Consider the following 113708-nt stretch of genomic DNA (forward strand, 5'->3'; position numbering starts at 1 on the left):
TAGAAGAGGTTTTTCATACTACCAAATCAACGGTAGTGTCAACGTCTGCAGCTACCACTGAAAATGGATACAAAAATCCCGTTATGGTTGAGGCTGGTAAAAAAGCAGCATTAACTCGCGCCACGGCGACCTATACGTTTGATGAAAGGCTTGAAGGAAAAAGCGACGGTATCCAAGAGTTAACAGCAATCATACGAGAGTTCATCATTGGCTTAGATGAATCCATCGAAGAAGTTCCAAAAAAATTCTACGTTGCTTATAAAATCTCGCAGAACATCGCTTGTATGGAAGTCAAGGGTAAGAACGTCAAGCTGTTCTTAAAGCTCAAGTCGTCGGATATTCCAGAGGGCACTAAAAACTATCGAGATGTAACATCAATAGGTCATTATGGTACTGGTGATGTTGAGTTTACCGTATCTTCGGAAGCGGAGTTTGAGCCAGTTAAAGAATTTATAGCAATGGCGTATAACAAGGTCGGTGGCTAATGGCTTCTAACAATCGCAGCTACAGCGCAGCTTTTCCGTTGCGGCTTGGCCTTACTACAAAGCCGTGCGTGTTGCGGGCGCTATGCCTATTTGGAGTCAGTGTAAAAATTCCAAATCGTAGATTGCTCAATCCTTTAACGTAATAAATTAATATTCTTTTGTTCCAATGGACGTTTTTTACACTGGCCCTAAATATCTAATAAATACAATGGAGAACAAGTATGGCCAATGGTAGTTGCCTGTGTGGCAGTATTCGTTACGAAGTAGAAATACTTCCAGAGAAAATTTTTAACTGCCATTGTAAGTTTTGCAGAAAGGCGCATGGTGCGGACTACGCGACGGTGGCTGTCGTAAAGTATTCTACGTTCAAATTATGTGATGAGAAGGGTGTTCTAAAGGAGCATAAAAATGGTGCGGGTGGCTTCCGAGCATTCTGTTCTGAGTGTGGTACGAGGCTTATAAACTACGCACCTGATAAGAATTTATTTTTCTGCATCGCGCTCTCGACGATAGATAGTCCAATCAGCTTTAAGCCAGTAGCCCATGCAAACACAGAGTCAAAAGCAAGTTGGTGCGAGCCGTATGCGGGAATCCCGCAATTTAGTGGTTTTCCTGATAGCTTGTGAACTGACGCGGTATTATTTTTGAAAACTTTGTTATAAAAAACGTAACGATAAAAGACGTCATGTAAATTCATTTGTAGAAAGGAGTCAGCTATGAAGGGTAAATGCTTGTGTGGAAAAATTGAAGTAGAAACAGCCGATACTATTGATCTTGGCATTTGTCATTGTTCGATGTGTCGTCGTTGGTCAGGCGGGCCAATGTTCGCAGTGCATTGCGGTTCGGATGTTAGTTTTGTAGGCGATGCTCCGTCTAAGTATCAGTCGTCTGACTGGGCAGAGCGCGGATTTTGTTCAAGCTGTGGCACACATCTTTTTTATCATTTGCTCCCTAATAATGAATATATTCTTCCGGCGGGCTTGTTCCAAGATCAAGATTTCCAGCTATCTAATGAAATATTCATTGATGAAAAGCCGGAATTCTATGAGTTTAGTAATCAAACCACCAAGCTAACTGGGCAGCAGGTATTTGAGCAGTTTTCGCCTGATAGCTAGGTAGGTGATTGGCCGCTGCTATATAAAGCAGCGATGCGAGGCTAAACATTACACTGGTAGCTGGGTGGTCTAGGCTCGCGCATTTCGTGTATTAGTATTTGCACTAGCCCATGCCGCCTTTTAAGCGGCTATGCTATAAGTTTGTTTCAGGCTGTTTAATGGCAATCACCGAGAAGTTTATGAGCTCAGTTTTGCGTATATTGGTTTTGGCTGTGCTATCTGCTGGTGTATATGCCAGTGACGAGCAGCGCTTGCCAAAATGGGAGCTCGGTGTAGGTTTGTCAGCCTTTAGCCTGCCGGACTACCCCAGTGCAGACCAAGATCAAGCTTATGTGTTGCCGTTCCCCTATATTATTTATCGCGGTGAGCGTGTAAAGGCGGGCCGCGATGGTCTGCGTGGATTGTTATTTGAGCGAGGCCGCTGGGATCTGGATATTTCTGCAGGTGGTAGCTTGCCGGTGAATAGTGAAGACAACCGCGCACGGGAAGGTATGGATGATCTCAATGTGAGTCTTGAGCTAGGGCCGTCCCTGCGCTTTAAGTTTATTGACACGCCTGAGCAAAAAATTCAGCTGCGATTAAATTTGCGGGCCTTATTGTCCGCAGATGACTTTCCATCCTTGGACTACGAGGGCTGGTTATTCAACCCAGAATTACGCTGGCGTCAGCATTACGGTGAGCGCTATGTGCTGGGTGGCTCCTTGCAATTGCGCTACGGAAGCCGTGATTACCACAATTATTTTTATGGTGTGGCGCCACGGTTTGCTACTGCGTCGCGGCCGAGCTACCAAGCCGAGCGCGGATACAATAGCGCCGGAGTGAGCGCTTACGCGGCGGCGAAGCTAGATCGTAATTGGCGGATTACCGCGTCGGTCTCGTATTACGATTTACACGATGCTGCGTTCAACGACAGCCCGCTGTTTCGCAAGAATAGCGGTGCCTACATTGGGTTTTCTATATCGCGTATTTTGTGGCGTTCGGAAACCACTGTTAGCCCAGCCCGCATAGATGACATAGCATTGTAGCTCGAGCGTTGCGCAGTAAGTCTCAAAAGCGAGGCGAATCCGGTACAATCTCTGCACTGTCATTTACCGAGTTGTCCCCATGTCTGATTCAGTTACTCACCTAGCCGCCGTGGTCATTGGTGGCGGCCCTGCGGGCCTGATGGTGGCTGAGCAGTTGAGCAAGGCGGGGATAATAGTAGATGTATATGACGCGATGCCCACCGTCGGACGTAAATTTCTGAGGGCTGGCATCGGCGGTTTAAACCTTACCCACAATGAAAACTGGCAAAGCTTTGTTGGCCGCTACGGCGATAAGGCAGACATACTTCGACCAGCATTAGACGCATTCACCGCAAACAACCTGCAAGCGTGGGTCGCCGGCTTAGGGGTAGAGACCTTTGTAGGTAGCTCAGGACGGGTTTTTCCGGTAGAAAAAAAGGCCGCACCACTGCTGCGGCGCTGGTTGAGCCGGCTTAGAGAAAACGGTGTGCGAATTCACAGCCGTCACCGCTGGCTGGGCTGGAATGATCGGGACGAATTACTCATCCAAGGCCCTGAGTCACTGTTGACTATAAAGGCGGAGCATTGCTTTTTTGCGATGGGTGGCGGTAGTTGGTCGGCGCTGGGTTCAGACGGCCATTGGCTGGCGCGGTTTAAAGATCACGGCGTGCCCTGCCAAGCTTTTCGGCCTAGTAATTGTGGTTTTGAATATAGCTGGCCTGCGGACATTAAAAGTAATTTCAGCGGCGAGCCGCTTAAGTCTATTGCCGTGTCGATACGCGACGCTAAAGGAATCGAGTGGCGCCAGCGCGGCGATGCCGTTATCGCAAGCTACGGCATTGAAGGTGGGCCGGTATATGGAATCTCTGCACCGATGCGCGATGCGATCGAACAAGACGGCCGTTGCACAATATATTGGGATCTCGACCCAGATAGGTCAGTCGAAAAATTACAGCAGGCTATTGCTAAGCGCCGCCCCAAAGATTCCCTCGCCAATGTGCTGCGCAAGCAGTGTGGTCTTAACGGCAGCAAATTGGCGTTGTTTAAAGCCTTAACCAGTAAAGAGCAAATGGCTGATATTGACGCCCTGCCCGCCCTTATCAAACACCTGCCGCAAACTTTTAATGCCACCCGTGAAATAGACGAAGCAATTAGCACCGATGGCGGAATTTGTTTTACCGCCTTAGATGATAAGCTGATGCTCAAAACTTTACCCAATAGTTATTGTGTAGGTGAAATGTTGGATTGGGAGGCGCCAACTGGCGGCTATTTGCTAACAGCTTGTTTCGCAACGGCAGTGTGGGCAGCAAAGGCCGCCTTGGCAGGCAAAATAAATTAAAATATGACGGAGATGAGATGGCTATTATTGAATTTTCTAAAGAAGAAAAAGACATTATTATCGCCAAGGTTCAGCGCTATTTTGAGGATGAGCTGCATCAGGAGCTCGGTAAGTTTGATGCTGAATTTCTAACAGATTTTTTCTCAGAAGAAATTGGCGCGTATTTCTACAATCGCGGTTTAAACGATGCAAAGATGGTGCTAGAAGACAAGCTGGTTGATATTGGTGATGCGCTTTATGAAATTGAGAAGCCCACTCAATTTGTAAAATAAATTATATTTTGAAAAACAAAAAGGGATGACTGCGTGGCCGTAATGGAATTGAAAGAACTACTGAGCTTTACTGGTCACAGTATTGTTCTTATGCCCAGTGATGCGAGTGCGCGCCAATGTCGAGATCGCATCGCGCGCCTGCGCGGCAGTCACGATCAGGCGTTTATCGAAACCGTTACGGTAATGCCCGTTGATCAATGGCTGGCGGAATTATGGGATGCCACCTTCCCCGCGAAGCAAGTGCTGCGCCCTATCCAGTTACTTGCCTTGGGCCGCGAGATTATTGAAAGCAGCGAGTTTTTCCCCGACAACTGTTTGAATAGCATGGCGATTACCCGCCAGTTTGTAGATGCCTTTCAGTTGCATGCCCAGTATCAACTCAGCAGTGACGAAGACTTTTATAGGTTCTCTACAGAGTACCAAGCCTTTTATCAGTGGCGCCAAACCTTGCAGGAAAAGCTGGACGCACAGTCGGCCTTGAGTGGGCAGCAATTACCCGCACAGTTATGTGACTTGCTAGAACAGTCAGGATTGGATTTGCCAGATCAGTTACTGTTGTGTGAAGGCTTAGACCTTAGTCCTGCCGCGCAAACATTTATTGAACGCTGCGCAGATAAAATAGCTATTTCAACATTGGCCGAAGATCGGCCGAGTAAATCGGTGCCGATATTATGTTCCGCGCCACAAATTTTGCAGGAATGCGAGGCTGTCGCTGCGTGGTTAAGCGAAAAATTTAGCGCAGAAGCTAAGGCAGAAAAACCATTAGAGCATTCCATTTTCGCGATTTTAGTGCCGGATATGAATCGCTATCGGGGAATACTACATAATGTATTGCAGCGGCAGTTTTATCCTAATGGTTTGTTTCCCACGCAGGATCAAGAAGTGCGTGAACCGTGGCTATTTGACGCTAGCGAAACGCTTATGTCCTACCCGCTAATTAAGTCGGCCTGGGATATCATTTCTTTGAATTCTAGGGCGCTACCTCTAGAGCAGCTCAGCCGCATATTGCGTTCGCGCTTTGTGCGCGGCTGGCCAGAAGCTCGGAGTGTTCGCGCAAATTTAGACCTTCGTTGGCGGGATCGTCTTGGCCCAGAAACCAGTTTGAAAAATGCATTATCCTTGGCAAAAAAAGTAGAGTTAGAAGACCCCAGCGTTTGCGATTTTCTACATGAACTAGAGGCGATGTTAAAGGCCGCTCCAGCCAAGCAGCTACCGTCATCGTGGGTGCGATTTTTTGATCAACTATTACTGACTTCTGCGTGGCCAAATGCTAGCGATGACGACGAGATTGTACTGCAATGTCGCCGTGGTTTTAGTCAGGCGATGGATGTATTTCGCGCCTTAGATAGACAGCTTGGCGACATTAGTCACGACACGGCGCTGTCTTGGCTGCAACACATACTGAGTACCAAGCGTTTTTCGGTTAGCCGCAATTGGGCTTGTCCGATTCATATTATGGAGTACGATGGCGCCCTAGGCCTGCAGTTCGATGCAACGTGGATTATGGGCTTAGACGACAATGCCCTGCCCCGCCGGGTTGAGCCTTCCGCTTTTCTACCACTGGAATTACAGCAAAAAGCAAAGTATCCAGAGAGTGATCCGGGGCTGTGTTTACAGCGCGATCAAAAACTCCTCTCGGGATTGCTGCAGTCAGCGCCGCAGTTGCGCTTGAGTTATTGCCGCGAGAATGAAGCAGGTAGCCCGTTGGGTTTATGCACATTACTGACAGAGTATCTTGAAGAAAGTGTGCCAACAGTAACAGAGCGATTTACAGCGTGTGGTGTTGTTACCATGCCAAGCGCTGATGAGGTGCGGCCGGTGAATCCTGCGCAGCGCAATGGAGTTCGCGGCGGCACAGGATTGTTTAAAGAGTATGCTAGCAGTCCCTTTTTTGCATTTTTAAAATATCGACTAAATTTGCGCGAATTTCCCGTGGCCGCCGAAGGTTTGGATCATCGTATACAGGGAATATTGATTCACGACACCATGCAGTATGTGTGGGAAACACTGCAAAACAAGGCTGCGCTCGATGCCTGTAGTGCTTTGCAGCTAGAGGCTGTGGTGCGTAAAAGTTGTGAGCGCGCCTTAGAAAATCCAGAGCTTAGTGTGGCGCGCTTTGGTGAATCCTTGCTGAATATCGAGAAAGAGCGTGTGATTAGTTTGGTCTGTGCATGGATGGAAAAAAATGAACGCAGGCGCTTACAAGACTTTGAGGTGGTGGCGACTGAGCAGCTAGTTGAAAGCGAATTGATGGGTATACCACTGAAAATTCGCATGGACCGCATTGATAAAATTGGCGAAAAACGTCTTGTAATAGATTATAAAACGGGGACGATTGATGGTCGTTCCCTTAGCGTTGAAAACCTAACAGAGCCGCAGCTTCCCATCTATGTGTTGGCGCAAAAAAATGAAGCGCAGCAGCTTGACGGTGTGATGCTGGCACAGCTTAAAAGTCCCGACGATTTAAAAATTCATATGCGCAGCAATTGGGCAAATAGTGTGCTCGCAAAAAAGCCCCACGGTAATGACGTCGATAATCCCGAAAAATGGCAGGCAGAATTAGAGGCGTGGTCAAATACCTTGCAAGACATGGCGGCGGGAATATTAGCGGGTAATATTGAGCACGATTTCAGTCAGAATCACAGCCGAGGTTTTAGTGCGTTTTTCTTGCCGCTGCTGCGTGATTTAAGTGTCGAGGAGGATGCGCAATGAGTCAGTATCCTCGCCCACCAGATCAAGATCAGCGCGAACAGGCGGTAGACCCGCGTCATTCGGTATTAGTGAGGGCGCCCGCCGGCTCGGGTAAAACCGGTGTGCTGCTACTGCGCTATTTACACTGCTTACTCGTGGTTGATCAGCCCGAAACCGTGGTGGCAATTACCTTTACTAATAAAGCTGCTGGCGAAATTAAAGAGCGGGTGGTATCAGCGCTGCAAGATGGCGCTAAGGCCTTGGCGTGTTTGTCAAATGGCGAACAGCTAGCGAGTGTCGAGAGTGGCTTTGAGCATGATATTCGCGAAGCAGTTTTTAAAGTATTAGAAAAAGATGCCGCCAATCATTGGCATTTATTAAAGAACAGTGCGCGTTTGCGCATTACGACCTTTGATAGTTTTTGTGGGAGTTTGGTGCGCCGCTTGCCACTGCTGTCAGGGCTTGGCGCTGCGGTTCCGCTTACCGATGCCGAAGCTCTTTATCGCGAGGCAATTCTCAGCTTATTTAGGCAGTTAGATGATAAAAATTGTCCCCCCGCCCTCGCCGTTGCCTTACAAAATTTATTGGCTTACGGCAGCAATCGGATTGAAACTTTGTTGCCGTTGTTATCGGCCTTATTATCTAAGCGAGACCAATGGTTGCGTGATGTAATCAGTGGCGATTTAGATGTCATGGAAGCCGCGCTGGCAGAGGAGGTCGCCGCGCAGTTTGAGCCCGCGTGGGCGGCCTTGCAGGATTTAAATATTGATCAGCTGATTGGCGCTTTTGTTGCTTCGTCAGGATCGAATGAAGATCACGCTTGGGCGGCGGATTTACGACCAAGCGAGCAACTGGGTATAGCTGATTTTGAATTAATTCAAACATTGGCCAGCACGATTTTGAGCGGTAAAGGAGAATTATATAAACCCCGTTCTTTAAATTATGCAGGATTAAAAGCGGGTCAGGCGGGCACAGCCGAAGCTAAGGCTTGGCTCAAAGGTTTGGAAGACGACGGCCTGTATGAAGAGGCATCGCAGAGCTTAGCGTGTATTGCCAGTTTGCCGCCGCCGTATTTTCCCGAGAGCAGCCGTGAATTGGTTGGGCATTTCCGTATCGCCCTAGCCTATTTGCTAGCGCATTTGCGCCTGAGCTTTGAGCACAAAGGTGGGGTGGATTTTGGCGAGATTGCGCAGCGCGCCATTACAGCCTTAAGCGCCGAGCATGGTGAAGAAGTTGGCGATGCTTTATTACTTGAGGATCGCGTTCGCCATATTTTGGTCGACGAAATGCAAGACACCTCGGTGAGCCAAATAGATTTGCTAGAGGCCTTGTGCCAAGGCTGGGAAGAAGATGACGGTCGCAGTGTGTTTTTCTGCGGTGACTTACAGCAATCTATTTATGCATTTCGCGGTAGTTTGGTTAGCTTATTTGACGAGCTGCAGCAGCGCGGTAGCTTTGCGGGCAAAACATTAAAACCGCTACAGTTAAAGGCGAACTTCCGGTCCTCGCCAGATTTAGTGAATTGGGTAAATGACTGTTTCAAGATCTTATTTACGGATCGCGGCCGCTACTACGAAGCGGCTCTACCCCAGCGTAATAACGCCGGTGAAGTGTGTATTCATCCCCAGGTTTTGGGTCAGCAGGTAGATGCCAAGCTCGGCGCCGGTCAAGCGGAAGCTCAGCAGATCGTTGAGTTGATTCAACAAGTACAAGCCCAGGATGCGGAGACGGGTAAAACGTCGTCGATGGCGATATTGGTTCGCAATCGTGGCCATCTAAAACATATTGTGCCAGCGCTGAAGGCGGCGAAACTGACATTTTCTGGCCAAGATATTGATAGTTTAACCACCACGCCAGCGGTGATGGATTTTATGGGTTTGCTCAGGGCGCTGTGGCATGAGGCCGATAATGTGGCGTGGGCGCGGCTCGTGCGTGCGCCCTTTGTTGGCTTGAGCTGGGATGATTTGCTATTGCTGCGCGAAGCTGGTGGCCTGCTTCGTGATGCGATTATGGATGTCGATATATGTGCAGGGCTTAGTCAAGACGGTCAGCAAGCGCTAACTCACCTTCGAGATACCGTGATGTGGTTAGAGAACTGCCCGCAAAGTCGCGATCTGCGCTGGGCCTTGCGGAGCGCTTGGCATTTACTCGGCGGGCCGGCCTGCATTGAACTCCATCAACAAGGGGATATTGATCGGGTTTTAGGTTTGCTAGACCAGTATGCGCCAGCAGGGTTGCTGGAAGATATTGGGGTGTTAGAGCGAGCTTTAGAGCGCCTTTATGCCACGCCACCCAGCAGTAATATCGAGTTAATGACCATTCATAAGTCCAAGGGATTGGAGTTTGATGTGGTTATTTTGCCAAGCACGGGGGGCGCTGGTCGCAATGCCGACCGCGACTTATTGGCGTGGCAACGCCTGCGCGGTCATATGATTTTTGCTCCTAAACCTCAGAGTTCTACGGGTGATCCAGCAGCCGACAAACTGTATCGCTATATGAGTGATACTCAGGCGCGCGCGCTGGATGAAGAAATAGATCGCTTAATATATGTTGCCCTCACCCGCGCTAAGCGCGCTTTGCATGTGTTTGGCGTGGCGCAGATGAATAGCAAAGGTGATGTTGCAGCGACTTCAGGCAGTATTTTGCATCGCCTGTGGGCCAGTGTTGGCGATGCGTTTGAGCGATGCGAGATTATTGAAACCGACGACGCCGTTCTGCCGTTACGGGTGCCGATGGCGCCTAGGCTACGGGAGTTGAAAATTGTCAGCGAGCCGGTCTGGCAGCCTCCGCAGCCGCCAGAATCACCTTTGCAGCGGGCCCAGCGCCAAACCGAAAATGCGGTGCTGGAAGACAATATTGAAGATCGCGCGGTGGGTATTGTATTCCACGAGCTGATGGAGCGTTTGGGCCGTCGCAATGATCGTGAGCAGTGGATATTAGATACCGATAGGCTCCGGCGTGGTGTTACTCAGCGTTTGCGCCATCACTGTCACCCCGAACCAGATTTAGATAGCAGCGTGGCCCGAGTGATGGACTTGGTTACCAATACCCTGTCCTGTGACAAGGGCCAGTGGATCTTGGCCAGCTATCAATGGCAGGCCAGTGAGCAAACAATCCGTCGAATGATTGGCGGGCAATGGCAAACACTTATTCTAGATCGGGTGTTTATCGACGAAGATCGCTGCTGGATCGTGGATTATAAGACCGCAAAAGCCAAGGGGAATGTGCAGCGCTTTTATGAGGAGCAGGCCGAAAGATATCGCGCAAAAATGCGAATTTATCAGCAAGCTTTGCACGCAACTGGGGTAGAATGCGCGATCACAACGGCATTGTATTTTCCGGCTCACCAGCACCTGTTGGTATTGGACGAAACCTAAAGCCGTGACACCGAATACAAAGTAGATGGCCCGGCGGGCTAATTTAGGAACGATTTTTTGCATGAAAAAGCAGCTTGGTTTTTTATTGTTATCAACCTTACTAGCGGCGTGCTCGCAGCTAAAAACGAGCAAGCCAATTGCGCCGACAAACCTGCTAGATACGGCGCAGGTAGAGGAAAACCTACAGATTGATGAGCCCGATGAGGTTCAAAAATTGGCCAGCAGCGCGTCTCGAGAAATGCTATTGGGTAAGTGGTACGGCATTCGTAAGTTAAAAGATGGGGGCCAGAAAGAATGGCTTACTGAGCGCTCGGCTGATGGAACTTATCGTGTCGATTTTCGCTTCGTTTCCGCCGACGGCAGCGCTCGCTCGCAGTCGGAGGTTGGTTTTTGGGGCGTGTCTGGCGATATTTATTTCCGCATATTTCGCGGCTGGGTAACGGTTGAAGGTATGAAGCCCGCTGACCCAACGGTGGCGGAGCACTACGACGCCTACAAAATTGACGGCTTAGATGGCGAGTATTTTAGCTATGTACACAAGGTTAGAGGCCAGCAATACACCGTTAAAAAAATGCCGAATGACTTCCGTTTACCAGTCACGGTAAATAGTCAGGAAGTAGAACCCCTCACCTTTAGTTACTAATCAGTTTTCGGCGCCTGCCACGACGTGGCGGCGCTGATTTTCTCGTCATCGAACACACCGAGTCGGCGCGCCCTCTTAGCCCATAGTTCGCGGGCCAGTGCCTGCATATCTACGGCGGTATCGGTTTCATCGACAATTTCCATGCCCAGCATGGTTTCCACCAAATCTTCCATTGTCACCAAGCCCATCACACTGCCGTATTCGTTAACAACTAGGGCAATTTGCAGGCGCATTTCGGTTAGTTTCTTGAGCAGTTCGGGTGTCGGTAGTGATTCGGGAACGACGAATAGTTCGCGACGCAAACTGCTTAGCGGTGAGTCTGGGCTGCGAGCCATGGCGAGCATTAGCTCGTCTTTGCGGATAAAGCCGGTGATATTGTCGGGATCATCGGTGTAAACTGGGATTCTCGAGAATAAAATGGCTTCGTTGCCCTCCACTACCTCTTTAACACTGGCAGTTTCTGACACGCTAAAAATTACCAGTCGTGGGGTCATGACATCGCGGGCCTGCAACGATCGAAATCGAATTAAGCTAGCGACTGCGCTGGATTCCTCTTGATCTAAAATGCCCTCACTGACCGCGACTTCAGCTAAGGCGACAAACTCTTCTCGGCTAATCGAGTGCGAGCCTGCGCCACGGGATAGTATGCGTGTTACAACCTGTGCCATTGCGACCAAGGGAGTCATCGACCACATGATGAAGCGCAAAATTATGGCGCACGGTGGCGATAGTTGACGCCAAAATAAGGCGCCAAGGGTTTTCGGAATGATCTCGGATATAAATAAAATTAATAGGGTGAGTACAGCTGAAATAAGCCCGAAATAGGCTTCGCCAAACAGCGCCGTTGCCTGCGCCCCTGCTCCAGCCGCTCCCACGGTGTGGGCGATGGTATTAAGGCTCAGAATCGCCGCTAGTGGTCTGTCGATATCTGTTTTATACCTGCGCCACAAGCGGCCATTGCGATGCCCGCGTTCTTCCTCCGCGGCAATATAAGATGGTGTAACACTAAGTAGTACCGCCTCTAAGACAGAACATAAAAAAGACACGCCTAGGGCGATGGCAACATAAATTAGCAATAAGATCATGGCAGATCCGGCATTAAAGTGTATGGCAGATTGCCGCATTGCCAGCGTATAAAGTCAAGCAAAGTTGCGGGGAGGCGTCGCCTAGGGATGGCCGTATTCAACGAAAGAGTTATTATATATTCCAATTCGTTGTGTCGCCCTCCTCCGGTTTTGTATTTAAGGCCAGAATTTTTTGAACGCCAAGGTGGTGGCTTAGAAATATTTCGCCATTTAGATTTTTAATAAAATTTGTTTTTAAAAGTACATCTGTTACCGGTCCTTTCACTTCTGACAAGTGCAGTTTAACGCCGCTGTCATTTAATCGATGATTAATAGATTCCAGTGTTTCTAAAGCACTAAGATCAATTTCATTCACCGCTGTGCACATTAAAATAACATGACGTATTGCAGGACTTTTTTCTAATAGCTCATAAATTCTATCTTCAATAAATCCGGCATTTGCAAAATATAAACTCTCATCTACACGCAGCGATAATATTTCGCTATGCGTAATCACCTTGTGACGATTCACATTGCGATAGTGCTCGGTGCCGGGCACTTCGCCGACCACGGCCATGTGTGGCGTGGATGTCTTATATAGATGCAAAGCAAGCGAGGCGAATACGCCGCAGGCTACGCCGCTTTCCACGCCGGCTAGCAGTGTTACTAATAAGGTCGTACTCACCGCAATAAAGTCACTGCGGGCATAGCCCCAGCTGCGTTTTAATATCGAGAAATCAACTAGCGATAGCACGGCCACAATTATCGTCGCAGCTAATGTCGCCTGAGGTAAATAAGCGAGATAGGGTGTGAAAAATAGCGCAGCAAGGCCAATGCCTATTGCGGTAAAAATACCTGCGGCGGGGGTCACGGCGCCCGCATCGAAATTAACAACTGAGCGGGCGAAGCCGCCTGTGACCGGATAGCCGCCAGAAAATGCGGCGGCAACATTGGCGGCTCCAAGCCCAATAAGCTCTTGATTTGGTATAATTTTCTGGCGTCGTTTAGCGGCGAGGGTGTGGCCCACAGAGACTGATTCGACAAAGCCGATAACAGAAATAAATATGGCGGATACCAATAATTCTCGCCATGCACTGTGGCTAAGGTTGGGTATGCTTAAGCTGGGTAAACCACTCGGTACATTGCCAACTAGCTTTACGCCATGGCTGCCAAGATCAAATGCATAGGCGGCAGCACTGGTTGCAACAATGCCTATCACTGGGCCAGTTTTTGACAGCATGGCTGCTGATTTATCACTTAATCCGGCACGTACTAACAGTGGTTTTAAGCCGCTTCGAACCCAAAATAAAAACGCGAGTACCGGCAGGCCAACGGCCAGTGTGTAGACGTTGGTGTTAGTTATTTCATTCGCTAAGGCATGTAATAAATGGAATACATTTTCGCCAGACGCGGTAACGCCAAGTATGTGCTTTAGCTGGCTGACGGCAATGATAATTCCCGATGCGGTGATAAATCCCGCGATAACGGGATGGGATAAAAAGTTGGCTAAAAACCCCATCCGTAAAATTCCCATGCCCAATAAGAAAACACCAGAAAGTAGGGCGAGGAGTAAAGCCGCTTCAATATAGCTAACACTGCCCGGTGCAGCGATATGGCCAATGGCTGAGGCCGTCATTAGCGAGACTACCGCGACCGGGCCTACAGACAAAGTGCGGCTGGTGCCGAAAATGGCGTAGGCGATCAGCGGTAACATGCTGGCGTACAAGCCCATTTCTGGCGGAAGGCCAGCTAATAAAGCATAAGCGAGTGATTGCGGAATCAGCATAATGGTGACGATGACCGCTGCTAAAAGATCACTAATTAATGTGTCGCGTTGATAGTCAGCGGTCCACGTTAATATGGGGAAATATTGCTTAATTGCTGTTATTTTCAAAGTCTTATTTCCTAGGCTTCATCGCTCATCACGGGATTTACTAACCACTCTTTGCCCTTGAGCATACCCTGCCAGTAGATCGGCGGTAGCAATTTTTCTTTTAAAAGCCACGCGGCGCGTGTTGGTTTGGTGCCATCTAATATCCATTTGGGCATGCTCGGTAAAAGCTTTCCGCCGTAACCGAATTCGGCGAGGACGATTTTGCCACGCTCTACCGTTAGTGGGCAGGAGCCATAGCCATTGTAGTGAGCAACTTGGTGAGTGCCCTTGATGTCGGCAATGATATTGGCAGCTACAATGGGTGCTTGCACTCGCGCAGCGGCGGCGGTTTTGGCATTGGGCGCATTACATACATCGCCTAGCGCCCAGATATTGTTGTAGCGCTTATGGCGGAGCGTGCATTGATCTACATCTACCCAGCCGGCGGCGTCTACCAGCGGGCTACTGCGAATAAAGTCAGGCGCGGTTTGCGGTGGGCAAACGTGAATCATATCGAATTCACGGCTCACAATTTCGGTGCTGCCGTCGGCGGCGGTGGTTTCAAAGTAGGCGGTTTTGTTGTCGCCATCGATGCGTACCAGTTTGTGGTTAAACTTTAAGTCCGCTTGGTATTTTTCGACGTATTCCATTAACGCAGGCACGTAGTCGGCCACGCCAAACAACACCGCACCGGCATTGTAAAATTCGATATTAATATTGTTTATATCTTGGTTTTTGTACCAGTGGTCGCCCGACAGATACATGGCCTTTTGCGGCGCGCCCGCGCATTTAATGGGCATTGGCGGCTGGGTAAACAGCGCGCGGCCACCTTTTAAATTGCGAACTAATTCCCAGGTGTAGGGCGCCAGATCATAGCGGTAATTTGAGGTTACGCCGTTGCGACCTATGGTTTCGCTAAGACCTTCGATACCGTCCCAGTTGAGCTTTATACCGGCGGCAACTATCAGGCGAGTGTATTTAATAAGCCGACAGCCTTCGAGGGTAACGATGTTGCTGTCGGGGTCGAAGGCGGCAACCGCAGCCTTGATCCAGTCGGCGCCTTTGGGAATGAGTGAGGCCATTTCGCGCATGGTTTGCTCTGGCGTAAAAATGCCCGCGCCAACCAAGGTCCAGCCGGGCTGGTAATAGTGTTTTTCGGCTGGGTCAATAATGGCAATAGACAGCGCGTTGTTTCTGGCCAGCAGGCTGGCTGCGGTCGAGATGCCAGCGGCGCCACCACCAACAATAACCACATCGTAACTTCGCAGCGTGTCTATTTCGCCACTCTTGCCGGCAATACGGGCGGCCACGCCGCTCATGTCGTAGCCCGCGGCTTTGGCGGCGGCAACAATCTCTGTGAGCGGAAGTTGCTTGGCCTGGCTCAGTGCCCACAGGGTGGTAGAGCGCATGCCGCTGCGGCAGTAGGCGTGAAAGGGGCCGTTCTGTTTGAGTAGTAACTCGCCAAAGGCGGCGGCTTCTGCATCGCCAACTTTGCCGGTGATAACCGGCAGATAATGGCATTGTATGCCGTGCTCAGTGGCAGCCTTTTCTATTTCAGTAAATAGCGGTTGGTCTGCGCCTTCGCCGTCGGGTCTATTGCAAATTAGGGTGCGCACGCCGCGTTTTGCTAGCTCGCTAATATCGCTGGGCAGTATTTGTTCAGAGACACTTAAGTTGGCATTCAATTCTTTAATGTTCATCGTAACTCCCTAATTTGGCCGGTTGTACTGGTGGTTTAAAGTAGGTTCAGCGGCAATTTCAGGTAGACCACATCATTGGTGTCAGCCTTGGGCAAATGACCGGCGCGCATATTCACCTGCAGCGATGGCAGGATCAGCTTGGGCATGCCTAGGGTCGCGTCACGCTTTTCGCGCATGGCAACAAAATCACTTTCGCTCACACCTTGGTGAACGTGAATATTGTTGTCGCGCTCTTGTTTTACGGTGGTTTGGTATTCAACGTCGCGGCCATTGGGCATGTAGTCGTGGCACATGAATAGGCGCAGCTCGTCGGGCAAGCTCAGAATACGTTGAATGGAGCGATATAAAATTTTGGCGTCGCCACCGGGAAAGTCGGCTCGGGCGCTGCCGCCGTCGGGCATAAACAAGGTGTCGCCGACAAAGGCCGCGTCGCCCATGATGTGGGTCATGCAGGCCGGGGTATGGCCGGGGGTGTGCAGGGCGTGGCAGCGCATTTCTCCCACCAGATATTCATCACCGTCTTTAAATAGTTGATCAAACTGGGTGCCGTCGCGGCAGAAGTCGCTGCCTTCGTTGAAAATTTTGCCAAAGGTGTTTTGTACTGTGGTGATCTCGGCGCCAATGCCAATTTTGCCACCCAGTTTTTCTTGAATATAGGGTGCGGCAGAGAGGTGGTCGGCGTGTACATGGGTTTCGATAATCCATTGCAGTTCTAGGTTTTGACTGCGGATATAGTCAATCACTTTATCTGCGCCATTCAGGCTGAGTCGGCCTGCGGCGTAGTCGATCTCCATTACTGAGTCCACTACCGCGCAGGCATTGGAGGCGGGATCCTTTACCACATAAGTAAATGTGTTAGTTGGTTCGTCAAAAAACGCGATCACTTCAGGGTTAGTGTTCATATCGGTTTTAAAGGGCAATGTCGTCATTTTTAAAACTCCTTCTTAAACTTATTCATAAGACAGTGCGGTGGCTTTGCCATGAAATATTCGGTAGACAAAATAGGTGTAAAACAAAATCACGGGCAGGGTGATCACCACGCCCACTAAGGTAAATTGCAGAGACTTCACCGACGCGGCAGATTCCCAAATAGTTAGGCCGCCAATAATAATGTCGGGGAATAAGCTGTAGGCCAGTCCTAGGCTTGCCATCAGACAGATCGCGACGGTGCAGGCATAAATCAAGTAGCTACGATTTTTATCGAGCATGGTGGGTTTGTTTAGCGCCGCCACAATGAGGCCGTAGCAAAATAGGCAAATCATCGGAATGGGCATTAAGTACAGCGCATTGGGTAGGGTGAACCATTTCTCGGCAATCGTGCTGCTTACCAGCGGGGTGGCAATAGACACCATAAACAGCCCTAGCCCCATCGGCCAAATTGCCATGCGCGCCCAGCCGATGGCTTTGTTGCGCAGTTCGCCGTCGGTTTTCATTAACAGCCAGCCGCAGCCTAATATAAGGTAGAGGGCAGGTAGGGTCATCGCGATAAGAGCGGAAAATAGTAGGCTGGTGGCGCTGGAATGCAGGCCGGTGATATAGGCTCCAAGCATCCAACCCTGCGCTAATGAGGCGATTAAGGAGCCGGCAAAAAAGGCTTTATTCCACAGGCCGCGGCGGTGATCGCCGGCTTTTACCCGTAAATCAAAGGCCACGCCGCGCAGAATTAAACCCATCAGCATGATAGTGACCGGCAAATATAGGCTGGTGAGAATAATACCGTGGGCGACGGGAAAGGCGATCAGTAGTACGCCAATACCGAGGACAATCCAAGTTTCGTTGGCGTCCCAGAAGGGGCCAATAGAGGCGATCATCATGTCTTTTTCGGCCTCGTTTGCCAGTGGTACTAACATGCCAACACCGAGGTCGTAGCCGTCGAGAATCACATAGATCAATAAGGCCAGACCCATAATGCCCATATAAATAATTGGTAGCCAATATTCCATTGCTTAGACCTCTTTGTTAACGGTTTGGGGTGCACTGACGGCCGTTAGCTTAAGTGATGCAGCGGGTTTGCGTGACAGGTTAAGTAGGGCGCCGATATAGGAGGCCAGCAGAAATCCATAGAGCAATATATAGCCAATTAAGGTTCCGCCCACGGTGGCGCTGCTGTGGTCGGCGACTACGTCTTGCACTTTAAGTACGCCGGTGACAATCCAAGGCTGACGGCCAATCTCGGTGACATACCAGCCTGCTAAAACCGCGATCCAGCCTGAGAAGGTCATGGCTGAGAGGGCGTATAGCAGCGGTTTTGTAGGGGTGTTTTTGCCTCGTAACTGCCAGGCCGCCCACCACGACACTAGTAGCATAAGGCCACCCACCGCTAGCATTACGCGGAAAGACCAAAACACCATGGCAACCGGTGGGTGTTCGCCCTCAAATTCATTGAGACCTTTTACTTCACCCATTGGGTCGTGGGTGAGAATAAAGCTCGCCGCGTAGGGCACTTCAATGGCGTAGCGGTTGGTTTTGCTTTCTTCGTCGGGCAGCGCAAATAGCGTAAAGGCCGCGCCTTTCTCGGTTTCCCATACCGCTTCCATCGCTGCAATTTTGGCGGGCTGATGTTCTAAGGTGTTCAAACCGTGAAAGTCGCCAACCAGTATTTGAATAGGGGCCAGCACGGCGGCCATCATCACACCGGTTTTCATTACCTTCCACGTAGCGGGGCCGTCGACATTGCGCAGCGCCCGCCAGGCGCTAACACCGGCAATCACAAAGGCAGAGGTCAATAGGCAAGCTATGAGCATATGGAAAAAGCGGTAGGGGAAGGAGGGGTTGAAGATCACTTCCATCCAGCTGTCGACCATGACCACGCCGTTTTCCAGATAGTAGCCGGTGGGGGTTTGCATCCATGAGTTAAGGCTGAGAATCCAGAACGCCGACAAAGTGGTGCCAAAGGCTACCAAGAAGGAGCTGATTAAATGCATACGGTTAGAGACGCGGTCTTTACCGAATAACATAATGCCGAGAAAAGAGGCTTCGAGGAAAAACGCGCTTAGGACTTCGTAACCCAGTAGCGGTCCCGCCACATTGCCAGCTTTTTCCATAAAGCCCGGCCAGTTGGTGCCGAATTGAAAGCTCATGGTAATGCCCGATACCACCCCCATGGCAAAGGTGAGGGCAAAGATTTTTACCCAAAATTGGTAGGCGTATTCCCACGCTTGATCGCCGGTTTGGGTGAAGCGCAGCCGAAAGAACAGCAGAATCCAGCCGAGGCCTATAGATATGGCCGGAAACAGGATGTGGAAGCTTATATTGGTCGCAAATTGGATGCGGGCCAAAATGAAGGGGTCGAAATCCATATTGATCATCCTAGTGAGAGCTGCGCTACTGTTTTTGAATCTTCATCCGGTGGCTGTCGCAAGTTTCGCCAATGGCACTTACTACCATAGAGCAATGCACATGCCATGCATGTAATACTTGTGGCTATACACATTAAGTCATTGGTTTATATATAGTATTTTATAAACACAATGCGCTTCGCTTGCGTTGTGCTGGTAAAGTTGCTGCCGAATTGTCATTATTGGCAAAAATAAATGACAGAAATGACAATACCATGCAGCTTATCGCCAAAGATTCAGACAAAGACGTTGCCTATATGCTCGATGGCTTCGATTACCCTGCCATATTGGTGTCGGCTGACTACCGAATATTGGCAACGAATGAGCTATACCGTTCAACCTTTGGCGAAATTGATGTCGATAAGGGCGCGCGTTGCTATCAAGTCTCCCACGGCTACCAAGTGCCTTGTGACCAAGCCGGTGAAAGCTGCCCGCTGGCGGCCTGTAAAAGCTCCGGCAATAAAGAGCGCGTGCTGCACATTCATAGCACGCCACGGGGCAAGGAGTATGTCGACGTTGAAATGCTGCCCATCCGTGGCGACGACGGTGAGCTAAAGTACTTTGTAGAAATTCTTAAGCCCGTTCATATTGCCAGCGCTGAATTGAGCACACAGACGATGGTTGGCCGCAGTCCCGCATTTAATACCCTAGTTGAAATGATTAATTTGGTGGCGAAAAGAGATACCTCGGTATTGCTGATGGGGGAATCTGGCACTGGTAAAGAGTTGGCCGCAAAAGCGATTCATGATGCGAGCAGTCGCAGCAGTCGACCTTTGGTGACGGTTGAGTGCGCGGGCCTCACCGAAACCCTGTTTGAAAGTGAGCTATTCGGCCACGTTAAGGGAGCGTTTACCGGCGCGACATCAAATAAACGCGGCTTGTTGGAAACAGCGGAAGGCGGCACGCTATTTCTAGATGAAATTGGCGACGTATCAATGGGTATGCAGGTTAAATTATTGCGCTTGATTGAAACCGGCACGTATCGAACCGTGGGCAGTACTGAACTTAAGCGGGCGCAATTTAGATTAATTTGCGCCACCCATAAAAATTTATCTGCCTGTGTTGCCAGTGGCGAATTCCGTGAAGACCTTTATTATCGAATAAATGCCTTTCCGATAGTGCTTCCACCTTTGCGAGAGCGCGGTGAAGATATTTCTCTTATCGCTAAATCTATATTGGAAAAATTCAGTAAAAAAGATATGTATCACCTTACTGAGTCGGCGATTAAAGTGCTAGAAAAAAGCTATTTTGAGGGCAATGTTAGGGAGCTTCGCAATGTTTTAGAGCGCGCAATAATTTTTGCACATTCAAATATTATTGATGTAAAAATATTAGAGCGTTGTATGTTAGATGTTAGTCCGCGAAATGATGAAAAAAAAGAACGTTGGGAAAATTTAAAAACAAAAGAGCTACACTATTTGAATGAGCTATTAATTTATTGCGATGGCGATAAAGCTAAAGCGGCAGATATTGCAGGTATTAGTTTGCGGTCACTCTATAGAAAACTCGGCACCTAGTTATGAATACGATGCTAAATGACACATGGTACTGCTGCAATCTTGGCGATGCGATGTTAGCTGCTCCCGCCTTGGATGGTATCGAGGCGCAGGTCTTAACGGCCTTGGCTAATGATGTAAATGCTGATGGGTGCGCGGTGTATTATCGCCATGAGTCCGAAGGACGTTTGCACTGCGATCTAGTGGTGTATTTTTCTCCGCAAGCAGGGCGTATGCCAATAGAGGTGAAGCTGCGAGCTTGTGCTAAACCCGACAAACAGGGTTTAAGTTTACTTGTTGGTGAAGCTTCTTCTTGGGCGATTTTCTTTCCTGAGGCTTAGCTAGCGGCGGGCTTATATTCCGCTCGACATTGACCATATTAAAAGCCGCTGTCTATACTCAGGTTTCAATTCCCATTAAGCGTAAAATCATGGAAGAGAAAACACTAATACGTGCCTTTGGCGTGACCGATATTGGTCGAGTGCGTGATCACAATGAAGACGCAATTCACCTAGCCCTCGATGAGGCTTATGTTTTGGTGGCTGACGGTATGGGCGGCCACAACGCTGGTGAAGTGGCGAGCGCCTTGGCCATAGAGGGTTTTACGCAATATTTAGCGATGGATCCAAGTAGTGACGACACTGTTGCTGAAATGTCAGAGTTCTCATTGCAGACCTTAGCGCTGCGCGACGCTATTTATGCGGCTAATATGGTGATCTATGAGAATTCACTTAGCAATACCGACCGTCAGGGAATGGGCACCACTTTGGTGGCGGCGAGTTTTGATGGGGCTAGGCTTGCGGTTGCCCACGTTGGTGACTCTAGACTGTACCGATTCCGTGAAGGTTTTTTAGATCAACTCACCACTGACCACACCTTGGTTCAAGAGATGCTAGATCGCAAGGTGTATACGGAAGACGAAGCACGTCGTTCCCGCAATAAAAATGTGATTACCCGCGCCTTGGGCCTTGCTGATATTGTTGAAGTGGACCTCTTGGAAGAGCTGTTGCGGGAAGGGGATGTGTATTTACTATGCTCCGACGGCTTGACCGGTATGGTGACAGACCCTGAAATTGGCGAGGTTTTAGCCACCTGTGGCGCAGAGCCAGAGCTAGCTGCTACACAATTGTTGAAAATGGCGAATAATTCCGGCGGCAATGATAATATTTCGATTATTGTCGTGCACGTAGACAAAGTTGTAGCTGGGCAGGAAAGCTCATCAGAAGAAGAGCTGGACTGGTTTGATTAGGGTGACTGACACGCTGCTATGTCGCTGCGCCTCACCTAGGGAATACAGGTCAATTACGGATAAGGATTATGGCTAAGCTGGTTCTCAGTTTTCAGGGTAGAGTGCTTGAAGATTTTCCGCTGAATAAGGAGCGGATATCCGTTGGCCGTGCGCCTGACAATGATATTTGTATTGAAAATTTGGCGGTAAGCGGACGCCATGCCGCCATTGAAACGGTGCTGAAAGACAGCTTTCTAATTGATCTTGGTAGTACCAATGGCACATTTGTTAATGGTGCGGCGATTACCCGACATCCCCTCAAGAATGGCGACTACATTACGATTGGTAAGCACTCACTGACCTATCATAGTGAAGCTTATTCCAGTGGCGATGCCGAAGTTGAAAAGACCATCGCGATGCGGCCAAGCGCCAAGCCAGCGGCAGCAGCGCCAATACCGATGATTGGTAAATTGCAGGTTCAAAATGGTGGTTCAGCTGGACGCGAAATGACCTTGAACAAGCCGCTAAGCAAATTGGGTAAGGCGGGCCTCCAAGTGGCGGCAATTAGTCGTCGCCAGCAGGACTATTACCTCGAACATATTGAAGGTAAAGATGGCCGCACACCTAAGCTCAATGGGGTTGAGATTGGCTTACAGCCACGCCAACTAAGTAGCGGCGATGTGGTGGAAATTGCGGGCACTCAGTTAAAGTTTGTTATGGTCGCTGCGCCGCAAGTGATGTAATCAGTCTCTCTGTTTCTTTTAAGGCACGACCTCAGCGTCGTGCCTTTTTTATTTACGGCCTCGTGAACTTGATAGCGCTTAGCGATTTACAGTGAGGCTTTGCTTTAGTAGGGAAGGAGATATGTAATGAACGCCGCTGTTGTCCATGCCTATGACGCCCCGCCTCGAGATACCGAGTTTGATGAACCAAAACCTGCCGGCGGCAGCTTTACGTAGCAGTGGGCTAGAGCCTAATGGGCAGCGGCTTGGGGAGCGTGTCTAATGCCGCGTTGGTAGGGGGGGTAGGAGACATGATGAAGGTTGTTTTTCGCGTGGGTTTGCAAATCGAGACCTGTAGTCGCCCTTGGCTGAGGTAGAAACCACGTGGCAGAGGCCGGGCTCGGCACGCTTGGTGTTTACCCTTTAAATACTGGGAATTAAGGTGTGCAGGCACCAAGGGCAGGGTGGCAGATATGTATCTGGATTTCCTTTTGGCGTTCTTTATACAAGTCAGCCATGCACAAATGGTATTGCATAGTGGCCATACTTCCGCCCCAGCTTAACAGCAGGTGGCAGTGCTGCTCTGCGTACGTTAACCAAGCATCTTGGGAGCGTTGAATATCGTCGGGCTGTGGGCCAAAGCCCTGATTCTTAGATTTAGCAATCGCGAGTATTTCTGCAAGTGCGTCGTCAAACGCCGCTTTTTGTTCGTGGTGCTGTTGGGCGGCGCAGCTATTCATTTCTAGCTGGGTGCCGTCCAGCGTACAACTGGCAGTGCCTGATTCTGAGGACTGCGCCAGTGCAGTGAAAAATATAATGCCAATGTAAAAGCATAGCTTAAGCATAAAAGCCTCCATCTGCTGCGGGGCGAAAACGTCGCTCTGATGCTTCGACCAGCAATTAGATGCAGTGTTATAAGCTCAGGGCTTTAATTAGCGTCAATATTCCCGATTTAGACTTCAATTGGCAAGGGCGAGGCTTGGTGTCGCCGTTTTGATGTTGCGCAATTCCTGTTATAAATCGAGATTACGAGTTAAGACTTCCGCAGACTTAATAATACGCTTTGTGCGATAAAGATCTGGGTGCTTGTCGTCGGCGCTGTAGCCTGCGGGTTCGCCGGTACCATAATTAACTAGCCATGAGGTTTCGGGTCGGCGCTCTCCCAACAGCTTTTTCAGCTCTGGTGCGGTTATGCCCAATGCCTCTGCCGCTGCATTATTGCTACAACGGGTTTTGTTTTCATTTAGGTAATTCAATATAGCGGTAATTTTATCCTGCATGTTCAAACTGTTTCCTTGCAAATTAGTGCTGCCATAGCTTGCCAATAAGAGCGCAGCAGAAGGCTTTGAATTGATGGCGTAGGTGATCGCTTTTGGTGAAATTGTTGACGAAAGCGCGTAATCACTACATCTGTATTTAAAAGGTCGATCTGGCGATGCTGGCCCAGCGAGCATAAAAACCCGCTAAATTACCAACCGATTTTAGGAAGGCGAGGGAATACTGAAAGGCATTGCGGCGAATATTATGACGCAATGCAAGCAATTTGTCTGTAATAGCAATTTTTATGATGCTGATAAGGGGCAATTTAGTGCGAAAACGGTGAGTGAAAGCCTTATTAATTACGTAGAACGTAACTAAGACATTGAAATGGGCGTAAAACAAAGGACGGCGATATTTTATCTCCGCCCTTCAATTTTTTGATTTATCTCGTACTACTGAATTAATGAGAACAGCAAGACTAGTTGTGAATAAAGTTGCGACTAAATTACAGCGTTATTTTTAAGTGATTCTAATTTATCTGCGGACATATTTAGTAATTCTCGCAATACTTGCTCGGTGTGTTGACCAAGGCGTGGCCCTGCCCATTGAGTGCCACCGGGTGTGCCATCTAGTTTAGGGCACATGCCCGGAATGGTGACGCTATTGCTTGCGTCGATGGCTACTTTTTCGAATAGGCCACGAGCTTGAAAATGTGGATCATTCGCCATGTCTTCGGCATTGTAAATTGGGCCGGCCGGTACTCTCACTGCCTCAAGTTTTTCAATCACGCTGCGTATAGTGTGCTGACTGCACCAGAGACTGATCGCATCATCAATCTTTTGTTGATGGATAACGCGACCGGCGTTGTCGGCCATCGCCGTATCTGCAGCAAAATCGCTACGCCCAATCTCGGTCATCAAGCGTTTAAAAATCGAATCGCCATTGCCACCGATAATGACAAATTTACCGTCTTGGCAGCGATAGGTATTGGTTGGAACAATACCGGTTAAGGTGGTGCCAGACGCTTCGCGGATAATGCCTTCCTCGGCGTATTCCGGCACCACGGATTCGAGCATATTAAACATGGTTTCATACAGCGCGACATCAACCACTTGGCCTTTATGTACGCCGCGATCTCTAGCGTTAAGGGCCATTAAAATGCCGATAATCGCGTGCAGTGACGCAATGCTGTCGCCAAGACTTAAATTCGGTCTTACCGGTGCTTCGCCGGGAAATCCATTGAGGTGGCGGAAGCCGCTGATTCCTTCGCATACAGAGGCAAAGCCGGGCTTTTCTGCATAAGGGCCGGTTTGGCCGTAGCCAGAGATACGGGTGTAAACCAGGTCGGGGTTAGCGGCTTTTAAGTCCTCTGGTCCCAGCTGCCATTCTTCCATTACGCCGGGCCGGAAATTTTCGACCAAGACATCGCATTGTGCGGCAAGATCGCGCACCAAGGCCTGACCGTCGGGGTGACGAAGATCTACCGTCACCGATTTTTTATTACGAGCAATGCTATACCACCACAGGGAGGTGTCGCCCTTCATGCTGCGCCAGCGACGGATAGGATCGCCAATACCTGGCGGTTCGATTTTAATCACTTCGGCACCAAAATATCCAAGCATTGTAGTGGCAAAAGGGCCGGCGATAAGTTGGCCAAGCTCTAAAATACGGATGCCCTTCAGTGGGCCAGTATTTGAGGGTGCAGATTCGTTAAGCATATTTTGTTGTCGGCTCAAGATTGGGTTAGTAAGTATTTTAGAGCGCTAATACACGCCGCAGAAATTGGTAGTTAGATTCGAAAAGTTCGATGCTTACCGGCGCAGCGGGCACTATGGCTTCAAAGGCATGTGGGCCACCGGAAATAATTTTAAACTCACAGTTCACGTCGGTGTCTGTAAGGCGCTCGGCATAGCGTTGATCTTCTTCGTAAAACAGGTCTATATCACCAACGCCAATCCAGCTTGCCGGTAAGCCACTTAAGTTGTCTCGGCGTGCAGGTACGGAATAAAGCGGTACCTGCGCCAAGCCAGGTGCTTGGCCAAGATAATGTGCCCATGCACCACGGTTGTTTTTATTGCTCCATAGGCGATGTTTTAAGGCGTCTAGTTCGGTGCGTGTTGCGGTGCGATCATCCAGCATGGGGCAGAATAATGCTTGGCCCGCCGGTTGAATTCCACCGCTGTCGTGAATGCGTTGGACGAGTCCTGCTGCCAGTCCACCACCGGCACTTTGCCCAGAAATCACAATACGGTCTGGCGATACGCCTAAGTTTTTTGCCTTGTCTATAAACCATTGCCAGGCCATAAAGCAATCATCGCAGGCGGCTGGAAATGGGTGCTGTGGCGCAAGGCGATAATCAACAGAGACCACAGTTATGTTCAAGTTTTTAGCGTAAAGCGCGCATTCGCGATCATTCATGGCGGCGCTACCAATAATATATCCACCGCCGTGTATCCACAGTAAGCCCGCGCCTGATGTTGTTCCACTAGGCCGGTAAACCCGTACGGCACTCTTGCCAACGCTGTGATTTTCTATGGAAACGCCAAGCATTGATTTTGGCGTGGCTTGAAATTTTGAAATAAATTGAATAATTCGAAGTAAAATTGCATTGTGAAGCGGAATCGCCGGTATTCGACGATAGGCTTTTTGTAACTGCGGATTAAGGTTCTCTATTTTCATATTTTAATTTATTTTTTATGTTGTTTAGGCTGCTAAGACACAGTTTTTAATTCAATGGGAGTGCAACACTAAGGTCTATTGCGACCAAGTTGATCGTGGCTAGATACCCATTCATCGGCAACGATGGCGGCGGCTAAAGAGAGATCGCCGGCAAGTACCGTTGCCGCAACAATCTCCGCTAATTTACGTGCCTTACCCTGCCCGTAGCAGTCCATCATTTCGAGGCATTCACGTTGGGTCGCTAAGCCAGTGCCGCCGCCGTAGCTAGCGCAAATTATTGAGGGCAGGGTGACGGAATAATACAAATCCCCCGCTGGCGTTAAGTCCATAAACGCGATGCCGGTATGTGATTCCACCACATTAGCCTCGTCTTGGCCGGTGGCAATAAACATTGAGGCGATGCCATTAGCGGAGTGCGGGCCGTTGTAGGCAGAACCTGCCAATAAGCTGCCAAGCATGGTGCGCTGCCTAAGGCGAAACATACGCTCAGGGTCGGCGCGCATAAGGTCTTTTAATACATCTTTGCTAATGGTGGCTTCTGCGACGACTTTCTTGCCACGGCTGTGCAAGAGATTCATATGCGAATGCTTTTTGTCGGTTTCTATACCGCTTGATAGCGAGAAGTTTTCTACAACGCCGGGGTAGTTGCCCAGTATCCATTGGCAGGCTTTGTGGGTTGCTTTGCCAGTCATGTTTTGTCCGGCGGCGTCGCCGGTGGTGTAATTGAAGCGGGTGAATAATTTATTGGCGATGACCCATTTTTGGATATGCTGTAATTTACCGACGGAGGTGGTGCTTTCGGCTTGTTGGCGAATGGCGGTGTGCTGTTGATCTAGCCAGTCTGAAAAATGCCGTGCGTCGCGGGCGCTGGCAAATTCAAATAGCGGCGCGCGCTGCATAAACTCTTCTATGACAGTGACGGTGGCACCACCCGACTCAGAAATTACCCGCATACCACGGCTGTAAGACGCAATCAGAGTACCTTCGGTGGTCGCCATCGGCACATAAAAAACTCCCTGTGCATGTTCGCCATTAATGAGATAGGGGCCAGCGACACCAACCGGCATTTGCACCACACCGATAAAGTTTTCGGCATTGCCTTCAACGCTGCTTGGGTCAATTGAATAGTGGCTGGTGTGCTTAAGTTTTACACCGGTTTGTTCTTCTATAAATGCGCGGCGCAGTGTGGCGGCATCTTCGGAATAATTATCCCCCTTTATGCGGGGGACAGGTTTGCGGTCAGTCATAAAGTATCCGTTTTATTGTTATTACTAGTTTTTTTCGGCGATTATTTTGACGCGATTAAGGTGTCCTCGCCTTCGCTGCGGGCAATGACGACCGCCGCGCAGGAATCGCTAAATACGTTAACCGCGGTGCGAATCATATCGAGTATGCGGTCGGTCACTAAGAGTAAACCGATACCCTCGAGTGGTAGACCGATTGCACCGAGAATTACTGAGATTGCCACCAAGCTAGCGGCAGGAATGCCGGCTACGCCAATAGAGGTAAGCAACGCAATCATGACAATAGTGAATTGTTGAACGAAGCCTAATTCCAAGCCGTAAACCTGGGCAATAAACATGGCGGCGACGCACTCGTATAAGGCCGTGCCATCCATATTTACGGTTGCACCCAAGGGCAGCACAAAGCCGCTGACCTGTTTGGATACGCCAGATTCCTCTTGAATACTTTTCAAAGTGAGCGGCAGCGTGGCGGAGCTAGATGCGGTAGAAAACGCCGTCAGTAGTGCTGGCGTCATGGCGGCATAGTGTTTTTTGGGGCTAACCCCAGCGATGTATTTAAGTACTAGTGGCAGTGCGACAAAGGCGTGAATAAGTAAGGCGAGCAGGGCGGTAAAGAAAAATAACAGCATGGGTTTGAAGGCCGCGAAGCCGGTAATGGCGACGGTTTTTGCGACTAGGCCAAATACCCCAATGGGGGCAAACCGCATAACCCACATAGTGATTTCGGTCATGATGTCCATAACGCCCTGCCAAAATTGGGTCAGCGTTTTGGCATGTTCTGATTTACTGCGGGCGAGGAAAAAACCGAATAATAAACTGAAAAATATCAGTCCCAGCATTTCGCCGTTGGCCGCGGCGCTCACGACATTGGTGGGCACCATGCGTACAAAGACCTGCACAATATCACTGGCGCCGCGACCCTCGACTTTGGATAAGGTGTCGCTGAGTTCGGGGTCATTGCTGCTGATGGTTGCGGCTAAGGCTTGATTGTCGCCACTACCAGGGGCGATAACATTGACGACAGCGAGGCCAATCAAAATAGCGATAAGGCTGCTCGATGCGTAAAACAGCAGGGTTTTACCGCCCAGTTTTTCCAGCTTGTCGCCGCCTACACCAGCCATGCCACTGATGATGGATGACATAACCAGTGGCACAATTAGCATTTTTAAGGCATTGAGAAACATCGTCCCTAAAAACGCGTAGACCGCAGTGAAATGTAAGCTGCCGATGCCTGCGTCGGGGCCGCCGATAATACCCGCTGCAACAGCAAGCAGAATGGCGGCAACGATTTGCCAGTGCAGGGGAATATTTCGCATAGTAACCGTCACTCTTTGGCTTAAATGATGAGATCAATGGGCTTAGAAAAAAAGATGTAATTAATACAAGAGCCAGCTTTACTCTAGCGTGCTAGGCCGATAATGGCCAGTGAGGTATTCGAATAAACCGCCTAGCTAAGGAGTTAGTGACGGCTGTGAGGGGCAATTTAGGCGAGGGGGTCTTATTCTTGCCAACGAGAGCGGGATGCCCTAACCGACGGCAATTAATGTTTCGTATTTTTTCATTAATTGTTCTTCGGTTTCCATCCGCGCGGGATCGAGGGGAATGCAATCGACGGGGCAAACTTGCTGGCACTGAGGTTCGTCAAAATGCCCAACGCATTCGGTGCAGCGATCTGGGTCAATTTCGTAAATACTGTCGCCCTGATAAATTGCCTCGTTTGGGCATTCGGGCTCACAGACGTCACAGTTAATACATTCGTCAGTGATAATCAGTGCCATAGTGTACTCATTTACGGGCTGGGAAGCGGGTGTTTAATGCTTTGCTAACGTTGTCAGGTACAAAGCGGGACACATCGCCACCCATGCTGGCGATCTCGCGCAGTAGGGAAGAAGAGACATAAGAGAGCGACTCGCCAGGGGTGAGGAAAACCGTTTCGATGCTTGGGGCTAGTGAGCGGTTCATATTCGCCAGTTGTAACTCGTACTCATAATCCGCCACGGTTCTAACACCGCGCAAAATCACGGTGCAATTTTGTGCTTTTGCTAATTCAACTGTCAGGCCGGTAAAGCTGCAAACCTCAATGTTAGGAACATGCGACAAGGCCTCTGCACATAAATCCATGCGCTCTTTTAGAGCGAACATCGGCTGCTTTTTTTCGCTATTGGCAACGGCGAGCACCACGGTGTCAAATAACTTACAAGCGCGCTCAACTAAATCGATATGGCCACGAGTGATAGGATCAAACGTCCCAGGATAAACAATACGTTTCATAAATCACCGCCGGATCTGTGGGGCGGAAATGGTAGCGAAATTAGACAGGGGTAACAAGTTGATACTGAGAATTACCACAATGGCACTTTAGCGGTGAAATTTTTGTGATTCTGACTTTATGGCTCACAAAAGCGGTATATTCGATGTCGTTGTCATTAACACACAGAAGGAGTTAGGCATGAGATTTATGATTTTCTTGTTCGCGGCTATGTTGTCGAGCGCGAGTTTGCAGGCAGCAGTGGTTGAAGAAAAACTCACCCTGCCAAATAAGTTGGGAACGGCGGTGATGTATCACGACGACGCGGTCACCACGCCCGCCCCTGCGGTAGTTGTTGTGCATGAGTGGTGGGGCTTAAACGATTATGCGCGGCAACGTGCCAAGCAGCTTGCCGAAGCTGGTTATACCGCTATTGCGGTTGATATGTACGGCACCGGCAAGTCGGCCACGCATCCTAAAGATGCAATGTCATTTATGAATGCCGCCCTTGCCGAACCAGAAAAAATGAATGCGCGCTTTGATGCGGCCTTGGCCATTTTGCGTAAGCAGTCATCGGTGAATGGCGACAAATTATTTGCGATTGGCTACTGCTTTGGTGGCGCTGTGGTGCTGAATCAGGCGCGGCGCGGACTTGATCTTGCCGGTGTGGCTAGCTTCCACGGCTCCTTGGGTACTGAGATGAAGGTGGAGCCAGGCACGATTAAAGCCAAGGTTTTAGTTGCTACCGGCGGTGCAGATACGATGGTGCCAGCAAAACAAGTGGCGGGTTTTGTAGAGGAAATGACGGCGGCTGAAGTTGATTTTGAACTGCTGAGCTTTCCCGGCGTGATGCATAGTTTTACCAATCCTGGCTCTACCGCCGTTGGTAAAAAATATGACATGCCCCTCGCGTATGATGCCCACGCAGATCAAGTAAGTTGGGCAGCGCTGATGTCGATGTTGGCAAAGTAAGATTGGCGCAGTGATTGCTTCGCCCTGTTACTTGATGTGATGCGTAACAGGGCGGGAGCAATTGTCCCGCCTCCAGTTTGTTTTTTACGACAATGGCAGAGGCGGTGTATGGCAAAGTGTTATCGGGTAGAAAAAAGTGCAATTCACGGCAAGGGCTTGTTTGCACGCAGCAATATAGCAGAGGGCACCGTGTTGGGTTTTTGCGCAACCCGTCCCGCACGGGAGGCGGGCCTGCATACGCTGACGATGGCCGACGGGCGTTTGATCGACGTCACCTGTTCTCTCAAGTACATCAATCATCATAAATCTGCCAATGTCATTTATTACGATGACTTCAGCGTTGTTGCGTTGCGTGATATCGCAGCGGGAGACGAGCTCCTGCACGACTACGGCGACGAGTGGAGTTAGACATCAATTACGATAAAAAATATTGCCCGCCAATAAACGTAAATACCAAGAGTGCCAATACAATCGCCACATTGCTGAGTTTGCCGTAGCGCAAAGCTGGAATGATGATGCGGTTATTTAAGTAAAGTAGCGTGAGCGCTAAAAACGGCATAAATAAAGCGCCGGTGACGGAATATAAAATAATCAGCCAAACAGGTTTGCCCATATAGAGCAGGGCAATGGGTGGGATGGCGATATACAGTAGGGCCAGCCGATACGTGCTGTTACGTGTATCGACGGTCTCGACATTTTTGCGCCACTGGGCGCTTAGATCGGTGAAAATATACGGCACTCCCTGCCATACCCCAAGCATAGAGCTGAACACCGCAGCCCACACGCCAATTAAAAATAGCTCTTTGAAGATGGGGCTTAGCAGCACGCCGAGTTGGTCGGCCATTGCCAGTAGTATATGTGTGCCGGACTCTGACGCCGGTGCGGATTGCGCTGCGAGGATCATAATGCCCATACCGAATAGCGCTGTAATCGTATAAGCAATGGTGAGATCGACGCGGGCAAGACCAAGCGAGTCAGCATTGTGCCAGCCTTTTTCCCGCATCCAATAGCCGTAGCAAAGCAAGGTGACGCTGCCGCCGACCCCGCCAATCAGGGCCATGACTAAATTAAAATGCTGATTGATGTCGTTGAGTGTCGTGGATGAGCTGTCAGCAATGCTCGACCAATCGCTAGCCAGCAATGCCGCCATTACGGTGGCGAACATCAACAAAATGAGTATTTTCATTGCCTGTTCAAATAAGGAATAGCGCCCGAATAAAACTAATACGATGGCGAGTATAGAATGCAGCGACGCCCAGCTATTGATAGAGAGTTGTGGGAACAGTGCATTAGCCGCCAAGCCGCAGGCGGCCATTAGTGCGGCGCCGACGAGAAAGGCCCAAATACATAAATAGACTAGAAAATAGTAATTCATCCAGCGCGGCAAATACTGCAACCATCCGGCTAACAAGGTCGTGCCGCTGCCGAGCTGCCAGCGCGCGAGGCCTTCGTTGAGGGCGAGTTTAATCAGTGCGCCAAAAGCAATGGCCCACAGCAAAGAGGTGCCGAGGCTGGCGCCAGAGACGGCGGCGGCGACTAAATCCCCTGCACCTAATCCGGTCGCCGCCACAACAAAGCCGGGGCCAATCAGGGTGAGGGCGCGGAGCTGTTTCATAGTGCTTGTCCTGTTAGGATGCAGGTTGCTGCTGTTCGTAGCGGAATAGTAAGTGACTAAGGTCTCTTGCGGTAGTGATGGGCATTGTTGAAAAGGGCATAGATGATTTATGGGTGACAAGGAAAAATCTCTACACCGACTTAAAACCGGCGCGTTTTCCCGCCGTTTTGAGCTGTCTAAACTGGGGGTTCGCTACGGTGCGCGGGCGGTGCGGCAGAGTCTTTGGCAGCGCCTTGCCGGCGACGATGATGCGGCGCTGGCCAAACGAACAGAGAATATCGATTTTTTCGTTGAGGAGTTAGGCCGCTTAAAAGGCAGCGTGGTAAAAATCGGTCAGATGATGGCGACCTACGGCGATTATATGATGCCGCCTGAGGTTGCCGAGGCCTTACACAAATTAGAAGACAATACGCCGCCTATGTCGTGGCGGGCAATTCAAAAAGTATTGCTTAAAGAACTTGGTGAAGAGGCATTACTGGCATTAGAGATCGACGAACAGCCCTTGGCGGCGGCGTCATTGGGTCAGGTGCATCGTGCCGTGCTGCGTGAAACCGGTGAAAAACTGTGCATAAAGGTGCAGTATCCGGGGGTGGAAGACACCATCGACGCCGATTTTAGCGCAGTAATGCAGCTAATGAAGGTGTCGCGCTTAATGCCTAGCACCCGAAATTTAGATGAATGGTTTGGCGATATTCGTTTGCTGCTGCATAAGGAAGTGGATTACGAGCAGGAGCGCCGCGACCTCGATTTTGTAAGAAACGCGCTGAGCGATGATCCCCGCTTTGTGGTGCCCAAAAGCTACCCTGAGTTTTGTACGCGGCGGGTGCTTGCCATGAGTTATGAGCAGGCGGCTTCGGTCAATGCCCCTGAAGTTAGTGAGTTATCTCAGTCACGTCGCAATCGCTTGGGTAGCGCGGTGCTGGAATTATTTTTGAGTGAATTATTTGAATGGCGCCGCATGCAGACGGATCCGAATTTTGGCAATTTTCGGGTCCGCATCGATGAAAGCGGCGAAGACGATAAATTGCTGTTACTGGATTTTGGCGCCATGCGCTTACTGCCCGATGGCTTTGCCGGTGAGTTTTGCGATATGTTGCTGGCCGCCTGTCAGCGCAACAAGTCGCTGTTTTTAGAGCGGTCGATTAGCTTGGGTTTTATGAAAGCGCACTTTCCCCAGTCGGTGCTCGATAACTTTGTGGATATTGGTATTGATATCGCTGAGCCGCTGCGTCCCATCGATGAGACTGTACCGGCGCGGGCTATTAATGCAGAGGGGCAATATTGGTGGCGTAACAGTGGTTTGCCGCAGCGTATTGCCAAGCGCGCGGTGGGGGCATCTATCAGCAAATATTTTGCGCTGCCACCCAAGGATTTTTTATATGTGATGCGTAAGCTGATGGGGGTATATGCCTTAATCGCCTTGCTAGACGCGCAATTTAATGCGGATGGCGTGGTAGAAAAATACCTGCCCGGATCTGAGAAATAAAAAAGGCCGCAAAGCGGCCAAATATATTGAGACTGAATGAGGGTAATTCCTAAACTTCGAGTACTTCTACGCCAAATAAGTTCATTTGGTTTACATCATTGTTTGGGCAATACCTTCAATATCAAGAGTTAGCTCGACAATTTGTGAAGCAGGGCCAAGATCATAGTCGATACCAAAGTCTTTTAAGGCTATTTCGGTAGTGCCGTGGAAGCCCTGACGCACGCCGCCCCAAGGGTCTTTGCCGCCGCCAATTTCAGTTACCGCAATCGTTACTGGCTTGCTCACTCCGTGCAAAGTCAGGGTGCCAATCAGCTCAGCCTTACCGTCGCCAAGCGCTTTAAAGCTAGTGCTTTTAAAGGTGGCAGTGGGGTATTTGTCGACAGCCAAAAAGTCTTTGCCGCGCAAATGCTTGTCGCGCTCGGCGTGGTTGCTGTCGAGGCTGGCGGTTTTAATGGTGACGTTTACGGTCGAAGCCTCAGGTTTTGCGGGGTCGTAATTAAAGCGGCCTTCAAAGTCATTAAAGCGACCGTATAACCAGCTATAGCCAAGGTGCTTAATTTTAAACTGCACAAAGGCGTGGGCGCCGGCCGTGTCGATTTTATATTCGGCAGCGTGCAATGCGCCGCTGAATCCCAATAGTGCGGTGAAGCCTAATGCAATTAACTTTTTCATCGTTCACATTCCTTTTGTGGTGTTTGCGTGGTTGATTACGGTTTAGGGTTGTTTGCGTCTCGGCCCAGCATTTTGATCAGGGTCGAATCGCGGTTAATAAAATGATGTTTTAACGCGGCAAGTGCGTGAACACCAGCCAATAAAATAAGCACCCAAGCGAGAATTTCATGAATTTCGCCGGCGATGTCCTCTTGGTCAGGTAAGCCGTGTAATGTCGCCGGCACATTAAATAAGCCGAAAACGTCAATGGGACGACCGTCGGCGGTAGATATTAAATACCCTGCGACCATCAGCGCCAGCATCAGAGCATACAAGGCGTAATGGGTGAGGTGCGCGGTGATGCGCTCCCAGGCTTTTAGGGCGGGGTCGTCGCTGGGGCGAATATTCATGCTGCGCCAGCCAATACGGGCCACTAAAAGGATAAATAATAAAATACCAATGCCCTTGTGGATGCTTGGCCCGTCTCGATACCAAGGGTCGTAGTAAGACAGTTGGCGCATCCAAATACCTAGCGCGAACATGCCAATGACCGCCAAGGCCATAAGCCAGTGCAGACTAAGGCTTACCCAGCCGTAGCGGCTAGCGGTGTTCTTTGCTGGCATAAGGTGTGCTCCCCTTTGACCTGATGTTGCTGTTGCGAGCTTTGCACAATGGCTGTGGGCTATGTCACGCCGGTAATGCCGCTTAGTCAACAATCACTCGTTTTCACTACGATCTTGTTATGGTCTGAGTATATAAACAATAAATTAATAGAAAAGTGCAAAATTTAGGGTGAATTGATCAGTTTATTAGATTTAAACCTCTCGGCTAGATTTGAGATCTTGATTTTTACACAGTATGAAAATATGTCTTGAGCAAATTATTGCGAGCAAATATACTTGATAGATATTTTACTATTCAAGTATTAGGGTTGATTGTTATGGAATTGCCAGTCTCTCTGAGTTTGTTAACCGAACTCGCGTCTTTGAGCTCTGCGTTTATAAAGCAAGCGGATCGGAAGCTCAGCGCACACGGTATTAGCTTTGCGGAATTTATGGTCATGCATCATTTGAGCAAGGCCGCTGATCTCACCATGAGCCGCACTGAGCTTGCGGATGCGGTGAGCTTGTCGCCCTCGGGTATCACTAAAAAATTAAACCCCATGCAAAAGCTGCATTTGGTTGAAAAAGAAGTGAATCAGCGTGATGCGCGTTTTAGCTTGGTTAAGCTAACGGCGACGGGGGTGGAGATATACAACGACGCATTAGTTAGCTGTATTCACTGCGCCAATGACTTAACCGAGAATGTCACCGGCAAACAGCTGAATACCCTGCTCGAGATCTTCGCAAAATTAAAATAGTGGCCTTAGCGCCCTGCGAGCATATTTGCCAAGCGGTCGACCTCGGCAATTTCTGCGCTCGCGGGCACTAATTGAATTTCGTCACAGCCTAGGGCTTCTATCGCATCCAGTCCGTCTTTAATGGCAATTGGGTCGTGCATGGTCATAGTCTTGGCGATGTTGCGGGCATCCTCTTCGCCAAAGGTTTTTAGATAGTCGAATACATAATCGCTCAAGGCCGCTTCGGCATTGTTTGCTAGCGAATACCAAAACCCCGCCATGCGGTAGGGTTTGTCTTGCCGTCCAGATTCCTGCCACGCGGTATCGGCAGAGGTGAAAAAGTGATTGATTAAGTCGGCGTTGCCATCCATCGCAAAACCGTACAGGCCGTCGGCCCACTTCGACACTCTTTGGATGCTTTTGGGGCCCATCGCGCCAACCAATATTGGTGGGCCACCTGCTTGCACGGGGTTTGGGCCAATTTCCTCAAGGCCGTCGAGCAGCTCACCGCGCCATACCTTTTTCATGGTCGCAATTTGATCATCCATTGTTTGGAAGCGATTTTTAAAGCTGGCCTCCAGTGCTGCATAGTCCTTTTCACGCCCGCCAACGCCGACAGTTACCGTGACACGACCCTCTGACAAAATGTCGAGGGTGGCAATTTCTTTTGCTGCTTGCACTGCGCTGTGCATGGGCAGCACATATAAGGCGGGAATAATGCGCACGCGCTCAGTGGCCGCGGCAGCGAAGGCCAAGATATTACGCATCTCATAGCTGTAGCCGGTGACGCGCTCACCGCAGGACAGACTGTAAAACGGGCCTTGATCGATGATTCGGCACCAGTCTTTAAAATTTTGACGACTAATACCGCGCTGCATATAGGGAAGACAAACACCGATTTTCATACGTATTCCTGCGTTGTTTTTATTTTCTTATTCAAGGACTGGTGGGCCTTAACGTGCCCCGCCTTGTGAGTGCGTGGTTGTTTTGTGAAAGCTGTGAGATTATCAAATACATAAGCCAAGAAAGAGATAATCGGTATGGATGATTTTTTGATATTCGCCAAATTGCTCGATGGCAATGGTGGCGCTCGAGATGTTAGCGCCGAGGAGATAGCCCAGTGGCAGCCGGCACAAGGTTTGTTGTGGTTGCACTTTGACTACAGCAAGGCGGGCACATTGCAGTGGTTGCAGGAACGCAGCGGCCTAGACGATATTGCGATAGCTGCACTGGTCGCCGAAGACACGCGGCCCCGCGCAACCTCCCATGCCGGCGGCTTGCTCATGGCTTTACGGGGAGTGAATATGAATCCCGAGGCAGACCCAGAAGACATGGTGTCTATTCGGCTCTGTGTTGATCAACATCGAATAATTAGCTCTCGCAAGCGTCGATTGTTGTCGGTTGACGACATTGTTGAGAGTTTCGCTGACGGCGAAGGGCCACAGAACAGCGCTGATTTTGTCGCCATATTGTGTGACCGCTTAGTGCGTCGCATGGCGGGGCCAATCGATACCGCAGAAGACAAGGTAGATGAATTAGAAGAAATGCTGCTGGGAAGTGCCCGCGCAAAATTACGCAGCGAACTTGGTCAGGTGCGACGTCAATCCATTGCGCTGCGCCGCTATCTTGCCCCGCAGCGCGAAGCCCTAAGCTGGGTGCAGAGCGAACGCCTGCCGTGGTTTGGTGATGTTCAGCGTTTACAGGTTCGTGAAGTCAGTGATCGCCTCGCTCAATACATCGAAACCTTAGACAGTATCCGCGAGCGGGCAGCGGTGAGTCAGGAAGAATTAGTAAATCAAATATCAGAAGAATCCAATAGCCGCATGTATGTGCTCTCAATTGTCTCTGCAATATTTTTACCCTTGGGCTTTGCTACCGGCTTGCTCGGTATTAATGTGGGCGGAATCCCAGGCGCTGATAATAGCGATGCATTTGCAATATTTATTGGCATTTTAGTTGGCATATCAGCGGCGTTGCTGGTGTTTTTTCGGTATAAAAAATGGCTATAGATTTCATAGATGTGGCGGCACTTTCTATCGCGCCATTAAAGTGGGCGGGGGTGCTGAGTACTATTGCGGCCGGCGCGATCATTGGCTTAGAGCGGCAAATAAGAGGCAAGCCCATTGGCATTCGTACCGCCGCCCTTATCTGCTTGGGCACCTATGTATTCATGGCGATGGCGGCATCAGTCGAGAATGGCGTGACGGACCCCTCCAGGGTGATCGGTCAGATAATCACCGGTATTGGCTTTTTAGGTGCAGGGGTGATTTTGTCCCGCGACGGTATGGTCATGGGTGTTACGTCGGCGGCGGCAATATGGGTGTTGGCTGCAATCGGCGTCATGATTGGTTTAGATAAATACGGCCCCGCATTACTCATTGCCTTGATTGTGGTGGGCATCTTGGTTGGCGTCGATGTGCTGGAAAACAGTTTTCATTCCCTGCGCAAAGGTGTACATCAAAAAATTACGGGGCGACGCTATCAGAAAAAGCCGCCACCGGAAAAGTGAATGGTGTGTTGACTAAGCCGAATAGCATAAAGCGGACAGCTAACAATCTTAAAGCTCTCAAATCCCAAGGCTGTCGGCAGGGCTTAAAACTCCCTTTCCGCCGCGATTGACCACGTGTGTATAAATTTCCGTTGTTGAAATATCGGAATGCCCGAGAAGCTCCTGGATCGTCCGGAGGTCATACCCGATTCGAGCAAATGTGTGGCAAATGAATGCCTCAAACTGTGTGACTTCGCGGGTTTATTGATACCAGCAGCTTGCACGGCTTTCCGAATTTGTTTGGACAAAGCTGAGGGGTGTAAGTGATGGCGACGCAGAGTACCCGACCTTGGGTCTTTGCCGATTGTTGTTGACGGGAACAAAAACTGCCAAGCGATATCCGTGGCTGCACTCGGGTATTTTTTGCTCAAAGCGTTCGGTAGATATACCTCGCCATAACCGTCAAGAAGATCCTGAGTATGTAGTCGTTTTACATGGTCTATTTGCTGTATCAACCGCGACTTGAGTCGTTGAGGTAGCATTGTGGTGCGATCTTTATCGCCCTTGCCGCCACGGACAAAAATATTATTGCTGCCAAAGTCGATAGTTAAAGAGAGATTTGGCAGATATTTTTAGTGATGAAACATTACCGCCTTTGTTATATGAAATGCTACATGACTTGCTTACTGCATTACTTCGTGAAGAAGAACGGGTAGACAGCTTGGATAAGCGTATAAGCAGTTGGGTGAATAGTAATGAAATGGCTTCACGGCTGACACGGATAGATGGCATTGGCCCGATAACCGCATCGGCAGTGGTTGCAACTGCAGGTAATGCGTCCGTGTTTAAAAATGGTCGCCAGTTCGCCGCATGGTTAGGGCTTGTTCCTCGGCAGTATTCTTCTGGGGGGAAGAACAAGCTAGGGCGAATTACAAAGCAAGGTGATCGATATCTGAGGATGTTATTAATCCACGGCGCTAGAACGGTGTTGCTCATGTCGAGTCGAGGTCGTGGGCAACATAGTGACTGGATCGAATCACTCAGGTCAAGAAAACCGGATAATGTTGTTGCCGTAGCGTATGCGGCAAAGCAAGCAAGAATGTTATGGGCAATAATGGCAGGAAAGCCAGAACCGGTAGTAGCATAAAGAAGCGACTCATCAACGATTGCATGATAAGTTGGATGGAAAGCGGCAAAGACCGTACGTAAGCGGAGCCTGATAACAGTTTTGGTTCTACAGAAACCGATTGAATAATGAGGTTCTTACGTGCAGATGTCATCCTGGTCAATGAGCGTGCTCATAGAGACCGAATAGATAAATGCAGTCTAATGCTTGCTAGAAAGCCAGATTATCGTTGCAAAACGGAGAGAGTCCATAGATAAAACTGTTAGGCAGAAACAAGGCTAAAGTATGAGCGAAAAATTAAATCCAGACGAATTATGCCCGTGCGGCACAGATTTAATCTACCAGGACTGTTGTTGGGACAAAGATTTCGACTGGGTAATAAATGATGAAGGTGAATGCGCAAGAGTAATACCTGTAAACGCTGATGTCGAAGAAGCTCTGGATAATGCTCGCAAAGTGTTTATTGATATATTTGGTCGCGAGCCATACAAAACTGATCCAATGTTTCCACTCAAATACTTTCATAATGAAGATGACTTAGAGCGCGAAACGATCAAAATTATGCGTGAATCTGGTATGCGGCCAGAAATAGTGTATGCATATGAAAAGACTGGCGGCTTACTGGTCACTGAAGAAAACTGGAATATGTTGCCCACAAAGGATCAGGAGCTTTGGGATGAGGCTATAGATGAGTATTTTTATCTACAGGACAACCCTCCCGAAGAGGATCAATTCGAAGCAGCTGGTGCAGCAATAATTGAAGACTTAAGAAGAATGATAATTGTCTTCGGCTATATTTTAGAATACGGACAGAGCGAGAGCTATAAAGGTGATTACTCTCACTCCAAATATATATCAATTGATGAATATGCTCTAACGTGTGCTGCTCGAAGCTTCAAAACGTTGAGAGCTATTAAATTCCTGCTTGATAACAGTATAGGGGCAGATTCTCTTGCATTAGCAAGAAGCATCTATGAAAGTTACCTCCACATTGTCTTTATAAAGGCCCACTCGGAAAAAATTGAGTCATTTTTTGCACTACAGCTTGGCATCAAAGCAGGAACACATGTATATGCCAAAAACAAGAAAGGGAATGTCGATAGGCGTACAGTCATACGGATAGAAGATGGCGCATGCATGGACGGCCATATATCTATGTACAAGATGGCGTCTTCAAGTAAAGAGCCACTTGATACTGAGATTTTTGATAGCTTATATGAATTTCTGTCAGAGTTCTCTCATGCAGGACTTTCGTATCTAACAAAAACAGATTCTGTGGATATTACGAGAACGGAGCTTCAATTCGAGGCAGTATTTTACACTTCAACATTTTCGATCTTCATACTTGAGCAGTTGGTAGACCTTTCTATATTGACTGAAGAGGCCAAGAAAGATATTGAAGTAATCACAAAGAGCGTAAGTAATAACTTATTAACGTTCTTACGCGAAGCTCACGAAGAAAATAACGATAATCCAGCAATAAAGTTAATTAAATCGAGAATACAGAAAATACATGAACGAGAGTGTAATGCCTAACAAGGCCATCAAGATTGACGTCTTTTCCGTTGTTTGTTTTGTGGCTTAACGCTACGCTACCACAAATCAAGCAACTCCAAAGCCGCAGCTTATGGCGGCGTTGAGGCTGTAGATTTTCTCTTAAAAACCAGTGTTTTTTGCTAAAATCAGGCATCTGATCAGGGAGTGATGACATGCCCAAGTTCAAGCCTTACGACTACAACCAAGATGCGATGGTTGTTTAATTTTGCCGAGCAAATCCAGCCTGGTACCTTCGAGTTTACGCTGCACCATCTCATAGAAAATCATATTGATCTGTCAGCGTTCTACGACAAGTACAACAACGACGAAGGCGGTCGCAAAGCATACGACCCAGCGGTGCTGCTGAAGATTATCCTCTTTGCTTATTCCAAGGGGATCACTTCCAGTCGGGAAATCCAGTGGCAGTGCGAGCACAATATTATCTTTAAGGCGCTGTCCTGCGATTCGGTACCCCACTTCACGCTTATTGCCAGTTTTGTTAGCAACTACCCCGATGCCATTGAAGCGGTGTTTGAGGAAGTTCTGCTGGTCTGTGACCAGCAAGGCTTGCTGGGTTTGGAGTTGCTTGCCATCGACGGGTGCAAAATGTCGTCCAATGCGGCGAAAGAGCACTCAGGTACTTTTGACGAACTCGCACAGAAATCCGCCAAACTCCGCAAACAGATTCAGCACCACATCAAAGAGCATCAGCGCCTGGATGCACGTAAACCCAACGAGAAGGCGCGCCAGCAACGGGCCGAGCAGGCCGCCAATACCCTGTTCAAGCAGTATAAGAAAATCAACGATTTCCTAAAGACAGCAGCCCCAAGGATGGGGCAGGGACAACGGCCAAAGGAAGTAAAAAGTAATATCACCGACAACGAATCCGCCAAAATGCTGACCAGCAAAGGCACGATCCAAGGCTATAACGGGGTAGCCACCGTGGATAAAAAGCACCAGATCATTGTGGATGCCCAAGCCTTTGGCGAAGGTCAGGAGCACCATACACTCAAGCCTGTTCTAGGCAGAGTCGAGAACCGCTTCGAGCGCTTAAACATCAATGCCTCCATCTATGGAAAAGGCTTGATTATCACCGCTGACACTGGCTTTGCGAATGAAGCCAATAACGAATTCCTGAAGAAGAACCGGATTAACGCCTACATCCCCGACAATCAATTCCGTCAGCGTGATCCAAAATTCAAAGATCAGAAAGCCAAGTACGGGAAGCGCCATCGGGACACAGTGAAAGGCCAGAAGTCAGTCATTCCGGCCAGCGAGTTTACTCTCAATATTACAAAGAAAACCTGCCATTGCCCGACAGGAAAAGAGATGTGGCTGCACAGCGAAGGCACTACCACCGGCGGCAAACTCAAGCTCAGCTTCGAGGGCAGGCTCACCGACTGTCGCCACTGCCCAATTAAGACTGACTGCATGCGCAACCCAGCATCAGCCGATACACGGCATGGCCACGGTCGCCAAGTGGCCTTCACTATTGATAGTGGCAAGACGGCGACAGAGTGGATGAAAAAGCGGGTCGACAGTGCCAAGGGCAAACTGATCTACAGTCACCGGATGTCTGTAGTGGAGTCAGTATTTGGTAACATCGGTACCAACAAAGGCTTGAACCGCTTCTCGCTGAGGGGCAAAGACAAGGTTCAAGGACAGTGGCAGTTGTATTGCTTAGTCCACAATATTGAGAAGCTCTCCCGCTATGGTCGAATCGGGTTATATTAGGCGGAACAAGGGCCATTTACAGCTCAAAGTGGTGCCTCAGAACAAAACGAAGCGGCTGATAGAAATCCAAAGGAGCAGGAAGCGTTGTGAAGAAATCCGAAAATAAGCAAGATTTTGAGGCGCGAGGAATCATGCGTTCTGCTAAATCAGAAAATCTACAGCCTCGTTAAGGCCCTTGACACCACCATCCGCCTTTTACAAGCATCGGCCCTCATGTGAAATCTACTTTGCCAAAATGTGGTCAGCGCCAATGTTTACTATAGATTGCCTAAAGCAGACGGCGTTTGTATTAAACGCCGTTTGGGTGGGGAAGCTTACGGATGTGACTGCATTACAGCTTCAGCGATACTCTTAATTGGTTCTACCTGGTTCATGCTGTAAAAATGAATACCCGGTGCGCCGCCTTCCATCAAAATATGGCAAAGCTCGGTCACAAATTCTGTACCGAAATCAATAATACTTTGTTGGTCGTCGCCGTAACCTTCTAACTTTTTCGACAGCCAGCGAGGAATTTCCGCGCCGCAGTTGCGGGAGAAGCGCGCCAGATTGTTGTAGTTAGTGATTGGCATAATGCCGGGGTATATAGGCTTGTCGATACCGGCTTTGTCGCAGGCTTCTAAAAAGTAGAAGTAGGAGTCTGCGCTGAAGAAGTATTGGGTGATGGCACTATTTGCGCCGGCGTCCAGTTTATCTTTTAAGAATCTAATATCCGCGTCGTAACTTTTTGCGTCGGGATGAATTTCTGGATAGGCCGCGACTTCTAATTGGAAGTGGTCGCCGGTGTGCTTGCGGATAAACTCAACAAGTTCACGAGCGTAAACCAAACGGGNTGCGCCCATGCCAGAGGGAATGTCGCCGCGCAGTGCAACAATGCGATCTATGCCCGCATCTTTGTAGCTATTTAATAATTCTAAAATATCAGACTCGTCATCGCCGCCAAAAGACAAATGTGGCGCGACGGATAAGCCAGCCTTTTTAGTTTCTAATACAATGCCGCGGGTATTGTCGCGGGTTGAGCCGCCTGCACCATAGGTGACAGAAAAAAACTCAGGATTAAGCGCCGCTAATTGGCTGCGGGTGTCTTTTAACTTCTCGCGACCGGCCTCGGTTTTGGGCGGGAAGAATTCAAAGCTGTAGCGATTGGACATATTCAATTCCAGTGCTATTCGCAGCTAGCTGCGAATTAAATAATTGATTGAGAGGGACTGAAGTCAGAGGTCGGATGTCTGACGCAAAACAGAGCAGGGTCTGCGCGTCTGACATCCGACGTCAGTCTTCCGACTATCTAGTATTTATAGCTCTCTGGCTTAAACGGCCCTTCAACGCTAACGCCGATGTAGTCAGCTTGAGTTTTGCTGAGTTTGGTTACTACTCCACCGAAACCAGCTACCATGTCGGCCGCTACTTCTTCGTCTAGCTTTTTAGGCAATACTTTTACGGTGATGGCATCGGTTTTTAGGCTGGCGTCGATGTCAGCAAAACGGCGCTCGTAGAGGTACATTTGTGCAAGTACTTGGTTGGCGAATGAGCCATCCATGATGCGGCTTGGGTGGCCTGTTGCGTTGCCTAGGTTTACCAAGCGACCTTCCGAAAGCAGGATTAGGTGGTCGTTGTTTGCCTTATTGCGGTGAACGAGGTGAACCTGTGGTTTTACTTCTTCCCACTCCCAATTTTTGCGCATAAAGGCCGTGTCAATTTCGTTGTCGAAGTGACCGATATTACATACTACACAGCCGCTCTTTAGGCTTTTAAGCATGTTGGAATCGCAGACATTGACGTTGCCGGTGGTGGTTACCAGCAGGTCGGTGTTGCCCAAAACCAAACTGTTGATGCAGGCTTCGCTGCCATCGTTAACGCCGTCGATATAGGGTGATACGACTTCGTAGCCGTCCATGCAGGCTTGCATTGCACAGATTGGATCGACTTCAGTAATTTTAACAATCATGCCTTCTTGGCGAAGTGATTGTGCAGAGCCCTTGCCCACGTCACCGTAGCCAATAACCAACGCCTTCTTGCCAGATAACAGGTGATCTGTGCCGCGCTTGATGGCATCGTTCAAGCTGTGGCGGCAGCCGTATTTATTGTCGTTTTTCGACTTGGTCACCGAGTCATTTACGTTGATGGCAGGTACTTTTAGCTCGCCCTTCTTCAACATTTCTTGTAGGCGGTGAACACCTGTTGTGGTTTCTTCGGTAATACCGTGAATGCGATCCATCATTTGTGGGTATTTCTGGTGAAGCAGGCCGGTTAAGTCGCCGCCGTCGTCCAGCACCATATTGGCATCCCAAGGCTGGCCATCTTTAAGGATGGTTTGCTCTAAGCACCACTCGTATTCTTCTTCGGTTTCGCCTTTCCATGCGAAAACTGGAATGCCTGCAGCGGCGATAGCAGCAGCTGCGTGGTCTTGGGTAGAGAAAATATTACAAGATGACCAGCGCACTTCTGCACCCAGCTCGATCAAGGTTTCGATCAACACGCCGGTTTGAATCGTCATGTGAATACAGCCTAAAATTTTAGCGCCAGCCAACGGCTTGTCCGCACCGTATTTATTGCGCAGCGCCATCAGCGCAGGCATTTCACCCTCGGCAATGCTGAGTTCTTTGCGGCCCCAAGCGGCTAGGCTGATATCTGCTACTTTGTAATCGGTGAATGTAGTCATGTTGTATTCCTCATTTTAAAATCGTGGTCGGACGTCTGGTGTCGGATGTCTGACGAAAAAGACGCTAGTCCTCAGTTTTTAATTTTCGTTTTAAGCTACTTAGCATCGCAAAAATTTTGTCGATGCTATTTTGTAACTCACTAATTTCTTCTAAATACTGTAATTTCAGTGCAATGAGCAGCTGCGTTTCTACTTCCAACAAAGAGCCATTCGCGATATTTAAAAAGCGTATAAAATCTTTGTCGCTTTGGCGGCCAGAGCCTTCCGCAATATTCGACGGAATGCTTATCGCTGCTCTTCGTAACTGTTGGCAAAGCCCAAACCGCTCAGTTGTTGGTAATCGCTCTGTGGCGCGATATACCCCGACAACTAAATTCATAGCCTCTTGCCAAACCAATAATTTTTGATACTTCCGCCGATCCATGGCAGTACTCCATGTTTTACGTCAGACATCCGACCTCAGACACCCGACTTAGCTTCAAAGCGCTGCTTTCAAAGCTTCAGCCCGATCCGTCTTCTCCCAGCTAAACGCAGTGGCGGTTTCTGATTTGTCTTCGCCATTTTCCTTAAAGTTATAGGTCAACTCGTAAGGGTCGCGACCGAAGTGGCCGTAGGCCGCCGTCGGTTGGTACATGGGGTGAGCCAGGTCGAGCATTTTGGTGATGCCGTAGGGGCGCAGGTCGAAGACTTCGCGTACCGCAGCAACTAATTTCGCGTCGCTAACTTTGCCAGTGCCGAAGGTGTTGATTGAAATTGAAGTGGGTTCCGCAACACCAATTGCGTAAGACACTTGAATTTCGCAGCGATCAGCTAATCCCGCAGCCACTATATTTTTGGCAACATAACGACCCGCATACGCCGCGCTGCGGTCTACCTTCGATGGGTCTTTGCCGGAGAATGCACCGCCGCCGTGACGGGCCATGCCGCCGTAGGTGTCGACGATAATTTTACGGCCAGTTAAACCGCAGTCGCCAACTGGGCCGCCGATTACAAATTTTCCGGTGGGGTTGATGTGAAATTTGGTGTCTGCGTGGAGCAGTTCAGCCGGCAATACGTTTTTAATAATTTCTTCACGCACGGCTTCTTGTAAATCAGTCTGCGAAATTTCTGGGTTGTGTTGGGTAGATAGTACGACGGCGTCTACAGCAACAGGTACGCCATTTTCGTAGCGCAGGGTAACTTGGCTTTTTGCGTCTGGACGCAACCATGGCAGCACGCCATTTTTGCGCAGGTAGGCTTGGCGCTCAACAAGGCGGTGAGAATAAAACAGCGGTGCTGGCATTAACGATGGGGTTTCGTTGGTGGCGTAACCAAACATTAAACCTTGGTCGCCGGCGCCTTGGTCTTCTGGTCTGGTGCGGTCGACACCTTGGTTGATGTCGACAGATTGCTTGCCGATAGCGTTAAGCACCGCGCAACTTGCACCGTCAAAGCCGACGTCTGAGCTGTTGTAGCCAATGCCGGTGATAACGTCGCGAATAATATCTTCTAAGTCTACATAGCAAGAGGTGGTCACTTCGCCAGCTACGATGGCCATACCGGTTTTAACCAGCGTTTCTACCGCTACACGGGCGTGTTTGTCGCGGGCGATAATCGCGTCGAGCACGGCGTCAGAAATCTGATCGGCCATTTTGTCTGGATGTCCTTCCGACACCGACTCTGATGTAAATATGCTGTAGTCAGACATGTTGCGAGGTCCTCTGTTTTAGTTGCCGGCGTTGTCTTAAACGCTGCGGTTTTTGGTGTGTGCTTGAATGTGATCCGGTTTTACAAATTGCCGAACCTGTACGCGAAATCCATTTAGTTGGGCTAAATACGCAGCGGGGCCGTCCTGCAGGCCGCTTGCCTGTGCCCACTCCGTTAAGTCGTCGGGCTCAAAGCCCAGCCACAAATCGCCGCAGGCATCCCGCGCCCAGCTTTGGTCGTGACGACATAAATCAGTGACGCAAAATATGCCGCCAGGTTTTAACAAGCGGGCCGCGTCTTTAAATATTTCTGCTGGCGATGGCACATGGTGCAGCACCATATTGCAAACGACGCAGTCTGCCGCGTTTTCTTGCAGGCCGGTGTCGCGGCTGTCACCAAGAATGAACGATACGTTGTTCAGTGCTTGTTGGTTTATAAATTCATTGGCGCGCTTAAGCATGGCGTCGGCGTTATCCACGCCAATAACGTTCTCATAGTGTGGCGACAATTCTGCTAAAAAGGCGCCTTCACCGGGGCCGATTTCAATGGCCAGCTTGCCGCCAAGTGCTTGGCTGCTACGCAATAGTTCCAAGCAGCTTTGCCCGTAAACACCGTAGGCGACCATTTGTTCTTGCTGTTCACCGAACTCACCGGCGTGCTCGGCAAAAAATGCCCGCGAGCGTTCAGCGCGTTCTATGTATACCTGCTCTAGCCGCTCTTGCTGGTCTATCGCCAAGCTAATTAAGTCGGCACTGGCAAGCATGGCGTCGTGAAGCGTGCTCAGTTCGGGATGGCTCGGCGTATAAGTCCGGCGGTAAAACAGGCTGTTGCCTTCGCGGCGCTTGGTAATAAGCCCTGCGACGGTCAGTGTTTTTAAATGGTGGCTCATGCCTGATTGGCGGCAGTCCAAAATATGACACAGCTCCTGAACCGAGTAGGCGTCGCGGCTTAGCACCCGCAAAACCTGTAAACGCAAGCTATCCCCGCCCGCTTTGCAGAGTTGCAGAAGCTCGGTATCTAGCGCAGTGCTTTTGGTTTCGGTCTGGGCGGCAGCTTTCATGCTGCGCAGTGTAGCAGGGCTTTTTATCTATATCAAAATATATTGATATAGATTTCTTTGGCGTCAGTCGTCTGACATTCGACGTCTGACGTTTTTATAAATACTTTAGCCAGTCATTGGTGAATTGATCTATCTGGCCGTAAACATGCTCAAAGGCCTCCATGCTTTTGCGGTAAGGATCGGGAACAGGCTGATTTTGTGACCATTTTCCCAGTAAAAAAGTTTTGCCGCTGACCTGTTGGGCAAGGTCGGTGACGCCTTTAATGTGACGCTGCTCCATTACCAAAATTAAATCTGCTTTGAGTAGCATCTCGGTGGTGAGTTGGCGGGCGCGGTGAGCGCTGGCGTCAACACCTTTGGCGGTAAGTAATTGCCCTGCGCTGGGATCTATTGGTTTGTCGACTAATGCGCCGAGGCCAGCAGAGTGAATGATGATATTGGGTTTGTGAGCGAGCTTGTGTTTAAGCAGGTATTCGGCCGACGGGCTGCGGCAAATATTGCCGATGCATACCATCAAAATATTGTTGAACATGGGGTTTTGAGCCTGATTTGTTCTTTGAGTGGGTAATTTTCGCCCTAGCCGCTTAGCTGCGCAAGTAAATTGGCCATTTTTACGGTTCTGCTATTTGCTGTCTTGCCGCCGGTAGGGGAAAATAGCGCCTCTTTGCAGCCCGCTAAAATTTCAGGAGCCACCAATGCCCTCTCGCAGTGATCTAGCTAACGCCATTCGCGCCCTCAGTATGGATGCCGTTCAGAAAGCCAATTCTGGTCACCCCGGTGCTCCAATGGGGATGGCGGATATCGCCGAAGTATTATGGCGCGATTATTTACAGCACAACCCAAACAACCCGTCTTGGGTTAACCGCGACCGCTTTGTATTGTCGAACGGCCATGGTTCTATGCTCATTTACTCTTTGTTGCACCTCACAGGCTACGATTTAGCCATTGAAGATTTGCAGCAATTCCGCCAGTTACATAGCCGCACGCCGGGTCACCCTGAATACGGTTACACACCTGGCGTAGAAACCACCACAGGCCCGTTGGGCCAAGGTGTTGCCAATGCGGTAGGTATGGCGGTGGCAGAAAAAGTATTGGCCGCGCAATTTAACCGTGATGGTTTTGATATTGTTGACCATTACACCTACACCTTCCTCGGCGATGGCTGCATGATGGAAGGGATTTCCCACGAAGTGTGTTCACTTGCTGGGACTTTAGGCTTGGGCAAGCTGGTTGCGTTCTACGACGACAACGGTATTTCAATTGACGGTGAAGTAGAAGGTTGGTTCACCGACGATACTCCAGCGCGTTTTGAAGCTTACGGCTGGCATGTTATTCCCGCCGTTGATGGCCACAATAGTGCCGAGATCGCTCGCGCCATCGAAGCCGCACGCGCAGAAACAGACAAGCCAACGCTCATTTGCTGCAAAACCATCATCGGTAAAGGCTCACCAAATAAGCAGGGCAAAGAAGAAAGTCACGGCGCGGCACTGGGCGATGCAGAAATTGCATTGACTCGCGAAGCCTTGGGCTGGCCGCATGCGCCGTTTGAAATCCCTGAAGAAATTTACGACGACTGGAATGCGCAGGACAAAGGTGCCGCCCTAGAAGCGGCATGGGATGAAACCTTTGAAGCCTACGCGACTAAATACCCAGAGTTGGCGGCAGAGTTTGGTCGCCGCGCAGCAGGTGATTTACCCGCCGACTTCGCTGCTAAGGCCAATGCCTATATTGCACAGTGCCAAGTAGAATCTAAAGACGTTGCTACCCGTAAAGCTTCACAACTTTGCTTAGATGCCTATGGCGCCATGCTGCCAGAGCTATTAGGTGGTTCTGCCGATTTGGCGGGTTCAAACTTAACTATTTGGAAGGGCGCTAAAGCGATCAACGCCGATGACGCCAGCGGTAATTACCTGCACTACGGTGTTCGTGAATTCGGCATGTCGGCAATGATGAACGGCATTGCGCTTCACGGCGGCTTCATAAACTACGGTTCAACCTTTCTCGTATTTATGGAATACGCCCGTAATGCGGTGCGTATGGCGGCGATCATGGGGCAGCGGGTGATTCATATTTATACCCATGACTCCATCGGTCTGGGCGAAGACGGCCCAACCCACCAGCCAATTGAGCAAATTGCCAGCTTACGCGGCACCCCAAATATGTCCTTGTGGCGCCCCTGCGACATGACTGAATCTGCGGTAGCGTGGAAAGCGGCTCTTGAGCGCACAGATGGCCCAAGTGCATTAATCTTTACTCGCCAAGCCTTGCCGCACCAGCAGCGCGATGCTGAGCAATTGGCTAATGTTGCTCGTGGTGCTTATGTGTTGAGCGATTGCGACGGCGAGCCAGAGGCCATCATTATTGCTACAGGTTCAGAAGTGAAGCTGGCGATGGCAGCTCAAGAAATTTTAAGCGGCAAAGGCAAAAAAGTGCGTGTTGTATCCATGCCAAGCAGCGATGTGTTCGACAGCCAAGATGGCGATTACCGCGAGTCAGTATTGCCTAGCAATGTACCTGCCCGCGTTGCCGTTGAAGCGGCTCACCGCGATTACTGGTACAAGTATGTTGGTTTGGATGGTCGCATTATCGGTATGGACAGCTTTGGCGAGTCTGCACCTGCCGATGCGCTGTTTGAATATTTTGGTATCACCACTAACGCGGTTGTTGAAGCCGTTGAGGATTGCCTAGACTGATGTTGCGACTGGCCATAAACGGATACGGCCGCATAGGGCGCTGTGTATTGCGCGCCCTTTACGAATCGCCTTTGCGGGCAAAAATGCAAATTGTCGCTATTAATGAACCAGCAGACTTGGCGACCATTGCGCACCTGACAAGATACGACAGTACTCATGGCCGCTTCCCCGGCTCGGTGGAGCATCGTCACGGTAGCTTAGTCATTAATGACGACGTTATCGCGGTAAGTCATCACGACGATATGGCGAATGTAGATTGGACTCGTCACAACGTCGATGTGGTATTGGAATGTTCTGGTGTGATCAGCCGCTATGCGGATTTAGAGGCACATATTGAACGTGGCGCTCGCCATGTCTTGTTGTCTCAGCCGGGTGAGCCGGGTATTCCGACGATTGTTTACGGCCTAAATCATCAGGAGCTTGATCCTGAGCAGCGCATTGCGTCCAACGCGTCTTGCACGACAAACGGCATAGTGCCGGTTATCGATGTATTGAATAAGGCTTTTGGGGTGCGCTCTGGTTGTATTACCACTATCCATTCGGCAATGAACGATCAGCCGGTATTGGATGCTTATCATCACACTGATTTGCGAAAGACCCGTGCGGCAGGTCAATCGATGATTCCGGTCGATACCGGTTTAGCGGCGGGTATTGGGCGTATTATCCCTGAGCTCGATGGTCGTTTTGCCGCACGTGCGGTCCGCATTCCCACTCACAATGTGTCGGCGATGGAATTAACGGTCAGCTTAAACGCAGATGTGAGTGCCGAAGATGTCAATGCGGCGTTAAAGATGGCGGCCAATGGTCGATTGTCTGGCATTTTAGGTTATAGCGACGAACCGCTGGCATCATGTGATTTTAACCACGACCCACGCTCGGCGATTGTTGATGCGGGGCAGACCCGTGTGGCCGGCGAACTGGTGAGTTTATTTACCTGGTTCGACAATGAATGGGGCTATGCAAACCGCATGTTGGATGTGACCGCGTACTGGCTGTCCTAAGCTATTTTATTTGTGATCTGCGCGGCTTATGCGTGACGTGTCAGTTAATTCTTGTGCGCAGTTTAATTTTAAATTTTATAAGCCTAGCTGGCTTATCTGAACGTGACTCTCGGAAAAGTAGGGAATAAACATGGCAGTAATTAAAATGCAGGATTTGGATTTAGCCGGCAAGCGCGTGCTAATTCGAGAAGATCTGAATGTCCCCATTGCAGATGGTAAAGTCAGTTCAGATGCTCGCCTGCGTGCGGCCTTGCCGACGTTAAAGCTGGCTATAGAAGCGGGCGCGAAAGTGATTGTCATGTCTCATCTTGGTCGTCCGACTGAAGGCGAGTTTGATGCGCAATACTCGCTCAAGCCCGTTGCCGATTATTTAAGTGAGGCACTGGGTGCACCGGTCGCGCTATTAGATGACTGGCAGAATGGCGTATCGCTAGAGAATGGCCAGCTCGCGCTGCTTGAAAACGTGCGCTTTAATACTGGCGAGAAGAAAGACGATGAGGCTTTATCTAAAGCCTACGCCGCACTTTGCGATGTATTCGTGATGGACGCCTTTGGCACCGCGCACCGTGCGCAGGCTTCTACCCATGGCGTGGCCAAATACGCGCCGATTGCCTGTGCTGGCCCTTTGCTTGCCAGTGAATTAGATAACCTAGAGCGCGCATTGGCGAATCCAGCGCGTCCCTTTGTCGCCATCGTGGGCGGTTCAAAGGTATCGACTAAATTAGAAGTGCTCGAAACCCTATCTGACAAAGTAGATCAACTAGTCGTGGGCGGTGGAATTGCTAATACCTTCCTGGCGGCGGCGGGCTACAACGTGGGTAAGTCTTTGTATGAAGAAGACTTGATCCCTAAAGCAAAAGCGCTGATGGAGAAGTGTCATATTCCGATTCCGACGGATGTGATTACCGGTAAAAAATTCGATCCTAATGAACCAGCAACTTTGCGTCCGGTTGAGAATGTCGGCGACGACGATATGATTTTTGATATTGGCCCCGTGTCATCAGCTTGTCTTGCCGAAATTTTGAAACAAGCGGGCACTATTATATGGAATGGCCCAGTTGGCGTATTTGAGTTCGATCAATTTGCTGATGGCACCGAAGATATTGCCCGCGCGATTGCCGAATCCAGCGCATTTTCCATTGCCGGCGGTGGTGATACCCTAGCCGCTGTTGATAAGTTTGGTATTGCCGATCAGGTGTCGTATATCTCGACCGGCGGTGGTGCGTTTTTAGAATATGTAGAAGGCAAAGTATTGCCAGCGGTAGCGATCTTAGAAGAGCGGGCTGGTGGGGCTGTCTGACGTCTGGCGTCGGACGCGAACTGTTCGCCGGACTTCAGACTTCTGACCTCCGACCATACGAATTATTAATGAGTTTAAAAGGAAATCACTAATGGCACTTATCAGTTTACGTCAAATGTTGGATCACGCCGCCGAATACGGTTATGGCGTTCCTGCATTTAACGTTAATAACCTAGAGCAAACCCGCGCCATTATGGAGGCGGCACGCGAGACCAACAGCCCCGTTATCATGCAAGCATCTGCTGGCGCTCGTAAATACGCCGGCGCGCCTTTTCTGCGTCATATGATTTTAGCGGCAATTGAAGAATTCCCTGAAATTCCAGTGGTTATGCATCAGGATCATGGCACCAGCCCAGCTATTTGCCAGCGCTCTATGCAGCTGGGTTTTAGCTCGGTCATGATGGACGGCTCTTTATTAGAAGACGGCAAAACACCGGCTGATTACGATTACAATGTTGATGTAAGCCGTAAAGTGGTTGATATGGCGCACGCCTGTGGCGTATCGGTCGAAGGCGAGTTGGGTTGCCTGGGTTCGCTCGAAACCGGTCAAGCCGGCGAAGAAGACGGTGTTGGCGCAGAGGGCATATTGTCCCACGATCAAATGCTGACTGACCCAGAAGAAGCTGCGGATTTTGTTGCCAAAACCGGCGTTGATGCCTTGGCAATTGCCTGTGGTACTAGCCACGGCGCTTATAAATTTACCCGTCCGCCTACAGGAGATATTCTGGCGATTGATCGTATCAAAGCGATCCATGCACGCATTCCCGATACGCATTTGGTAATGCATGGTAGCTCTAGCGTGCCACAGGATTGGTTGGCGATTATTAATAAATACGGCGGCGAAATTCCAGAAACTTACGGCGTACCGGTTGAACAAATTGCTGAAGGTATTAAATACGGCGTGCGTAAAGTGAATATCGATACCGATCTGCGTTTGGCATCAACTGGCGCAATTCGTCGCTTTTTGGCCGAAAATCCAAGCGAGTTTGATCCGCGTAAATATTTGCAAGAAACGATCAAAGAAATGAAGGCAATTTGTATCGCGCGTTACGAAGCCTTTGGTACGGCTNGTAATGCCTCTAAAATTAAACCGATGAGTTTAGAAGCTATGTATATGGAGTATGACTCTGGCCGTTTAAATCCTAAAGTTAAGTAAATCTCTTTTATGACTGCCGGATATTTATCTGGCAGTCATATCTAGTAAGCTGGCGCTGCTGTATATTTCTTCGCATTATCCCCGCTAATAAATTCTTATTTACCAATTTTTGTAATGAAATTTTTCCTCTCCGTGTTGTCATAAAATATGTGCTAGAATCGCCGCCGCATGCATGTCCGGAATGATAGTTAGCGTAGATGCGTTTCCCAAGAAAATATTTTTCTTATGTTTAGAGTTGGCGCGTCGTGGCTTTTATTACTTTTATAGTGCCCTGTAATCAAAGCCGATAAATGGAATTTTGCTAAATGAGTTGTTGTTATCATAACGGCTCATAGCTTGTGTTATTTTATTTTTAATTATTATTACTTTAAAAGGTTGTTTATGGATATTTCAATGCTGCAGAAGCAATTGCAGGAAGAGCATAAAGCGCTGGATCAAAAATTCAAATTCATATCAGATCTGCAAGCGCTGATGACCAAACATGGTCAAAGCACAGAGGATTTATTAGCAATTCTTACATCTGTACCTTCGGCACCCGTTGCGCCTGCTAAAAAGCGCGGTAGAAAGCCGGGTACAAAAAATGTAGTTGCTAAAGCGAGTGTTACTCCGGTAGCTAAGAAAGCCCGAAAAAAAGCTGCGCCACGGCCACTGCGTACCTTTAAAAATTCTAAAACGGGTGAAGTTGCTGAAACGCGCGCGCCACAGGTAGATAAGGTAATTAAAACTTGGGCAAAAGAGCTTAAAGTAGATTGGCGAACGCTAGAAGTATAAATATTAAAGGGGGCGCAGCCCCCTTTGTTTTTTCGGCGCTACAGGCGCAGCATGCGATAAGGTCAGGCTTGGCGTTTAATAGACGCAAATAATAAGTAACTCATTATACTAATCCACGCGCCAAAAATACCCAGTGGCACCCAAAATGGGAATAAGCCGTTCCATGCAAATACGCCAGATTTAAAGAAAAACGGCAGCATAGCTGGGATAAGTAATACGGCCACCCACATGGTGAAATAGCCGGTCCAGCGTGGGAATATCGGTGTGGAATTTTTGTCTATGAGTATGGCAGCGCCAAGGCTAATAGCTTGCAGCAAGAACGGTGGCGCAGGGGTTATGAGCAGCAACCAGCCAATGTCATTTAATAATAAAATGAGCTCGGCATCGCGCTCGGGTCTGAATGCGGCAAATTCGAAGAAAAAGGCGGGCAGTAGAAAAAACAAGCTGCCAATGGTGCCGCCCATTAATTGCCCAGGACTACAAAAGCCGTTATCACCTTCTATCGTTTTAATTGCTGCCGACAGGCTTATGCTCCACGCGATATAAAAAGCGGATGCCAGCATCATAAATATCATACCGACTCGAATGCCAGTTACGTTGTTTTGGTATATCAGTGCTATTTCTGCTGCGGATGCGCTGGGTTTATGAGCAGGGATATAGTTTGCGAATAGCAACATACCGACCCCAAGTAAGAAAATGAACGCGAAGCCTGACCATGCGCCGGCCAAGTGGGATCGTGAGAGCATTGTGGTGTCCTTATTATGTTTAATTATATCTATNGTAGGTTTTTGTTTGATTTGAATCTAGTAATGCTATTTCGAGTGGCGTTAATAGACATGATCTGGGGGATGGCGACCTGATGTATTACAGGGTGTATGATTAGATAGATAATTCGTCACATAATAAATCAAATATATTGAGCAATAATCTGGAAGGGGTAATGCGACATGAATAGCAGTGTTGATATAGCTGGAAATATTGAACAGGCATCCATTCTACAAGAGGCCTTCCATGCCCAGCGTAGGGCTTATCTGGCCGCGCCTATGCCGGATTATAATCAGCGCAAGCAAGACCTGCTGACTCTGAAGCGAATGATTAATGAAAACCGCGATGCGATAATTTCTGCTATATCAGAGGATTATGGCAATCGCTCACGCCACGAAAGTTTATTCGCCGAAATCATCACGGTGACTGACGGTATCAACGGCATTATTAAAAAGATGAAAGGCTGGATGAAGGTTCAGCGTCGTCATGTTGACCAGATGATGTTTCCGGGCGGTAAAAATAGAGTGATTCCCCAGCCGTTAGGTGTGGTAGGTCTAATCATTCCGTGGAATTTTCCGATTAACCTCAGCATGACGCAAATTACCGCAGCTTTTGCGGCGGGTAACCGCGCAATGGTGAAAATGTCTGAAAACTCCATTGCACTTACTCGATTATTAATCTCGATAGTGCCTAATTATTTCCCACCAGAAAAATTAATGTTCTTTGAAGAGACCGGGCAGGTAGGGATTGAGTTTTCAACGATACCGTTTGATTTACTAGTATTTACGGGCTCTGGCCAAACTGGTCGCGCAGTTATGGCGGCGGCGGCAAAAAATCTAACGCCAGTGGTGTTGGAGCTGGGCGGTAAGGCGCCAGCCATTGTCGATCCAGATTATCCTTTGGAGAAAGCCGTAGATCGCATTCTATTTATTAAGCAGTTTAATGCCGGCCAAATCTGTACCAATGTTGATTATGTGTTTGTTCACCAAAGCAAAATTGAAGAGTTTGTTAGTGCATCGCAAGCATGGGTGAAAAAACACTGCCCAGATATTAATAGCCCTGACTACACATCTATTATTGATGCTCGCTCCTTGCAGCGTCTTGAAGGCACGCTGGAAGATGCCCGCAGCAAAGGTGCGCGGGTGATTAATTTACACGGGGATCAGGGCAGTGACCCCGCGACGCGTAAGATGCCGCTGCATTTGATTTTAGATACCACTGCTGAGATGAATATCCGCAGCCGAGAAACCTTTGGGCCACTGTTGTTGGTGATGGGCTACGATCAGCCAAGTGAGGTGATTGATTACGTTAATGCCAATGACCGTCCGCTGGCAATTTACCCCTTCACCAATAAGCGGGCGCTACAAGACCAATACATTGAGCGTATTATGTCGGGCGGCGTAACCGTTAACGATGCGCTATTCCATGTTGCCCAGCACGACATTCCCTTCGGTGGTGTTGGTCCCAGCGGCATGGGGCATTATCATGGCTATGAAGGTTTTGTGACCTTCTCTAAATTGCGGCCGATCTACTATCAGCCGGCGTTTTCGCCGATGAAATATTTGCGACCACCTTACGGTAAATTCGCGACTGGGTTTTATGAATTTTTAGTGAAGTTTAAGAGTTGAGGCGGTAAAGTTTAGCCTTGTTCGTTTTTCTTTGATCAACGTGCTGTTCAATACCCTAGTTGAGTAGCCCGTTGAATATGATAATGTATGCGTACAGTATGCTCGCTTAAACCTAGATTTTCATTTTAGTATCGCTGCGGGCGTCCGAGCTCAGCACTTTATTTATACTGCTAATTACTACCCCTTCCTGTTTTTGAAACGCAATGCTCACCGGAACAAACGGAGATTCGTCATGGCTATAAATTTTACTCTTAATGGTAAGCCGGCTGAAGTTGATGTCGCGCCCGATACCCCATTGTTATGGGTCTTGCGTGATGAGCTGAAAATGACCGGAACCAAGTTTGGTTGTGGCATTGCTCAATGTGGCGCCTGCACTGTGCATTTTAATGGCAATGCCATGCGGTCCTGCTCGCTGCCGGTACAGGCAGTAGAGGGTCAGAACGTGACGACCATCGAGGGCGAAGTCAGCCCACAGGCCAAGGCCTTGCAAGCTGCCTGGGATGAGCTTGCGGTTTACCAATGTGGTTACTGCCAGTCGGGGCAGCTGATGTCTGCTGCCAAGTTACTGCGGGATAAGCCGCAGCCCACCGATGACGATATCGACCAATTTATGTCGGGCAATATTTGCCGCTGTGCTACCTATCAGCGGATTCGCGCCGGGATTAAACAGGCCGCAACGAGCTTGGCAAAAGAGGTGGCGGCATGAGTACGGTGCAAGGATTAAGCCGCAGACTGTTTCTTATTCGCAGCGCGCAGGCGGGAGCGGGGTTGACGCTAGGTATGAGTATTAGCGGTCAGTTATTGGCCGCTGGCGAAGCGACAGATTTTGAGCCGAATGCCTTTGTGACTATTCAGCCGGACAATACCGTCGTCATTACCATAAAGCATTTGGAAATGGGGCAGGGTACGTATACCGGTTTGGCAACCATTGTTGCTGAAGAGCTGGACGCAGATTGGTCTCAGATTAAAGCGGTAGCTGCGCCGGCCAATACCAAAAAATACGCGAATTTGTCCATGGGCTTTCAGCTTACTGGCGGCAGCACGGCCATTGCCAATTCCTATACTCAAATGCGAGAGGCGGGTGCTACCGCTAAAGCGATGTTACTTGCCGCCGCCGCTGAGCGCTGGAAGCAGCCGGTTTCAAGTCTCACGGTTAAGTCGGGCAAGGTGATTCACGCGGCGTCAGGTCGTCAGGCGAGCTTTGGTGACCTGGCGGCAGCGGCCGCTAAGCAGCCAATGCCCAAGAAAATCACCTTAAAAAATCCCAGTGAATTTGTACTCATTGGCAAGGCCAAGCTCAGCCGGAAAGACAGCGGTAAAACCGATGGCACCGCGATTTTTACCCAAGATGTGCAATTACCCGACATGTTAACCGCTGTGGTGGCCCACCCGCCGTTATTTGGTGCCACCCTAAAATCTGTCGATGCTAGTCAAGCGAAAGCGCTGCCCGGTGTTAAGGCCGTGGTGAAAATTCCCAGTGGTGTGGCGGTATTGGCCGATAGTTTTTGGCAGGCGAAAAAAGGCCGTGATGCCCTAAAATTGCAGTGGGAGGGCGGCAGCGAACGCAGCTCAGAAGACATTATTGCCGACTACAAAAAGCTGGCTGATACACCCGGTTTAAGCGCGGCTAAAAAAGGTAGTGTGGCGCCAGCCTTGGCCAGCGGCAAGCATGTTTTGGAAGCGGAATTTGAATTTCCCTTTTTGGCTCACGCGGCAATGGAACCCATGAACTGCGCCTTGCAGAAGGACAGCAAAGGCGTAGAGATGTGGTATGGCTGCCAAGGGCAGAGCTGGGATCAGCAAAACGTGGCCAAGGTTTTCGGCATTGCCGCAGAGCAAGTCACCATTAATACCTTATATGCCGGTGGCAGCTTTGGTCGTCGGGCAACGGTTGGGTCGGATTACCCTGTTGAACTCGCAGAAATTGTCAAAGCCTGGGGTGGCTCCGCGCCGGTTAAGCTGGTGTGGACCCGCGAAGATGACACCCTCAGCGGCTATTATCGGCCTATGTATGTTCATAAATTGACCGCCGCGCTGGATGCGTCGGGTGAGCTAAGCGCTTGGCAGCAGCGTATTGTTGGTCAGTCTATTATGGGGGCGGGAAAATCCGTCGATCACACCTCGGTCGAAGGTGCATCAAATCTGCCGTACGCAATTCCCAACCTTAGTGTCGAGTCCCACAACACCCAAGAAGCCGTGCCTATTTCTTGGTGGCGCAGCGTGGGCTCTACTCACACCGCCTATGCGGTAGAAACCTTTATTGACGAGCTGGCTCACAAGGCCGAGCGCGACCCCGTTGAGTTTCGTTTGGCGCTGTTAAAAAATGAGCCTCGCTATGCGGGCGTTCTCAAACTCGCTGCGGAAAAAGCGCAGTGGGCTAAGTCTTTGCCTGAGGGGCATTTTCACGGCGTAGCGCTGCATAAGTCGTTTGGTACTTATGTTGCTCAGGTGGCGGAGATTGCAGCGCAGAAGGACGGCAAGTTCAAGGTCGTCAAAGTGACGTGTGCTGTGGATTGTGGGGTGGCTATTAATCCCGATGTGATTGCCGCGCAAATGGAAGGTGGCATTGGTTTTGGCCTATCGCCGCTGATGTTCAGCGAAATTACCCTAAAAACCGGCAAGCCTCAGCAGCGTAACTTTGATGCCTATAAAGTGCTGCGCATGCGTCATATGCCAGAGGTTTCGGTGCACATCGTTCCATCTGCAGAAGCGCCTACGGGGGTGGGTGAGCCCGGCACGCCGGTAATTGCGCCAGCAGTGGCAAATGCCCTATTTGCGGCGACAGGCACGCGCCTACGTAAATTACCGGTTGGGGGCGATTACTTCACCGCATAAAATCCGTTTTCATCTGCCCTCCGTATATATTGACTGAAAGGTCAATTTTGTATGCGATAACTGTGCTCCCTCTGTGGATCACAGTTATCGTGCTTGGAGAATAATAAAGGGTAATAACCCGAAGGAGGGTGTATGAAACGGCTAATTACAATGTTGCTAGGTGCATGTTTGTCGATGGCGGCGCAGGCAGATACCACAGACGTGTTAACTGTGAAGCAAATGGTTGAGCTTACTCAGTATCATCGAGTGGGCGCCGATGGCGATTCGGTGCTGCGCGGTATGAGCATTACTAAACGGATCCCAAAAGGCTGGGTTGACGACTTCAGCGAACGCTATATTCGCACTATTGTCGATGACGAAGGCATAACGCGCCATCAGGTATTGTTGGAGATGCGATACGTTGGGGGCTGGCGCTACTACCGTGCGGCCACTTTGGCCGACGGGCAGCAACTGACATTTAATGCTGAAGAGCGTCGGTTTTCTCGTTGCTCAAGTGCTTTCCTCAAATGTGATCAGCGCGAAGTTGTTACCGCAGACCTAAGTCATGATCAGTTGAAAGACGCTATGACAAACGGCTTGGCGGTGTATTTTGACGCTAAAAAACCGGGACGAGATACCGTGGCGCAGTTTCCGCCAGCCTACGTGTTGGCGTATTTGATTAAGCTAGACGGTGAAGATGCCGTGTTGCCTGCTGGTGACGAGAAGGAGAAATCTAAAGTCGTCGTCATCAATGCTAGCCGGTAGTAAATGAGCATAGTCATGCATGGGCTGACGTTAAATAATGATGTTCATTTATTGTTAGTCGTCAAGGGTGGAATAGCTATTCTAGCCTTTGGCCATCAATAAAATTCAAAAAATGCTGCGCGACCTCTACAGGGTCTTCGACCTGAGGGTAGTGGCCAATGGTCGCCAATTCACCTAAGTAATCTAAACGACATTTTAGCTCTTTATAGCGTGCGACCATATGTGCCCCAGAGACGGGATCTACTGAGCCATTGATTAAGGCCAGCGGTATAGTTGATTTTTGTAGGACGCCCACCCAGCGTTCGCGATGCTGTTTACGATCCCGCATATAGGTAATTAAATTGTGAAATATGTGCTTTCCGCCTTTCTCATTAATGAGCGCCCAAAAGAGCCCTAATTCTTCTTCGGTGGGTTTGGTGTGTTCACCAAATACGGAACTAAATCGAGCGCTAAATTGTTTATAGCCAGATAGCTTATTGAGTATTGGGCCCAAGGGACTCAGTAGTAATTTTTGGGTCAATATTGCGCGGTGTGTTTCAGGAAATAAGCCGCCATTTAAAAAACAGCATGACAGCCATGTGCCCACGCCGACGCCTTGTTGCTGTCTTGCCAATAGCTCTTGGGCTACGGTGTCGCCGTAGTCGTGAGCCAATACATGGAATTCTTTTAAGGATTTGGCCGCTACCAGCGCCTCAACAATATCGGCTTGGCTATGAATGGAGTAGGTACTCACATTGGGTTTGTCTGAATAGCCAAAGCCCAGCATATCGAGTGTGACTAGGCGAAAGCGTGATTTTAGCGTATCCCAAATGCTATGCCAGTCCCAGCTTGAGGTTGGAAATCCGTGGATAAGCAGCAATACCGGGAGGTCGCTCGCGCCGTCGTCTTTAACGAATATTTGATGGCCCTTGAGTTCTAGCCACTCTCCGCTGGCTTTCCAGCTGACAAGGGCTGTATTTAAATTGCTTTTATTTTGAGTGTTCATGTTTACCCCAATATAACCATGCATTACGCAAATAGAGTGGACTAATGTTTTGCTATTAAAACTGAACTTGACGTCTAGTTCAAGTTTTGGCTATATTGCGTAGATCAACGGTTTGATACGCCGTACAAGTCGACAATTAGAGCCACGCAATGAAAGCCATACCAAGCCAAGCGAGAGCCAAACAAAAACACGCCGCCTTAATCGCGGCGGCAAGCGAGTGTTTTGTTAGCTACGGCTATCACAACACCACGGCAAAGATCGTGGCAAGCAAAGCGGGCGTCGCGACGGGTACTTTTTATCAGTATTTTGAAAATAAAGAAGACATGTTGCGCGTCATAGCAAAGCAGCGCATGGAAGAGCTTTATCAACAGGTGCCGTCGGCGACCGAGTTTCTTGAACTTAGTAGCAAGGTGGAAAAAGCCTCTGTAAAACCGGGTGCCACGGAACGGATTTTTCACCATGTTTTGGAGCTTATCTATGCTTTTCATGAGCAAGCACCTGAGCTTCATCAAATATTAGAGCAGCGCAAAGAACTCGATCCGGAACTGGCCGAAATTTTAGGCCAGGGCGAAAAAATGCTATATGACCGCGTACTGATGTTTGTGAATCGCTTCAATATTGAAAACGCCGATGCCGTTGCCTTTAACTTATTTGCCATGGCAGAGGGCTTGGTGCATCGCCAGGTATTTGGCAGCCCAAGGCAATCGAAAGCCCTTACATTACAACTGGGCGCAGCCATGCTCGCCAGTTATTTTGATAACTTATAAAAATAGAGATAATAAGCCATGAGTTCATCAGTGATAGTCGACACCCTGATTCAGAATGCAAAGATCTTTAATAACGGTGAAGCCGCGGTTGTAGAAGACATTGCCATAGCCAACGGTAAAATTGTGGCACGTGGTAAAAATCTAGATGTGGAGCGCGCGACACGGGTGATCGACGGCAGTGGTAAATGGCTTATGCCGGGGCTGTTTGATATTCACACCCACTACGATCTAGAGCTCGAAGTCGCGCCCGGTTTACCCGAGTCGGTGCGGCACGGTACGACCTCGGTTGTTATCGCGAATTGTAGTTTAGGTTTGGCGTTCGGCAATCAGCGCAGCGGCGATATAGACCCCATCGTCGATTGCTTTGCTCGGGTCGAGAATTTACCAAAGTCCTTGTTGCGCAGCTGCGCAGACAAAGTTTACTGGGACTCACCAAAAGCGTATTTGGAACATCTAGAGCAGCTAAATCTCGGCCCCAATGTCGTCACCTTATTTCCGCACTCAATGTTACGTATTGATGCCATGGGATTTGATGCCAGTATTAGCCGCGACCCAAGTGACAGTGAATTAAAGAACATGCAGGCTACCTTGGGCGCTGCGCTTAAACTGGGTTACGCGGGCTTTTCGACCGACGCCTTGCCCTTTCATTACTTGGCTAATCAGCCGAATTGCGAAAAAACTATCCCCACCCAATTTGCCAAATACGAAGAAATTAAAGCATTGACTCAGGTCGTGCGGGACAACGGCGCGGTATGGCAGGCAACACCACCAAAAGACAGTGCGATTAACACCTTAAAAACGTTTTTGTTGACCAGTGGCAGACTGCATAAACGACCATTGCGAACCACGGTCGTCGCTGCCTTAGATGTGGCGAATAACCGGAAACTTCTACGCTTAGCGAAGTTGCTTAGCAAAGTTTTAAATTCCAAATTTCTCCGCGGTGACTTTCATCTTCAGGCCTTGGGTGCGCCGTTTAAAGTTTGGTCAGATGGTGCAGTAACGCCACTGTCAGAAGAGATACCTGAGCTTAGAAAGCTGAATGAAACCGACATTGAAGATCGCGACGCGCGGCTACGTATCCTGAATGACGCCGATTACATTAAAGCGTTTAGGGTAATGTGGCTAAAGGGTAAGCATGGCTGGAGCGTGGCGAGGCTAAAGCGTATTCTCAATATGGAAGACTATGCTTTCAATCGCAACTTAAGTGATATGACCGTGGAGGGCTGCCCAATTGATAATTGGGTAGGCTTGAATATGCAGCACCTGCTGGACCGCATCATCGCGATTAAACGCGGCGAGACGCCGAGCGGATGTAATGACGCAGAAAAAGAGATCATTAACAGTGATTTCTTTTGGATCAGCGACGAAGCGGACTTTATGCTGCAGCTGTTGCGTAGCTTTGACCTTGACCTTAGCTGGAGCACAGTCACAGCGAACCGCAACCCAGAGACTATTCGCGAATTATTAATGAATCCCCTGCTTATGCCAGGCTTCAACGACTGCGGCGCGCATCTGACCAATATGGCGTTTTACGATGTTAATTTGCGCAGCCTCAAACTCGCCTCCAGTGGCGGTGATAAAGACGTCTCGTATATGGTGAAGCGACTTACCAAAGATGCCGCAAATCTCTTTGGTGTTAAAGGCGGCACGATCAACGAAGGGGATACTGCAGATTTGATTTTAGTTGACCCACAGGCGCTGGCGAACTACGACGGCGAAGCCCACGTTATTCGCCAGTTCCGCACCGAATACAATCACGATCAATTAGTGAATCGCTCCGACGGTGTGGTGCCGCTGGTAATGATTGCCGGTAATGTCGCCTGGGAAAATGATGATTTCTCCAGCCAATTTGGTAACAAGCCAATGGGGCGTTTACTCAGAGCGACAGCAAGCTAGGGCGTACTGTTCTCGTTAGAAATGATTGCAGTATCGATACGTGGCGCGAGGGTTTTCTTGCCTATTTCCTAGACGGATATCGTCGTTGCGCCTAGGGCAAAGGGGTTGTCGTTAGCTTCAATATAGAGTTGAAGATGCAACTCATTGCTTAGTATCAATTTGGTGCTATTAGAGCTGGGATGGGATCTAAAGTTTTACATCTGAAATATTTCCCGGCACTTGAGTAAGCAATCATTATGGAATTAGCCAGCGGAGTGTTTCTACGGAAAATTCTGCCCGTTGGTGCCCTTTGGGATCTAAATACAGCCAATCCATATGATTCACCTTTGCGGTGATTATTGCTAAATTGTGAGTGCTGCTTAGCTCTGTCGATAGTTCGGTAGTCAGTGCATCACCCGGAGCCAGAGGCGAAAGATAGTCCTGTCGTGTAGGACCTAGTTCAACTTGTTGCCATGCAGCATCTACTGTAGTACCTGCAGTTTCAATTGTTGCGAGCGCACTTACTCGCAACTGCCACTTCAGCGCGTTGCTCCAGAAGATTAGTTGAATTTTCGGTGACTCAATCATCTGCTTAATTTTGGGGCTGCGGCAGTCGGTAAAAAATTGCAGTGTCTGAGAATCGCTATTTACATTTCTTAGGACTACCGTGCGGGCTTGAGGTGATCCGTCGTTATCAATGCTCGCGAGCACCGGTGTGCGCCAAGCATGTTGTCGATCGTCTTTGGCTAGCTCGAGCTCCCGCCAAAGAGTGTGGGGTAAGGTTGTTAAATCCATAGCGCATAGTGTATCGATGAAAATTTAATGACAATCATAACTGGAAACTGGCCTGTTTATTTTGTGCGCTGTGGGTATTTATATTTAATTCACGTCGCAAATTAAGACAAAGTGTCATGATTTCTTATTGCGCTTTACCGGCCCTTTGATCCGTACAATTACTATCTGTAGCTAATTTGGTGAAGGCATATACTCAATTCTCACAAATTGTTACGTAAAGAGAATATTGAGCATGACTATTCACCGGAATTATTTATTTGGTTTTATGGCTGCCACGCTGGTCTGGTCAAACTCTTTGTTTGCTCAAACAACAGATACCTTCGACGTTACTATTACGATTGAAGACAGTTGTGAGCTGACGACACCAGCGACTGATATGGGCTTTGGTACGGTTCAGTTGTTGAATACTAATTACACGGCAACGTCGACGGTATCTGTTACTTGTACTACTGATGCAGCTTACGATCTCGCCTTGGATGACGGGGCGAATGCGAGTGCGACGACACGTCGGATGACGGATGACGGTACTAATTTTGTCAGCTACCGTTTGTACAGCGATGCGGCTTATACCACTTTGTGGGGTGACGACACGACATTCGGCAGCGTGAATGCCGGTACAGGTGTTGGCATTGAGCAAGATATAACCGTGTATGGCCGTGTTGAAACCGGTGATAATGCCACGACCCCACCTGCTGGTGCGTATTCTGATACAGTAACGGTATCGGTAACGTTCTAAGTATTCTATGTGGCCCTTTAATTTATGCGCCGTTTATTGTTTGTCCTTTGGTCTTCATTGCGGCTCCCGCATTTATTGGGGCCGCTTCTTGCGCTAACAATCCTTCCTAGCTTTGCGGCTGGCTTAGGTGTTTCTCCTACTTTACTTGAATTTTCCCCCGTCGAGGTGGCTAAGGGTTTGACCCTGCGCAATACCGGCACTGCCACTTTGCGTGCACAGGTGAGGGTGTTTGCCTGGGAGCAGCGGGATGGTAAGGATGTGCTTGAGCCGTCTACGGCGCTGCTAGCCAGTCCGCCATTTTTAAATATTGCGCCGGGAGCCAGTCAGATGGTGCGGATTATTCAGCGCGGTGGTGCAGCGCCAGACGAGGCTAATGGTGAGCGCAGTTTTCGTATTTTAGTGGATGAATTGCCCGCTCCAGCGCTTGATGATATCGGGGCGAATACCCCACCTGGTGCACAGCCGGGTCTTACTTTTTTATTACGTTTTTCTATTCCGGCTTTTATTGCGCCAAGCGTGAATGCCGCCGATGCCAAGCTTAATTGGCGCTTGCAAAATACCGAGACGGGTTTGCAATTAGTCACCGACAATACCGGAAATAGTCGCGCCCAGATTACCGATATTCAATTGATGGGCCGCGATGGCGAGGTGCTTTATGAGCATAAAGGCCTTGCGGGTTATGTGTTATCTGGGAGCGTGCGACGTTGGTCTTTTGGTTTACCAAGCAGCGTGGCGGCCGCGACGGAAATAAGGATGCAGGTCAATGGTCAGCCCACTCGCTACCCTTTGGCGCCAGCTGACGTTACTGATTAGTTGCGCGCTGGCTCCGGTTTGGGTGAGCGCTGAGCTTTCTTCTGCGCCTGTCTCAACAACGACGGGCGGCATTATGCTTCTCGACGGGCCTGCAATGGCCGGCAGCAAAGAGCTACTTTATCTCGAAGTGGTGCTTAATATGGTGCCGACAAATTATCTTTTGCAGGTGATGCCGCTCGACGGCCGTTTTTATGTTTTGTCTGACCATCTGGCGGCAATGGGTATTGTTTTAAACAATCCTCCTAAGAAGCCGTATCTCGATTTAGATTCAATTAGTGATCTTCAATATAGCTACGACGTGGCACAGCAAAAATTGCACCTGACGGTGGCGCCGGATTTGCTCAATGCGCGTTTGCAGTCTTACCGCCGCGATACCCGTCGCAGCCCGCAGGCGCAGGCTAGTTTTGGTGCCTTGCTTAATTACGATATGTACCTAACCCTAGATGAGTTCGGTGAATACGATGTTGCCGCGAGCACAGCCATGCGCGCCTTTGTTGATCATCATGTAGTAGAAAACACCGGCTTATTGCGCAACGCCAGTAGTGGTGACCAAGATAGCTATACCCGCTTGGATACGCATTGGACGTGGTCCTCTCAGGACGATTTACTTACCGTAACGGCGGGGGATTTTATTAGCGGTGGCTTGTCTTGGACCCGGGCAACGCGGCTGGGGGGGATTCAATTTCGGCGTAATTTTGCTCTGCAACCGACCTTAGTGACGCAAGCCTTGCCTGCGTTTTATGGTGAAGCGGCCTTGCCCTCGCAGGTGGAGCTTTACGTAGAGGGCTTGCGGCAATACAGCGGTGAGGTTTTACCCGGTGCTTATCGTATTGATAGTGCGCCTACGGTTAGCGGTTTGAGCCAGGCGCAAATGGTGTTAACCGATGCGCTTGGGCGCACGACGGTGCAAGATTTTTCTTTTTACAGCTCTCCTAGTTTACTGCAACGGGGCTTGAGTGATTTTTCCTTTGAAGCGGGTAGTGTTCGCCAACGCTACGGAGTGGATTCGTTTAGCTATCGCGATCACCTTGCCGCCAGCGCGAGCTTGCGTCATGGTCTTAGTGATACTGTGACCTTAGAAGGTCACGCAGAAGGCGATGAGCAGTTAGCGGCGGCTGGTGTGGGGGCCTTGTTTACACTGGGTCGCGCTGGCTTGTTTAGCGGCGCGGTGGCCAAGAGCACAGGTCATGACGCAGACGGCAGGCAGCAAACGTTGGGATACAATTGGAGCCGTCTTGGTTTTACTGTTGATTACAGTTTGCAGCGTAGTTTTGGGGATTATCGTGATATTGCCTCTAGGGATGGTCGCCCGCCACCGCAGCGCACCGAGCGCCTGTTGTTAGGTCTTGGCTCTAGTACTAGCGGCCGAGTGTCATTAAATTACAGCCGTCTCAATAGGCTGGATGAGGCGCCGTACAAAAGTGTTGGCGCAAGTTATAGCAAGCGACTTTTTGCGGGGCTTACGCTGTTTGTTAACGCCTCCCGAGAGCTCGATAATGACGACGGTTATAGTGTGTATGCGGGGCTGTCGGTGTCGTTGGGCGGCCGCGTGAACGGCGGCGTTTCTGCTAGCCGCAATCGTGACGGCAGCAGTCAACAGGCCGCTTATCTTAGCCGTGGGGTATCGGCTGATGGCGGTACGGGTTGGGGTTTGCAAATGCAGCGCTCTGAGAATGTCGATTACCTACAGGCGGATGCCCTGTACCGGGGTGATTATGCGCAAATTGGCGCTGGGCTGCGCTCTTTGCCCAGTGGTGAGTCGGCTTTTGGTGATGTGAGTGGTTCATTTATTTGGATGGCCGACGCGCCGAACGCTATTTTTCCTGCCCGTGAGGTGAGCGATAGTTTTGCCTTGGTTTCTACCAACGGAGTTGCCGACGTGCCGGTGCAATTGGAAAACCGGCCTATCGGTCGCACCAATAAAAAGGGCTATTATTTGCTGACGGGTTTGGGCGCTTACCGAGGCAATCACGTGTCAATTGATCCCTTGTCTTTGCCGAGTGGTATTCAGTTCGATAGGCAGGGCGTGCTTGCGGTGCCGACCGAACGCGCGGGAGTGCGTGTCGATTTTGGTTTACGTCGCGTGCGTGCGGTTTTGCTTACTTTGCAGGATACTGCGGGCAAGTTTATTCCTTTGGGGAGCCACGTTTTGCAAGGTGAGAATACCATCGCATTTGTGGGCCACGATGGCCAAGTTTATGTGGAGGGATTGCCTGAGCGCAGCACGCTTGTTGTAGCGCCACCGGGGGCTGGCCGCTGTGTTGTAGATGTGGTTTTAGCCGAGAAAATGGATGGTATATCTGCCATTGGGCCACTGATTTGCCGAGAGCAACCATGACAGCACCCTATATAAAAGCGGCATTGCTCGCAGCATTTATTGTCTTACCGACAGCAGCTCAGGCCGCCACGACCTGCAGTGCGAGCATGACGAATGTGAACTTTGGGGCGAGTGATCCCTTTACTGGCTGGACGGGTGTGACCGCCACAATTAATTACCAATGTAATACCGCCGGCTTATCTCTGCTAGCAAACGCGAGGGTTATGCTTTGTTTCGGCATCGGTAGTGGTGATCAGGGCTCGGGGTTTACCACTGTGCCAAGGCGTATGACCAGCGGGGCCAATGAATTACGGTTTAATCTATATGAAGATGCCGGCCATTCTTTGGTTTGGCCTGCTGCAATCTCCGGGTCAGACAGGTATGAAGTCGCTCTTCAATATTCGGTGCCACTACTGGGGGGCTCAGGAAGTGGTAGTGTTACTGTTTACGGTGACATTATTTCTGGCCAAAACACGGCTATACCGGGCAGTTATAGTAATAGCTTTTCAGGCCTTGATGCCTTTATGGTGTTCCAAGCCAATGAAAGATTACTTGGCACGCCAGGTTGGCCGGATGACTGTAGCAGTGGTGGCTCGTATAGCGGAGGTGGTAGTTTCCCGTTTACCGCAAGCGCGACGGTAGACGCGAGCTGCAATCCTAGTTTTTCTGTACAAAATATAGGTTTTGGTACACAAGGCATTCTCAGTAGCAATATAGACACCACCGCTGTTATTGCGCCGCAGTGCACGAATACCACGCCGTATCAGATTGGTTTAGACAATGGCCAGAACGCAACGGGCAACACCCGCCGGATGCATAACGGAGCCGGCAAGTATGTTAGTTATGAACTGTATCGCGATGCCGCGAGAAGCCAGCGCTGGGGCGACACCCTTAATAGCGACACACTGGCTGATATCGGCACCGGTAGCGCGCAGGCGCAAAGTGTTTATGCGCGCACGGCACCGCAGATAACACCGCCGCAAGGAACGTATAGCGATACCGTAACGGTCACGATTTATTATTAAGAGCGCAGTAAAAAGCACAATGGTTTGTTGTTGTTCTTGCTAGTGACGTAAGACTAGATTGGGAGGAAAGCGATTATCTATATACGTTTTTGATGATGATCGCGGCGCAATTTTTTGCACCCCTCCCATCGTTTCTGTGGCAGTGACAGGAGGGGTGTTTTTATGGCAAGTGCTTTTAAGAAACAGCGGCTTTTAGCGCTTGATCGAGATCGGCAATGATGTCGTCGATATGTTCAATACCCACCGAGATCCGAACTAGGTCTTCGCTTACACCCGCAGCCTTGAGCTCTTCTGCGTTCAACTGGCGGTGTGTTGTGCTTGCTGGATGGCAGGCCAAGGATTTGGCATCGCCGATGTTTACCAGTCGAAGCAGTAGCTGCAGAGAATCAATAAATTTGGCTCCGGCTTCGCGGCCACCTTTGATACCAAAGCTAACAATTCCTGAGGCTTTTCCGCCGCAAATTTTATCGCATACGGATTTGTATGGGCTGTCGCTAAGTGCTGCGTAATTTACCCATTCTACTGCGGGATGATTTTGCAAATAGCTGCTGACCCGCTCGGCATTTTCGCAATGGCGTTCCATGCGCAGTGCGAGGGTTTCTAGTCCCTGCATAATGAGGAAGGCATTGAAAGGGGACAGGGCGGCACCGGTATTTCGCAGTGGCACAACTCGACATCTGCCAATGAACGCGGCTGGGCCTAGCGCCTCGGTATAGACTACGCCGTGATAGGACGGATCTGGCTGGTTGAGCATGGGGAATTTATCTGCGTTGGCCTTCCAGTCAAACTTCCCTGAATCGACCACAACACCGGCGATGGTGGTGCCGTGACCGCCTATGTACTTTGTTAGTGAGTGCACAACAATATCTGCACCGTGTTCAAAGGGTTTGCATAGAAATGGCGTTGCAACGGTATTGTCGACAATTAGCGGGATGCCGTGGGCGTGGGCGATTTCTGCCCAGCGTTGAATATCGACAACATTGCCTGCGGGGTTGCCGATTGATTCGCAAAAGAGTGCACGGGTGTTGCTGTCGATATTGGCGGCGATGGCATCGAAGTCATCGTGCGCGACCATGCGGCACTCTATGCCTTGATTGGGTAGCGAGTGTGCAAAAAGGTTGTACGTGCCGCCGTATAGTTGGCTGGTGCTAATAAAGTTATCGCCAACGCGGCAGATGGTTTGCAGTGCGTAGGTAATCGCGGTCATACCAGAGGCGACGGCCAAGCTGCCGATTCCGCCTTCTAGCTCTGTCATTCGCGCTTCTAGAATGGCATTGGTCGGGTTCATGATGCGGCTGTAGATATTGCCTTCGACTTTTAAGTCAAACAGGTCTGCGCCATGCTGTGTGTCGTCAAAGGTGTAAGACGTTGTTTGATAAATAGGGACGGCCGCGGCGCGTGTTGTTGGGTCGCTTTTGTAACCTGCGTGCAATGCTAAAGTTTCGGGTTTCACGGTATATCTTCCCTTTTTTAGTGTTGGTTAATATTTATTTTCGATGATCAAACTACAGGCTTTGAAAATCAAGCCACAGTATTTGACTTACAGGTAAGGATATCAAGTGATGAGGGGGAATTAGCCCGCTGTGTCTAGCTGCTGTGATTCTAGTACTGTGTAGTCGATAACTGCTTACCCTTGGCCATTGCAGCATTAGGGGTAAGCAGTTATACAGTTCGGCTATTTCAAAATAGTCTTACAAGGCGTTTGGGCTTAGATCCCTGCAGCGTCTAGTTCTTCACCGAGTACACGCTGACGCCACTTAACATATTCTTTGATGGATATGTCCCCGTTGTCGCAGGGGCTGTGTTCACTTAGCCCTAGCGCGGTTTCATTGTAATCAGTATCGCAGTTGCCTTTTATGCTAATGCTTGCATCCAAAATGGTGGCTTTAATTAAGTTATTGCGGGTATTTAATACGTGCTTTAAGTTGCCTTCCCAGTTTAGTTGATTGTTTAGCAGACTTTTAATTTCTTGATACAAGATCGTTTTGTTTTCTTCTTTAGAGAAAACGATTGTCCACAAAATAGGGTCGATCCAGCTTGACGTTCCTTCATTCCAGGCTGGTGTAATACCGTTTGGAAAAATTCTCGTGTCCGCGATATTTTGGAAGTTCGTTGAGTTACCCCAATATTCTGGATGGCGGTCGCGGAAGCTAAAGTCGTAATCGTAAACAAGATAGCTCCACTTATCGTTTAAGGGATTTAAGTAGAGGTAGTAGTTGTTGCCGACGCGGGTGTAATGATCCACCGCGCCGGTCACAATATCGGCCGCTTGGGCTTTGATAAACCCGAGTACGTCGAATTGTTCATTTAGCTCATCTGCAGTCGGATTACTCTGCAGAAAGAGCATGAAGTCTTGTAAAGCAAGGCGTGCCTCGGTAATTGATCCTTTCTTTTCTTTAAGATCATAGTTCGGTCTATAAGGCGCAAATTGCGAAACTTCGCCGCCATCATTGATGTCGCTGTTCACAAAGTCAGGGTTGAGGTAATTGTCTATGCCCAGCCATTCTTGGCGGCTACTTGGGTCTGATTTTTCGATACCTATGCGGCAAAAATCTTCGTTAATATAACCTGTGTTCGCTTTATCGTCGTTTTCATACGGCAGACAGTTTGGGTTTACGGTGCCGGTAAGGTCGGCGCCACCTGCCTTAAATAGATAGCCATTTTTACCAAAGTAGCGCTGCAAATAAAGCTTATCGATGGGTTCTTCTACCATGTAGATGCCCATCTTATGGGTTTGCGGCAGTGGTTTGTTAAATAATTTTTGACCTGCTTCGCCGGTGATGACTATTTCGATAGCGGCATAGGCCATGCGAGAGGTTGGTGCTCCAACTTGAGTTAGGATGTCGTGGCTAAGCAGTTCGCGTGCGTAAGTTGGGTCATCTTTATTAAACTTAAAGTTGAGCTTTTCGATACCTTTAAGGGTGCGATCGTCATTTTCTGGTATTTCTGGGTGGTCTAAAGAAACACGCTTCCAGCAAGGTGCGCCAGAAACTGCAGCCGGGTTGCCTGATGCATCTATACAAGCGTAAACACCTTCGTCGTCGTTAAATTTTTCGGCGAATTTTAGCGAAAAGTGAAAGCGGTTGGGCTGCCCTTCGTCGGGCTTGGTATCTGAATTGTAGCGAACCCAATACTCAGGCCATTGGCGGCTATTATTGCCACGCATTTTAAATCCGACATTGTCGAATTGGTCTAGTACTTCGCCGGTAGTGGCGTCTACGCGTTGAACGTCTACTTTTCGGTAAATCTCGCTATGCGTCCACAGATTGTCTCTTGCGTCATTTTCTGAATCTCTGTTGTCGTATCGTGCCCGCTCGGTATCTAATACAAATGCGTCCCACTCATCCGCAGTTATTGTGATTCTATATTTATGTAATACATTAATATCAAACAGCTCGGCGCTTTCATCGTCGGCACAATTTATTTTAATAATAGGAACTGGGCCACTGGCGACGCCGCTTTCATCCACTACGTCGCATTCTTGCCGTGCTGGGTGGCGTTTAATGTCTACCGTATAGGGTTGCTTATAGGCCACTTGTTCGTCAAATGTATAATCACCATCTCCTTGAATGGTTAATATCTGTTCGCTGACATCATCTTCATTTAAAACAACATCGAAGTCGTACAGGTTTGATGCGCCAGAGATACGAATAGAGATGGTGCTGTTTTCTATCTCGTGAACCCTCAGGGAAAAAACTGGCAGGCTGGTGGTAAATTCGCCGTCAGATATAGAGATGCTTATGTTTTCTGTTATGCCAAGTTGGTCGGCGGTGCCAGATAAGATTCCAGTAGCAACATCAAACTCAGCCCAGCTTGGTTTGTTGATGATAGAAAACGTCAAGGTGTCATTGTTAGGATCTGAGAACGTTGGAGCGAAGCGGTAATTTTCGCCAACGGTTATATGGTTTGCTGGAACACCGCTAATACTTGGGGCGATGTTGACGTCGGGGGCTGAGCTTCCGCCGCCTCCTCCGCCACAGGCGAATAAAACGAAACAAAGGGTAAATATGATAACTATCTTTGTATATTCCATTATTGAATGTCTCACTTCCTAGCTGTTTGTGTAAACGTAATGGGACCTTACGTTAGATATTTCACTTATTGAAAAGCGGCGCCATATTGCTTGCTAAGCTGGGCGCTGTAAAGGTCGTGTGGGAATTTTGACTTAAATATCAACGCGATGTTTGGCCGTGTTTTTCGCTCTGCTATGCCTTTTTCAATGTTTTGTCGGCATTTGATGCTTGCCTGAATCTGTCGAGCCATTTATGATATGTTATATCATATCTGTATATGGGGAGTGATAGGTGTGAAATACAGCTAACAGGGCGATGGGGCCATCATGAGTCTAGCGATAGGTATTGCGGTGACACCGTATATGAATGCGCAACAACTGGCGTTTTTCTCCGACAGATTGTCAGCGCTGAAGCGCGAAACATTGGGCCATATTCACGCGGCGCAAAAACGTCTTGGCGAGCGTTTTGAGCTGAATGACGAGGCGGACTTGGCGCAGTATGAGGAGGAGTCTCGTATGGCGCTGCGCATTGTCGACCGAGAGGCAAAGTTGCTGCACAAAATAGATGCCGCTGTGGCGCGTATCCGCGCTGGAGAATATGGTTATTGTTTGGAAAGCGGTGAGCCAATTGGTATTGACCGCTTATTGATTCGACCTACCGCTGAATACTGTGCGGAGGTGAAAACACAAATGGAAGAGAAGGAAAAGCACTATGGCAAACGCCGCTAAAAAACTGCCTGTCTCGGTACTTTCGGGATTTCTTGGCGCGGGCAAAACGACGGTGTTGAGTCATGTTCTGAACAATAGAGAAGGTCGGCGGGTGGCGGTGATCGTTAACGATATGAGCGAGATCAATATTGACGCCAGTGCGGTGAAAAATGAGGTTGAGCTCAATCGCAGCGAGGAAAAGCTAGTCGAAATGAGCAATGGCTGTATTTGTTGCACCCTGCGGGAAGACTTGCTGCTGGAGGTGCGCCGGCTGGCGGATGAGGGTCGCTTTGATTACCTGCTAATTGAATCTACGGGTATTTCTGAGCCGCTGCCGGTTGCAGAAACCTTTACCTTTGCGGATGAGGATGGCGTCAGCTTGTCTGATGTGGCGAGCTTGGACACCATGATTACGGTCGTCGATGCGGTTAATTTTTTAAAGGACTATGACGAAGCCAAATTTCTGCAGGAAACGGATGAGCACTTGGGTGAAGAAGACCAACGCAGTGTGGCAGATTTATTGGTGGAGCAGGTGGAATTTGCCGACGTACTGCTGATCAGTAAAACGGACTTGGTGGATGAGCCCACGCTAAACCGTTTGATTGCGGTACTGAAGACCCTGAATACCGTCGCGGATATTGTTCCTATTCGCAACGGGCAGGTGGATATCGATCAGGTGCTCGGCACGGGCAAGTTTAGTTTTGAGCGAGCGCAGCAGGCGCCGGGCTGGTTACAAGAGATGCGCGGTGAGCATGTGCCGGAGACAGAGGAATATGGTATCGCCAGCTTTACCTATACCGCTCGGAAGCCGTTTCACCCACAAAAGTTTTACGACTTTCTTCATGGCGGAGATATTCAAGGCAAGTTAATTCGTTCTAAAGGTTATTTTTGGTTGGCCAGCCGTCCCGAGTTTGCTGGGCAGTGGAGTCAGGCTGGCGGTATGGCCCGCTATGGTTTTGCCGGCATGTTCTGGAAGGCTATTCCCCAGGAGCGCTGGCCTGAGGATGAGGAGTATCTCGCCTCTATTAAAAGTTCGTGGCAGGAACCCTTTGGTGATATGCGTCAGGAGCTGGTGTTCATTGGCCAGAAACTTGATCGAGATCGCTTTGTTGATGAATTAGATAACTGCCTGTTAAGCGATGATGAATTATTGGCGGGGCGTGAGCATTGGCTGGCCCTGCCAGATCCTTTTCCGGCTTGGGAGGCTGAGGCATGAACGCAGTTGCATTAAGTGATGGCAGCGCTATCGAGCGTGAGCACAGTGATTTATTAATACGCCGCACGGTTTTTGGTTCGGCGGCAGATTGCTTGGTCGATATTTACCAGACTGACGTTAATTTAGCGGTGTGGCAGCGCGAGCTTTCAAACTCAGTAAAAAAGAACTGTCTTAGCTTGCTCGCTGATCGACACTTTACCGGCTGCCGCTTAGTGCTGACGGCGGATAAGATCGATAGCTTAGACGATGTTATGCCGGAGTTGCTTCGGTATCCCGACCTTCGGCGGGATATACAGTTGTTGGCGGATATGTTTCTCACCTTGTTTGGCCTTGAGCGCATCGGCCTGCGCCTGACGCCATTAAAAGGCAGTATGTGCCCTAAATTTCATGTTGATCGTGTGCCCTGCCGACTAATCACGACGTATGTGGGAAAGGGGACTGAGTGGCTTCCCCATCATGAAGTAGACCGCAGCAAACTGGGTGCCGGTAGCAATGGAATGAGTGACTCGGTGAGCGGGATTATATCTGGCGATGGCTGTATTCAAACCTTGGCAAGTGGCGAAGTAGCACTGCTAAAGGGTGAAATGTGGGAAGGGAATGAAGGTGCGGGGGTGGTTCACCGCTCGCCCTTAGTTGTACCGGAAGATCGCTTATTGCTTACCTTCGACGTGGGATGAACCGCGATCACCTTGGACGGGGTATGAGTACTTGAGTGCAAAAAATGAGAGGAACCATACGGTGATGCATCGTCTTCGCGGCTTAACCCTGCTGCTAGCCTTGGGTGTGTCTGCTGGTTTGATTCATGCCGAGGGTGCGCATCATCAAGGTCATTCGCACCAAGCCCATGTGCACGGCAAAGCCGAATTGCTTGTGGTGCTCGAAGGGCAGCAACTCGATATTGAACTGCGCTCTCCGGCTGTGAACGTATTGGGTTTTGAGCATTATACCGATAGTCCTGAACATCAAGCCCAGATGACTAAGGTAAAGGCAGCGCTGACTGAGGCGGGCGGTTTGTTTTACTTCGGTGCAGGGGCTTGTTGGCTATTGGATCAGCGTATTGATTTTGGCGCCCTAGCTAAGGTGGATGATGATCACAAAGGCCATTCCGATAGCGACTTGGCCGCTGAGGAAAAACCCGAACATAGCGATGTTCAAGCTTATTACCAGTATCGCTGCGAACAGCCGGACAAACTCGACTCACTGACAGCGGATATTCCTGTCATCTTTCCCGGCGTTGAGTCGTTGCAGGTGGAGTGGATAGTGAATGGTCGGCAGGGAGCTTCAGTTCTGGATGCTCGTCGTCGCGATGTTAGTTTTAGGTAAGCCCTGTAATGAATAATATTGAGCGAACCCTCGAACAAGCTGAAATCAGTTGTCGCGCCACTGGTGCCAGACTAACGGAAAAACGTAAGCGCATTCTGATTGGCTTACTCAAGTCGGAAAAAGCTCAGTCTGCCTATGAATTGATTGGCTATATGCAAAAAGAGTTTGGTGAGTCGCTGCCACCCACAACGGTGTATCGCATTCTTGATTTTCTGGCCAGTGAAAATTTAGTACACAAACTTCATCTGGCTAATAAATACGTTGCCTGTTCCCACATTAATTGCGACCACACCCATGAGGTGCCGCAATTTTTGATCTGCGATGAATGTGGCAGCGTGAAGGAGATGGGGATTAAAACGGCGTTGATTAACACGCTTAGTCGCAGCGTCAAAGACGCTGGTTACATCCTCAAAAGCCCGCAGTTAGAGCTGCACTGTCTTTGTCAGGGCTGCGCCTAGTTGGCCATCTGACAGCGACGATAAGGAGAAAACGTGACACCTTTATCTACCCATATCGACAAGGCCGCCATCGGTCTGTCTCTGTTGTGCGCTGTGCATTGCTTACTGCTTCCGGTCGCTTTGGCGGTCTTGCCAACGCTGGCTGCCAGTTCGTTTGGAGGTGAGCGTTTTCACCTGTGGATGTTAATAGCGGTATTACCCACCAGCGTAATTGCCTTGAGTATGGGCTGCCGGCGCCATCGCAATATCAGCGTTTTGGTGATGGGCTTACCTGGGCTGGCTATTCTCACCGTGGCGGCGCTATTTGGTCATGAGTGGTTTGATGAACGCGGCGAGAAAATCGTATCGCTTATAGGTGCGTCGCTGATTGCCTTTGGTCATATTAAAAACCATACATTGTGCCGACAACAAAAGTGCGACTGTGAGGGGCAGCAAAATGCAAAATAATGAAATAGCAGCACTCTTTAATAAAGCTGCAGCGACATACGATAAACAGTGGGAAAGAATGGCACCCATCCGCGATACCATCCATTTGTTAATGGAGGCCATCTTCGTCGAGCTGCCTGAAAATGCCAATATTCTATGTGTAGGTGCAGGCACTGGGGCTGAATTGATTCAGTTGGCGCAAAGGTTTCCGTCTTGGACTTTTACTGCTGTAGACCCTTCGGAAGCCATGTTGGCAGTTTGTGCTCGGCGACTTGAAGAGTTGGGTTTGGCTGAGCGTTGCACTCTTCATTGTGGCTATCTTGAGTCGCTCGAACCGGCCGGTGCTTTTGATGCGGCTACGGCCTTACTGGTATCTCAGTTTTTGTTGGATAAAACCGCTCGCATCCAATTTTTTGAGAGCATAGCTAAGCGGCTCTTACCCGGCGGTATCTTGGTGAGCTCAGACCTGTCTGCCGATTTGGATTCGCCTGCTGATTTGGCGCTTATGAAGGTGTGGTTTCGTGTGATGAAGGCCAGTGGTCTGAGTAAGGAAGACATCGAAAAAATGCACGCCGCATATCGCAATGACGTGGCTGTTTTACCTGAGGCAGAGCTTAGCCGCATTATTGAATCGGGTGGATTCGAGATGCCCACAGTATTCTTTCAGTCTGGGCTGATACATGCATGGTATAGCAAAAAAGCTCATTGCTTGGCAGCGCCGACGGCGGAAACACTATGATCAATACAGGTTTTCTTGCCTTTGAAGATTGCCTGCGCGGTGATCGGCTGGCGCTGCCTGAGGTATTGGATAATGTGCGTTTTGCGTGTAATGGGCTGGTTCCGGTCATTGCTCAGGATCACCACAGTCGCGAGGTGCTTATGCTGGCGTGGATGAATCGGGATGCCTTAGAGCAAACGCTCCAAAGCGGCGATATGACGTATTGGTCTCGCTCACGCGCTCAGTTGTGGCGAAAAGGAGAAACGAGTGGCCATTACCAGCGTCTGAAAACCATGCGGATTGATTGTGATGGCGATACCTTGCTGTGCGACGTTGAACAGCGCGGTTCTGCCTGCCATACCGGCAGACCTAGCTGTTTTTACTTGCAGGTGGATGCAAACACCCGCAGCGTAAAAGTCACTCACTCCGCGCCAAAGAAACAATGTTAGAAACTTGCTTTCGTGTTGCGATTAGCCTTATAAAATTCGAGCTACTATTTTTTGCAATGCACACCAAGGATGTTTGTAAATGTCGACACTGAGCGCTATTCCCACCAATGTTATCACCGGCTTTCTTGGTGTTGGAAAGTCGACGGCCATCCTGCATCTTTTAAAGCAAAAGCCAGATCATGAACGTTGGGCGGTGCTCGTCAATGAGTTTGGCGAGGTGGGTATCGACGGCAGTTTAATCAGCGGTAAAGAAAGCGAAGTTTCTGGGGTATTTATTAGAGAAGTACCGGGAGGGTGTATGTGCTGCGCCGCCGGTTTACCCATGCAGATTGCATTGAACCGTTTACTGACTCACGCCAAGCCACATCGATTGTTAATCGAACCCACTGGTCTTGGTCATCCTCAAGAGGTGCTGGCGGTGCTATCTGCTGAGCACTATAAAGTGGTGCTAGATTTACAAGCGACTATCACCTTAGTGGATGCCCGAAAAATTACTATACCGCGCTATACCGAGCACGCGATATATAATCAGCAAATGGCGATTGCCGATGTGATTGTGGCGAACAAGGCGGATCAATATGAGGTTGAGGATTTCCCTGCGCTGCTAGATTTTTTGGAGACGCGTTTTGGCAATAATCAGGTGGGCTTGAGTAGCAAATCTGTTTTTCAAGTGAGCCAAGGCGAACTTGATATTGAGTGGCTGGCGGCGCCGGCCCATGAGCACCAGCAGGAGTATCACCATCATCATAATTCGGATTCAGGCGAACAACCGGTCGTGGAAGACTTCCCGCCGATAACATTGCCGGATGAAGGTTTTCTTTGTATCGACAACCAAGGCGAGGGTTTCTTCAGTCGTGGTTGGGTCTTCTCCCCAGAGTGGGTTTTTGATGCGGCTAAACTTTATGGTTTGTTAGTGGGTGTCGATGCCGAGCGTATCAAAGGCGTCTTCGTCACAGCGCAAGGCATTACGGCCTACAACAAGGCCGACGGGGTATTGACGGAGTTCGAGCTTGACGATTGTCTGGACAGCCGAATCGAATGCATTAGTACAGACCCAGAGGTGCTTGCGCTCTTAGAAACAGCCTTATTTGATTGTGTATTAAGTAAGCCCTATTCCTCTGTGTAGGGCCTAATGGAGTCTACTTCGATGGAGTAGGCCGCTGTCGCAGTATCGTTCTCGACGATTGTGGTTTTGATGGTGCCGTATAACCAAAATGGGTCGTACAGTGATGATAGTTTGAAGCCCTTTTTAAACTCAGCATACACAATTTGATTCGGGGGTGGCGGTGGTACATGAATGCAGGCGCCAAAATACGGAACTAAAAAGAATTTGGTTATATGGTGCCGATCTACACCAAACTCCAGTGGTACGATAAATCCGGGAATACGAATGGCTTTGCCGTCGAACTCGGCAATAACCTTGGTGGAAACCAAGGCTTGCTGATAGGGGTCGTCGCCTGGCGCATCCAATGCGGCTTTGATTTGGCTGGCAATCTTATCTGCGTCTGAGCCATCTTTAATTTCATTGATAGAATCTGGTGGATTTAAAAAAGCTTCCAGATCATCTTTGGGTATAAGGTCTGTCCATTCTACCGTCTGGTAATTACCCTGAGCGAAGGCCGTGCTAGTCAATACAAGCAGCAGTGCGACCAGAGCATAAGTAGGAATTGAACGTAAAGAAACGAGTGCCAAAATGGGCTCCTTTTACATAATTGGTCGCAGGGCTTGCTAGGCTTATTTTGCCAAGTCAGCTTGACGAAATACGCAATTGGCTTGAAAACAATCATCGCGACTTTAAATATGATACGTTATATCGCCAACAACCACATCAATAGGAAATCGGCTCGTGCTACTCAGCATTAAAGACCTCCGTTTTCACTACCCTGGCGACAGTAAGGTGGTGCTAGATATTCCGCAATGGTGCTTGAGCGCGGGCGAACAGGTTTTTCTTCACGGTCCCTCTGGTGCGGGTAAGTCTACGTTTCTTAAATTGTTAGCCGGTCTTCTTGTTCCCAGCGGCGGCGGTATTACGATGTTGGGGCAGCCCTTGCAGGCTTTGCGCAGTGGCCAACGGGACAAGTGGCGGGCTCGCCATATTGGCTTTGTCTTTCAGCAGTTCAACTTAGTTCCCTATTTGAGTGGCCGAGATAATATTCGTCTCGCCGCCCACTTTGGCGGCAAGGGTGATGTCGATGCGGCTGCAACGGCTTTATTGACAAGCTTGGGGCTGGACGAAAAATTACATCGCAAGCCGGCGGCTGAACTCAGTATTGGGCAGCAGCAGCGGGTGGCCATTGCCCGCGCACTGATTAATCAACCGGAGCTGCTTATCGTCGATGAGCCAACCTCCGCTCTCGATGCTAAAAATCGCGATCTCTTCATGGCCTTGCTGGGTGAACAATTGGCGGAAAATAATACCGCGTTGATATTTGTCAGCCACGATCTTAGTTTGTCGAATGGCATGAGTCGCGTGGAGTCTTTGCAGGACATCAATCAGGCTGGAAGGGTTAACTAATGTTTTTACGTTTAGCCCTGGCAAGTCTGCGCAGTCGCAAAGGTTCAGTATTGCTGACGTTTCTCGCTATTACAGTCAGTGTGTTCGTATTGCTGGGTGTAGAGCAAATTCGCCAACAAGCTAAAAGCAGTTTTAACAATACCGTGTCTGGTATTGATTTGATTGTTGGGGCGCGCACCGGCGATATTAATTTACTGCTGTATTCAGTTTTTCGTTTGGGTCACGCCAGTAATAATATTTCTTGGCAAAGTTATCAGCACATTGCCGCAGACCCAAACGTTGCGTGGACAATCCCCGTTGCCCTTGGCGACTCTCACAAAGGTTACCGGGTCATGGGAACGACGGCGGATTATTTTAATCACTTTCGCTTTGGTCAAAACCGACCCTTGGTGCTGGCGGAGGGCAAGCCTTTTTCCCAGCTCTATGAGCTGGTTCTTGGCAGTGAAGTTGCTCGATCACTGGGTTATCAGATTGGCGACGAGCTGGTGCTGGCACACGGTTTGGGGAGTACCAGCTTCAGCCAACACAAGGACAAACCTTTTCGGGTTGCGGGCATTCTTCAAGCTACCGGTACGCCAGTAGATCAGACCTTGCATGTTAGTCTTCAGGCGATTGAAGCCATCCACAGCGGCTGGCAAAACGGTGTAAAAATACCCGGTGCAGATCATGGGCACGACGAAGAAGACCTGACACCGGAGTCTATAACCGCGTTTATGGTTGGACTTAAATCCAAGCTGGCCACCTTTCGTTTGCAGCGACAAATTAACACCTACGACAGCGAAGCCCTGCAAGCCATTCTTCCCGGCGTGACCCTAAGCCAGCTTTGGCAGATGATGTCGGCGATGGAAAATACCCTGCGTTTGATTGCGGCCTTAGTGCTGCTTGCCTCTTTGCTAGGTCTTGCCGCCATGTTGCTGGCGTCTATCAAAGAGCGTCAGGGCGAGATAGCCGTTATGCGCGCTATTGGCGCGCCGCCCCTGTTTGTCTTTGCGCTGATTCAGGCCGAGGCGCTGCTGATTAGCCTTGGCGGCATTCTCGTAGCAAATTTGCTCCTCATTTCATGTATTACGGTGGCCGGCAACGTCCTTGCCGAGCGTTACAGCTTGTTTATTGATGGCAAGTTACTTACACCCCAGCTGGCGTTTTATATGGGTGTGATCATTGTCAGCACACTACTGGTGAGCGTAATACCGGGGATAAGTGCGTATCGAAAGGCGTCGGGATAGGATCAAGCCTATTGGATGGTGATTGCTGGCAATGGAGTTTTAGGTAAGCTATTGATTTTAAAAAGAAAATTAATGGTGCCCAGAGACGGAATCGAACCGCCGACACGAGGATTTTCAATCCTCTGCTCTACCGACTGAGCTATCTGGGCATATTTGAGAGCTTTGGCTGCTTCTCAGAAGGCGCGTATTAAACCTGTTCCGAAACAATGAGTCAAGCCCCTGAAATAAGAGAGTTATTCGCTGGGGGGTACGTAACCCTCGGCTTTTTCGTAGTCTTCACCGGATAGAAACTTTTCCATTTCAGCTTGCAGGAATTTCCGAGAGGCGGGGTCCATCATGCTTAGGTGTTTTTCATTTATAAGCATAGTTTGGTGGGCGTGCCATTCTTCCCAGGCTTTTTTAGAGACGTTTTCGAAGATGTCTTGGCCTTTTGGGCCTGGGTACGGCGGCTTGTCTAGGCCGTCGAGTTCTTGCTGAAATTTTTTGCAGAATACGGTGCGGGTCATAGTGGGGCTTCTCTTAATAAATCTGAGCTGAATACAGCGTCGAGCAGTTTTTTAACTGGCGCGGCAAGGCCGACTTGTTGTTCAGGGTGTCCCTTATACCAAAGCTGTGGCTTGGCTTCCATGATTGTGGTGATTTCGCCGTGCAGGTGAATGTGCACTGGCGTGATGTCTAGGTGGAAGTGGCTAAAGGTATGTCGCATAAGCGGCCAGTGTTGTTTGCTACTGTTAGTGCTGAGGTTTTGGTCGATATAGTGATCGAGTTCGTCTGCGTTGGCAGCTTCGGGGAAGCTCCACAGACCGCCCCATATACCGCTGTCGGGGCGCTGTTCGAGTAAAATTTCGCCGCGATTATTTTCAATTATCAGCATGTGAACTTGTCGAGTCGGTATTTGTTTCTTCGGTTTTTTGCTGGGGTAGTTGGTTTGAGTGTTACTGGCGAAGCTCTGGCAGTTATTTTGGACTGGGCAGCTTGGGCATTGGGGTTTGCTGCGGGTACAGAGCGTGGCACCGAGATCCATAATGGCTTGAGTGTAGTCGGCGACTCGCTTATCAGGAGTTAGCTCTTCGGCCAAATCCCATAATTGGCTTTCGACGTGTTTTAGCGCTGGCCAGCCGTCAATGGCGGCATAGCGCGTGAGTACCCGTTTTACATTGCCGTCGAGTATGGGGGCGCGACCATTACAGGCGATGGAGTATATTGCGGCAGCGGTTGAGCGACCTACGCCGGGGAGTTGCTGGAGTAGTTCGTGGTCGTGGGGGAATTCCCCGCCAAATTCATCGCAGACCAGTTTTGCGGCTTTATGGAGGTTTCTGGCGCGGGCGTAGTAGCCAAGACCCGTCCACAGCGCGAGCACGTCATCAGTTGGTGCGTCGGCAAGGTTCTGTACAGTGGGAAACCGCGCCATAAATCGTTGGTAGTAGTCGATGACGGTGGTGACTTGGGTCTGCTGAAGCATAATTTCAGATACCCACACCCGATATGGCGTGATGTCTTGTTGCCACGGCAGATCTTTGCGGCCGGCGACGTCGAACCATGCCAGCAACTGTTGGCTGAAGGTGTGCTTACTGCTTGATTTCATTAAGTATTGCGCTGCCAGCACCAGAGGCGATTATTGGCGCTAAAGCCTAGTTCTGCGAACAGGTTGATGAGTTCTGGCGCGCCACGCAAATCGGCGGAGATAGATTGCAGGTCGTCGGGTAGCTGCTTCATCGCTTGGATGATGAGCTGCCGCGCTACGCCTCTACGTCGAGTGACTTCACGTACGGATAATTGCGCTATCTGGTAGTCGCCGCCGTAGATGGGAGTGAGGGTAAAAGCAGACAGAATTCGGCCATTAAAGCGGCCGCCGTAGATAATTAGTTTGCCAGAATTGGCAGACGCCAGCAGTTTTACACTGTCGTTTGGGTACAGTATTTCGAGGTCCGCAGCGTCCTGTGGGTCTGGCTGGGTGATAATTTCTGCGTATACAGGCATTTATGACGTTTCTGCTTGGTGTAATACGGGTTGGGATTTTTTATAATACGCTATTGTAAGCAAATAACCGATGAGGCGTCGATGAACGAGCGCAAAGCTACGATCAGCCGTAACACCCTAGAAACCCAAATTACCGTGACAGTGAACCTGGATGGCACGGGTACGTCTCATTTTGATACTGGGGTTCCCTTCCTAGATCATATGATGGATCAGATTGCCCGTCACGGCCTGATTGATTTGGTAGTGCACGCCAAGGGTGATTTACACATTGACGCGCATCACACCGTTGAAGACATTGGCATCACCATGGGCCAGGCATTCGCTGAGGCGGTTGGCGATAAGAAAGGTATTACTCGCTACGGTCACGCTTATGTGCCGTTGGACGAGGCTTTGTCGCGGGTGGTAATCGACTTCTCTGGTCGTGCTGGTCTGGAATATCACGTGCCTTATACTCGCGGCAGCGTGGGTGGTTTTGACGTGGATTTGTTCTCTGAGTTTTTTCACGGCTTTGTGAATCACGCCAAAGTGACTCTGCACATCGATAATTTGCGCGGTAAAAACACCCATCACCAAGCTGAAACGGTGTTTAAAGCATTTGGTCGCGCACTGCGTATGGCCTTGCAGGCCGACGAGCGCATGGCGGGCATTACGCCTTCTACCAAGGGTAGTCTCTAGGGTTTTTCAATATGAGTAAGTCTTCCGTTGCCGTAATAGATTACGGCATGGGTAATTTGCACTCGGTGGCCAGCGCTCTCGAGAAGGTTGGCGATGGCGTTAAGGTCATGGTCACCGATTGCCCCGACACAATTTTGAGCGCGGATCGGGTGATTTTTCCCGGTGTGGGCGCGATTCGCGATTGCATGGCTGAGCTTAAATCTCGTGGTTTAGATGAAGTCATTCAGGAAGTAGCGGCGCAAAAGCCACTGCTCGGCATTTGTCTTGGTATGCAGGCTTTGCTGGAAAGCAGCGAGGAGAATGGCGGCGTTGAATGTTTAGATGTACTGCCAGGCGCGGTTAAATTCTTTGGTAGTGATCTGCGCGATGCTGCGGGCGGGCGTCTTAAAGTCCCGCACATGGGTTGGAACAATGTTATTCAAGCCATTGATCACCCGTTGTGGGCCGGTATTCCCGATGCCAGCCGATTCTATTTTGTGCACAGCTACTACGTTGATGCACCGGAATTTGTGGCGGGTAGCTGCGACTACGGCGTGCAAGTACACGCGGCACTGGCCTGCGACAATGTGTTTGCCGTGCAGTTTCACCCTGAAAAAAGCGGTGATATGGGCCTGCGCCTGCTAAGCAATTTTTTGAACTGGGATCGCCCCGCGGCCTTTTTCCCAGTGACTGACTAATATTAAGGTTTCACTATGTTGATTATCCCCGCAATAGATTTAAAAGACGGCCAATGTGTGCGTCTGCGTCAAGGCGAAATGGGCGACTCTACGGTATACGGCAATGATCCCGTAGAAATGGCTGCACGCTGGGTTACTGCGGGTGGTCGTCGCCTGCATTTGGTTGATCTCAATGGTGCCTTTGAAGGCAAGCCCGTGAATGGCGAAGCGGTAACCGCTATTGCTAAGGCCTACCCAGATTTGCCGATTCAAATTGGCGGCGGTATTCGCTCATTGCATACCATCGAGCAGTATTTAGATGCTGGCGTGAACTATGTGATTATCGGTACTAAAGCCGTTAAAGATCCTAAGTTTGTGGCTGAGGCCTGCAAGGCGTTCCCTGGTTCGGTCATCGTCGGCTTAGACGCCAAAGATGGTTTGGTTGCTACAGACGGTTGGGCCGAAGTGTCTAATTTAGTGGCTACAGAGCTGGCTAAGCGTTTTGAGCAAGATGGCGTGAGTTCGATTGTATACACCGATATTAGTCGTGACGGCATGATGCAGGGCGTTAATATTGATGCGACCGTGGCAATGGCGAAGGCTTCTGGTCTGCCGGTAATTGCCTCTGGTGGTGTGACCAATATGGACGATATTCGGGCGCTTAACGCAGTTGCGGATGCCGGTATTTTGGGTGCAATCACTGGGCGTGCGATTTACGAAGGCGAACTCGATTTAGCCGAAGCGCAGCGTTACTGCGACGACAACCGTTAACAGCGGATAGGACGAGAAACCACTATGGCTTTGGCTAAACGCATTATTCCCTGCTTAGATGTGGACAAAGGTCGTGTTGTAAAAGGTGTTAATTTTGTTGGTATTCGCGACGCCGGTGATCCGGTAGAGATTGCCAAGCGCTACAACGAACAGGGCGCCGACGAAATCACCTTTTTAGATATTACGGCGACTCACGAAGGTCGTGAGACGACTGTTCACACCGTTGAGCAAATCGCGGCAGAGGTGTTTATTCCGCTAACAGTTGGCGGCGGTATTCGCGAGATTAAAGATATTCGCACCATGCTTAATGCCGGTGCCGATAAGGTCGGCATTAACTCGGCAGCAATTCACCGGCCCGATTTTGTTAAAGAAGCCGCAGACCGTTTTGGATCACAGTGCATTGTGATTGCCATTGATGCCAAGCGTGTTGCCGATGAGGCCGACGGTCGTCCCCGTTGGGAAATATTCACCCACGGTGGTCGCAAGCCAACCGGTATTAATGCGGTGGAGTGGGCGATAAAAATGGTTGAGAACGGCGCGGGTGAAGTTCTACTTACCAGCATGGATGGTGACGGCACTAAAGCTGGTTATGATTTGGCGTTGACCCGTGCTATTTCTGAAGCCGTGCCGGTGCCGGTTATTGCCTCTGGTGGGGTGGGTAATCTCGATCATATGGTGGCGGGTATTAAAGAAGGCTTGGCCGACGCCGTGTTGGCGGCAAGTATTTTTCACTTTGCGGAATACACCGTGCCAGAAGCCAAGGCTTATATGGCAGCCCACGGGATTGAAGTACGTTTATAATTTATACTTTAGCAGACACAAAAAAGCGGGCTTGGGTTTGCCCGCTTTTTTGTGTCTGGAATAATGCTGGAGCAGCAATTACTGAATAGCAGTTTCAATAATCGCTGTTTTGGGTGTAGACATGATGTACATGCCTTTGAGTAGGTTTAGCGCTTCATATAATTGATTGTCGCCACCAGCTATATCTTCGCGTCCGCCTTTCTCGGCTTTGCGACTTACGCTAGTGCTTTCTTTACCGTCGCCGCGACCGAGGTGGCCGGCCAAATCCGCTTCGGTGATTTCAATGCCTGCCGCCAGTGCTTCAATACGTGCTCTTTCAACAATAATGTCTGGCTCTATACCTTGGGCCTGAATCGATCTGCCACTGGGGGTAAAGTAACGTGCGGTAGTTAGTTTAATAGCGCTTTCTTCTGAGAGCGGAAGCACGGTTTGCACCGAGCCTTTACCAAAGCTGCGGGTGCCGATAATGACGGCGCGGCGGTGATCTTGCAGGGCGCCGGCAACGATTTCAGATGCGGAGGCAGAGCCGCCATTAATTAATACCACCATCGGGGTAGCATCGGCAGGGCTTTTGGCGCTAGCCATGAATCGGCTATAGGCGTTTGGGAGTCGTCCTTCGGTATAGACAATAAGACCGTCATTAATGAACTCGTTGACGACCTGTACTGAAGCCTGCAGTAAGCCGCCGGGGTTATTCCGCAAATCTAAGACTAGGCCTCTTAATTCATCGCGCCCCGCCTTGAGTTTGTTGAGTTCCTTTTTCAAATCTTGGCCGGTGCGGCTTTGGAATTGGGAAATACGAATATAGCCGTAGCCGGGTTCAAGCACTTCGCTACGCACGCTGGCTACGGTAATAACGTCACGCTTTAGCGGTATTTCAAATGGTGCGCTAATGCCGCTGCGGAGTATTGTTAGTACAATTTTACTGCCGGCGGGCCCGCGCATTAAGGTGACCGCTTCTTGGAGGTTAAGACCTTTTATTGGTTTATTATCGATTTGAATAATAAGGTCGCCGGTTTGGATGCCGGCGCGTTCAGCGGGCGTGTCGTCGATGGGCGTAACGACTTTAATAAAGCCATTTTCCATGCCGACTTCAATGCCCAAACCGCCAAATTCGCCGGTGGTATGGTTTTGTAAGTCTTCAAAAGAGCTGGCGTCTAGATAGTCTGAATGTGGATCTAGGCCGCTTAGCATACCGCGAATGGCATTTTCTAGAAGGGTTTTGTCGTCTACTTCTTCTACATAACTAAGACGGATTTGATTAAACACGTCGGCAAAATTTCTTAATGCCTGCAGCGGTAGCTGGCCCTGTGCTGCGGTGACCTCTTGCGTAGCGACATCATCTTCTTCGGCCATTGAGCTTATTGGGGCGGCCAATAGGGCAACCGTAATGGCGGTTAGAGTGAGGCGAAGCATATTTGGCATGACGTAAATTCCTGGTGCAACTTCAATTGAGAGTTATTGTATCTTGCTTTATCGGCGATTACTTCGCCCTTACTGACACCATCTACGGGGGTCTGTGGGGCGACCTTTGTAACGAATTTCAAAATAAAGTCCGGCTTGGCGCTGCCCGCCACTATTACCAACGGTGGCGACTGCTTCGCCGCCTTTAACCCAGTCACCTTCGGTGCGCAGTAGGCTTTGGTTATGTGCGTACAAGCTGAGGTAACCGCCGCCGTGATCGACAATAATAAGTAGGCCTGCACCGCGCAACCAGTCAGCAAATACTACGCGACCATTGTGAATAGAGATTACCGAGTCACCTTCGTTGCCGGCAATTTGAATACCTTGCCATGTTACTGCGCTGCCTTGCCTAGGTGAGCCGTAACGATTGAGGAGCTTGCCTCTGACCGGCCAAGGCATTTTTCCGCGCATGGCGTTAAAGGGCTTGTAGCTTGCTGGAATGGCGATATTGGTGATTTCACGCTCGACCGCCTGTAGGACGCTTTCTAGGCTTTTACGTTCCTTGTCTAGGGTGTTAAGCGAGCTGGTTTTAGTGACGATATCGCGATCTATACCCGCGAGCGTATTGGCGCGTTGCTGCTTTTGTTGGAACAGTGTTTGTTGCTGGCGCTGCAATTCTGAACTGGTTTCCGCCAAGGCTTCGGCTTCAGCTTCGATGGCAGGCTTTAAAGTATCTAATTCAGTGAGTGTGTCACGGTACTTGCTAAGCTCTTCGCTGCGGGCGCGGTTAAAGTAGTCAAAGTAGGTCAGTGTGCGGCTGAGCTTTTCCGGCTGCTCCTGATTCAGCAGCATTTTTAACTGACTTTCTTTGCCCAGTGTGTAGGCGTTGCGAACGTGCTCCGCAATAAGGTTTTTTTGGTTTTGTTGTTTTTTACGTAGCTGCTGCTGGCGTGTTTCTAACTCGGCTAACTTGCGCTGCTGCTCGTCGCGCTTTTTGCTAGTGCGATGAAGTTTTGCTGCTAGCTCGCCAATATCTTTCTCGATGTTACGTAGCGCTTTGGCGGTGCTGCTACGGTCATTTTGTTGTTTGCTAATCGACTTTTTTAACGAGCCGATTTTTTCATTCAGTGTATTGAGTTCACGCTGGGTCTTTTCGTTGTTGGCGCTCACCGCAGTGCTTGTCAGCAGCAATAAAACCCAACATAGTTTGCGAAGACTGGCAGCGCGCAGCAGCACTTTAATAACCGTCTCAGGCTTCGCGCAATAAATTAATGCCGGTCATCTCAGCGGGTTGGTCAACGGCCATCAGCGCCAACATGGTTGGGGCAATATCAGCCAGCTTGCCGCCGGATTCTTGCAGTGCGCCGAGCTTGCCGCCAACGTAGACCAGTGGCACCAGCTCTGTGGTGTGCTGGGTGTGGGCTTGGCCGGCGTCGTAGTCGACCATTTGCTCGCAGTTGCCATGGTCGGCGGTGATCAGGCAGTGGCCATCCATTTCTATTACCGCATCGGTGACGCGTTTTATACAGGCATCTAGTGCTTCAACGGCTTTCACTGCGGCAGAGAAAACACCTGTGTGGCCCACCATATCGCCATTGGCGTAGTTGCAAATAATCGCGTCGTATTTGCCATTGCGAATGGCGGCCACTAATTTGTCGGTGACTTCCGGTGCGCTCATTTCTGGTTGTAAGTCGTAGGTGGCTACGTCGGGGGAGGATATAAGCTCTCGGTCTTCGCCGACATAAAGTGCTTCGCGGCCACCGCTAAAGAAAAAGGTGACGTGGGCGTACTTTTCGGTTTCGGCAATACGCAGCTGAGTTTTGCCGCATTTCTCCAGTACTTCGCCCAAGCTGTTGTGCATTTTTTCTGGCGGGTAGGCGACGGCTGCTTTAATGCTGTCAGCGTACTCGGTGGTCATCACAAACTCAGCCAACGCGGGAGTAGCCTTGCGTTGGAAACCGTCGAAGTCTTTATCGACAAAGGCGCGGGTGATTTCTCGGGCGCGGTCGGCGCGGAAGTTCATGAAAATCACGCTGTCGCCGTTTTTGACACTGCCATCGGCTTGGCCGGCCGCTTGAATGACGGACGCATTTACAAATTCATCATTTTCATCGCGGGCGTAGGCGGCAGCTAGTGCCTCGCTTGCCGAATCGTAACGGTAGTCGGCAGTGGATTGGGTGAGTAAGTTATAGGCCTTTTCTACTCGATCCCAGCGATTGTCTCTGTCCATAGCGTAATAGCGGCCAATGATCGAGGCGGTGCGACCACGGCCAAGTTCAGCAAATTTCTGATCAATCTTTTCCAGAGAGTTTTGCGCGCTGCGCGGCGGTGTGTCGCGGCCATCTAAAAATGCGTGGACATAAATCTGCTCTGCACCGCGTTTAGCGGCAAGTTCCATCATGGCAAGAATGTGGTTTTCGTGGCTGTGTACGCCGCCGCTAGAAAGCAAACCAAGAATGTGTACGGCCTTGCCTGCATTAGTGGCCTTGTCTATAGCATTGGTATACGTCGGGTTGGTGAAAAAATCACCATCGGCAATGTCTTTGTCGATGCGCGTAATACTTTGGTACACAATGCGGCCGGCGCCAAGGCTCATATGGCCGACTTCAGAGTTACCCATTTGACCGTCGGGTAAACCGACATCCAGTCCGGAGCCAGAAATGAGGGTGTGCGGTGACTTCTCCCACAGGGCGTCCCAATTGGGCGTTACTGCATGGAAAATAGCGTTGTCTTTGGGGTCTTCGCGGTAGCCAAAGCCGTCAAGTATAACTAATACAACGGGTTTTTTGGTTTGCGTGTCGGCCATAATAGAACCACTTTAAATCGGCTGGAATTAGCTCGACATTGTAACTTTTTCGACACAACGAGGCTATGCAGGGAAGGGTGAGAAATGCACAGTGGCAGTGTATACTCTCGCTTTTTTCGCGAATTGTGTTCACCGCGACGTATAAAGAGAGTTTTCATGGAAAAATTAATCCCTTTTGTGGCTGAGCAATGGATACTTATTTCGGCATTAATTTCCTGCCTTTTATTGTTGAGTTTCCATGAGTCGCGGCGCGCAGGTAAGTCAATTACGCCTCAACAGATGGTGAGTTTGTTGAATCAGCAGGGCGCTGTGGTAGTGGATTTACGTGATAAAGGCGAATTCGGCAAAGGCCATATTCTCGATTCAGTGAATGTGCCATTTGCTAAATTAGATAAAGAAGTTGACGGTCTTGCCGACAAAGATAAGCCGATAGTGTTGGTGTGTAAGCTTGGTCAGCACGCGAGTGCTGCGGGCAAAAAGCTTGGTGCTAAAGGCTATACGCAGGTCCACCGTTTGAAGGGCGGTATTGCCGAGTGGCAGGCAATGCAGATGCCGCTGGTTAAATAATCGGCCTATATGCAAAAAAAGATAGTGTAATCGGGGAGGAGTGATAATGGCGAAAGTAACAATCTACACAACACGATTCTGCCCTTATTGTGTCCGCGCCAAGCAGCTACTGAGTAGTAAAGGCGTAGACTTTGAAGAGATTCCGGTCGATGGCCGCAATGATCTTCGCAGTGATTTATTAGCTCGTACCGGTCAGCGGACGGTGCCGCAAATTTGGGTAGGTGATACTCATGTTGGTGGCTGTGATGAGTTGATGGACCTTGAGCGTCGCGCTCACCTTGATGGAATGCTCGCCTTGTAATTAACGATGGCGCCCATATTGTTTGTTAATGCCCAGAATTAGGAATACACAATAATGTCAGAACAAGCAGCAGCACCCGCTCAAGCTAAATTTGCCTTGCAGCGTATTTACATTAAAGACGCGTCGTTTGAATCACCAAGCGCGCCGTTAATCTTCACAAAAACCTGGAAGCCAAAGATACAGGTTGATTTGAATACTCGCAGCAACCCTGTGGCAGAGAATAATTTCGAAGTTATTCTTACAGTGACCATCACCGCTAAGCTAGAAGATGACGAGACCGCATTCTTGGTAGAAATTCACCAAGGTGGTTTGTTCCTAGCGGAAGGCGTAGAAGGCGAGCAGTTGCGTCAGCTTCTGGGTATAGCCTGTCCGAATATGCTGTTCCCGTATTTGCGTGAAGCGGTAGATTCTTTAGTTGTGAAAGGCGGCTTCCCCGCACTGGCATTGCAGCCTGTCAATTTTGAAGCGCTGTATCGTCAGGCGCAGCAGCAGGCTGAGCAGCAAGCAGCTGCTGAACCAACAACTCACTGAGTTGATGGTAGCGTTGGGTTTGTTGTATTGATAAGCCCAACGCACCGATTTCCCATGTTCCATATCGCCCTACATGAACCGCGTATTGCTCCCAATACCGGTAACATTATTCGCTTGGTTGCGAATAATGGCTGCCATCTGCATTTAATTGAGCCGCTGGGTTTTGACCTTGAAGAAAAAAAGTTGCGGCGTGCAGGCTTAGATTATGCAGATTTAGCGCGAGTGACTCGCCATGCAGATTATGAAAGCTTTCTAAAGGAAATGGCTGGCCGGCGTATTTTTGCCCTTACGACGAAGGGTAGTCGTAACTACGCAGATGCCGATTTCAAAGCAGATGACGTGCTGCTGTTTGGCTCTGAAACCGCAGGCTTACCACAATATATTCGCGATGAATTGGGCGTTGAGCACTGTTTGAAAGTCCCGATGATCGGCAGCTCCCGCAGTTTGAATTTGTCGAATACCGTTGCGCTGGTGAGCTATGAGGCGTGGCGGCAGGTGAGTTTTTTGGGGGCAGTTATTTAAAGTTTAGCCCTCGTGTTTTAGTGAGGAACGCTAGACGGGAGATGGGAGACGCAAATGCAGCGTTTTCCGTCTCCCGTTAAGCATTTAGCGCTTAATCATCGTCATCATCACCACCCATGCCCAGTTCTTTAATTTTACGGGTCAGGGTATTGCGTCCCCAGCCCAGTAAATTAGCAGCATCGCGGCGGCGTCCGTGGGTGTGCTTCAGCGCCGACTCAATCATAATGCGTTCAAACTGCGGCACCGCACGGTCTAGTAATTTGTCGCGGCCCAGCATTAATTCCTGATCTGCCCAACGCTTGAGGTTGTCCTGCCAGTTGGACGCCGGCGCGGCTTCGCCCTGTGGCCTTTCCAGTAATTCTGGGGGAAGGTCGTCGATATGTATTTCGCGGCCCGCCGCCATCACGGTTAGCCAGCGGCAAGTGTTCTCTAATTGACGGACGTTGCCCTGCCATTCCATTTGGCAGAGATATTCTTCGGTTTCTGGGCGTAGGCGTTTTGGCTCTACGTTTAGCTCATTTCCCGCGCGGGTGAAGAAGTGTTGCATGAGCTTAGGTATGTCTTCACGGCGCTCTGACAGGCGCGGCAAATGCATGCGGATAACGTTGAGACGATGGAAAAGGTCTTCCCGAAATGTGTTGTTTTTTACTAGCTTTTCGAGATTTTGATGAGTCGCGGCAATAATGCGAACATCGACTTTGACGGGGGTGTGGCCGCCGACTCGATAGAATTCGCCATCTGCTAATACCCGCAATAAACGCGTTTGGGTGTCGGCGGGCATATCGCCAATCTCATCCAAAAACAGTGTGCCGCCGTTGGCTTGTTCAAAACGCCCACGACGCTGTGCGCTGGCGCCGGTAAAGGCGCCTTTTTCATGACCAAACAGCTCAGACTCCATTAAGTCTTTGGGGATGGCCGCCATGTTTAGTGCAATAAATGGTTTTGTAGCGCGGGGGCTGTGGCGGTGTAGCGCTTGTGCGACCAGCTCTTTACCCGTGCCAGACTCACCGTTAATTAGTACTGTGATATTGGACTGTGATAAGCGGCCAATAGCACGGAAAACTTCCTGCATTGCTGGCGCTTCGCCGATGATCTCGGTTGGCTCGAGCGGTGTTTGTTCAGGCAGTAAATTACGGTTTTTATTGGCGTGTTGCAGTGCGCGTTGAGTGGTGGCGACAGCTTCATCTACATCAAAGGGTTTGGGTAGATATTCAAACGCGCCGCCTTGATATGACGCTACCGCGCTATCTAGGTCGGAGTGTGCCGTCGTAATAATAACGGGTAGGCCGGGGTGTGCGGCGGTAATTCGGGATAGCAGTTTTAAGCCGTCAATGCCCGGCATGCGAATGTCGCTAATGATGGCGTCGGGTACTTCGCCTTCAAGGTGTCCGAGCAGTTCGTCGCCATTTTCAAAGCAGCGAGTAACGATGCCGGCTTGGGTGAGGGCTTTTTCAAGTACCCAGCGTATCGATCGGTCGTCGTCGGCTATCCAGACGGAATTAGCTTGGCTCATTAGGCGTGCTCCAGGGGAATGTGTAGCGAGAACACGGTATTGCCGGGTTCGCTACGGCATTCGATAAGTCCGTTATGTTGGTTGAGTATTGATTGCGCGATAGACAGCCCAAGGCCGGTGCCTTCGGCGCGTCCGCTAACCATCGGTAAAAAGATAGATGCGCGTAGATCAGCGGGAATGCCTGGTCCGTTGTCGACGATGTCGGTGCTGCAGACTAAGCGATGCCGATGTGTGCCAATGGTGAGTTGGCGCAGTGTGCGGGTTCGGATAATGATGGTTGGATCACTATCGCCTGGTGAATCTTGCCGCAGTGCTTGCTGGGCATTGCGAATAACATTTAGGAAGGCTTGGATAAGTTGCTCGCGGTCGCCGAGTATGTCCGGAATACTGGGGTCGTAGTCGCGAATGATGCGAACACCGCCGTCGCTTTCGGCTTCAACTAATTGTCTTACCCGTTCTAAAACTTCATGAATATTGGTCTTTTGTTTTTCTGGTGCGCGGTGAGGGCCGAGCATGGTGTCGACTAAATTTCGCAGCCGGTCAGCTTCTTCGATAATGATATTGGTGTAATCGTGTAGCTTTGGATCACTAAGTTCGCGCGCTAATAATTGGGCTGCGCCGCGCAGACCGCCCAGCGGATTTTTAACTTCATGGGCGATGCCGCGAATTAGTGCTTGGCTATTTTGCTGTGATGACAACAGGCCTTCTTCGCGGCTAATTCGGATTAGCCGGTCTAGCGGTTGCAGCTCAATGATGAGCGAGGTGCGGCGGTTTTCGGTAACGGGTGTCACGGCGTAATCGACTGTGATTTCTGTGCCCGAGCGCAGAGTTAACACGGTTTCTCGTTTGGTATAGGCCTCGCAGTTATTAATGGCGTCGAGGAGTTTTACGAGGGTGTCTTCTTGTTCATGGAAAAGCTTGGTGATGGCCTCGCCGTGAATACGTTGATCAGATACCGCCAACAGTGATTCTGCCGCCGGATTGATATAGCTGACGGTCAGGTTCGGCTCGACCAACAGTATTGCTGTTTTCAAGTTGTCGAGTATTTGATGGTAGATATTGTTCAGAGCCATAGGGCCGCCATGTGTTCGTTGTGTTTGCTTTAAAGCAATTTCTAGGCCAAGCGACAGTTGAAGAATTTTATAGACGAATCAACAATTTTCCGTAACTGGCAAGCCTGAATGCCTTGTTATGGGGCCATTTTCGGGGTGGGTGCAGGGTATTTTTTTGGGGCGAAAATGACCAATATTTCACAGTATGCGCCAATACGGTGCAAGCAAACACCTAAAGATTGTGAACGACGGTGTTAATTGTTTGGTCGGTAAACCATTACGTTGATACTGCTTTCAGCGACAGTTTTACCGTTGCTGTCGATAATAGCGGCGCTAATCTGATGTTGCCCGCGGGGGATTCGGGGGATAGATGCGCTTGTTGAGGACCTACTGCTGATAATGCGGCCATCGAGGCTAATACGTATTTGCTGGTCTTTGCGAAGTGCTTGATCAGTTTTGATATTAACCGTGGTTGGAACAAGGCCATTGGGGATGATGGCGCCGTCGCTGGGGGAGCTTATTTGGATGCCGTTGATATCTAAGTTGATGGCTTTAGATGGTTTTCGTTTTGCTTCGTTAATATCTACTGCAGGTGTAGTGTTAATACTAGGAAGTGCCATAGGTGTGGGCGAGCTGCCTTTGGGGGCTTTATCAGAATACACCGTGTGACCATTTTCATCGATGTAGCGGTATATTTCCTTGTTTTGGGCGTGGGTGCACAGGGCAAAAAGGCAGCTAAATAACAGTATATATCGCATATTTATTCCAGTGCGGCGAATACGATACCAATGATGTCGCGATAACGCATTTGCTACAAGCATAAAAAAACCCGCCAGCCGGCGGGTTCTCTTAAAGCGCTAACAAGTATTACACGCTGTAGTACATGTCGAACTCAACTGGGTGAGTTGTCATGGCTAGGCGTTCTACTTCTTGTGACTTCAGTGCAATGTAAGCGTCGATAGTATCGTCGTCGAATACACCGCCAGCCGTTAGGAATGCACGGTCTGCGTCAAGTGCTTGCAGAGCTTGATCTAGGCTAGAGGCAACAGTTGGGATTGCTGCTGCTTCTTCTGCTGGAAGGTCGTAAAGATCTTTGTCAGCAGCATCGCCAGGGTGAATCTTGTTTTTGATACCGTCTAGGCCAGCCATCAGCAATACCGCAAACGCGAGGTATGGGTTAGCAGATGGATCTGGGAAGCGCACTTCGACGCGACGTGCTTTTGGGTTTGGTACAAACGGAATGCGGATTGACGCAGAGCGGTTACGCGCTGAGTAAGCCAGCATAACAGGTGCTTCAAAGCCAGGAACCAGACGCTTATACGAGTTAGTAGAGGCGTTGGTGAAGGCGTTGATAGCGCGAGCGTGCTTGATAACACCGCCAATGTAGAACAGGGCGGTTTCAGACAGTCCACCGTAAACGTCGCCAGCAAATAGGTTTGTGCCATCTTTGCTTAAAGACATGTGGACGTGCATGCCGCTGCCGTTATCACCAACAATAGGCTTAGGCATGAAGGTCGCTGTTTTGCCGTAGGCATGAGCCACATTGTGTACGCAGTACTTAAGAACCTGTACTTCGTCAGCTTTCTTAACGCAGGTGTTAGGACCAACGCCAATTTCACATTGACCGGCAGTACCGACTTCGTGGTGATGTACTTCAATGGTCAGGCCCATATCCGACATGGCGTTACACATAGCGCCACGTAGATCATGGAGGCTGTCGACTGGTGGTACAGGGAAGTAGCCGCCTTTAACACCTGGGCGGTGACCTGTGTTGCCTTCTTCAAAGTTGTCGCCAGATTTCCATGCTGCTTCGTCAGACGCGATGGAGTAGCTAGCGCCTTCCATTGCCACTTTCCATTTTACGTCGTCGAAAATGAAGAATTCAGGCTCTGGTCCAAATAGTGCGTTGTCAGCAATGCCGCTTGAGCGCATATAGTCTTCAGCGCGCTGAGCGATAGAGCGTGGGTCACGGTTGTAGCCCAGCATGGTAGAGGGTTCTACGATGTTGCAGCGGATGATAATAGTGGATTCTTCTGTGAATGGATCTAAAACAGACGCAGAGTCATCTGGCATAAGAATCATGTCTGATTCGTTAATGCCTTTCCAGCCAGCAATCGATGAACCGTCAAACATTTTGCCGTCTTCAAAGAAACCGGCGTCAACTTCGGTTGCCGGAATGGTGACGTGCTGCTCTTTGCCTTTTGTGTCGGTGAAGCGCATGTCTGCCCATTTCACGTCATTGTCGGCGATTAACTTCAGAGTGTTCTCTGACATTATGTACGTCCTCCAGAATAGAGAGTCTGTTAAAGATTCGGCTAGGCCGAGTTGATGGTGATTATATTCGCAATGCATTGTGCCGCATAGCGGCGCAATCTGTGAACCGGAAAAGCAAAATTTATGCCGTTAAATTGTAGTTGCGGTGTTAGCTAAGAGATTTCCTGATTAGGCGCGTGATAAATGATTGTGCGTAAATTGAAAAACAATGGATTATTTTGGTGCGAAAACAGATTTTGTGGTCATTATTGGTGCGTTTTGCTCTATGGGCTGCGTCGAGGGCGGGGGGCGGCTATAATAGCCGCCCATTTATTGATGCGGCCCCTAAATGAAATTTATCGTTAAGCTGTTCCCCGAGATCATTATTAAAAGTAAGCCGGTGCGTAAGAAATTTACCCAGCAGCTTCGGGACAACCTCCGTAAATTGCTTTTACCACTCGATCCAGAGCTGCTTATCGTGCGCGATTGGGACCGCATCACGCTGGAAACTCACAGCGCTGATCCTTTGGTATTGCAGGGCTTCGTTACCGTGTTGAGCCAAACCCCGGGGATAGCCCATGTCATTGAGGTGGTGGAATATCCACTACTTGATTTACATGACATTTATGAAAAAACCCGCGATGTGGTGGGTGATAGCTTGCAGGGCAAGAGCTTTGTGGTTCGTTGCAAGCGAGTTGGTGCGCACGATTTTAATTCCAGTGAAATTGAGCGTTATGTGGGCGGTGGCTTGAACCAGCACGTTGAGTCGGCGGGGGTGGATTTACATAACCCTGATGTCACCGTGCGTATTGAGGTACGCAATCAGCACTTATATATCGTAAAGCGTCGCCTAGAAGGTTTGGGTGGTTTTCCGCTGGGCACGGTTGATGCGGTGATGTCGCTGATCTCCGGTGGTTTTGATTCCACGGTGTCTAGCTATATGACGATGAAGCGCGGCATGCGCACGCATTTTTGCTTCTTTAACCTCGGCGGTCGTGAGCACGAGGTTGGTGTAAAAGAAGTGGCGCTGTATTTGTGGCTTAAATACGGTGCGTCGCATCGAGTTAAGTTTGTCAGTGTGCCCTTTGAGGAGGTGGTTGGCGAGATCCTCAAAAATGTCGAGAATTCGCAAATGGGGGTTATCCTCAAACGTATGATGTTGCGGGCGGCGTCCGACGTCGCGGCCCAGTTAGACGTGCCTGCGCTGGTGACCGGCGAGGCCGTTGCACAGGTTTCCAGCCAAACACTGCAAAACTTGTCGGTTATCGACCAAGTGACCGATACCCTTGTGCTTAGACCGCTGATCACGATGGATAAGCTCGACATTATTAAAATTGCGGCGCAAATCGGCACCGAAGAGTTTGCGGCTAATATGCCCGAGTACTGTGGTGTGATATCGGTGAAACCAACCACCCGAGCCAAGCCAGAAAAGATTGCCGCGCAGGAAGCGAATTTTGATTTCTCCGTGTTGGAGCGCGCAATTGCCGCCGCAGATTTCATTAATATTGATCAGCTAGCCGACGAAGACAAAATCGTAGTCGACGTTGAGGTCCTGTCTATTCCTGTGTCGGGGTCGGTAATACTGGATGTGCGCCATCCAGACGAAGTAGATCGCAAGCCATTAAAGCTGATCAACGCTGAAGTGCAAACTGTGCCATTTTACGAATTGCATCGCGGCTTTGCAGAGTTAGACCAATCCCGCATTTACCTGCTTTATTGCGAGAAAGGTGTGATGAGCCGCTTACACGCCTCGCACTTGGTAGAACAGGGTTTTAATAATGTGAAGGTGTATCGTCCATCATGAAAACACCATCAATTCCGCCATTATTCGACGTGATGATTTCGCCGCGCTGGGCTGATCAAGACAGTATGGGGCATATTAACCATGTGCAGTATTTTCGGTATCTCGAAGAAGCCCGAGTGCAGTGGATGGCAAATACCGGCTTTGGCATGGGTCAAGGAAACGAATTGTCTGGGATGATCGTTGCAGCAATTGGGCTTAATTTTCGCAAAGAGTGGCATCACGACAAGCGCCTTCGCGCTAAGGCGTGGGTGGCGCATATTGGGAATAGCAGTTTTCGCTTGGTGCAGTCTTTGTACTCAGAAGATGGTAGTGAATTAGTTGCCGAAGGGGAGATTACCTTGGTGTGTATCGACGCCAAGCATCGTTCGGTGGCAATAGCTGACACCGAACGAGCTCAGTTGCAAAAATGTGTATTGGTTTAGCAGTTTATTTGTTTGCTGGGGCGCCCAAATTCAGGTTGTAGAATTTAAAGTGCTGGTTTTCTAATGTGAGTGTGGCGGTCATGATCGCGCTGCCGTGCTCAAAGCGCACATTGCTGCTATAGCTGAGTTTGGGTGGGTGGTTAAGAATAGATAGAGCACCACTTAGGCGTGAGAAAATCGGCTCGTCCATGTCGGTGAAGGCGCCTAAGTGCCGATAGCTTGCGGTTAATTCTTGTAGTTGCTGATCGCTAACCTCGTCTAGTGTTTCTTTTCCTAGCTCCGATTTTAAGTCGTCAACGTCCCAGCTTGAAATTTTTTCAAGCGAGGCTTTTAAATAACGATCTGCGTTCGTTTTGTAGTGATCCTCCACTTCGCCGCTGTAGTAATAGAGTCCGCCAAAGCCGAGCAGGCCAGAGATAACAAATACATTTAGAGTGATATTGCGCACAGAGTGGATCCCGTTTAGATAAGTTTAAGGCTGTTTAAAAATACAAGAATAATACCGATGGGGGCGAGGTAGCGCAGTACAAACCACCAGCATTTAAAGAGCGTGCCTCGTCCCATGCCGAGTTCGTGAGCAGCGGTATCGCGGGGCAAGATTCTACCCACAAACAGCGCAATCATTAGTCCCCCAAGTGGCAGCATAATATTGGCGGTGAGATAGTCGAGAGCGTCAAAGACCGCACTATAGTAAATGCATGCTATGCCGCCGAGCCAAGCAAGGCTGGTAAATCCGAATGTTGATAGCGGGCGTTTGATGCCGTATTTCTCGAGCCAAGCGACCCCTGGCTCGATTAGCGATATTGAAGAGCTAAGTGCGGCAATACTGACCAAGGCGAAGAAAATAGTGCCAAAGAACTGGCCGCCAGCCATATTTGAGAAGGCGATTGGCAGGGTGACAAACATAAGGCCGGGGCCTTGGCTTGGGGTGAGGCCGTTGGCAAATACCAGTGGAAACATGGCCATGCCGGCAACAAGGGCAATAACAGTGTCGAGGGCGGCGATGGTTAAAACGGTTTTCCCGATAGAGGCTTTGCCAGGGAAATAGGCGCCATAGGCCATAATCGCGCCCATGCCTAGGCTCAAGGTAAAGAAGGCGTGACCCATGGCGACTAAAACGGCTTCACTTGTCAGTTTGCTAAAGTCGGTGTCGAACATGAAATGTAAGCCGGCGCTAAAGTCGCCGTTTATCCAGCTATAGCCCAGTAGCAGTAGTAAAAAGCCGAAGAGTATCGGCATTAAAATATCGACGGATTTGCCAATGCCATTAGTAACGCCACCAGCAACAATCGATGCGGTAATTAAGCAGAAAATGCTGTGCCAGAGAAGTTGTTCAGATGGATTGCCAAGAAGTTGAGAGAAGTTTAGCTCTATCGTTGCAGTAGGTGCCTGAAGATAGGCGCCGCTCAAACTTTGGGCAACGTAGTCTAGCGCCCAACCGGCAACCACACTGTAAAACATCATAATCATCAGTCCGGCCAAAATACCAATGGCCCCGACTGCGCCCCAGTTGGCGCTTCTGCCCGCAGCTTTCCCCATTTTACTCATACTGTGGACTGGATCGCTGCGGCCAGCTCTGCCGACCATGATTTCTGCGATCATCACCGGTATGCCGATGGCTAGAATGCACGCCAGATATACCAGAACAAATGCGCCGCCGCCGTATTCGCCGGTAATGTACGGGAATTTCCAAATATTACCGAGACCGACAGCAGAGCCGGTGGCAGCAAGAATAAAAGTCCAGCGGCTCTTCCATGTGACATTGGTGGTCATCGTGATTGGCATCCGTAGCGGAATGTAGTCAGCTTTTATTTGATTGTAACGGCTATCGGCATTATGCCCAAGAGGTGCTTGTCATTGAGCAATTAAGGGTCATTAGGTGGTGCTATGCCGTTAACTTTTGCTTGTTAGCTGTAAAATGCACGGCATAAATCATGTGCTTGGCTAATAAACCCGCTATAATCGCGACCTTATTTTAAATGGCGAAATTGCCAGCCCCGCTATTTGTGTGTATGCCTGCGTACACAGTAGCAAAAATATCCATTCGGAATTTCTAAATTATGAGCGAAGTCAGTAAGTTAAGAAACGTTGCTATTATCGCCCACGTTGACCACGGTAAAACCACACTAGTGGATAAGCTGTTGAGTCAGTCGGGAACCCTTGACCGCCGCAACCAAGATTCCGAGCGGATCATGGACTCCAACGATCAGGAGAAAGAGCGTGGTATTACCATTCTTGCGAAAAACACCGCAATCGAGTGGAACGGCTACCGTATCAACATCGTTGATACCCCTGGTCACGCCGACTTCGGTGGTGAGGTAGAGCGCGTTCTGTCGATGGTCGACAGCGTGTTGCTGTTGGTTGACGCGGTTGATGGTCCTATGCCGCAAACGCGCTTTGTAACCCAAAAGGCATTTGAGCAAGGCTTAAATCCAATTGTGGTAATAAACAAAGTAGACCGCCCCGGTGCTCGTCCTGACTGGGTAGTTGACCAAGTATTTGATTTGTTTGACCGCCTTGGCGCGACAGACGAGCAGTTAGACTTCCCTATTATGTTTGCTTCGGCAATTAATGGTGTGGCCGGGTTGGATTTTAATGACCTCGCTGAAGATATGACTCCTTTGTTCCAAATGATTGTAGACAAAGTGCCGACGCCAGAAGTTGATGCTGTTGGTCCACTGCAAATGCAAATTTCGGCTCTTGATTACAATAGCTACGTTGGTGTAATTGGTGTTGGCCGTATTACTCGTGGCACGATGAAAGCCAATGATCAGTTGGTTGTGGTGGGTGCTGACGGTAAAACTCGTAAGTGTAAACTGCTAACCGTGATGGGTTATTACGGCCTTGAGCGAGTTGAAGTGCCTGAAGGCAAAGCCGGAGAGATCGTTTGTGTAACCGGTATCGAAGGCTTGAACATCTCTGACACCTTATGCGCACCTAGTCACCCAGAAGCGCTGCCGCCATTGAGCGTAGATGAACCAACCGTGAGCATGACCTTCCAAGTAAACGATTCTCCGTTTGCTGGTAAAGAAGGTAAGTTTGTTACCTCGCGTAATATTCGCGACCGCTTAGATCAAGAGTTGATTCACAACGTTGCATTGCGCGTTGAGCCGGGTGAGACCCCAGATAAATTTAAAGTGTCTGGTCGTGGTGAATTGCACCTTTCAGTACTGATTGAAACCATGCGTCGTGAAGGTTTCGAAATGGGTGTTTCTCGCCCAGAAGTAGTACAAAAAATGGTTGATGGTGTGGTTCAAGAGCCTTTTGAGCATGTTGTTATCGACGTTGAAGAGCAGCACCAAGGTTCGGTCATGGAAGAGCTTGGCTTGCGCAAAGCCGAAATGACCAATATGGAGCCAGACGGTAAAGGTCGCGTAAAACTTGAGTTTATCGCTCCAGCTCGCGGCTTGATCGGTTTCCGTGGCCAGTTCCTGACCATGACCTCTGGTAGTGGCATCATGACCACTGTCTTCGATCACTACGGTGAAGTGAAGGGCGGTGAATTGGCTGGCCGTCAGAACGGTGTTCTGGTTTCTATGGTTGGTGGTAAAACCCTGAGCTATGGCTTATTTAATTTGCAGGATCGTGGCCGCCTTTTCTTGGGCCATGCTGCAGAGGTTTACGAAGGCCAGGTCATCGGTATTCACAACCGTAGCAACGACCTAGTCGTTAACCCAACCAAGGCTAAGCAGCTGACCAACGTGCGTGCGTCTGGTACCGATGATGCGCTGACCTTGTCACCGCATATCAAGCATACGCTAGAGCAAGCGCTTGAATTCATCGAAGACGATGAGCTGGTAGAGGTGACGCCAAAGAGCATTCGCTTACGCAAAAAACTGCTGAAAGAGAACGAGCGCAAGCGCGCTAAGTAATCTTGCTCAATCTAACGGCTGTCAATGACAGCCGTTTTTTTATCCCCCTATTTGAGTACATACCGATACGCCAGCGACTGCGCTACACTGAATAGGCGCAATTCTCTTATTGGTTATCGCTATGCTTACTTTGTATCCAGATATAAAGCCCTATAGTACCCACCGTTTATCGGTGCAAGCCCCCCATATACTCTATGTAGAAGAATCCGGAAATCCCGATGGCATTCCTGTGCTCTTTGTTCATGGCGGCCCTGGTGCTGGGTGCAGCCCACGAGCGCGCTGCTTTTTCGATCCTGAACGGTACCGAATAATTTTATTTGATCAGCGCGGCTGCGGTCGTTCTGAGCCTCATGCCTGTTTAGACGATAACTCTACATCCGCGCTCATCTCAGACATGGAGCACATTCGGCAGTATCTAAACATTGATAAATGGGTGTTGTTTGGTGGTTCTTGGGGTTCCACTTTGAGTCTCGCTTATGCGCAGGTCTACGCTGATCGGGTGCAAGCATTGATATTGCGCGGCATATTTTTGTGCCGCCCCAGAGAGCTGACTTGGTTTTATGCCGAGGGTGGCGCGAGCAGAGTGTTCCCCGATTATTGGCAGGATTTTAATGACTGCGTTACGCCGCGTGATGGGGAAAATCGAATACAAGCCTATCATCGGGTGTTGCATGGCGAGAATGAAGTGGCGAGGATGTCGGCCGCAAAAGCATGGTCACTATGGGAGGCTCGCTGTTCAACACTGCGTCCACATCACGATGTCCAAGATCATTTAATGGATGCGCATACCGCCGTCGCGATGTCGCATATAGAAACCCATTACTTTGTTAATGACGCGTTTATGGAAGAAAATCAGCTGCTCAATAATATGGCGGCGATAGAGAATATCCCTGGAATTATTGTGCACGGCCGCTATGACATGATCTGCCCATTAGAGAGTGCGGTGGAGCTTCATCAGCATTGGCCAAGTTCTGAACTGCATATTATTCGCGACGCAGGCCACTCAGCCTTTGAGGCAAGTATTGCCGATGCGCTAGTGAAAGCGAGCGATGATATTGCCGATTTACTGACTGACGGCGAGCTAAGTTATTAATTTTTTAAGTATGAAATAGTAAAAGCAGAGGATGAATGAAAGCATTATTACAACGCGTGCGCAGAGCAAGCGTAGAGGTAGAAGGGCAGTGTGTAGGCGAAATTAAGCAAGGTTTATTGGTGTTTCTGGGTTTAGAAAAAGAAGACAGCGAAGAAGCGGTAACAAAGCTAATTTCACGAATCTTGGCGTATCGCGTGTTTGCCGATGAGCAAGAGCGCATGAATAAGTCGGTTGCGGATATTGCAGGTGGCGTTTTACTGGTGTCGCAATTCACCTTGGCGGCAGATACCAAAAAAGGATTGCGCCCCGGCTTCTCTACTGCCGCCGNGCCCGTCCGCGCAAAGCAGTTATACGAATTTGCTTTAGCTGAATTGACCAATAAGCACCCTGAGGTTGCCAGCGGTGAATTTGGTGCCGATATGCAAATTAGTTTGCTAAACGACGGCCCCGTTACCTTCTTGCTAGAGGCGTGACGATATAGAGTTTTTAAAATAGTTCATTATTTTTATAGCATTGGTATTAATGCACCGCCGTCATATTCTTAGGAACTGTTTACTTAAACGCAGTCTAAATCGCTATCTACACTATGGAGAGCGAAAATTATGCTAAACAAAAAAATGCTATTACTTGCCGCAGGCGTTGCCGGTGCAATGTCAGCAGGACCATTATTCGCGAAAGATTTTAGTTATACCTATGTTGAAGGTGGCTTTGCAGATGTTGAGGTCGACAATCAAGACGCTGATGAATTTTATGCTGGCGGTTCTTTAGCCTTAGATAGAAATATTTTTGTTCGCGCAGATATTGGTAATCTTGATTTCAACAGAAACCAAGAGTTTGATACGGTCAGTATTGGCGTTGGTCATCCTATGAAAATGTCTGATCGTACCGACTTGGTGGCGTCATTAGATTACAGTTTTGCCGAATCTGAAAGTACGAATTCTGCTTTGGATGATATTGATATCGACACCTTAACGGGTGGTGTAATGTCACGTACTTGGCTTACCAATAATATCGAAGGTAATTTAAGCGCAGGCCTAGCTTACCAAGATGTGGATGGCGATTCTGATGCCGGTGCAGTATTGGGAGCAGGTTTGCGGGTTTACATCGTGCCGCAGTTTTCGGTAGCCGGTAATATTAGCCGCAGTTTTGTGGGTGATTACGATACTGATTCAGTGGGTATTAATGCGCGTTTGCAGTTTTAAACACGTAAAACTCAGTGCAGTAAATTAGAAAAGGGCGCAATGCGCCCTTTTTTGTGTCTGCTTGTTTTAGAGTGATGGCCGCTGCTGAAAGCGCTGTTTTTTACGGTATGGGAATACATCGGCAACATAGCCATTGCGAATGGTTTCTTGTAATCCCTGCCAGTAAGCTGGGTCATAGAGATCGCTGTGCAGGGCGTCGAATACTTTTTTGGCGCGCTGGTTTCCAGAGAAAAATAATCTAAATTCTTCAGGAAAAACGTCTTCGGGTTTTACTTCGTACCAAGGCTGGGTTGCCATGGCTTGCTCGTCGTTTTTAGGTTCTGGCAGCTTGCGGAAATTACAATCGGTGAGCGGGCAAATCTCATCGTAATCGTAAAACACCACTCGGCCGTGACGGGTCACGCCAAAGTTTTTGAGTAACATATCACCGGGGAAAATATTACCGGCGGCTAGTTGTTTAATGGCATTACCGTATTCGCCCATCACGCTCTCTAGTTGCTGCTCGTCGCAGTCTTTGAGGTATAGGTTTAGGGGAATCATTTTACGTTCTATATAAACGTGCTTGAGTAACAATGCATTGCCGCTAACGCTAATTTTAGACGGCGCTTCTTTTTCAAGTTCGGCAATCAGTTCGTCAGAAAAACGGCGGCGATCAAAGGCCAAATTATTAAATTCTTGAGTATCTGCCATGCGACCGCCGCGATCCCAGCGCTTTACTAAGCTGTAACATTGGCGAACATGTTCTTGGCTCATGTCTTTGGGCGGCGTGAAACGGTCCTTTATAACCTTGTATACATAGCCGAAGTCGGGGCGGGTGAATACCAGCATGACCATGCCTTTGATGCCTGGCGCGATAATATAGGGCTCTTCGCTGCTGCTGGTGTCGTCTACGGCAAAGCGATAGAACTCGGTTTTACCGTGCTTAGGCATGCCGATAGCACTATACAGTTCGAAGATTTCTTTGTTGGGCATAAGCCGATGTAAGAAGGCGATGTACTCCGAGGGTATCGACGTATCGACCATGAAATAGCTGCGGCTAAAACTGAATAGAATAGAGATGTCGTCTGGGTCGTGTAATACCGTGTCGACGAAGATCGATTTATTTTCGCTGTGTAAAATAGGTAATACGAAGGGCATAGTAAAATCGCCGCTAACAATGCGGCCCACTAAATACGCCGCCTTGTTGCGGAAGAATAATGACTCCAATGTTTCTACGTAGACGTCTTTGTCTTTGTCGCGAATTTTGGGGATAAGCTCGCGATTAACCACTTCCATAATAAAGCCAACGTCACGTTGTTGATCTTCCCACGGAATATTAAATTCACAGTCGTCTAGCATTGACCGAACAATGTCTACGGCGTTGGCGCCGTCAAAACGGTAGCGCTTGAGTATAGAGTCGCTGGCAATGGGCGGGCGCTCTTGATTCGACGTTAATGCGAAGGTGTGTATGTCGCGAATTTTTTCGTGATCAAAAACAGAGCAATAAATCGAGTTGAAAAACGATTGAGCAATTTCGTAATTGTCGTGATTTTGGATTAGCTCGCCGTATTCTTGTTTGGCAATTTCCCAGTTGTCGCGATTCTCTACGCTGCCACCGGTGATCGTGTAGGCAGCCTCGGCCACGATCGAGCGTTTCTGTTTCCACAGCGCTAAGCGGTCGCGAATGGCTTTTTGTGCGCCGTGCCAGTCCGCTGCTTCAAAGCGAGCTTGGGCGCCCAGAGTGATGTTTTTGTATTCTGCAAAAAATGCATCAAAGCCATTCAAAATGGCCATGGCTAGCCGGCGAGTATTAGTGGTCACGTTGTGGTGTTGTCCTTGAGGCTACTGTTAGTTTATTGCGGTATGCAGTTTGACGTCTGAAGTCGGATGTCTGACGAAAAAGGAGCACGCATCGCTTGCTCTCATCACGCCTGTGATTGATTATTTCCCGACTTCCGACTTCCGACTTCCGACTTCCGACTTCCGACTTCCGACTTCCGACTTCCGACTTCCGACTTCCGACTTCCCTAAAGGAAGCAATCCGCCATGACTTCCATCGCTTCTGGCTGCGCGCAGTTAAGCAGCATGGAATTGACTTCGCCGCGTTTCGATGCGGCCTTCCAGTCGGCAGCGCGTTCACGAATACGGCCTTCTGGTCCAACTAAAGCAATTTCGTCTACCAGTGCGTCAGGTACGGCATTGCGGGCTTCATCTTTTTTGCCTGCTAAATATAAATCTTGTACTTGCTCTGCGGCGTCACCGTAGCCCATGCGAGAAGCATAGTCGGTGTAGAAGTTTTTACCTTTTGCGCCCATGCCGCCAATGTAGAGGGCAAGGAAGTCTTTGATGAAGTAACGGCAGCCGTCGATATTGTCGTCCATGATCACGCCGACAAAGGGGGCAACATCGAAGTCAGCTTTGTTGCGGCCGGATTTTTCTAAGCCTTTGGTAATACTGGGTTCAAGCACGGAATATTTTTCTGGGCTCATCCACACGGGGAAGACGCCGTCAGCGACCTCGGCCGACGCAGAAACACCGGCCGGGGTGATCGATGCGGTGTAAATGGGAATGCTTGGGTCGCCGTGCAAAATAGATTTTAAGGGTTTGCCAAGACCGGTTGCGCCAGGGCCCTTATAGGGCATTTGGTACATGCCGCCGTCGAATTCTACCGGGCCTTCGCGCTCAAAAATCTTTTTCATAATTTGAATATATTCGCGGGTACGGGTGACCGGCTTACCGTAGGGGACACCGTGCCAGCCTTCGACTACCTGCGGGCCAGATGCGCCGAGCCCAACAATAAAGCGTCCGCCAGAGAGTTGATCTAAGCTCATGGCGGTCATCGCACACATCGCAGGGGTGCGCGCTGGCATTTGCATAATAGCGGTGCCAACCTTAATTTTGCTGGTTTGCGCTAATATCCACGCAGCGGGAGTAACGGCGTCGGAGCCGTAGGCCTCGGCTGTCCATACCGAATCAAAACCGAGGGTTTCTGCCTGCTTAACGGTATCCATTGGCAGCGACAGTTTTGCGCCAGAATAGCCGAGTAGTAGTCCGAGTTTCATGTGCGTCTCCCGCATTTAGTTTTATTTTTAGTTAAGGTGAGGTCTTAAGGTGACAGAGTAGCTCATTTGCTGACTATAAGGCGTTCGCAGACACGATGATACCGCTTAGGTCGGCATAGAGGTATTCGCCGGGATTTATGCTGGTGCCACCAAATTCGAGTTGTACATCGCAGCGGCCATCACCTAGCTTTTCCGTTTTGCGGGGCACGCTGCCAAGGGCCATGATGCCGATGGGCATGGGGGCAATTTCTTCGACGTCACGAAGGTAGCCGTAAATCACAATGCCGGCCCAACCGTTATCTACGGCTGCTTTTGCAAGATTGTCGCCCAGTAGTGAGCGTCGTGGTGAGGCGCCGCCATCCACGACGAGTACGCGGCCATTTCCGGCTTCTTTTACGCGTTCAGCAACTTTGGAATTGTCTTCAAAGCATTTTATGGTGGCGATCGGGCCACTAAAATTTTGGCTGCCACCGTAATGACGAAAGGCGCCTTCTATTACACGGACTTTGTCGCCGTGCTCATCACAGAGGTCGGGGGTAGAGATAGTGCTCATAATGGCTCCTGCTAGGACGGGTGATGGAAAACGAGAATGACTAATATGCCTTCTTTTGCATCTCTCGTCTTTCGTGGCGTGATTTAGCTGTTAATAAGAGTTAAGCATGTGCTGTCGATGTCAGCGTCATAGTATGCCATGCCTAATTTGTGTAAATACTCCATGCGCTCAGCCTTCATTAAATCTATGTCTGGTGCGCCTAAACTGCTTTCCTGATAAATCCCGGCCAAGTAGGCCATGAACTCTTCGCCCTCTTTTAAAAGTAGCAAGCTCGCTGCGCCGACGTCTGGCTTAACTTTGGCGTTTAGGTCTTCTGGCAGGTCTACGGCAAGCACCACGGGCTGTTCTTCGCCTTCAATACGCACGCTGCGGTTTCGCACGGTTTGCTCTGCCCAGTAAAAAGCCAATTCTTTACTTTGCGTTAAAAAAACCGGTTCCACTGATTCGGTATAGTCATTGCCGATGGTTGCCATGGTTTTCTTTGCGGCTTCTTTTAGCGCTTTATCGCCGGAGCGTTTTAAGCCCTGTGCTTTGATTGAGTTGACAAGCGCCGACGAGGTGCCGTGATACCAAGTGTTACTTGCAGCGAAGCCTTGTTCGCTCAATAAATCTTTAGCGTCTTTAAAAAAAGTAGGTGTGTCAGCCATATTCGAAATCACTCAATTAGTTTGAGGTAGTAAGCATTTGGAATTCTAGCGTAAAAAGCTATTCAATACTTTTGACGGGATCGTTAATGGTCATTCTATTTCATTCATAAAAAAGGCGACGCCTTTTGCAAGGGGTCGCCTTTTTTATGTGACGGAAAGTCTAGTGCCAGATATTCTGCTCTAAACTGTACCCCAGTAATGCCGAAGCGATTATCGGGGTACTTCACGTCTAAGCTAGTTCAGCTTAGTTGAACTGGTTAGATGTGTTTTTCGCGCCGCCAGCTTTAAGTGCAAGTTCACCAGCATAGTATTCTTTGTGGTCATCACCCATGTCTGAACCAGACATGTTTTGGTGCTTAACACAGGCAATACCCTGACGGATTTCTTTGCGCTGTACGCCGGCAACATAGCCCAGCATGCCTTGCTCACCGAAGTACTCTTTTGCAAGATTGTCAGTAGACAGTGCTGCAGTGTGGTAAGTCGGCAGAGTGATCAGGTGGTGGAATACGTTCGCTTCGCGAGCAGTATCTGCTTGGAAGGTCCGAATGCGTTCATCAGCGGTAGCCGCTAGCGCAGTATCGTCGTATTCAGCGCTCATTAGAGCAGTACGATCGTAAGCAGAAACGTCTTCGCCAGCTTCAACCATGGCATCGTAAGCTTGTTGACGGAAGTTTAGCGTCCAGTTGAAAGACGGTGAATTGTTGTAAACCAGTTTTGCATCTGGGTGAACTTTACGAACGTCGTCCATCATGCCTTTGATTTCGTGCACAGTCGGAACAGCAGTTTCAATCCACAACAGGTCAGCACCAGCATTGATCGCTTCGATACAGTCGAATACGCAACGCTCGTGGCCAGTGCCTTGACGGAACTGGTATAAACCAGAAGGCAGACGCTTAGGGCGAACCAGCTTGCCGTCACGGTTGAAGCACACATCGCCTTCAGCCATATCCGCTACGTCAATTTCTTCAACGTCTAGGAATGAGTTGTAGATGTCGCCCTGATCGCCGCGCTCTTTAACAACCGCGATTTCTTTAGTCAGGCCAGCGCCTTCAGAGTCAGTACGTGCAACGATAACGCCGTTATCAACGCCCAGTTCCAAGAAAGCGTAACGCAGAGCGCGCAGCTTATTGTGGAAGTCAGCGTGGGGTACAGTTACTTTACCGTCTTGGTGGCCGCACTGCTTTTCATCAGCAACTTGGTTTTCGATCTGCAGGCAGCAAGCGCCAGCTTCGATCATTTGTTTGGCCATCAGGTAAGTCGCTTCAGCGTTACCGAAACCAGCGTCGATATCAGCAACAATCGGTACTACGTGAGTAACGTGGTTGTCGATTTGATCTTGAATTTTAGCTTCTTCAGCCTTGTTGCCAGCTTCGCGAGCAGCGTCTAGTGCGCGGAACAAGCCGCCCAATTCACGTGCGTCAGCTTGACGTAAGAAGGTGTAAAGCTCACGTACCAGATCGGCAACAACGGTTTTTTCATGCATTGATTGGTCAGGCAGAGGACCGAAGGCAGAGCGCAGTGCTGCAACCATCCAGCCAGACAGGTACAAATAGCGGCGGTCAGTTTTGCCGTTGAAGTGTTTCTTAATAGAAATCATCTTCTGTTGACCAATAAAGCCGTGCCAGCAACCCAGTGACTGAGTGTATTTGGTCTTGTCTTTGTCGAATGCTGCCATATCTGCACGCATAATGTCGGCAGTGTATTTGGCGATGTCTAAACCCGTTTTGAATTTGTTCTGTGCACGCATACGTGCTGCAGATTCTGGGTTGATGGCGTCCCAGCTGCTGCCGCCTTGTTCTTTAAGAGAGGCAACTGCCTGGATGTCTGCGTCTAGAGTTGACATATATAGTCCCTA

The 113708-nt window shown here is 49.5% G+C and carries 108 protein-coding genes, 1 tRNA gene and 2 pseudogenes (1 of these 111 running past the window's edge); 62 read left to right on the plus strand and 49 right to left on the minus strand.

Annotated features, from left to right (window positions below; all coding sequences use genetic code 11):
• The 9 genes from GVJ32_RS12830 to GVJ32_RS12870 form a co-directional block, all read left to right on the plus strand.
• Positions 1–485, plus strand: the 3' portion of a protein-coding gene (locus GVJ32_RS12830; protein WP_159240501.1) for a DUF5655 domain-containing protein. 466 nt of this gene lie to the left of the window's left edge; the window shows 485 of its 951 coding nt (coding positions 467–951); its start codon lies beyond the left edge, outside the window; its stop codon occupies positions 483–485.
• A 221-nt stretch (positions 486–706) separates the two neighbouring features.
• On the plus strand, positions 707–1111 hold the full coding sequence (locus GVJ32_RS12835; RefSeq protein ID WP_159240502.1) for a GFA family protein: 405 nt from the start codon (positions 707–709) through the stop codon (positions 1109–1111).
• A 90-nt stretch (positions 1112–1201) separates the two neighbouring features.
• Positions 1202–1600 carry a GFA family protein gene (locus GVJ32_RS12840; RefSeq protein WP_159240503.1) on the plus strand — a complete coding sequence of 133 codons (399 nt, stop codon included), beginning with the start codon at positions 1202–1204 and terminating at the stop codon, positions 1598–1600.
• 179 nt (positions 1601–1779) lie between these two features.
• Positions 1780–2625 carry a MipA/OmpV family protein gene (locus GVJ32_RS12845; RefSeq protein ID WP_159240504.1) on the plus strand — a complete coding sequence of 282 codons (846 nt, stop codon included), beginning with the start codon at positions 1780–1782 and terminating at the stop codon, positions 2623–2625.
• Between the two features lie 79 nt (positions 2626–2704).
• Positions 2705–3943, plus strand: a complete 1239-nt coding sequence (locus GVJ32_RS12850) for a TIGR03862 family flavoprotein (protein WP_159240505.1) — start codon at positions 2705–2707, stop codon at positions 3941–3943.
• 17 nt (positions 3944–3960) lie between these two features.
• A complete protein-coding gene (locus GVJ32_RS12855) occupies positions 3961–4215 on the plus strand; it encodes a DUF2164 domain-containing protein (protein WP_159240506.1) in 255 nt (84 codons plus the stop codon).
• A 42-nt stretch (positions 4216–4257) separates the two neighbouring features.
• A complete protein-coding gene (locus GVJ32_RS12860) occupies positions 4258–6927 on the plus strand; it encodes a PD-(D/E)XK nuclease family protein (protein ID WP_235035146.1) in 2670 nt (889 codons plus the stop codon).
• On the plus strand, positions 6924–10283 hold the full coding sequence (locus GVJ32_RS12865) for a UvrD-helicase domain-containing protein (protein ID WP_159240508.1): 3360 nt from the start codon (positions 6924–6926) through the stop codon (positions 10281–10283). Before GVJ32_RS12860 ends, GVJ32_RS12865 begins: the two co-directional genes overlap by 4 nt.
• A 61-nt stretch (positions 10284–10344) precedes the next feature.
• On the plus strand, positions 10345–10926 hold the full coding sequence (locus GVJ32_RS12870) for a hypothetical protein (protein WP_159240509.1): 582 nt from the start codon (positions 10345–10347) through the stop codon (positions 10924–10926).
• Here GVJ32_RS12870 and GVJ32_RS12875 read toward each other — a convergent pair.
• From GVJ32_RS12875 to GVJ32_RS12900, 6 genes are all read right to left on the minus strand, one after another.
• Entirely contained in the window at positions 10923–12011 is a 1089-nt protein-coding gene (locus tag GVJ32_RS12875; RefSeq protein WP_159240510.1) for a CNNM domain-containing protein, read from the minus strand. The genes GVJ32_RS12870 and GVJ32_RS12875 overlap by 4 nt on opposite strands.
• Positions 12012–12123: 112 nt before the next feature.
• Entirely contained in the window at positions 12124–13884 is a 1761-nt protein-coding gene (locus GVJ32_RS12880; protein ID WP_159240511.1) for a SulP family inorganic anion transporter, read from the minus strand.
• Positions 13885–13895: 11 nt separating this feature from the next.
• On the minus strand, positions 13896–15563 hold the full coding sequence (locus GVJ32_RS12885; RefSeq protein ID WP_159240512.1) for a bifunctional protein tyrosine phosphatase family protein/NAD(P)/FAD-dependent oxidoreductase: 1668 nt from the start codon (positions 15561–15563) through the stop codon (positions 13896–13898).
• Positions 15564–15598: 35 nt separating this feature from the next.
• Positions 15599–16492 carry an MBL fold metallo-hydrolase gene (locus tag GVJ32_RS12890; protein WP_159240513.1) on the minus strand — a complete coding sequence of 298 codons (894 nt, stop codon included), beginning with the start codon at positions 16490–16492 and terminating at the stop codon, positions 15599–15601.
• A gap of 21 nt (positions 16493–16513) precedes the next feature.
• A complete protein-coding gene (locus GVJ32_RS12895) occupies positions 16514–17506 on the minus strand; it encodes a cytochrome d ubiquinol oxidase subunit II (RefSeq protein WP_159240514.1) in 993 nt (330 codons plus the stop codon).
• A gap of 3 nt (positions 17507–17509) precedes the next feature.
• Entirely contained in the window at positions 17510–18862 is a 1353-nt protein-coding gene (locus GVJ32_RS12900) for a cytochrome ubiquinol oxidase subunit I (RefSeq protein WP_159240515.1), read from the minus strand.
• 182 nt (positions 18863–19044) lie between these two features.
• Here GVJ32_RS12900 and GVJ32_RS12905 point away from each other — a divergent pair, with 182 nt between their 5' ends.
• From GVJ32_RS12905 to GVJ32_RS12920, 4 genes are all read left to right on the plus strand, one after another.
• Positions 19045–20418, plus strand: coding sequence for a sigma-54 interaction domain-containing protein (locus GVJ32_RS12905; RefSeq protein WP_235035131.1), 1374 nt, complete (start codon positions 19045–19047; stop codon positions 20416–20418).
• Between the two features lie 2 nt (positions 20419–20420).
• On the plus strand, positions 20421–20738 hold the full coding sequence (locus GVJ32_RS12910) for a hypothetical protein (protein WP_159240516.1): 318 nt from the start codon (positions 20421–20423) through the stop codon (positions 20736–20738).
• An 89-nt stretch (positions 20739–20827) separates the two neighbouring features.
• Complete coding sequence (locus tag GVJ32_RS12915) at positions 20828–21646, plus strand: Stp1/IreP family PP2C-type Ser/Thr phosphatase (protein WP_159240517.1); 819 nt, start codon at positions 20828–20830, stop codon at positions 21644–21646.
• A 68-nt stretch (positions 21647–21714) separates the two neighbouring features.
• Positions 21715–22368, plus strand: coding sequence for an FHA domain-containing protein (locus GVJ32_RS12920; RefSeq protein WP_159240518.1), 654 nt, complete (start codon positions 21715–21717; stop codon positions 22366–22368).
• Positions 22369–22784: 416 nt separating this feature from the next.
• On the opposite strand, the gene GVJ32_RS12925 is transcribed toward GVJ32_RS12920, so the two are convergent.
• From GVJ32_RS12925 to coaD, 8 genes are all read right to left on the minus strand, one after another.
• On the minus strand, positions 22785–23192 hold the full coding sequence (locus tag GVJ32_RS12925; RefSeq protein WP_159240519.1) for a lysozyme inhibitor LprI family protein: 408 nt from the start codon (positions 23190–23192) through the stop codon (positions 22785–22787).
• A gap of 168 nt (positions 23193–23360) precedes the next feature.
• On the minus strand, positions 23361–23627 hold the full coding sequence (locus GVJ32_RS12930) for a hypothetical protein (RefSeq protein ID WP_103685199.1): 267 nt from the start codon (positions 23625–23627) through the stop codon (positions 23361–23363).
• 480 nt (positions 23628–24107) lie between these two features.
• The gene (locus tag GVJ32_RS12935) at positions 24108–25325 is read right to left on the minus strand and encodes a CaiB/BaiF CoA transferase family protein (RefSeq protein WP_159240520.1); all 1218 of its coding nucleotides are present in this window, start codon (positions 25323–25325) and stop codon (positions 24108–24110) included.
• Positions 25326–25362: 37 nt separating this feature from the next.
• Complete coding sequence (locus GVJ32_RS12940) at positions 25363–26286, minus strand: alpha/beta hydrolase (protein ID WP_159240521.1); 924 nt, start codon at positions 26284–26286, stop codon at positions 25363–25365.
• 68 nt (positions 26287–26354) lie between these two features.
• Positions 26355–27533, minus strand: coding sequence for a hydroxymethylglutaryl-CoA reductase (locus tag GVJ32_RS12945; RefSeq protein WP_159240522.1), 1179 nt, complete (start codon positions 27531–27533; stop codon positions 26355–26357).
• A gap of 41 nt (positions 27534–27574) precedes the next feature.
• On the minus strand, positions 27575–28846 hold the full coding sequence (locus GVJ32_RS12950) for a dicarboxylate/amino acid:cation symporter (protein ID WP_159240523.1): 1272 nt from the start codon (positions 28844–28846) through the stop codon (positions 27575–27577).
• 210 nt (positions 28847–29056) lie between these two features.
• Entirely contained in the window at positions 29057–29308 is a 252-nt protein-coding gene (locus tag GVJ32_RS12955; protein ID WP_123181687.1) for a YfhL family 4Fe-4S dicluster ferredoxin, read from the minus strand.
• 7 nt (positions 29309–29315) lie between these two features.
• Positions 29316–29801: a pantetheine-phosphate adenylyltransferase gene (gene coaD / locus GVJ32_RS12960; protein ID WP_159240524.1), complete on the minus strand. Its 486-nt coding sequence runs from the start codon at positions 29799–29801 to the stop codon at positions 29316–29318.
• A gap of 178 nt (positions 29802–29979) precedes the next feature.
• Between coaD and GVJ32_RS12965 the strand changes: the two genes are divergently transcribed.
• The gene (locus GVJ32_RS12965) at positions 29980–30750 is read left to right on the plus strand and encodes a dienelactone hydrolase family protein (protein ID WP_159240525.1); all 771 of its coding nucleotides are present in this window, start codon (positions 29980–29982) and stop codon (positions 30748–30750) included.
• Positions 30751–30858: 108 nt separating this feature from the next.
• Positions 30859–31158: an SET domain-containing protein-lysine N-methyltransferase gene (locus GVJ32_RS12970; protein ID WP_159240526.1), complete on the plus strand. Its 300-nt coding sequence runs from the start codon at positions 30859–30861 to the stop codon at positions 31156–31158.
• Positions 31159–31165: 7 nt separating this feature from the next.
• On the opposite strand, the gene GVJ32_RS12975 is transcribed toward GVJ32_RS12970, so the two are convergent.
• Complete coding sequence (locus tag GVJ32_RS12975; protein ID WP_159240527.1) at positions 31166–32365, minus strand: Nramp family divalent metal transporter; 1200 nt, start codon at positions 32363–32365, stop codon at positions 31166–31168.
• A gap of 109 nt (positions 32366–32474) precedes the next feature.
• Here GVJ32_RS12975 and GVJ32_RS12980 point away from each other — a divergent pair, with 109 nt between their 5' ends.
• Positions 32475–33851: an ABC1 kinase family protein gene (locus GVJ32_RS12980; protein WP_159240528.1), complete on the plus strand. Its 1377-nt coding sequence runs from the start codon at positions 32475–32477 to the stop codon at positions 33849–33851.
• A 90-nt stretch (positions 33852–33941) separates the two neighbouring features.
• Here the strand turns inward: GVJ32_RS12980 and GVJ32_RS12985 are convergent, their stop codons facing one another.
• Both GVJ32_RS12985 and GVJ32_RS12990 read right to left on the minus strand, forming a co-directional pair.
• Complete coding sequence (locus tag GVJ32_RS12985) at positions 33942–34523, minus strand: YceI family protein (RefSeq protein ID WP_159240529.1); 582 nt, start codon at positions 34521–34523, stop codon at positions 33942–33944.
• Positions 34524–34558: 35 nt separating this feature from the next.
• Positions 34559–35125, minus strand: coding sequence for a cytochrome b (locus GVJ32_RS12990; protein WP_159240530.1), 567 nt, complete (start codon positions 35123–35125; stop codon positions 34559–34561).
• 317 nt (positions 35126–35442) lie between these two features.
• Here GVJ32_RS12990 and GVJ32_RS12995 point away from each other — a divergent pair, with 317 nt between their 5' ends.
• A complete protein-coding gene (locus GVJ32_RS12995) occupies positions 35443–35862 on the plus strand; it encodes a MarR family winged helix-turn-helix transcriptional regulator (protein ID WP_159240531.1) in 420 nt (139 codons plus the stop codon).
• Between the two features lie 5 nt (positions 35863–35867).
• On the opposite strand, the gene GVJ32_RS13000 is transcribed toward GVJ32_RS12995, so the two are convergent.
• Positions 35868–36746 (minus strand): LLM class flavin-dependent oxidoreductase, encoded by an 879-nt coding sequence (locus GVJ32_RS13000; RefSeq protein ID WP_159240532.1) that lies wholly within the window; start codon positions 36744–36746, stop codon positions 35868–35870.
• 135 nt (positions 36747–36881) lie between these two features.
• Between GVJ32_RS13000 and GVJ32_RS13005 the strand changes: the two genes are divergently transcribed.
• Both GVJ32_RS13005 and GVJ32_RS13010 read left to right on the plus strand, forming a co-directional pair.
• Positions 36882–37850: a zinc transporter ZntB gene (locus GVJ32_RS13005; RefSeq protein ID WP_159240533.1), complete on the plus strand. Its 969-nt coding sequence runs from the start codon at positions 36882–36884 to the stop codon at positions 37848–37850.
• On the plus strand, positions 37841–38350 hold the full coding sequence (locus GVJ32_RS13010) for an MgtC/SapB family protein (protein WP_159240534.1): 510 nt from the start codon (positions 37841–37843) through the stop codon (positions 38348–38350). The genes GVJ32_RS13005 and GVJ32_RS13010 overlap by 10 nt, the downstream gene beginning before the upstream one ends.
• A 57-nt stretch (positions 38351–38407) precedes the next feature.
• Here the strand turns inward: GVJ32_RS13010 and GVJ32_RS13015 are convergent.
• Positions 38408–38934, minus strand: a pseudogene (locus GVJ32_RS13015) (tyrosine-type recombinase/integrase); the annotation flags it as partial.
• 62 nt (positions 38935–38996) lie between these two features.
• On the opposite strand from GVJ32_RS13015, the gene GVJ32_RS13020 reads away from it, so the two are divergent.
• The 3 genes and pseudogenes from GVJ32_RS13020 (at position 38997) to GVJ32_RS13030 (ending at position 42725) form a co-directional block, all read left to right on the plus strand.
• A complete protein-coding gene (locus GVJ32_RS13020; RefSeq protein WP_435808084.1) occupies positions 38997–39476 on the plus strand; it encodes an IS110 family transposase in 480 nt (159 codons plus the stop codon).
• A 264-nt stretch (positions 39477–39740) separates the two neighbouring features.
• Positions 39741–40991 (plus strand): DUF5677 domain-containing protein, encoded by a 1251-nt coding sequence (locus tag GVJ32_RS13025; protein ID WP_159240536.1) that lies wholly within the window; start codon positions 39741–39743, stop codon positions 40989–40991.
• 173 nt (positions 40992–41164) lie between these two features.
• Positions 41165–42725, plus strand: a pseudogene (locus tag GVJ32_RS13030) (transposase).
• A gap of 314 nt (positions 42726–43039) precedes the next feature.
• Here GVJ32_RS13030 and metF read toward each other — a convergent pair.
• The 6 genes from metF to GVJ32_RS13060 form a co-directional block, all read right to left on the minus strand.
• Entirely contained in the window at positions 43040–43873 is an 834-nt protein-coding gene (gene metF, locus GVJ32_RS13035; RefSeq protein ID WP_159240537.1) for a methylenetetrahydrofolate reductase [NAD(P)H], read from the minus strand.
• A gap of 137 nt (positions 43874–44010) precedes the next feature.
• Entirely contained in the window at positions 44011–45384 is a 1374-nt protein-coding gene (ahcY, locus tag GVJ32_RS13040; RefSeq protein ID WP_159240538.1) for an adenosylhomocysteinase, read from the minus strand.
• A gap of 64 nt (positions 45385–45448) precedes the next feature.
• Positions 45449–45808: a four helix bundle protein gene (locus GVJ32_RS13045; RefSeq protein ID WP_159240539.1), complete on the minus strand. Its 360-nt coding sequence runs from the start codon at positions 45806–45808 to the stop codon at positions 45449–45451.
• A 54-nt stretch (positions 45809–45862) separates the two neighbouring features.
• Positions 45863–47071 carry a methionine adenosyltransferase gene (gene metK, locus GVJ32_RS13050; protein WP_159240540.1) on the minus strand — a complete coding sequence of 403 codons (1209 nt, stop codon included), beginning with the start codon at positions 47069–47071 and terminating at the stop codon, positions 45863–45865.
• Positions 47072–47107: 36 nt separating this feature from the next.
• Positions 47108–48130 (minus strand): ArsR/SmtB family transcription factor, encoded by a 1023-nt coding sequence (locus GVJ32_RS13055; RefSeq protein WP_159240541.1) that lies wholly within the window; start codon positions 48128–48130, stop codon positions 47108–47110.
• Positions 48131–48224: 94 nt separating this feature from the next.
• Positions 48225–48662: a low molecular weight protein-tyrosine-phosphatase gene (locus GVJ32_RS13060; protein ID WP_159240542.1), complete on the minus strand. Its 438-nt coding sequence runs from the start codon at positions 48660–48662 to the stop codon at positions 48225–48227.
• 163 nt (positions 48663–48825) lie between these two features.
• On the opposite strand from GVJ32_RS13060, the gene tkt reads away from it, so the two are divergent.
• From tkt to GVJ32_RS13085, 5 genes are all read left to right on the plus strand, one after another.
• Positions 48826–50823 (plus strand): transketolase, encoded by a 1998-nt coding sequence (gene tkt / locus GVJ32_RS13065; protein WP_159240543.1) that lies wholly within the window; start codon positions 48826–48828, stop codon positions 50821–50823.
• Positions 50823–51824 carry a type I glyceraldehyde-3-phosphate dehydrogenase gene (locus GVJ32_RS13070; RefSeq protein WP_159240544.1) on the plus strand — a complete coding sequence of 334 codons (1002 nt, stop codon included), beginning with the start codon at positions 50823–50825 and terminating at the stop codon, positions 51822–51824. The genes tkt and GVJ32_RS13070 overlap by 1 nt, the downstream gene beginning before the upstream one ends.
• 130 nt (positions 51825–51954) lie before the next feature.
• Positions 51955–53124, plus strand: a complete 1170-nt coding sequence (locus tag GVJ32_RS13075; protein ID WP_159240545.1) for a phosphoglycerate kinase — start codon at positions 51955–51957, stop codon at positions 53122–53124.
• Between the two features lie 91 nt (positions 53125–53215).
• Positions 53216–54280 carry a class II fructose-bisphosphate aldolase gene (gene fba / locus GVJ32_RS13080; protein WP_159240546.1) on the plus strand — a complete coding sequence of 355 codons (1065 nt, stop codon included), beginning with the start codon at positions 53216–53218 and terminating at the stop codon, positions 54278–54280.
• 381 nt (positions 54281–54661) lie between these two features.
• Positions 54662–55051 carry a hypothetical protein gene (locus tag GVJ32_RS13085; protein WP_159240547.1) on the plus strand — a complete coding sequence of 130 codons (390 nt, stop codon included), beginning with the start codon at positions 54662–54664 and terminating at the stop codon, positions 55049–55051.
• 62 nt (positions 55052–55113) lie between these two features.
• Here GVJ32_RS13085 and GVJ32_RS13090 read toward each other — a convergent pair whose 3' ends face one another.
• A complete protein-coding gene (locus GVJ32_RS13090) occupies positions 55114–55797 on the minus strand; it encodes a hypothetical protein (RefSeq protein ID WP_159240548.1) in 684 nt (227 codons plus the stop codon).
• A gap of 201 nt (positions 55798–55998) precedes the next feature.
• On the opposite strand from GVJ32_RS13090, the gene GVJ32_RS13095 reads away from it, so the two are divergent.
• The 4 genes from GVJ32_RS13095 to GVJ32_RS13110 all read left to right on the plus strand — a co-directional run bounded on the left by GVJ32_RS13095 (position 55999) and on the right by GVJ32_RS13110 (position 61023).
• Entirely contained in the window at positions 55999–57444 is a 1446-nt protein-coding gene (locus GVJ32_RS13095) for a coniferyl aldehyde dehydrogenase (protein WP_159240549.1), read from the plus strand.
• A gap of 232 nt (positions 57445–57676) precedes the next feature.
• A complete protein-coding gene (locus GVJ32_RS13100) occupies positions 57677–58150 on the plus strand; it encodes a (2Fe-2S)-binding protein (protein ID WP_159240550.1) in 474 nt (157 codons plus the stop codon).
• On the plus strand, positions 58147–60279 hold the full coding sequence (locus GVJ32_RS13105; protein ID WP_159240551.1) for a xanthine dehydrogenase family protein molybdopterin-binding subunit: 2133 nt from the start codon (positions 58147–58149) through the stop codon (positions 60277–60279). Before GVJ32_RS13100 ends, GVJ32_RS13105 begins: the two co-directional genes overlap by 4 nt.
• Before the next feature lie 132 nt (positions 60280–60411).
• Complete coding sequence (locus tag GVJ32_RS13110; protein WP_159240552.1) at positions 60412–61023, plus strand: hypothetical protein; 612 nt, start codon at positions 60412–60414, stop codon at positions 61021–61023.
• A 76-nt stretch (positions 61024–61099) separates the two neighbouring features.
• Here GVJ32_RS13110 and GVJ32_RS13115 read toward each other — a convergent pair whose 3' ends face one another.
• The gene (locus GVJ32_RS13115; RefSeq protein ID WP_159240553.1) at positions 61100–62008 is read right to left on the minus strand and encodes an alpha/beta fold hydrolase; all 909 of its coding nucleotides are present in this window, start codon (positions 62006–62008) and stop codon (positions 61100–61102) included.
• A 149-nt stretch (positions 62009–62157) separates the two neighbouring features.
• On the opposite strand from GVJ32_RS13115, the gene GVJ32_RS13120 reads away from it, so the two are divergent.
• Both GVJ32_RS13120 and GVJ32_RS13125 read left to right on the plus strand, forming a co-directional pair.
• The gene (locus GVJ32_RS13120; RefSeq protein WP_159240554.1) at positions 62158–62775 is read left to right on the plus strand and encodes a TetR/AcrR family transcriptional regulator; all 618 of its coding nucleotides are present in this window, start codon (positions 62158–62160) and stop codon (positions 62773–62775) included.
• Between the two features lie 18 nt (positions 62776–62793).
• Complete coding sequence (locus GVJ32_RS13125; RefSeq protein ID WP_159240555.1) at positions 62794–64671, plus strand: N-acyl-D-amino-acid deacylase family protein; 1878 nt, start codon at positions 62794–62796, stop codon at positions 64669–64671.
• 234 nt (positions 64672–64905) lie between these two features.
• Here the strand turns inward: GVJ32_RS13125 and GVJ32_RS13130 are convergent, their stop codons facing one another.
• Positions 64906–65445: a pyridoxamine 5'-phosphate oxidase family protein gene (locus GVJ32_RS13130; RefSeq protein ID WP_159240556.1), complete on the minus strand. Its 540-nt coding sequence runs from the start codon at positions 65443–65445 to the stop codon at positions 64906–64908.
• Between the two features lie 232 nt (positions 65446–65677).
• On the opposite strand from GVJ32_RS13130, the gene GVJ32_RS13135 reads away from it, so the two are divergent.
• Genes GVJ32_RS13135 through GVJ32_RS13150 form a run of 4 tightly spaced genes read left to right on the plus strand, consistent with a single transcriptional unit; the run spans position 65678 to position 70336 of the window.
• Positions 65678–66181: a Csu type fimbrial protein gene (locus GVJ32_RS13135; protein WP_103683749.1), complete on the plus strand. Its 504-nt coding sequence runs from the start codon at positions 65678–65680 to the stop codon at positions 66179–66181.
• Positions 66182–66205: 24 nt separating this feature from the next.
• Positions 66206–66994, plus strand: a complete 789-nt coding sequence (locus GVJ32_RS13140; RefSeq protein ID WP_159240557.1) for a fimbrial biogenesis chaperone — start codon at positions 66206–66208, stop codon at positions 66992–66994.
• Positions 66945–69332, plus strand: a complete 2388-nt coding sequence (locus tag GVJ32_RS13145) for a fimbria/pilus outer membrane usher protein (RefSeq protein ID WP_159240558.1) — start codon at positions 66945–66947, stop codon at positions 69330–69332. Before GVJ32_RS13140 ends, GVJ32_RS13145 begins: the two co-directional genes overlap by 50 nt.
• On the plus strand, positions 69329–70336 hold the full coding sequence (locus tag GVJ32_RS13150; protein ID WP_159240559.1) for a Csu type fimbrial protein: 1008 nt from the start codon (positions 69329–69331) through the stop codon (positions 70334–70336). The genes GVJ32_RS13145 and GVJ32_RS13150 overlap by 4 nt, the downstream gene beginning before the upstream one ends.
• A 175-nt stretch (positions 70337–70511) precedes the next feature.
• Here the strand turns inward: GVJ32_RS13150 and GVJ32_RS13155 are convergent, their stop codons facing one another.
• Positions 70512–71789, minus strand: coding sequence for an O-acetylhomoserine aminocarboxypropyltransferase/cysteine synthase family protein (locus GVJ32_RS13155; protein ID WP_159240560.1), 1278 nt, complete (start codon positions 71787–71789; stop codon positions 70512–70514).
• A gap of 255 nt (positions 71790–72044) precedes the next feature.
• Positions 72045–74369, minus strand: coding sequence for a CotH kinase family protein (locus GVJ32_RS13160; protein WP_159240561.1), 2325 nt, complete (start codon positions 74367–74369; stop codon positions 72045–72047).
• A 306-nt stretch (positions 74370–74675) separates the two neighbouring features.
• Here GVJ32_RS13160 and GVJ32_RS13165 point away from each other — a divergent pair, with 306 nt between their 5' ends.
• The 9 genes from GVJ32_RS13165 (at position 74676) to GVJ32_RS13205 (ending at position 80772) form a co-directional block, all read left to right on the plus strand.
• Positions 74676–75077 carry a TraR/DksA family transcriptional regulator gene (locus GVJ32_RS13165; RefSeq protein ID WP_159240562.1) on the plus strand — a complete coding sequence of 134 codons (402 nt, stop codon included), beginning with the start codon at positions 74676–74678 and terminating at the stop codon, positions 75075–75077.
• Complete coding sequence (gene zigA, locus GVJ32_RS13170) at positions 75061–76272, plus strand: zinc metallochaperone GTPase ZigA (RefSeq protein WP_159240563.1); 1212 nt, start codon at positions 75061–75063, stop codon at positions 76270–76272. The genes GVJ32_RS13165 and zigA overlap by 17 nt, the downstream gene beginning before the upstream one ends.
• Positions 76269–76949 carry a DUF1826 domain-containing protein gene (locus GVJ32_RS13175; protein ID WP_159240564.1) on the plus strand — a complete coding sequence of 227 codons (681 nt, stop codon included), beginning with the start codon at positions 76269–76271 and terminating at the stop codon, positions 76947–76949. Before zigA ends, GVJ32_RS13175 begins: the two co-directional genes overlap by 4 nt.
• Positions 76950–77013: 64 nt before the next feature.
• Positions 77014–77595 carry a ZrgA family zinc uptake protein gene (locus tag GVJ32_RS13180; protein WP_235035149.1) on the plus strand — a complete coding sequence of 194 codons (582 nt, stop codon included), beginning with the start codon at positions 77014–77016 and terminating at the stop codon, positions 77593–77595.
• Between the two features lie 8 nt (positions 77596–77603).
• Positions 77604–78053, plus strand: coding sequence for a Fur family transcriptional regulator (locus GVJ32_RS13185; RefSeq protein ID WP_159240566.1), 450 nt, complete (start codon positions 77604–77606; stop codon positions 78051–78053).
• Between the two features lie 33 nt (positions 78054–78086).
• Positions 78087–78500 carry a MerC domain-containing protein gene (locus GVJ32_RS13190; protein WP_159240567.1) on the plus strand — a complete coding sequence of 138 codons (414 nt, stop codon included), beginning with the start codon at positions 78087–78089 and terminating at the stop codon, positions 78498–78500.
• A complete protein-coding gene (locus tag GVJ32_RS13195; RefSeq protein WP_159240568.1) occupies positions 78490–79218 on the plus strand; it encodes a class I SAM-dependent methyltransferase in 729 nt (242 codons plus the stop codon). Before GVJ32_RS13190 ends, GVJ32_RS13195 begins: the two co-directional genes overlap by 11 nt.
• The gene (gene hisI, locus GVJ32_RS13200; RefSeq protein WP_159240569.1) at positions 79215–79646 is read left to right on the plus strand and encodes a phosphoribosyl-AMP cyclohydrolase; all 432 of its coding nucleotides are present in this window, start codon (positions 79215–79217) and stop codon (positions 79644–79646) included. Before GVJ32_RS13195 ends, hisI begins: the two co-directional genes overlap by 4 nt.
• 79 nt (positions 79647–79725) lie before the next feature.
• Positions 79726–80772, plus strand: a complete 1047-nt coding sequence (locus tag GVJ32_RS13205; protein WP_159240570.1) for a CobW family GTP-binding protein — start codon at positions 79726–79728, stop codon at positions 80770–80772.
• On the opposite strand, the gene GVJ32_RS13210 is transcribed toward GVJ32_RS13205, so the two are convergent.
• Positions 80757–81338: a DUF3299 domain-containing protein gene (locus tag GVJ32_RS13210; protein ID WP_235035133.1), complete on the minus strand. Its 582-nt coding sequence runs from the start codon at positions 81336–81338 to the stop codon at positions 80757–80759. The two genes, GVJ32_RS13205 and GVJ32_RS13210, sit on opposite strands and share 16 nt — an antisense overlap.
• Positions 81339–81492: 154 nt before the next feature.
• On the opposite strand from GVJ32_RS13210, the gene GVJ32_RS13215 reads away from it, so the two are divergent.
• Positions 81493–82161, plus strand: a complete 669-nt coding sequence (locus tag GVJ32_RS13215; RefSeq protein WP_159240571.1) for an ABC transporter ATP-binding protein — start codon at positions 81493–81495, stop codon at positions 82159–82161.
• Positions 82161–83387: an ABC transporter permease gene (locus GVJ32_RS13220; protein ID WP_159240572.1), complete on the plus strand. Its 1227-nt coding sequence runs from the start codon at positions 82161–82163 to the stop codon at positions 83385–83387. The genes GVJ32_RS13215 and GVJ32_RS13220 overlap by 1 nt, the downstream gene beginning before the upstream one ends.
• A 73-nt stretch (positions 83388–83460) precedes the next feature.
• Here the strand turns inward: GVJ32_RS13220 and GVJ32_RS13225 are convergent.
• From GVJ32_RS13225 to GVJ32_RS13240, 4 genes are all read right to left on the minus strand, one after another.
• Positions 83461–83536: transfer RNA gene (locus GVJ32_RS13225), tRNA-Phe, on the minus strand.
• Positions 83537–83620: 84 nt separating this feature from the next.
• Positions 83621–83893: an oxidative damage protection protein gene (locus GVJ32_RS13230; protein ID WP_159240573.1), complete on the minus strand. Its 273-nt coding sequence runs from the start codon at positions 83891–83893 to the stop codon at positions 83621–83623.
• Positions 83890–84972, minus strand: a complete 1083-nt coding sequence (mutY, locus tag GVJ32_RS13235; RefSeq protein WP_159240574.1) for an A/G-specific adenine glycosylase — start codon at positions 84970–84972, stop codon at positions 83890–83892. The genes GVJ32_RS13230 and mutY overlap by 4 nt, the downstream gene beginning before the upstream one ends.
• The gene (locus tag GVJ32_RS13240; RefSeq protein ID WP_159240575.1) at positions 84972–85367 is read right to left on the minus strand and encodes an acetyl-CoA sensor PanZ family protein; all 396 of its coding nucleotides are present in this window, start codon (positions 85365–85367) and stop codon (positions 84972–84974) included. Before GVJ32_RS13240 ends, mutY begins: the two co-directional genes overlap by 1 nt.
• Before the next feature lie 81 nt (positions 85368–85448).
• Here GVJ32_RS13240 and hisB point away from each other — a divergent pair, with 81 nt between their 5' ends.
• The 4 genes from hisB to hisF are packed head-to-tail and all read left to right on the plus strand — an operon-like array spanning position 85449 to position 88270.
• A complete protein-coding gene (gene hisB / locus GVJ32_RS13245) occupies positions 85449–86042 on the plus strand; it encodes an imidazoleglycerol-phosphate dehydratase HisB (RefSeq protein ID WP_159240576.1) in 594 nt (197 codons plus the stop codon).
• Positions 86043–86053: 11 nt separating this feature from the next.
• A complete protein-coding gene (gene hisH, locus GVJ32_RS13250; protein ID WP_159240577.1) occupies positions 86054–86719 on the plus strand; it encodes an imidazole glycerol phosphate synthase subunit HisH in 666 nt (221 codons plus the stop codon).
• A 15-nt stretch (positions 86720–86734) separates the two neighbouring features.
• Positions 86735–87469: a 1-(5-phosphoribosyl)-5-[(5-phosphoribosylamino)methylideneamino]imidazole-4-carboxamide isomerase gene (gene hisA / locus GVJ32_RS13255; RefSeq protein WP_159240578.1), complete on the plus strand. Its 735-nt coding sequence runs from the start codon at positions 86735–86737 to the stop codon at positions 87467–87469.
• Positions 87470–87493: 24 nt separating this feature from the next.
• Entirely contained in the window at positions 87494–88270 is a 777-nt protein-coding gene (gene hisF / locus GVJ32_RS13260; RefSeq protein WP_159240579.1) for an imidazole glycerol phosphate synthase subunit HisF, read from the plus strand.
• 78 nt (positions 88271–88348) lie between these two features.
• Here the strand turns inward: hisF and GVJ32_RS13265 are convergent, their stop codons facing one another.
• The 3 genes from GVJ32_RS13265 to gpmM form a co-directional block, all read right to left on the minus strand.
• A complete protein-coding gene (locus GVJ32_RS13265) occupies positions 88349–89695 on the minus strand; it encodes a S41 family peptidase (protein WP_159240580.1) in 1347 nt (448 codons plus the stop codon).
• Between the two features lie 69 nt (positions 89696–89764).
• Complete coding sequence (locus GVJ32_RS13270; RefSeq protein WP_159240581.1) at positions 89765–90910, minus strand: murein hydrolase activator EnvC family protein; 1146 nt, start codon at positions 90908–90910, stop codon at positions 89765–89767.
• A 13-nt stretch (positions 90911–90923) separates the two neighbouring features.
• Positions 90924–92480 carry a 2,3-bisphosphoglycerate-independent phosphoglycerate mutase gene (gpmM, locus tag GVJ32_RS13275; RefSeq protein WP_159240582.1) on the minus strand — a complete coding sequence of 519 codons (1557 nt, stop codon included), beginning with the start codon at positions 92478–92480 and terminating at the stop codon, positions 90924–90926.
• Between the two features lie 156 nt (positions 92481–92636).
• Here gpmM and GVJ32_RS13280 point away from each other — a divergent pair, with 156 nt between their 5' ends.
• Genes GVJ32_RS13280 through GVJ32_RS13295 form a run of 4 tightly spaced genes read left to right on the plus strand, consistent with a single transcriptional unit; the run spans position 92637 to position 94401 of the window.
• Positions 92637–93047, plus strand: a complete 411-nt coding sequence (locus tag GVJ32_RS13280) for a rhodanese-like domain-containing protein (protein ID WP_159240583.1) — start codon at positions 92637–92639, stop codon at positions 93045–93047.
• A 46-nt stretch (positions 93048–93093) separates the two neighbouring features.
• Complete coding sequence (gene grxC, locus GVJ32_RS13285) at positions 93094–93348, plus strand: glutaredoxin 3 (RefSeq protein WP_159240584.1); 255 nt, start codon at positions 93094–93096, stop codon at positions 93346–93348.
• 54 nt (positions 93349–93402) lie between these two features.
• Positions 93403–93879, plus strand: coding sequence for a protein-export chaperone SecB (gene secB, locus GVJ32_RS13290; RefSeq protein ID WP_159240585.1), 477 nt, complete (start codon positions 93403–93405; stop codon positions 93877–93879).
• Positions 93880–93933: 54 nt separating this feature from the next.
• Positions 93934–94401 (plus strand): tRNA (cytidine(34)-2'-O)-methyltransferase, encoded by a 468-nt coding sequence (locus tag GVJ32_RS13295; RefSeq protein ID WP_159240750.1) that lies wholly within the window; start codon positions 93934–93936, stop codon positions 94399–94401.
• A 91-nt stretch (positions 94402–94492) separates the two neighbouring features.
• Here the strand turns inward: GVJ32_RS13295 and ntrC are convergent, their stop codons facing one another.
• The 4 genes from ntrC to glnA form a co-directional block, all read right to left on the minus strand.
• Entirely contained in the window at positions 94493–95914 is a 1422-nt protein-coding gene (gene ntrC, locus GVJ32_RS13300; RefSeq protein WP_159240586.1) for a nitrogen regulation protein NR(I), read from the minus strand.
• Positions 95914–96987, minus strand: a complete 1074-nt coding sequence (glnL, locus tag GVJ32_RS13305; protein WP_159240587.1) for a nitrogen regulation protein NR(II) — start codon at positions 96985–96987, stop codon at positions 95914–95916. Before glnL ends, ntrC begins: the two co-directional genes overlap by 1 nt.
• A 233-nt stretch (positions 96988–97220) precedes the next feature.
• Positions 97221–97724 (minus strand): DUF4124 domain-containing protein, encoded by a 504-nt coding sequence (locus GVJ32_RS13310; protein WP_159240588.1) that lies wholly within the window; start codon positions 97722–97724, stop codon positions 97221–97223.
• Between the two features lie 109 nt (positions 97725–97833).
• Positions 97834–99240, minus strand: coding sequence for a glutamate--ammonia ligase (gene glnA, locus GVJ32_RS13315; RefSeq protein WP_159240589.1), 1407 nt, complete (start codon positions 99238–99240; stop codon positions 97834–97836).
• A gap of 328 nt (positions 99241–99568) precedes the next feature.
• On the opposite strand from glnA, the gene thiI reads away from it, so the two are divergent.
• A complete protein-coding gene (gene thiI, locus GVJ32_RS13320; RefSeq protein ID WP_159240590.1) occupies positions 99569–101023 on the plus strand; it encodes a tRNA uracil 4-sulfurtransferase ThiI in 1455 nt (484 codons plus the stop codon).
• Positions 101020–101445 carry an acyl-CoA thioesterase gene (locus GVJ32_RS13325; protein ID WP_159240591.1) on the plus strand — a complete coding sequence of 142 codons (426 nt, stop codon included), beginning with the start codon at positions 101020–101022 and terminating at the stop codon, positions 101443–101445. Before thiI ends, GVJ32_RS13325 begins: the two co-directional genes overlap by 4 nt.
• 4 nt (positions 101446–101449) lie before the next feature.
• Here the strand turns inward: GVJ32_RS13325 and GVJ32_RS13330 are convergent, their stop codons facing one another.
• The gene (locus GVJ32_RS13330; RefSeq protein ID WP_159240592.1) at positions 101450–101893 is read right to left on the minus strand and encodes a hypothetical protein; all 444 of its coding nucleotides are present in this window, start codon (positions 101891–101893) and stop codon (positions 101450–101452) included.
• Positions 101894–101907: 14 nt separating this feature from the next.
• The gene (locus GVJ32_RS13335; protein ID WP_159240593.1) at positions 101908–103218 is read right to left on the minus strand and encodes a sodium-dependent transporter; all 1311 of its coding nucleotides are present in this window, start codon (positions 103216–103218) and stop codon (positions 101908–101910) included.
• Positions 103219–103505: 287 nt separating this feature from the next.
• Here GVJ32_RS13335 and typA point away from each other — a divergent pair, with 287 nt between their 5' ends.
• From typA to GVJ32_RS13355, 4 genes are all read left to right on the plus strand, one after another.
• Positions 103506–105317 (plus strand): translational GTPase TypA, encoded by a 1812-nt coding sequence (gene typA, locus GVJ32_RS13340; RefSeq protein ID WP_159240594.1) that lies wholly within the window; start codon positions 103506–103508, stop codon positions 105315–105317.
• A gap of 121 nt (positions 105318–105438) precedes the next feature.
• A complete protein-coding gene (gene pip, locus GVJ32_RS13345; RefSeq protein ID WP_159240595.1) occupies positions 105439–106410 on the plus strand; it encodes a prolyl aminopeptidase in 972 nt (323 codons plus the stop codon).
• Between the two features lie 35 nt (positions 106411–106445).
• Complete coding sequence (dtd, locus tag GVJ32_RS13350; protein ID WP_159240596.1) at positions 106446–106883, plus strand: D-aminoacyl-tRNA deacylase; 438 nt, start codon at positions 106446–106448, stop codon at positions 106881–106883.
• A 129-nt stretch (positions 106884–107012) separates the two neighbouring features.
• Complete coding sequence (locus GVJ32_RS13355) at positions 107013–107612, plus strand: outer membrane beta-barrel protein (protein WP_159240597.1); 600 nt, start codon at positions 107013–107015, stop codon at positions 107610–107612.
• A gap of 66 nt (positions 107613–107678) precedes the next feature.
• Here GVJ32_RS13355 and aceK read toward each other — a convergent pair whose 3' ends face one another.
• From aceK to GVJ32_RS13380, 5 genes are all read right to left on the minus strand, one after another.
• The gene (gene aceK / locus GVJ32_RS13360) at positions 107679–109412 is read right to left on the minus strand and encodes a bifunctional isocitrate dehydrogenase kinase/phosphatase (protein ID WP_159240598.1); all 1734 of its coding nucleotides are present in this window, start codon (positions 109410–109412) and stop codon (positions 107679–107681) included.
• A gap of 206 nt (positions 109413–109618) precedes the next feature.
• Positions 109619–110653, minus strand: coding sequence for an LLM class F420-dependent oxidoreductase (locus GVJ32_RS13365; protein ID WP_159240599.1), 1035 nt, complete (start codon positions 110651–110653; stop codon positions 109619–109621).
• 73 nt (positions 110654–110726) lie between these two features.
• Positions 110727–111206, minus strand: a complete 480-nt coding sequence (gene rraA / locus GVJ32_RS13370) for a ribonuclease E activity regulator RraA (RefSeq protein WP_159240600.1) — start codon at positions 111204–111206, stop codon at positions 110727–110729.
• Between the two features lie 83 nt (positions 111207–111289).
• Complete coding sequence (locus tag GVJ32_RS13375; protein WP_159240601.1) at positions 111290–111853, minus strand: hypothetical protein; 564 nt, start codon at positions 111851–111853, stop codon at positions 111290–111292.
• Positions 111854–112097: 244 nt separating this feature from the next.
• Entirely contained in the window at positions 112098–113696 is a 1599-nt protein-coding gene (locus tag GVJ32_RS13380; protein ID WP_159240602.1) for an isocitrate lyase, read from the minus strand.
• Positions 113697–113708 lie beyond the last annotated feature (12 nt).

It is taken from the genome of Zhongshania aliphaticivorans, assembly GCF_902705855.1.
GTDB classification, from domain to species: Bacteria; Pseudomonadota; Gammaproteobacteria; order Pseudomonadales; family Spongiibacteraceae; genus Spongiibacter; species Spongiibacter aliphaticivorans_B.

What these genes read in the sequence shown, in the direction of transcription:
- GVJ32_RS12835 (WP_159240502.1), top strand. Translation starts at nt 707, where the DNA reads ATGGCCAATGGTAGTTGCCTGTGTGGCAGTATTCGTTACGAAGTAGAA.
- GVJ32_RS12840 (WP_159240503.1), top strand. Translation starts at nt 1,202, where the DNA reads ATGAAGGGTAAATGCTTGTGTGGAAAAATTGAAGTAGAAACAGCCGAT.
- GVJ32_RS12845 (WP_159240504.1), top strand. Translation starts at nt 1,780, where the DNA reads ATGAGCTCAGTTTTGCGTATATTGGTTTTGGCTGTGCTATCTGCTGGT.
- GVJ32_RS12850 (WP_159240505.1), top strand. Translation starts at nt 2,705, where the DNA reads ATGTCTGATTCAGTTACTCACCTAGCCGCCGTGGTCATTGGTGGCGGC.
- GVJ32_RS12855 (WP_159240506.1), top strand. Translation starts at nt 3,961, where the DNA reads ATGGCTATTATTGAATTTTCTAAAGAAGAAAAAGACATTATTATCGCC.
- GVJ32_RS12860 (WP_235035146.1), top strand. Translation starts at nt 4,258, where the DNA reads ATGGAATTGAAAGAACTACTGAGCTTTACTGGTCACAGTATTGTTCTT.
- GVJ32_RS12865 (WP_159240508.1), top strand. Translation starts at nt 6,924, where the DNA reads ATGAGTCAGTATCCTCGCCCACCAGATCAAGATCAGCGCGAACAGGCG.
- GVJ32_RS12870 (WP_159240509.1), top strand. Translation starts at nt 10,345, where the DNA reads ATGAAAAAGCAGCTTGGTTTTTTATTGTTATCAACCTTACTAGCGGCG.
- GVJ32_RS12875 (WP_159240510.1), bottom strand. Translation starts at nt 12,011, where the DNA reads ATGATCTTATTGCTAATTTATGTTGCCATCGCCCTAGGCGTGTCTTTT.
- GVJ32_RS12885 (WP_159240512.1), bottom strand. Translation starts at nt 15,563, where the DNA reads ATGAACATTAAAGAATTGAATGCCAACTTAAGTGTCTCTGAACAAATA.
- GVJ32_RS12890 (WP_159240513.1), bottom strand. Translation starts at nt 16,492, where the DNA reads ATGACGACATTGCCCTTTAAAACCGATATGAACACTAACCCTGAAGTG.
- GVJ32_RS12895 (WP_159240514.1), bottom strand. Translation starts at nt 17,506, where the DNA reads ATGGAATATTGGCTACCAATTATTTATATGGGCATTATGGGTCTGGCC.
- GVJ32_RS12900 (WP_159240515.1), bottom strand. Translation starts at nt 18,862, where the DNA reads ATGGATTTCGACCCCTTCATTTTGGCCCGCATCCAATTTGCGACCAAT.
- GVJ32_RS12910 (WP_159240516.1), top strand. Translation starts at nt 20,421, where the DNA reads ATGAATACGATGCTAAATGACACATGGTACTGCTGCAATCTTGGCGAT.
- GVJ32_RS12915 (WP_159240517.1), top strand. Translation starts at nt 20,828, where the DNA reads ATGGAAGAGAAAACACTAATACGTGCCTTTGGCGTGACCGATATTGGT.
- GVJ32_RS12920 (WP_159240518.1), top strand. Translation starts at nt 21,715, where the DNA reads ATGGCTAAGCTGGTTCTCAGTTTTCAGGGTAGAGTGCTTGAAGATTTT.
- GVJ32_RS12925 (WP_159240519.1), bottom strand. Translation starts at nt 23,192, where the DNA reads ATGCTTAAGCTATGCTTTTACATTGGCATTATATTTTTCACTGCACTG.
- GVJ32_RS12930 (WP_103685199.1), bottom strand. Translation starts at nt 23,627, where the DNA reads ATGCAGGATAAAATTACCGCTATATTGAATTACCTAAATGAAAACAAA.
- GVJ32_RS12935 (WP_159240520.1), bottom strand. Translation starts at nt 25,325, where the DNA reads ATGCTTAACGAATCTGCACCCTCAAATACTGGCCCACTGAAGGGCATC.
- GVJ32_RS12940 (WP_159240521.1), bottom strand. Translation starts at nt 26,286, where the DNA reads ATGAAAATAGAGAACCTTAATCCGCAGTTACAAAAAGCCTATCGTCGA.
- GVJ32_RS12945 (WP_159240522.1), bottom strand. Translation starts at nt 27,533, where the DNA reads ATGACTGACCGCAAACCTGTCCCCCGCATAAAGGGGGATAATTATTCC.
- GVJ32_RS12950 (WP_159240523.1), bottom strand. Translation starts at nt 28,846, where the DNA reads ATGCGAAATATTCCCCTGCACTGGCAAATCGTTGCCGCCATTCTGCTT.
- GVJ32_RS12955 (WP_123181687.1), bottom strand. Translation starts at nt 29,308, where the DNA reads ATGGCACTGATTATCACTGACGAATGTATTAACTGTGACGTCTGTGAG.
- coaD (WP_159240524.1), bottom strand. Translation starts at nt 29,801, where the DNA reads ATGAAACGTATTGTTTATCCTGGGACGTTTGATCCTATCACTCGTGGC.
- GVJ32_RS12965 (WP_159240525.1), top strand. Translation starts at nt 29,980, where the DNA reads ATGAGATTTATGATTTTCTTGTTCGCGGCTATGTTGTCGAGCGCGAGT.
- GVJ32_RS12970 (WP_159240526.1), top strand. Translation starts at nt 30,859, where the DNA reads ATGGCAAAGTGTTATCGGGTAGAAAAAAGTGCAATTCACGGCAAGGGC.
- GVJ32_RS12975 (WP_159240527.1), bottom strand. Translation starts at nt 32,365, where the DNA reads ATGAAACAGCTCCGCGCCCTCACCCTGATTGGCCCCGGCTTTGTTGTG.
- GVJ32_RS12980 (WP_159240528.1), top strand. Translation starts at nt 32,475, where the DNA reads ATGGGTGACAAGGAAAAATCTCTACACCGACTTAAAACCGGCGCGTTT.
- GVJ32_RS12985 (WP_159240529.1), bottom strand. Translation starts at nt 34,523, where the DNA reads ATGAAAAAGTTAATTGCATTAGGCTTCACCGCACTATTGGGATTCAGC.
- GVJ32_RS12990 (WP_159240530.1), bottom strand. Translation starts at nt 35,125, where the DNA reads ATGCCAGCAAAGAACACCGCTAGCCGCTACGGCTGGGTAAGCCTTAGT.
- GVJ32_RS12995 (WP_159240531.1), top strand. Translation starts at nt 35,443, where the DNA reads ATGGAATTGCCAGTCTCTCTGAGTTTGTTAACCGAACTCGCGTCTTTG.
- GVJ32_RS13000 (WP_159240532.1), bottom strand. Translation starts at nt 36,746, where the DNA reads ATGAAAATCGGTGTTTGTCTTCCCTATATGCAGCGCGGTATTAGTCGT.
- GVJ32_RS13005 (WP_159240533.1), top strand. Translation starts at nt 36,882, where the DNA reads ATGGATGATTTTTTGATATTCGCCAAATTGCTCGATGGCAATGGTGGC.
- GVJ32_RS13010 (WP_159240534.1), top strand. Translation starts at nt 37,841, where the DNA reads ATGGCTATAGATTTCATAGATGTGGCGGCACTTTCTATCGCGCCATTA.
- GVJ32_RS13020 (WP_435808084.1), top strand. Translation starts at nt 38,997, where the DNA reads ATGCTACATGACTTGCTTACTGCATTACTTCGTGAAGAAGAACGGGTA.
- GVJ32_RS13025 (WP_159240536.1), top strand. Translation starts at nt 39,741, where the DNA reads ATGAGCGAAAAATTAAATCCAGACGAATTATGCCCGTGCGGCACAGAT.
- ahcY (WP_159240538.1), bottom strand. Translation starts at nt 45,384, where the DNA reads ATGACTACATTCACCGATTACAAAGTAGCAGATATCAGCCTAGCCGCT.
- GVJ32_RS13045 (WP_159240539.1), bottom strand. Translation starts at nt 45,808, where the DNA reads ATGGATCGGCGGAAGTATCAAAAATTATTGGTTTGGCAAGAGGCTATG.
- metK (WP_159240540.1), bottom strand. Translation starts at nt 47,071, where the DNA reads ATGTCTGACTACAGCATATTTACATCAGAGTCGGTGTCGGAAGGACAT.
- GVJ32_RS13055 (WP_159240541.1), bottom strand. Translation starts at nt 48,130, where the DNA reads ATGAAAGCTGCCGCCCAGACCGAAACCAAAAGCACTGCGCTAGATACC.
- GVJ32_RS13060 (WP_159240542.1), bottom strand. Translation starts at nt 48,662, where the DNA reads ATGTTCAACAATATTTTGATGGTATGCATCGGCAATATTTGCCGCAGC.
- tkt (WP_159240543.1), top strand. Translation starts at nt 48,826, where the DNA reads ATGCCCTCTCGCAGTGATCTAGCTAACGCCATTCGCGCCCTCAGTATG.
- GVJ32_RS13070 (WP_159240544.1), top strand. Translation starts at nt 50,823, where the DNA reads ATGTTGCGACTGGCCATAAACGGATACGGCCGCATAGGGCGCTGTGTA.
- GVJ32_RS13075 (WP_159240545.1), top strand. Translation starts at nt 51,955, where the DNA reads ATGGCAGTAATTAAAATGCAGGATTTGGATTTAGCCGGCAAGCGCGTG.
- GVJ32_RS13085 (WP_159240547.1), top strand. Translation starts at nt 54,662, where the DNA reads ATGGATATTTCAATGCTGCAGAAGCAATTGCAGGAAGAGCATAAAGCG.
- GVJ32_RS13090 (WP_159240548.1), bottom strand. Translation starts at nt 55,797, where the DNA reads ATGCTCTCACGATCCCACTTGGCCGGCGCATGGTCAGGCTTCGCGTTC.
- GVJ32_RS13095 (WP_159240549.1), top strand. Translation starts at nt 55,999, where the DNA reads ATGAATAGCAGTGTTGATATAGCTGGAAATATTGAACAGGCATCCATT.
- GVJ32_RS13100 (WP_159240550.1), top strand. Translation starts at nt 57,677, where the DNA reads ATGGCTATAAATTTTACTCTTAATGGTAAGCCGGCTGAAGTTGATGTC.
- GVJ32_RS13105 (WP_159240551.1), top strand. Translation starts at nt 58,147, where the DNA reads ATGAGTACGGTGCAAGGATTAAGCCGCAGACTGTTTCTTATTCGCAGC.
- GVJ32_RS13110 (WP_159240552.1), top strand. Translation starts at nt 60,412, where the DNA reads ATGAAACGGCTAATTACAATGTTGCTAGGTGCATGTTTGTCGATGGCG.
- GVJ32_RS13115 (WP_159240553.1), bottom strand. Translation starts at nt 62,008, where the DNA reads ATGAACACTCAAAATAAAAGCAATTTAAATACAGCCCTTGTCAGCTGG.
- GVJ32_RS13120 (WP_159240554.1), top strand. Translation starts at nt 62,158, where the DNA reads ATGAAAGCCATACCAAGCCAAGCGAGAGCCAAACAAAAACACGCCGCC.
- GVJ32_RS13125 (WP_159240555.1), top strand. Translation starts at nt 62,794, where the DNA reads ATGAGTTCATCAGTGATAGTCGACACCCTGATTCAGAATGCAAAGATC.
- GVJ32_RS13130 (WP_159240556.1), bottom strand. Translation starts at nt 65,445, where the DNA reads ATGGATTTAACAACCTTACCCCACACTCTTTGGCGGGAGCTCGAGCTA.
- GVJ32_RS13135 (WP_103683749.1), top strand. Translation starts at nt 65,678, where the DNA reads ATGACTATTCACCGGAATTATTTATTTGGTTTTATGGCTGCCACGCTG.
- GVJ32_RS13140 (WP_159240557.1), top strand. Translation starts at nt 66,206, where the DNA reads ATGCGCCGTTTATTGTTTGTCCTTTGGTCTTCATTGCGGCTCCCGCAT.
- GVJ32_RS13145 (WP_159240558.1), top strand. Translation starts at nt 66,945, where the DNA reads ATGGTCAGCCCACTCGCTACCCTTTGGCGCCAGCTGACGTTACTGATT.
- GVJ32_RS13150 (WP_159240559.1), top strand. Translation starts at nt 69,329, where the DNA reads ATGACAGCACCCTATATAAAAGCGGCATTGCTCGCAGCATTTATTGTC.
- GVJ32_RS13160 (WP_159240561.1), bottom strand. Translation starts at nt 74,369, where the DNA reads ATGGAATATACAAAGATAGTTATCATATTTACCCTTTGTTTCGTTTTA.
- GVJ32_RS13165 (WP_159240562.1), top strand. Translation starts at nt 74,676, where the DNA reads ATGAGTCTAGCGATAGGTATTGCGGTGACACCGTATATGAATGCGCAA.
- zigA (WP_159240563.1), top strand. Translation starts at nt 75,061, where the DNA reads ATGGCAAACGCCGCTAAAAAACTGCCTGTCTCGGTACTTTCGGGATTT.
- GVJ32_RS13175 (WP_159240564.1), top strand. Translation starts at nt 76,269, where the DNA reads ATGAACGCAGTTGCATTAAGTGATGGCAGCGCTATCGAGCGTGAGCAC.
- GVJ32_RS13180 (WP_235035149.1), top strand. Translation starts at nt 77,014, where the DNA reads ATGCATCGTCTTCGCGGCTTAACCCTGCTGCTAGCCTTGGGTGTGTCT.
- GVJ32_RS13185 (WP_159240566.1), top strand. Translation starts at nt 77,604, where the DNA reads ATGAATAATATTGAGCGAACCCTCGAACAAGCTGAAATCAGTTGTCGC.
- GVJ32_RS13195 (WP_159240568.1), top strand. Translation starts at nt 78,490, where the DNA reads ATGCAAAATAATGAAATAGCAGCACTCTTTAATAAAGCTGCAGCGACA.
- hisI (WP_159240569.1), top strand. Translation starts at nt 79,215, where the DNA reads ATGATCAATACAGGTTTTCTTGCCTTTGAAGATTGCCTGCGCGGTGAT.
- GVJ32_RS13205 (WP_159240570.1), top strand. Translation starts at nt 79,726, where the DNA reads ATGTCGACACTGAGCGCTATTCCCACCAATGTTATCACCGGCTTTCTT.
- GVJ32_RS13220 (WP_159240572.1), top strand. Translation starts at nt 82,161, where the DNA reads ATGTTTTTACGTTTAGCCCTGGCAAGTCTGCGCAGTCGCAAAGGTTCA.
- GVJ32_RS13230 (WP_159240573.1), bottom strand. Translation starts at nt 83,893, where the DNA reads ATGACCCGCACCGTATTCTGCAAAAAATTTCAGCAAGAACTCGACGGC.
- mutY (WP_159240574.1), bottom strand. Translation starts at nt 84,972, where the DNA reads ATGAAATCAAGCAGTAAGCACACCTTCAGCCAACAGTTGCTGGCATGG.
- GVJ32_RS13240 (WP_159240575.1), bottom strand. Translation starts at nt 85,367, where the DNA reads ATGCCTGTATACGCAGAAATTATCACCCAGCCAGACCCACAGGACGCT.
- hisB (WP_159240576.1), top strand. Translation starts at nt 85,449, where the DNA reads ATGAACGAGCGCAAAGCTACGATCAGCCGTAACACCCTAGAAACCCAA.
- hisH (WP_159240577.1), top strand. Translation starts at nt 86,054, where the DNA reads ATGAGTAAGTCTTCCGTTGCCGTAATAGATTACGGCATGGGTAATTTG.
- hisA (WP_159240578.1), top strand. Translation starts at nt 86,735, where the DNA reads ATGTTGATTATCCCCGCAATAGATTTAAAAGACGGCCAATGTGTGCGT.
- hisF (WP_159240579.1), top strand. Translation starts at nt 87,494, where the DNA reads ATGGCTTTGGCTAAACGCATTATTCCCTGCTTAGATGTGGACAAAGGT.
- GVJ32_RS13265 (WP_159240580.1), bottom strand. Translation starts at nt 89,695, where the DNA reads ATGCCAAATATGCTTCGCCTCACTCTAACCGCCATTACGGTTGCCCTA.
- gpmM (WP_159240582.1), bottom strand. Translation starts at nt 92,480, where the DNA reads ATGGCCGACACGCAAACCAAAAAACCCGTTGTATTAGTTATACTTGAC.
- GVJ32_RS13280 (WP_159240583.1), top strand. Translation starts at nt 92,637, where the DNA reads ATGGAAAAATTAATCCCTTTTGTGGCTGAGCAATGGATACTTATTTCG.
- grxC (WP_159240584.1), top strand. Translation starts at nt 93,094, where the DNA reads ATGGCGAAAGTAACAATCTACACAACACGATTCTGCCCTTATTGTGTC.
- secB (WP_159240585.1), top strand. Translation starts at nt 93,403, where the DNA reads ATGTCAGAACAAGCAGCAGCACCCGCTCAAGCTAAATTTGCCTTGCAG.
- GVJ32_RS13295 (WP_159240750.1), top strand. Translation starts at nt 93,934, where the DNA reads ATGTTCCATATCGCCCTACATGAACCGCGTATTGCTCCCAATACCGGT.
- ntrC (WP_159240586.1), bottom strand. Translation starts at nt 95,914, where the DNA reads ATGAGCCAAGCTAATTCCGTCTGGATAGCCGACGACGACCGATCGATA.
- glnL (WP_159240587.1), bottom strand. Translation starts at nt 96,987, where the DNA reads ATGGCTCTGAACAATATCTACCATCAAATACTCGACAACTTGAAAACA.
- GVJ32_RS13310 (WP_159240588.1), bottom strand. Translation starts at nt 97,724, where the DNA reads ATGCGATATATACTGTTATTTAGCTGCCTTTTTGCCCTGTGCACCCAC.
- glnA (WP_159240589.1), bottom strand. Translation starts at nt 99,240, where the DNA reads ATGTCAGAGAACACTCTGAAGTTAATCGCCGACAATGACGTGAAATGG.
- thiI (WP_159240590.1), top strand. Translation starts at nt 99,569, where the DNA reads ATGAAATTTATCGTTAAGCTGTTCCCCGAGATCATTATTAAAAGTAAG.
- GVJ32_RS13325 (WP_159240591.1), top strand. Translation starts at nt 101,020, where the DNA reads ATGAAAACACCATCAATTCCGCCATTATTCGACGTGATGATTTCGCCG.
- GVJ32_RS13335 (WP_159240593.1), bottom strand. Translation starts at nt 103,218, where the DNA reads ATGACCACCAATGTCACATGGAAGAGCCGCTGGACTTTTATTCTTGCT.
- typA (WP_159240594.1), top strand. Translation starts at nt 103,506, where the DNA reads ATGAGCGAAGTCAGTAAGTTAAGAAACGTTGCTATTATCGCCCACGTT.
- pip (WP_159240595.1), top strand. Translation starts at nt 105,439, where the DNA reads ATGCTTACTTTGTATCCAGATATAAAGCCCTATAGTACCCACCGTTTA.
- GVJ32_RS13355 (WP_159240597.1), top strand. Translation starts at nt 107,013, where the DNA reads ATGCTAAACAAAAAAATGCTATTACTTGCCGCAGGCGTTGCCGGTGCA.
- GVJ32_RS13365 (WP_159240599.1), bottom strand. Translation starts at nt 110,653, where the DNA reads ATGAAACTCGGACTACTACTCGGCTATTCTGGCGCAAAACTGTCGCTG.
- rraA (WP_159240600.1), bottom strand. Translation starts at nt 111,206, where the DNA reads ATGAGCACTATCTCTACCCCCGACCTCTGTGATGAGCACGGCGACAAA.
- GVJ32_RS13375 (WP_159240601.1), bottom strand. Translation starts at nt 111,853, where the DNA reads ATGGCTGACACACCTACTTTTTTTAAAGACGCTAAAGATTTATTGAGC.
- GVJ32_RS13380 (WP_159240602.1), bottom strand. Translation starts at nt 113,696, where the DNA reads ATGTCAACTCTAGACGCAGACATCCAGGCAGTTGCCTCTCTTAAAGAA.